The organism is Hyunsoonleella aestuarii (assembly GCF_006148925.1).
Lineage (GTDB): Bacteria > Bacteroidota > Bacteroidia > Flavobacteriales > Flavobacteriaceae > Algibacter_D > Algibacter_D aestuarii.
In genome coordinates this window covers 1611098-1726440 of sequence record NZ_VAWB01000001.1, presented here as the reverse complement: position 1 = coordinate 1726440, position 115343 = coordinate 1611098, and the positions used below count along the sequence as shown (strand labels likewise).

The 115343-nt window shown below is 33.0% G+C and carries 103 protein-coding genes and 1 tRNA gene (2 of these 104 running past the window's edge); 36 read left to right on the top strand and 68 right to left on the bottom strand.

Annotated elements, in window-relative coordinates; all coding sequences use genetic code 11:
* Together rsmH and mraZ are read right to left on the bottom strand one after the other, a co-directional pair.
* Nucleotides 1-229: the beginning of a 16S rRNA (cytosine(1402)-N(4))-methyltransferase RsmH gene (rsmH, locus tag FEF17_RS07805; RefSeq protein WP_139001783.1), read on the bottom strand. Its footprint begins 668 nt before the window's first position; only the first 229 of its 897 coding nucleotides appear in the window; its start codon is at nucleotides 227-229; its stop codon lies beyond the left edge, outside the window.
* Complete coding sequence (gene mraZ, locus FEF17_RS07800; RefSeq protein WP_139001782.1) at nucleotides 216-683, bottom strand: division/cell wall cluster transcriptional repressor MraZ; 468 nt, start codon at nucleotides 681-683, stop codon at nucleotides 216-218. The genes rsmH and mraZ overlap by 14 nt, the downstream gene beginning before the upstream one ends.
* A 294-nt stretch (nucleotides 684-977) precedes the next feature.
* On the opposite strand from mraZ, the gene FEF17_RS07795 reads away from it, so the two are divergent.
* Nucleotides 978-1742 carry an alpha/beta fold hydrolase gene (locus FEF17_RS07795; RefSeq protein ID WP_139001781.1) on the top strand — a complete coding sequence of 255 codons (765 nt, stop codon included), beginning with the start codon at nucleotides 978-980 and terminating at the stop codon, nucleotides 1740-1742.
* A gap of 71 nt (nucleotides 1743-1813) precedes the next feature.
* Entirely contained in the window at nucleotides 1814-2425 is a 612-nt protein-coding gene (gene yihA / locus FEF17_RS07790; RefSeq protein ID WP_139001780.1) for a ribosome biogenesis GTP-binding protein YihA/YsxC, read from the top strand.
* Between the two features lie 72 nt (nucleotides 2426-2497).
* Here yihA and FEF17_RS07785 read toward each other — a convergent pair whose 3' ends face one another.
* Nucleotides 2498-3178, bottom strand: coding sequence for a hypothetical protein (locus tag FEF17_RS07785; protein WP_139001779.1), 681 nt, complete (start codon nucleotides 3176-3178; stop codon nucleotides 2498-2500).
* A 325-nt stretch (nucleotides 3179-3503) separates the two neighbouring features.
* Here FEF17_RS07785 and FEF17_RS07780 point away from each other — a divergent pair, with 325 nt between their 5' ends.
* Genes FEF17_RS07780 through FEF17_RS07770 form a run of 3 tightly spaced genes read left to right on the top strand, consistent with a single transcriptional unit; the run spans nucleotide 3504 to nucleotide 6106 of the window.
* Nucleotides 3504-4724, top strand: a complete 1221-nt coding sequence (locus FEF17_RS07780) for a sulfite oxidase (RefSeq protein WP_139001778.1) — start codon at nucleotides 3504-3506, stop codon at nucleotides 4722-4724.
* Entirely contained in the window at nucleotides 4725-5195 is a 471-nt protein-coding gene (locus FEF17_RS07775) for a monoheme cytochrome C (RefSeq protein WP_139001777.1), read from the top strand.
* A gap of 35 nt (nucleotides 5196-5230) precedes the next feature.
* Complete coding sequence (locus tag FEF17_RS07770; RefSeq protein WP_139001776.1) at nucleotides 5231-6106, top strand: sterol desaturase family protein; 876 nt, start codon at nucleotides 5231-5233, stop codon at nucleotides 6104-6106.
* Between the two features lie 12 nt (nucleotides 6107-6118).
* Here FEF17_RS07770 and FEF17_RS07765 read toward each other — a convergent pair whose 3' ends face one another.
* Both FEF17_RS07765 and FEF17_RS07760 read right to left on the bottom strand, forming a co-directional pair.
* Complete coding sequence (locus FEF17_RS07765; protein ID WP_139001775.1) at nucleotides 6119-7213, bottom strand: ABC transporter permease; 1095 nt, start codon at nucleotides 7211-7213, stop codon at nucleotides 6119-6121.
* A gap of 9 nt (nucleotides 7214-7222) precedes the next feature.
* The gene (locus tag FEF17_RS07760; RefSeq protein ID WP_139002157.1) at nucleotides 7223-9358 is read right to left on the bottom strand and encodes a carboxy terminal-processing peptidase; all 2136 of its coding nucleotides are present in this window, start codon (nucleotides 9356-9358) and stop codon (nucleotides 7223-7225) included.
* A 178-nt stretch (nucleotides 9359-9536) separates the two neighbouring features.
* On the opposite strand from FEF17_RS07760, the gene surE reads away from it, so the two are divergent.
* The 5 genes from surE to FEF17_RS07735 are packed head-to-tail and all read left to right on the top strand — an operon-like array spanning nucleotide 9537 to nucleotide 14340.
* On the top strand, nucleotides 9537-10310 hold the full coding sequence (gene surE, locus FEF17_RS07755) for a 5'/3'-nucleotidase SurE (RefSeq protein ID WP_139001774.1): 774 nt from the start codon (nucleotides 9537-9539) through the stop codon (nucleotides 10308-10310).
* Between the two features lie 20 nt (nucleotides 10311-10330).
* A complete protein-coding gene (locus FEF17_RS07750) occupies nucleotides 10331-10612 on the top strand; it encodes a hypothetical protein (protein ID WP_139001773.1) in 282 nt (93 codons plus the stop codon).
* 1 nt (nucleotide 10613) lies between these two features.
* Complete coding sequence (lpxB, locus tag FEF17_RS07745) at nucleotides 10614-11729, top strand: lipid-A-disaccharide synthase (protein ID WP_139001772.1); 1116 nt, start codon at nucleotides 10614-10616, stop codon at nucleotides 11727-11729.
* Between the two features lie 8 nt (nucleotides 11730-11737).
* Nucleotides 11738-12271, top strand: a complete 534-nt coding sequence (locus tag FEF17_RS07740) for a C40 family peptidase (protein ID WP_139001771.1) — start codon at nucleotides 11738-11740, stop codon at nucleotides 12269-12271.
* 23 nt (nucleotides 12272-12294) lie between these two features.
* Nucleotides 12295-14340, top strand: coding sequence for a ComEC/Rec2 family competence protein (locus FEF17_RS07735; protein WP_139001770.1), 2046 nt, complete (start codon nucleotides 12295-12297; stop codon nucleotides 14338-14340).
* A gap of 6 nt (nucleotides 14341-14346) precedes the next feature.
* Here FEF17_RS07735 and FEF17_RS07730 read toward each other — a convergent pair whose 3' ends face one another.
* The 5 genes from FEF17_RS07730 to FEF17_RS07710 all read right to left on the bottom strand — a co-directional run bounded on the left by FEF17_RS07730 (nucleotide 14347) and on the right by FEF17_RS07710 (nucleotide 20883).
* Nucleotides 14347-14895, bottom strand: a complete 549-nt coding sequence (locus tag FEF17_RS07730; RefSeq protein ID WP_139001769.1) for a thioredoxin family protein — start codon at nucleotides 14893-14895, stop codon at nucleotides 14347-14349.
* 4 nt (nucleotides 14896-14899) lie between these two features.
* On the bottom strand, nucleotides 14900-15364 hold the full coding sequence (locus FEF17_RS07725; protein WP_139001768.1) for a thioredoxin family protein: 465 nt from the start codon (nucleotides 15362-15364) through the stop codon (nucleotides 14900-14902).
* A gap of 88 nt (nucleotides 15365-15452) precedes the next feature.
* Nucleotides 15453-17228 (bottom strand): peptide MFS transporter, encoded by a 1776-nt coding sequence (locus FEF17_RS07720; RefSeq protein ID WP_139001767.1) that lies wholly within the window; start codon nucleotides 17226-17228, stop codon nucleotides 15453-15455.
* A gap of 11 nt (nucleotides 17229-17239) precedes the next feature.
* Nucleotides 17240-18625, bottom strand: coding sequence for a peptide MFS transporter (locus FEF17_RS07715; RefSeq protein ID WP_139001766.1), 1386 nt, complete (start codon nucleotides 18623-18625; stop codon nucleotides 17240-17242).
* A 23-nt stretch (nucleotides 18626-18648) separates the two neighbouring features.
* Nucleotides 18649-20883, bottom strand: a complete 2235-nt coding sequence (locus FEF17_RS07710; protein ID WP_139001765.1) for a S9 family peptidase — start codon at nucleotides 20881-20883, stop codon at nucleotides 18649-18651.
* Nucleotides 20884-21121: 238 nt separating this feature from the next.
* On the opposite strand from FEF17_RS07710, the gene FEF17_RS07705 reads away from it, so the two are divergent.
* A complete protein-coding gene (locus FEF17_RS07705; protein WP_139001764.1) occupies nucleotides 21122-22447 on the top strand; it encodes a hydroxymethylglutaryl-CoA reductase, degradative in 1326 nt (441 codons plus the stop codon).
* Nucleotides 22440-23360, top strand: a complete 921-nt coding sequence (locus tag FEF17_RS07700) for a GYDIA family GHMP kinase (protein ID WP_139001763.1) — start codon at nucleotides 22440-22442, stop codon at nucleotides 23358-23360. The genes FEF17_RS07705 and FEF17_RS07700 overlap by 8 nt, the downstream gene beginning before the upstream one ends.
* 57 nt (nucleotides 23361-23417) lie before the next feature.
* On the opposite strand, the gene FEF17_RS07695 is transcribed toward FEF17_RS07700, so the two are convergent.
* The 7 genes from FEF17_RS07695 to FEF17_RS07665 form a co-directional block, all read right to left on the bottom strand.
* Nucleotides 23418-25586, bottom strand: coding sequence for a peptidylprolyl isomerase (locus FEF17_RS07695; protein WP_139001762.1), 2169 nt, complete (start codon nucleotides 25584-25586; stop codon nucleotides 23418-23420).
* 256 nt (nucleotides 25587-25842) lie between these two features.
* Nucleotides 25843-27132, bottom strand: a complete 1290-nt coding sequence (locus FEF17_RS07690) for a hemolysin family protein (protein ID WP_139001761.1) — start codon at nucleotides 27130-27132, stop codon at nucleotides 25843-25845.
* The gene (locus tag FEF17_RS07685) at nucleotides 27133-27327 is read right to left on the bottom strand and encodes a hypothetical protein (protein ID WP_139001760.1); all 195 of its coding nucleotides are present in this window, start codon (nucleotides 27325-27327) and stop codon (nucleotides 27133-27135) included.
* Nucleotides 27328-27370: 43 nt separating this feature from the next.
* Nucleotides 27371-27925, bottom strand: a complete 555-nt coding sequence (gene lptC, locus FEF17_RS07680) for an LPS export ABC transporter periplasmic protein LptC (protein ID WP_246046804.1) — start codon at nucleotides 27923-27925, stop codon at nucleotides 27371-27373.
* A gap of 2 nt (nucleotides 27926-27927) precedes the next feature.
* The gene (locus tag FEF17_RS07675) at nucleotides 27928-29310 is read right to left on the bottom strand and encodes a hypothetical protein (RefSeq protein ID WP_139001759.1); all 1383 of its coding nucleotides are present in this window, start codon (nucleotides 29308-29310) and stop codon (nucleotides 27928-27930) included.
* An 18-nt stretch (nucleotides 29311-29328) separates the two neighbouring features.
* On the bottom strand, nucleotides 29329-30639 hold the full coding sequence (bamG, locus tag FEF17_RS07670) for a BamG family beta-barrel-assembly machinery protein (protein WP_139001758.1): 1311 nt from the start codon (nucleotides 30637-30639) through the stop codon (nucleotides 29329-29331).
* Nucleotides 30639-31367 (bottom strand): type III pantothenate kinase, encoded by a 729-nt coding sequence (locus FEF17_RS07665; RefSeq protein WP_139001757.1) that lies wholly within the window; start codon nucleotides 31365-31367, stop codon nucleotides 30639-30641. Before FEF17_RS07665 ends, bamG begins: the two co-directional genes overlap by 1 nt.
* Before the next feature lie 160 nt (nucleotides 31368-31527).
* Between FEF17_RS07665 and FEF17_RS07660 the strand changes: the two genes are divergently transcribed.
* Nucleotides 31528-31600: transfer RNA gene (locus FEF17_RS07660), tRNA-Phe, on the top strand.
* Nucleotides 31601-31661: 61 nt separating this feature from the next.
* Here the strand turns inward: FEF17_RS07660 and FEF17_RS07655 are convergent.
* The 8 genes from FEF17_RS07655 to FEF17_RS07620 form a co-directional block, all read right to left on the bottom strand.
* Entirely contained in the window at nucleotides 31662-32000 is a 339-nt protein-coding gene (locus FEF17_RS07655; protein WP_139001756.1) for a hypothetical protein, read from the bottom strand.
* Complete coding sequence (locus tag FEF17_RS07650) at nucleotides 31993-35292, bottom strand: VCBS repeat-containing protein (RefSeq protein ID WP_246046803.1); 3300 nt, start codon at nucleotides 35290-35292, stop codon at nucleotides 31993-31995. Before FEF17_RS07650 ends, FEF17_RS07655 begins: the two co-directional genes overlap by 8 nt.
* Nucleotides 35279-36130, bottom strand: coding sequence for an N-acetylglucosamine kinase (locus FEF17_RS07645; protein ID WP_139001755.1), 852 nt, complete (start codon nucleotides 36128-36130; stop codon nucleotides 35279-35281). The genes FEF17_RS07650 and FEF17_RS07645 overlap by 14 nt, the downstream gene beginning before the upstream one ends.
* A gap of 5 nt (nucleotides 36131-36135) precedes the next feature.
* A complete protein-coding gene (locus FEF17_RS07640; RefSeq protein ID WP_139001754.1) occupies nucleotides 36136-38181 on the bottom strand; it encodes a beta-N-acetylhexosaminidase in 2046 nt (681 codons plus the stop codon).
* An 11-nt stretch (nucleotides 38182-38192) separates the two neighbouring features.
* On the bottom strand, nucleotides 38193-38618 hold the full coding sequence (locus FEF17_RS07635) for a DUF4488 domain-containing protein (RefSeq protein WP_139001753.1): 426 nt from the start codon (nucleotides 38616-38618) through the stop codon (nucleotides 38193-38195).
* A 7-nt stretch (nucleotides 38619-38625) separates the two neighbouring features.
* Nucleotides 38626-40551 (bottom strand): glucosamine-6-phosphate deaminase, encoded by a 1926-nt coding sequence (gene nagB / locus FEF17_RS07630; protein WP_139001752.1) that lies wholly within the window; start codon nucleotides 40549-40551, stop codon nucleotides 38626-38628.
* Nucleotides 40552-40666: 115 nt separating this feature from the next.
* Nucleotides 40667-42253: a RagB/SusD family nutrient uptake outer membrane protein gene (locus FEF17_RS07625; protein ID WP_139001751.1), complete on the bottom strand. Its 1587-nt coding sequence runs from the start codon at nucleotides 42251-42253 to the stop codon at nucleotides 40667-40669.
* Nucleotides 42254-42264: 11 nt separating this feature from the next.
* Nucleotides 42265-45279 carry a TonB-dependent receptor domain-containing protein gene (locus FEF17_RS07620; RefSeq protein ID WP_139001750.1) on the bottom strand — a complete coding sequence of 1005 codons (3015 nt, stop codon included), beginning with the start codon at nucleotides 45277-45279 and terminating at the stop codon, nucleotides 42265-42267.
* Nucleotides 45280-45559: 280 nt separating this feature from the next.
* On the opposite strand from FEF17_RS07620, the gene FEF17_RS07615 reads away from it, so the two are divergent.
* From FEF17_RS07615 to FEF17_RS07555, 13 genes are all read left to right on the top strand, one after another.
* The gene (locus FEF17_RS07615) at nucleotides 45560-46555 is read left to right on the top strand and encodes a sensor histidine kinase (RefSeq protein ID WP_246046802.1); all 996 of its coding nucleotides are present in this window, start codon (nucleotides 45560-45562) and stop codon (nucleotides 46553-46555) included.
* Entirely contained in the window at nucleotides 46552-47271 is a 720-nt protein-coding gene (locus FEF17_RS07610; RefSeq protein ID WP_139001749.1) for a LytR/AlgR family response regulator transcription factor, read from the top strand. Before FEF17_RS07615 ends, FEF17_RS07610 begins: the two co-directional genes overlap by 4 nt.
* 30 nt (nucleotides 47272-47301) lie before the next feature.
* Nucleotides 47302-48615: a sugar MFS transporter gene (locus FEF17_RS07605; protein WP_139001748.1), complete on the top strand. Its 1314-nt coding sequence runs from the start codon at nucleotides 47302-47304 to the stop codon at nucleotides 48613-48615.
* 21 nt (nucleotides 48616-48636) lie between these two features.
* Entirely contained in the window at nucleotides 48637-49728 is a 1092-nt protein-coding gene (locus FEF17_RS07600) for an acyltransferase family protein (RefSeq protein WP_139001747.1), read from the top strand.
* A 40-nt stretch (nucleotides 49729-49768) separates the two neighbouring features.
* Complete coding sequence (gene acs / locus FEF17_RS07595) at nucleotides 49769-51697, top strand: acetate--CoA ligase (RefSeq protein ID WP_139001746.1); 1929 nt, start codon at nucleotides 49769-49771, stop codon at nucleotides 51695-51697.
* Between the two features lie 138 nt (nucleotides 51698-51835).
* On the top strand, nucleotides 51836-52171 hold the full coding sequence (locus FEF17_RS07590; protein WP_139001745.1) for an arsenosugar biosynthesis-associated peroxidase-like protein: 336 nt from the start codon (nucleotides 51836-51838) through the stop codon (nucleotides 52169-52171).
* Nucleotides 52172-52217: 46 nt separating this feature from the next.
* Nucleotides 52218-53273, top strand: a complete 1056-nt coding sequence (gene arsS / locus FEF17_RS07585; protein WP_139001744.1) for an arsenosugar biosynthesis radical SAM (seleno)protein ArsS — start codon at nucleotides 52218-52220, stop codon at nucleotides 53271-53273.
* A 9-nt stretch (nucleotides 53274-53282) separates the two neighbouring features.
* Entirely contained in the window at nucleotides 53283-53777 is a 495-nt protein-coding gene (locus tag FEF17_RS07580; protein ID WP_139001743.1) for a rhodanese-like domain-containing protein, read from the top strand.
* On the top strand, nucleotides 53770-54399 hold the full coding sequence (locus FEF17_RS07575) for a TIGR04282 family arsenosugar biosynthesis glycosyltransferase (RefSeq protein ID WP_139001742.1): 630 nt from the start codon (nucleotides 53770-53772) through the stop codon (nucleotides 54397-54399). The genes FEF17_RS07580 and FEF17_RS07575 overlap by 8 nt, the downstream gene beginning before the upstream one ends.
* Nucleotides 54392-55204, top strand: coding sequence for a purine-nucleoside phosphorylase (locus FEF17_RS07570; RefSeq protein WP_139001741.1), 813 nt, complete (start codon nucleotides 54392-54394; stop codon nucleotides 55202-55204). The genes FEF17_RS07575 and FEF17_RS07570 overlap by 8 nt, the downstream gene beginning before the upstream one ends.
* A 76-nt stretch (nucleotides 55205-55280) precedes the next feature.
* Nucleotides 55281-56252: an arsenosugar biosynthesis arsenite methyltransferase ArsM gene (arsM, locus tag FEF17_RS07565; RefSeq protein ID WP_139001740.1), complete on the top strand. Its 972-nt coding sequence runs from the start codon at nucleotides 55281-55283 to the stop codon at nucleotides 56250-56252.
* An 18-nt stretch (nucleotides 56253-56270) separates the two neighbouring features.
* The gene (locus tag FEF17_RS07560; RefSeq protein WP_139001739.1) at nucleotides 56271-57173 is read left to right on the top strand and encodes a DUF547 domain-containing protein; all 903 of its coding nucleotides are present in this window, start codon (nucleotides 56271-56273) and stop codon (nucleotides 57171-57173) included.
* Nucleotides 57166-57960, top strand: a complete 795-nt coding sequence (locus tag FEF17_RS07555; RefSeq protein WP_139001738.1) for a TIGR04283 family arsenosugar biosynthesis glycosyltransferase — start codon at nucleotides 57166-57168, stop codon at nucleotides 57958-57960. Before FEF17_RS07560 ends, FEF17_RS07555 begins: the two co-directional genes overlap by 8 nt.
* On the opposite strand, the gene FEF17_RS07550 is transcribed toward FEF17_RS07555, so the two are convergent.
* From FEF17_RS07550 to FEF17_RS07530, 5 genes are all read right to left on the bottom strand, one after another.
* Nucleotides 57957-58688 carry a metallophosphoesterase family protein gene (locus FEF17_RS07550; protein WP_139001737.1) on the bottom strand — a complete coding sequence of 244 codons (732 nt, stop codon included), beginning with the start codon at nucleotides 58686-58688 and terminating at the stop codon, nucleotides 57957-57959. The two genes, FEF17_RS07555 and FEF17_RS07550, sit on opposite strands and share 4 nt — an antisense overlap.
* A gap of 66 nt (nucleotides 58689-58754) precedes the next feature.
* Entirely contained in the window at nucleotides 58755-60014 is a 1260-nt protein-coding gene (locus FEF17_RS07545) for a POTRA domain-containing protein (protein WP_139001736.1), read from the bottom strand.
* Entirely contained in the window at nucleotides 60007-61017 is a 1011-nt protein-coding gene (locus FEF17_RS07540; protein ID WP_139001735.1) for a glycoside hydrolase family 113, read from the bottom strand. The genes FEF17_RS07545 and FEF17_RS07540 overlap by 8 nt, the downstream gene beginning before the upstream one ends.
* A gap of 37 nt (nucleotides 61018-61054) precedes the next feature.
* Entirely contained in the window at nucleotides 61055-61924 is an 870-nt protein-coding gene (locus tag FEF17_RS07535) for an autotransporter outer membrane beta-barrel domain-containing protein (RefSeq protein ID WP_139001734.1), read from the bottom strand.
* A 40-nt stretch (nucleotides 61925-61964) separates the two neighbouring features.
* Complete coding sequence (locus FEF17_RS07530) at nucleotides 61965-62678, bottom strand: DUF547 domain-containing protein (RefSeq protein ID WP_139001733.1); 714 nt, start codon at nucleotides 62676-62678, stop codon at nucleotides 61965-61967.
* A 205-nt stretch (nucleotides 62679-62883) separates the two neighbouring features.
* On the opposite strand from FEF17_RS07530, the gene FEF17_RS07525 reads away from it, so the two are divergent.
* From FEF17_RS07525 to FEF17_RS07505, 5 genes are read left to right on the top strand one after another with little or no spacing between them, the layout of a single operon-like run.
* Nucleotides 62884-64191 carry an NAD(P)/FAD-dependent oxidoreductase gene (locus FEF17_RS07525; protein ID WP_139001732.1) on the top strand — a complete coding sequence of 436 codons (1308 nt, stop codon included), beginning with the start codon at nucleotides 62884-62886 and terminating at the stop codon, nucleotides 64189-64191.
* A 2-nt stretch (nucleotides 64192-64193) separates the two neighbouring features.
* Nucleotides 64194-65783: a 4Fe-4S binding protein gene (locus FEF17_RS07520; RefSeq protein WP_139001731.1), complete on the top strand. Its 1590-nt coding sequence runs from the start codon at nucleotides 64194-64196 to the stop codon at nucleotides 65781-65783.
* The gene (locus FEF17_RS07515; protein WP_139001730.1) at nucleotides 65783-66259 is read left to right on the top strand and encodes a toxin-antitoxin system YwqK family antitoxin; all 477 of its coding nucleotides are present in this window, start codon (nucleotides 65783-65785) and stop codon (nucleotides 66257-66259) included. The genes FEF17_RS07520 and FEF17_RS07515 overlap by 1 nt, the downstream gene beginning before the upstream one ends.
* On the top strand, nucleotides 66256-66948 hold the full coding sequence (locus FEF17_RS07510) for a glycosyltransferase family 2 protein (protein ID WP_139001729.1): 693 nt from the start codon (nucleotides 66256-66258) through the stop codon (nucleotides 66946-66948). Before FEF17_RS07515 ends, FEF17_RS07510 begins: the two co-directional genes overlap by 4 nt.
* Nucleotides 66945-68435, top strand: coding sequence for a cellulose synthase family protein (locus FEF17_RS07505; protein ID WP_139001728.1), 1491 nt, complete (start codon nucleotides 66945-66947; stop codon nucleotides 68433-68435). Before FEF17_RS07510 ends, FEF17_RS07505 begins: the two co-directional genes overlap by 4 nt.
* A gap of 26 nt (nucleotides 68436-68461) precedes the next feature.
* Here FEF17_RS07505 and ggt read toward each other — a convergent pair whose 3' ends face one another.
* Complete coding sequence (ggt, locus tag FEF17_RS07500; protein ID WP_139001727.1) at nucleotides 68462-70150, bottom strand: gamma-glutamyltransferase; 1689 nt, start codon at nucleotides 70148-70150, stop codon at nucleotides 68462-68464.
* A gap of 115 nt (nucleotides 70151-70265) precedes the next feature.
* Here ggt and FEF17_RS07495 point away from each other — a divergent pair, with 115 nt between their 5' ends.
* Entirely contained in the window at nucleotides 70266-71657 is a 1392-nt protein-coding gene (locus tag FEF17_RS07495; protein ID WP_139001726.1) for an MptA/MptB family glycosyltransferase, read from the top strand.
* A 46-nt stretch (nucleotides 71658-71703) separates the two neighbouring features.
* Here FEF17_RS07495 and FEF17_RS07490 read toward each other — a convergent pair whose 3' ends face one another.
* From FEF17_RS07490 to FEF17_RS07420, 15 genes are all read right to left on the bottom strand, one after another.
* Nucleotides 71704-72114 carry a VOC family protein gene (locus FEF17_RS07490; RefSeq protein WP_139001725.1) on the bottom strand — a complete coding sequence of 137 codons (411 nt, stop codon included), beginning with the start codon at nucleotides 72112-72114 and terminating at the stop codon, nucleotides 71704-71706.
* A 10-nt stretch (nucleotides 72115-72124) separates the two neighbouring features.
* Nucleotides 72125-72346 carry a hypothetical protein gene (locus FEF17_RS07485; RefSeq protein WP_139001724.1) on the bottom strand — a complete coding sequence of 74 codons (222 nt, stop codon included), beginning with the start codon at nucleotides 72344-72346 and terminating at the stop codon, nucleotides 72125-72127.
* 14 nt (nucleotides 72347-72360) lie between these two features.
* Complete coding sequence (locus FEF17_RS07480; RefSeq protein ID WP_139001723.1) at nucleotides 72361-72684, bottom strand: hypothetical protein; 324 nt, start codon at nucleotides 72682-72684, stop codon at nucleotides 72361-72363.
* 32 nt (nucleotides 72685-72716) lie between these two features.
* On the bottom strand, nucleotides 72717-73694 hold the full coding sequence (locus tag FEF17_RS07475) for a deoxyhypusine synthase family protein (RefSeq protein WP_139001722.1): 978 nt from the start codon (nucleotides 73692-73694) through the stop codon (nucleotides 72717-72719).
* Nucleotides 73681-74619, bottom strand: a complete 939-nt coding sequence (speB, locus tag FEF17_RS07470) for an agmatinase (protein ID WP_139001721.1) — start codon at nucleotides 74617-74619, stop codon at nucleotides 73681-73683. Before speB ends, FEF17_RS07475 begins: the two co-directional genes overlap by 14 nt.
* A 4-nt stretch (nucleotides 74620-74623) precedes the next feature.
* The gene (locus FEF17_RS07465; protein WP_139001720.1) at nucleotides 74624-76072 is read right to left on the bottom strand and encodes a type III PLP-dependent enzyme domain-containing protein; all 1449 of its coding nucleotides are present in this window, start codon (nucleotides 76070-76072) and stop codon (nucleotides 74624-74626) included.
* A gap of 433 nt (nucleotides 76073-76505) precedes the next feature.
* Complete coding sequence (locus tag FEF17_RS07460; RefSeq protein WP_139001719.1) at nucleotides 76506-77348, bottom strand: pseudouridine synthase; 843 nt, start codon at nucleotides 77346-77348, stop codon at nucleotides 76506-76508.
* Nucleotides 77349-77402: 54 nt separating this feature from the next.
* Complete coding sequence (locus FEF17_RS07455) at nucleotides 77403-78353, bottom strand: carbon-nitrogen hydrolase family protein (RefSeq protein WP_139001718.1); 951 nt, start codon at nucleotides 78351-78353, stop codon at nucleotides 77403-77405.
* The gene (locus FEF17_RS07450; RefSeq protein WP_139001717.1) at nucleotides 78354-79256 is read right to left on the bottom strand and encodes a geranylgeranylglycerol-phosphate geranylgeranyltransferase; all 903 of its coding nucleotides are present in this window, start codon (nucleotides 79254-79256) and stop codon (nucleotides 78354-78356) included.
* Between the two features lie 61 nt (nucleotides 79257-79317).
* Nucleotides 79318-80247, bottom strand: coding sequence for a mevalonate kinase family protein (locus FEF17_RS07445; protein ID WP_139001716.1), 930 nt, complete (start codon nucleotides 80245-80247; stop codon nucleotides 79318-79320).
* Nucleotides 80248-80316: 69 nt separating this feature from the next.
* Entirely contained in the window at nucleotides 80317-81396 is a 1080-nt protein-coding gene (mvaD, locus tag FEF17_RS07440; protein ID WP_139001715.1) for a diphosphomevalonate decarboxylase, read from the bottom strand.
* A 7-nt stretch (nucleotides 81397-81403) separates the two neighbouring features.
* Nucleotides 81404-81937 carry a DUF1697 domain-containing protein gene (locus FEF17_RS07435; protein ID WP_139001714.1) on the bottom strand — a complete coding sequence of 178 codons (534 nt, stop codon included), beginning with the start codon at nucleotides 81935-81937 and terminating at the stop codon, nucleotides 81404-81406.
* Complete coding sequence (locus FEF17_RS07430) at nucleotides 81930-82343, bottom strand: DUF4174 domain-containing protein (RefSeq protein ID WP_170180978.1); 414 nt, start codon at nucleotides 82341-82343, stop codon at nucleotides 81930-81932. The genes FEF17_RS07435 and FEF17_RS07430 overlap by 8 nt, the downstream gene beginning before the upstream one ends.
* A 1-nt stretch (nucleotide 82344) precedes the next feature.
* On the bottom strand, nucleotides 82345-83562 hold the full coding sequence (locus tag FEF17_RS07425; protein WP_139001712.1) for a BaiN/RdsA family NAD(P)/FAD-dependent oxidoreductase: 1218 nt from the start codon (nucleotides 83560-83562) through the stop codon (nucleotides 82345-82347).
* Complete coding sequence (locus FEF17_RS07420; protein ID WP_139001711.1) at nucleotides 83559-84245, bottom strand: glycerophosphodiester phosphodiesterase; 687 nt, start codon at nucleotides 84243-84245, stop codon at nucleotides 83559-83561. Before FEF17_RS07420 ends, FEF17_RS07425 begins: the two co-directional genes overlap by 4 nt.
* A 68-nt stretch (nucleotides 84246-84313) precedes the next feature.
* Here FEF17_RS07420 and FEF17_RS07415 point away from each other — a divergent pair, with 68 nt between their 5' ends.
* A complete protein-coding gene (locus FEF17_RS07415; protein ID WP_139001710.1) occupies nucleotides 84314-85108 on the top strand; it encodes a hypothetical protein in 795 nt (264 codons plus the stop codon).
* Nucleotides 85109-85126: 18 nt separating this feature from the next.
* On the opposite strand, the gene FEF17_RS07410 is transcribed toward FEF17_RS07415, so the two are convergent.
* The 5 genes from FEF17_RS07410 to FEF17_RS07390 form a co-directional block, all read right to left on the bottom strand.
* On the bottom strand, nucleotides 85127-86368 hold the full coding sequence (locus FEF17_RS07410) for a cation:proton antiporter (RefSeq protein WP_139001709.1): 1242 nt from the start codon (nucleotides 86366-86368) through the stop codon (nucleotides 85127-85129).
* Nucleotides 86369-86415: 47 nt separating this feature from the next.
* Nucleotides 86416-87045, bottom strand: a complete 630-nt coding sequence (locus tag FEF17_RS07405) for a hypothetical protein (protein WP_139001708.1) — start codon at nucleotides 87043-87045, stop codon at nucleotides 86416-86418.
* Nucleotides 87046-87115: 70 nt separating this feature from the next.
* Nucleotides 87116-87877, bottom strand: coding sequence for a LytR/AlgR family response regulator transcription factor (locus FEF17_RS07400; RefSeq protein ID WP_139001707.1), 762 nt, complete (start codon nucleotides 87875-87877; stop codon nucleotides 87116-87118).
* Between the two features lie 12 nt (nucleotides 87878-87889).
* Entirely contained in the window at nucleotides 87890-88915 is a 1026-nt protein-coding gene (locus tag FEF17_RS07395) for a sensor histidine kinase (protein ID WP_139001706.1), read from the bottom strand.
* Nucleotides 88916-89067: 152 nt separating this feature from the next.
* Nucleotides 89068-89661: a hypothetical protein gene (locus FEF17_RS07390; RefSeq protein ID WP_139001705.1), complete on the bottom strand. Its 594-nt coding sequence runs from the start codon at nucleotides 89659-89661 to the stop codon at nucleotides 89068-89070.
* Between the two features lie 164 nt (nucleotides 89662-89825).
* Between FEF17_RS07390 and FEF17_RS07385 the strand changes: the two genes are divergently transcribed.
* Together FEF17_RS07385 and FEF17_RS07380 are read left to right on the top strand one after the other, a co-directional pair.
* Nucleotides 89826-90461 (top strand): DUF3313 domain-containing protein, encoded by a 636-nt coding sequence (locus FEF17_RS07385; protein WP_139001704.1) that lies wholly within the window; start codon nucleotides 89826-89828, stop codon nucleotides 90459-90461.
* Nucleotides 90461-91513 carry an adenylate/guanylate cyclase domain-containing protein gene (locus FEF17_RS07380; RefSeq protein ID WP_139001703.1) on the top strand — a complete coding sequence of 351 codons (1053 nt, stop codon included), beginning with the start codon at nucleotides 90461-90463 and terminating at the stop codon, nucleotides 91511-91513. The genes FEF17_RS07385 and FEF17_RS07380 overlap by 1 nt, the downstream gene beginning before the upstream one ends.
* 69 nt (nucleotides 91514-91582) lie before the next feature.
* Here the strand turns inward: FEF17_RS07380 and FEF17_RS07375 are convergent, their stop codons facing one another.
* The 11 genes from FEF17_RS07375 to msrB all read right to left on the bottom strand — a co-directional run bounded on the left by FEF17_RS07375 (nucleotide 91583) and on the right by msrB (nucleotide 103473).
* Nucleotides 91583-92239, bottom strand: coding sequence for a hypothetical protein (locus tag FEF17_RS07375; protein WP_139001702.1), 657 nt, complete (start codon nucleotides 92237-92239; stop codon nucleotides 91583-91585).
* A gap of 372 nt (nucleotides 92240-92611) precedes the next feature.
* The gene (locus FEF17_RS07370) at nucleotides 92612-93358 is read right to left on the bottom strand and encodes a hypothetical protein (RefSeq protein WP_139001701.1); all 747 of its coding nucleotides are present in this window, start codon (nucleotides 93356-93358) and stop codon (nucleotides 92612-92614) included.
* A 25-nt stretch (nucleotides 93359-93383) separates the two neighbouring features.
* Entirely contained in the window at nucleotides 93384-94025 is a 642-nt protein-coding gene (locus FEF17_RS07365) for a DUF6515 family protein (protein WP_139001700.1), read from the bottom strand.
* Nucleotides 94026-94261: 236 nt separating this feature from the next.
* The gene (locus FEF17_RS07360; RefSeq protein ID WP_139001699.1) at nucleotides 94262-97933 is read right to left on the bottom strand and encodes a metallophosphoesterase; all 3672 of its coding nucleotides are present in this window, start codon (nucleotides 97931-97933) and stop codon (nucleotides 94262-94264) included.
* 37 nt (nucleotides 97934-97970) lie between these two features.
* A complete protein-coding gene (locus tag FEF17_RS07355; protein ID WP_139001698.1) occupies nucleotides 97971-98933 on the bottom strand; it encodes an aldo/keto reductase in 963 nt (320 codons plus the stop codon).
* Entirely contained in the window at nucleotides 98933-100153 is a 1221-nt protein-coding gene (locus tag FEF17_RS07350) for a bifunctional alpha/beta hydrolase/OsmC family protein (RefSeq protein WP_139001697.1), read from the bottom strand. The genes FEF17_RS07355 and FEF17_RS07350 overlap by 1 nt, the downstream gene beginning before the upstream one ends.
* The gene (locus tag FEF17_RS07345; protein ID WP_139001696.1) at nucleotides 100110-100664 is read right to left on the bottom strand and encodes a peptide-methionine (S)-S-oxide reductase; all 555 of its coding nucleotides are present in this window, start codon (nucleotides 100662-100664) and stop codon (nucleotides 100110-100112) included. Before FEF17_RS07345 ends, FEF17_RS07350 begins: the two co-directional genes overlap by 44 nt.
* A 1-nt stretch (nucleotide 100665) precedes the next feature.
* Complete coding sequence (locus FEF17_RS07340) at nucleotides 100666-102228, bottom strand: protein adenylyltransferase SelO (RefSeq protein ID WP_139001695.1); 1563 nt, start codon at nucleotides 102226-102228, stop codon at nucleotides 100666-100668.
* A complete protein-coding gene (locus FEF17_RS07335; protein WP_139001694.1) occupies nucleotides 102225-102479 on the bottom strand; it encodes a glutaredoxin family protein in 255 nt (84 codons plus the stop codon). The genes FEF17_RS07340 and FEF17_RS07335 overlap by 4 nt, the downstream gene beginning before the upstream one ends.
* A gap of 3 nt (nucleotides 102480-102482) precedes the next feature.
* Nucleotides 102483-103022, bottom strand: a complete 540-nt coding sequence (gene msrA / locus FEF17_RS07330; protein WP_139001693.1) for a peptide-methionine (S)-S-oxide reductase MsrA — start codon at nucleotides 103020-103022, stop codon at nucleotides 102483-102485.
* Nucleotides 103012-103473 (bottom strand): peptide-methionine (R)-S-oxide reductase MsrB, encoded by a 462-nt coding sequence (gene msrB / locus FEF17_RS07325; RefSeq protein WP_139001692.1) that lies wholly within the window; start codon nucleotides 103471-103473, stop codon nucleotides 103012-103014. The genes msrA and msrB overlap by 11 nt, the downstream gene beginning before the upstream one ends.
* 195 nt (nucleotides 103474-103668) lie before the next feature.
* Between msrB and FEF17_RS07320 the strand changes: the two genes are divergently transcribed.
* Nucleotides 103669-104871 carry a Pycsar system effector family protein gene (locus FEF17_RS07320; RefSeq protein WP_139001691.1) on the top strand — a complete coding sequence of 401 codons (1203 nt, stop codon included), beginning with the start codon at nucleotides 103669-103671 and terminating at the stop codon, nucleotides 104869-104871.
* Here FEF17_RS07320 and FEF17_RS07315 read toward each other — a convergent pair.
* The 6 genes from FEF17_RS07315 to FEF17_RS07290 form a co-directional block, all read right to left on the bottom strand.
* The gene (locus tag FEF17_RS07315) at nucleotides 104868-107240 is read right to left on the bottom strand and encodes a GAF domain-containing protein (RefSeq protein ID WP_139002153.1); all 2373 of its coding nucleotides are present in this window, start codon (nucleotides 107238-107240) and stop codon (nucleotides 104868-104870) included. The genes FEF17_RS07320 and FEF17_RS07315 overlap by 4 nt on opposite strands.
* Nucleotides 107241-107591: 351 nt before the next feature.
* Nucleotides 107592-108020, bottom strand: coding sequence for a hypothetical protein (locus FEF17_RS07310; RefSeq protein ID WP_139001690.1), 429 nt, complete (start codon nucleotides 108018-108020; stop codon nucleotides 107592-107594).
* A 134-nt stretch (nucleotides 108021-108154) separates the two neighbouring features.
* Nucleotides 108155-108808, bottom strand: a complete 654-nt coding sequence (locus FEF17_RS07305) for an ion channel (protein ID WP_139001689.1) — start codon at nucleotides 108806-108808, stop codon at nucleotides 108155-108157.
* Nucleotide 108809: 1 nt separating this feature from the next.
* The gene (locus FEF17_RS07300; RefSeq protein WP_139001688.1) at nucleotides 108810-111920 is read right to left on the bottom strand and encodes an efflux RND transporter permease subunit; all 3111 of its coding nucleotides are present in this window, start codon (nucleotides 111918-111920) and stop codon (nucleotides 108810-108812) included.
* 18 nt (nucleotides 111921-111938) lie between these two features.
* A complete protein-coding gene (locus FEF17_RS07295; protein ID WP_139001687.1) occupies nucleotides 111939-113027 on the bottom strand; it encodes an efflux RND transporter periplasmic adaptor subunit in 1089 nt (362 codons plus the stop codon).
* Nucleotides 113028-113032: 5 nt separating this feature from the next.
* Nucleotides 113033-115343, bottom strand: partial view of a TolC family protein gene (locus FEF17_RS07290; RefSeq protein WP_139001686.1) — the 3' portion only. The gene runs 20 nt beyond the window's last position; only the last 2311 of its 2331 coding nucleotides appear in the window; the start codon falls outside the window, past its right edge; its stop codon occupies nucleotides 113033-113035.

Below are 115343 nucleotides of genomic sequence, written 5' to 3'. Positions count from 1 at the left end.
CGTACCTAAAATTCTCATTAATCAGAGTGAAACGTTGGTCATCTATAGCGTTTTCAAGAGCATCTAAATCCTGATCGAACGCAAATAACTTTCCATCAGCTCCAAGCCTTTTTAGTATTTCTTTACTATGACCACCACCTCCAAAAGTCACATCCACATAAATACCATCGGGTTTAATATTTAACCCATCAACGGTTTCCATTAGCAAAACAGGGTTATGATATTCCATAATCATCATCTTGTCCCATAACTTCTTCGGCTAAATCTGCAAAATCTAAAGCTGCATCATTTATTGCTTGTTCGTATAAATCTTTATCCCATATCTCCACAATATTGATTGCAGAGGCCACAACAATGTTTTTCGAAATATTTGCAAACACCGTTAAGTCTTTTGGAATTAATAATCGACCATTTACATCTGCCTCTACCATTTTAACACCAGCGGTAAAGCGGCGAATAAAATCATTATTCTTTTTCTTAAACTTATTAAGCTTATTCACTTTTTGCATAAGTACCTGCCATTCTTTAATAGGGTAAAGCTCTAAGCATTTTTGAAATACAGAACGACGCAAAACAAAGCCATCTTGCAAAATGGATGACATTTGTTTTTTCAATGCAGCAGGCATCATTAATCGCCCTTTTGCATCGACTTTACATTCGTATGTTCCTATTAATGAATCCAATTAGTTTGGTTGGCGTTTTGGTGTTTAAGTTTCAAATATATCGAAAATTTTACCACATTTTACCACTTTATACCACTTTGTTAATAATTTTTCGTTTAAATGTCTTTTATCGACGATTATTATGATTCCAATAAACATTACTCTCTTATTACCAGTCACTTAAAAAATAACATCAATAAAGATTAACGATTGTTAACATCTTACATTTGCGCTATTATCTGCTTGAATCATTTATTTACCTGAAATTTGAATGAAATAACTATATTTGTTTTTAACCAAATGACTAACTGATTAATGACGCATCGCTTAAAAGAAGAAAAAAATTACCGTTATATCGAAGTTGGAGAAGGCACGCCTATAATTGTTCTCCATGGTCTTATGGGTGGTCTTAGTAATTTTGACTCTGTTACAAATTTTTTCAGCTCGCAAGGTTATAAGATTTTAATTCCTGAATTACCTATTTATACCATGTCGTTATTAAAAACGAACGTTAAAAGCTTTGCTAAATACCTTAATGATTTCATAGCATTTAAAGGTTTTAAAGAAGTGATATTACTTGGAAACTCTTTAGGAGGCCATATAGGTTTATACCACACCAAATTGTATCCCAAAAACGTAAAAGCACTTATAATCACAGGAAGCTCTGGCTTATATGAAAGTGCTATGGGAGGTGGCTATACAAAACGAAGTGACTACGAAGTTATCAAGAAAAAAGCTCAAGACGTCTTTTACGACCCTGCTGTAGCAACCAAAGAAATCGTAGATGAAGTTTACGAAACTGTAAACGATAGAAACAAACTTGTAAAAACCCTTGCCATTGCCAAAAGTGCAATTCGCCATAATATGGCTAAGGATTTACCTAAAATGCAAACACCAACTTGTATTATTTGGGGTAAAAATGATAATGTTACTCCACCTGAGGTCGCCAAAGAGTTCAATGAATTGCTTCCAAATTCTGACCTATTTTGGATTGATAAATGTGGGCATGCCGCTATGATGGAACATCCCGATGAGTTCAACCAAATTATGAATGCTTGGTTACAAAAACGAGAACTTTAAGCTAGAGCTTAATAAAATTCAGAAATTTTTAACGAAATATACATTCTCACCTATTAAGAGAACAAAGAAACATGAAAATTAAATCTGCTGAATTTGTAGTAAGCAATTCCGATGTTGATAAATGTCCAAAAAGCCGATTACCAGAATACGCCTTTATTGGTAGAAGTAATGTTGGTAAATCCTCTCTTATAAACATGCTAACTAGCCGAAAAAGTTTAGCAAAGACCTCGGGAAGACCAGGAAAAACGCAACTAATTAATCATTTTTTAATTAACAAAAATTGGCATTTGGTAGATTTACCCGGTTATGGTTACGCTAGGGTTTCTAAAAGTGCTAAAAAGGTATTCCAAAAGTTTATTACACAATATTTCGCTTTAAGGGAACAGCTAGTGACAGCATTTGTATTAGTTGATATACGCCATAAACCACAACCCATTGACTTAGAATTTATGCAATGGCTAGGAGAAAATGGGCTTCCATTTTCTATCATATTTACTAAAGCTGATAAGTTGAAACCTAAGGCTATAGTTAACTATGTCCAGGACTATAAAACCATTTTATTAGAAACATGGGAAGAAATGCCAAATTACTTTATTACTTCCTCTTCTAAGGATATTGGCAGAGACGATGTATTAGAGTATATTGACCAATTGAATCGAAATATGGAGTTAGAAAAAAATTAACTCTTAATATTCAACGTATTACTTAACACAATATCAAACTCACTATACCTAGTCTAATAATTTATGCTAAATTCAAGAATCCCTTTCTGGAATATTAACACCATTTAGTAGCAACGAAATACCCATAGCTAATAACCAAAGTGTTTTTACATGGAATACTGGTTTATAAACTTCAAAGTTATCTGGTATAGACAGAATAATTCCCATTGCCACAAATCCTAACAAAAGTGTAAACCAGCCCAACCATTTACCTACAATGTTCCATTTTATAAATCCATATCCTAATAAAACTAAACCTACACCTGAAAAAATTCGACCAAAACGTACAAAACAGGTTACATATTGATTGGTAAATAGAATGCTATCCATAAACTCCTGAATTTCATCTGGAGATTTGCCAGCCGTTTGTCCAACACCCCAAGCGCCGTAGTTATAAAAATACGCAGCCGCAATAGCAATAGTAAAAGTTCCTACAATAACCATACCTGCACCAGGAAGCATTAACACGCGATAAGGTTTTCTTGCTGTGATAGACACCAATGCAAACATGGAAATCGCCATGGTTACCCATCCAAATATATGAAAGCGATACATCCAAATCCAATACCATAAATCTTCGCTAATAGCACTAAAATCTGATGCCACAATATATTCACCTATATGATGCGGTGAAAGCACCCAACCTCCCCATAATAATACCGTAGCAACTATAAAGGCCCAACCTGTAAATTTTGTTTCAAAATCTTTTTTCATAATGTATAATTTGTAGTCGTCTTGAAAATTACTAATACTATAAATGTTTTCTTGTAACATAAGTTACAAAATGAAAATTTGTATTAAAAATTATGATACCAAAGTATTGTTTTTAATAATATACTAAACTGATATCCGTCAATTTCAATACAATTAATTAAGCTGACTAATATCATTGTCCGAACTAGACAATTCATGTAATATTATATTATTAATTAGATTCTTTAATATGCCACGTAGTTATTGTAACATAAGTAACAAAGGGAAAGTTTTAGAAATTGTAATTTAGAGAGATTTTCTTTTAAGAACCTATAATTTAATCATTTTGAAAAGAAGAGATTTTGTTAAAAAAGGAACATTAAGCTCATTTGCGACACTAATTGGTGCAGATATTATTTTTGGTTCAAATTTACCGGATGGCTACATTCCTCTAGCCATACAAGAGCCTGATCCTTTTAAAATGTTTAACAAACATAAAGACATGATTGTGTTAAACGACAAACCTTGGAATATTGAAGCACAAGCACACTTACTAGACGACAAAATCACACCTAACTCTTGTATGTTTATTCGAAATAATGGTTTAATACCTGAAAATATTGATGCTAAAAAATGGACACTCACTATTGATGGTGAATCGGCCAAGATTAATAAAATATACACTTTAACGGAGTTAAAAACAAAATTTAAACAATACACTTATCAATTAACCATTGAATGCGGTGGAAATGGTCGGAGTGAGTTCAATCCGACAGCAAAAGGTAATCAATGGACTTTAGGAGCCGTGCACTGCGCTTCCTGGACAGGTATTCGTTTACGAGATGTTTTAAAGGATGTAGGCATTAAAAACAATGCTGTTTATATAGGTTTTCATGGAGTAGATTTGCATTTGAGTCAAGACCCAACTAAAGAACCTATTTCGAGAGGATTCCCTATGCAAAAAGCGTTTCAAGATGAAACTTTATTAGCATTTAAAATGAACGGTGAAGATATTCCTTTAGTGCATGGATACCCTTTACGTTTAGTCGCTGGGGGTTGGCCAGCTTCGGTTTCTGGAAAGTGGGTGAATAGAATTAGCATAAGAGATCAAGTACATGATGGCACAAAAATGACCGGTGATGCATATAGAATTCCCTGCAATCCTATTGCCCCAGGAGAGAAAGTTAAAGATGAAGACATGTGTATAATTGAATCTATGCCTGTAAAATCATTAATTACTTATCCGAAATCTGGTGCTACTATAAAAGAAGGGCGTTCTTTAAATATTCGTGGACATGCTTGGGCGGGAGAATTAGAAGTTGCTAAAATGGAATACTCAATAGATTTTGGATCTACTTGGAAATTATGTGCAATTGAAAAACCTTTAAACAGATTGGCGTGGCAACACTTTAATGCATTGGTTAGCTTTCCTAGAAAAGGATACTATGAAATATGGGCAAAAGCAACTGATTCAAACAATAAAGCACAACCTATGCTTTTACCGGGATGGAATCCTAAAGGGTACTTAAATAATGCTTGTCATAGAATCGCTGTAAAAGTAAATTAAATGCCTAAAGAAGAAGATTATAAAAAACTCATTAATAAAGTAACTCGATTAGTATTTGTACTTTTTAGTCTGTTTTTAATAACAGGTGGATTGATTGTATATTACACTGTTAACCCCAGTTATTTTCATAGTACAGAATCTAAGACCATTGTTAATATTCCTTTAGAAGAAGATGAAGATAGAATAGAAAATGGTATTCATATAAGGACTGGATTAATAAACAACGAGGGATTAATGACCGTAGTAAATAATTGCACCAACTGTCATTCATCAAAATTACTTGTTCAAAATAGAATGAATGCTGAACGCTGGAATGCAACTATTAAATGGATGCAAGAAACCCAAAACCTATGGGATTTAGGAAAAAATCAAAAGGTAATAGTCAATTATTTAGTTACAAATTATCCTCCAAGAGACATGGGTAGAAGAGCGCCCATAGAAAATATAAATTGGTATTATTTAAAAGAATAAAAAAGAAATTAGTTTAAACCTTAAAAAAAATAATCATGGAAAAATATTTAGACGCTTTTATTAGTGCTTTCAATGGCACATTAAGTTGGACTTGGAAATCTATAATCTTTGAAGTGCCATGGTACACGAATTATTTTTGGGGACTTGTAGCAATTTCAATTTTTGTTTGGGTTTTAGAGATTGTATTCCCATGGAGAAAAGAACAATCAATCATTAGAAAAGATTTCTGGTTAGATGGATTTTATATGTTTTTCAATTTTTTCATCTTCTCAATTGTCATTAGTGGTGTTTACAAAATTCTTGGGCTACTATTTTTAGATGTAAATATTACTGCCAAAACTTTTGCGTTATTTGACATTTCATTATGGCCAATGTGGATTCAGTTATTAATATTCTTTATTATTCTTGATTTCGTACAATGGTTCACACATGTATTATTACATAAATATCCTTTTTTATGGAAATTCCATAAAGTACACCATAGTGTAAAAGAAATGGGTTTTGCAGCACACTTAAGATACCATTGGATGGAAAATATACTATACAAGCCGCTAAAAACTTTTGGCGTCATGCTAATTGGTGGTTTTGAACCAGAACAAGCATATATCATTCATTTTATAACCATTGCAATTGGTCATTTAAACCATGCGAATATTAAAATAACATGGGGGCCACTTAAGTATGTTTTCAACAACCCCGTAATGCATTTATACCATCATGCCTACGTTCTACCTAAAGGAAAATATGGTGTGAATTATGGCATTAGTTTAAGTCTTTGGGATTATATATTTAAAACAAATTACATTCCTGAAGATAGTGGAACTGTAGAAATAGGTTTTAAAGGTGATGACAAATTTCCAAAAGATTTTATTCATCAAAACATTTATGGGTTTAAAAAAGGACAAAAATAATTCTTATGAAGATTAGGTTTTTACATCCAATGCATCTCTTAAAGCATTACCAATAAGCATAAATGACATTACTAAACTCATAATGCATAGTCCTGGAATAATTGCTAAATAGGGTTTACCGAGTATAATATAATTATAGTGATCTTTAATCATAGCTCCCCAACTAGCCATAGGTGGTTGAGCACCAATTCCCAAAAAACTAAGACCACTTTCAATTAAAATTGCTGCAGCAAAATTAGCAGCCGAAATCACAATAACAGGTGCCATTATATTCGGCAAAATGTGCTTGGAAATAATTCTAAAGTCGTTAAAACCCAATGCTCTTGCTGCAGTAACATATTGCATTTCCTTTACACTAATAATTTGACCTCGAACTACTCGAGCTACTTCAACCCACATGGTTAAACCAACAGCAATAAAAACTTGCCAAAACCCTTTACCTAAAGCCAATGTTATTGCGATTACCAACAACAATGTTGGAATGGACCAAGTCACATTAATAATCCACATAATTACAGCATCTACCTTACCTCCAAAATAACCAGCTAAACTTCCCATAAAAATCCCAATAAGTAGCGAAATAAAAACAGCTACAAATCCAATAAAAAAAGAAACTCTAGCACCAACCAAAACACGACTCAGTAAATCGCGGCCATATTTATCGGTTCCAAAAACAAATGATTTTTCATTTATAAATGATTTATAGTTTCCTTCCGGAAAAGCTTGCAACGGAATGCTCTTAGAAACAACTATAATACCATCCGAAGCATATTCGGTGTAAAATAAATTATCTTTATCCACTTTAAAATCGCTTATCGCTATTTCAGTAATTGTGTTTTTTTCTCCATAAAAAACCTTAGATAAAAATGATTGTTTATTAATATTCTGATTAGGCATGGTTAGCATTTGAACCTTAAAACCTGGTTTTTTAGAATGTATGGACAAATGCATTTGATTAGCATGCATAGAATTGTCAGGAGCTAGTGCGTAAGCGAAAATAGATATGAAACCAACGAAAAGAATAAAAAATAAACTAAAAACGCCCCAAACATTTTTCTTAAATTTTTGGAGCGCTAATTGTCTTAATGAGTGCGATTTATAACTCATATATTTTTCCTAATCCTTAACCGAAGCAACTTTTTTAATGCCTTGAGATGTGCGCAAATCTTCAAGAACATTCAATGCTTCTTCTATATATACGTCTTGACTTAAGCTTTCATACCAACGTTCACGTTTCTCTTTCAAATCAGTGGTATCAGATTCAAAAAGCTCTTTTTCATAAGCAAGAGGTTGAAATGTTAAATTTGTTTTATAATCGGAAAGTGCATCAAAACGTTTCGCCTCTTCTTCATTTAAATCAAGTTTAGCTTTATATTTTTTATAGTTTAATGAAAATACTGTGTCATCAATTTTACTTTTCACCCATTTAGCATTTTCTTCAATAAGTTTTAATTGCTCATTATTACTCATTCTTTCCGCACTACTTTTAATAGTTTGGTCATAATCGAAATAATTATCCCAAACAGTATAATCGGCAGCGTCAATTACATCATAAGGTAGCGGATTATCTTTATCTTTTTCTCCTACATCAATAAAACTAAAACGTCCAGGCACTTTAACATCACTTTTTACTCCTTCCAACTGCACCGAACCTCCATTAATTCTATAATATTTTTGAGTGGTTAATGCCAAAGCTCCTAAATCACCATTGGAATTATTTCGAACCAAATTGTTCAGGTTCAGAACATTTTGAACAGTGCCTTTCCCATAAGTTTGCTTACTACCAATTACTATAGCTCTCTTGTAATCTTGCATTGCTGCAGCCATAATTTCTGACGCCGATGCTGATATTTCGTTAACCAATATCACCAATGGACCATCCCAAGTAATGGATTTATCTCGGTCTCTTAAAACCTCCTTAGACTCGCCTGTTGAACGGACTTGCACAATTGGACCATCTTTTATAAATAATCCCGCCATATCAACAACAGCTGGCAAGGAGCCTCCTCCATTATTACGCAAATCTAAAACCAAGCCTTCCATGCCTTCAGCCTTTAGTCTTTCTACTTCAAGCTTAACATCTTTAGCGGCATTTAATTTTTTGTAGTCATTAAAATCGACATAAAATGCAGGTAAATTAATAACGCCAAACTTCTTATCATCCTTTTCAACTAATGATGCTTTTGCGTAGGTTTCTCCTAATTCTACAACATCACGAACAATTTCTATATCTTTTACAGTACCATCAATTTTCTTAATGGTTAATGTTACCTTCGTTCCTTTTGGTCCTTTTATATACTTGATCGCATCACTAATTCGCATTCCTACGATGTTAACAGGGAATTCTTCATCTTCTTGCTTAACTTTCAAAATAATATCTTCCACTTCCAACTCTTTACTTCTCCAAGCTGGGCCACCAGAAATTAATTCAACTATTTTAATATTGTCCATGCGTTTAGTTAATCTAGCTCCAATTCCTTCGAGCTTTCCAGACATACGCTGATCGAAATCTTCTTTCCCTTTTGGAGCTAAATAATAGGTATGTGGATCAAACTCTTCAACGATAGCGTTGACATATATAGCAAACCAATCTTCACGCTTTAAGTCGTCGATATTGTCGTTGAAATAGATATCAATAGATTTTAAAGTTGATTCACGAGCTTCTTTTTCAATCTCTGCTTCTGTTTTAACAACATGAGATGGGTCTCTTTCTTTAATTCGATTTTCGTCTTCAAATAAATCATCATAGTTACTAAGCGTAGAAAACTTTAATTGTTTTCTCCAGCGCTCTTTCATTTGCTTCTTATTTTTTGCAAACTCCATATTTTCATAATCGGTATCAAACTCTTCATCTAAAGTATAATCGAATGGTTTTAACAAGACTTCAGCATAAATCTCTTTAGCCTCTTCAATGCGTTTTAACATACGCTCATGTACCACATTGAAAAATGTAATATCCTGTGCCTTGAGTTGATCGTCTAACGTTAATTTAAACTTTTCGAAATCCTTAATATCAGATTCATAGAAATATCGTTTAACTGGGTCGATAGTTTCAATATAGTCTTCATACAACTCAGCCGAAAATTCATCATCCATATCAATTGGATCAAAATGACCTTGCTGTAAAACATATGTTATAACACGAACTAATAATTTATCCTTATCTGGATCATCAAACGATTTGGCTGTAAAACTGCATGAAGCAAAAGCAAGCAGCAATACCAAAAACAACATTTTATAATTCCTCTTCATAATTTTTTTCATCTGTTAATATTTCATATTTCTATGGAAAATACCGCATATTTTCTACTAAAATAAAGAAAAAACTATGCCAATAAAGTTAATTGCTACTAATTTTTTGTTAAACTAAAGAAATTAGGGCTTTACAACGTAAATTATGTATTTTAGCGATGCCTAAAGTGTTAAACTTATGACCGAAAAGCCATTAATTCTAGTTACCAACGACGATGGTATTAATGCACCTGGAATAAGAACTTTGATATCTGTTATGAAGACTTTAGGGGATGTTGTGGTTGTAGCTCCAGATAGTCCTCAAAGTGGCATGGGTCATGCTATTACTTTAGATTCGACTTTGTATGCAGAACGGGTAGATTTTGGAGATGATACAATTAAAGAATATAGCTGTTCTGGCACCCCAGCAGATTGTGTAAAACTTGCAATTCGAGAATTACTGCCTAAAAAGCCCGATTTATGTGTTTCTGGCATTAATCATGGCTCAAATTCGTCCATAAATGTAATTTATTCTGGTACCATGAGTGCCGCTTTAGAAGCTGGTATTGAAGGCATTCCTGCCATTGGCTTTTCTTTACTAAACTATAAATGGCAGGCGAATTTTGAAGCTTGTAAATCGTTTGTGAAAAACATTTCTGAAAACGTTTTAAAACATGGATTACCTAACGGTATTGTACTAAACGTTAATATCCCAGACATTATAGAATCGGAAATAAAAGGCATTAAAGTTTGTAGACAAGCAAGAGCTAATTGGGTTGAAGAATTTGATAAAAGGGTTAACCCACAAGGAAAAGAATATTACTGGCTTTCTGGCAAATTTGTTAATTTAGATGAGGGTGATGACACTGATGAGTGGGCCTTAGAAAATAATTATGTTTCACTCGTTCCTATTCAGTTTGACTTAACGGCACATCGCCTTATTAACGATTTGAAAAACTGGAATTTAAAATAGATTTATTAAAACAAACAAAAATGAAAAAAGAAGTTTTAATTGGTGTACTTATAGGTTTAATTGCTAATGTGTTTGGTTTGTTTTTAGCTGCTACCCTATTGGGACAAGGTGATGATTTTATGAATGTTATAAAAGCAGCATCCAATGAAGGCTTTCTTGGTAAATTAATAAGTCTCGGAGCTATTTTAAACTTAATTGCTTTTTTTATTTTTATTAAAAAAAGACAAGATTACAGAGCGCGGGGTGTTTTACTAATTACTGTTTTTATTGCTGTTTTTACTTTTGTTTTTAAACTCTTCTAAAATGAAGTATTATATAATTGTTGGCGAAGCTTCTGGCGATTTACATGGCTCAAACCTTATGAAGGCTTTACAAAGAGAAGATGTAAATGCTGATTTTAGGTTTTGGGGTGGCGATTTAATGCAAGGTGTTGGCGGCACACTTGTAAAACATTACAAAGAGCGCTCATTCATGGGGTTTATTGAGGTAATCATGAATCTTTTTAAAATTTTCAAGGATATCTCATTATGTAAAAAAGATATTGAAAGCTATGCCCCAGATGTCATTATTTTTATTGATAATTCAGGTTTCAATTTACGTATCGCCAAATGGGCAAAGCAAAAAGGTTATAGAACTAACTATTTTATTTCTCCTCAAGTTTGGGCATCGCGCGCGAAAAGGGTTTATGCCATTAAAAGGGATATTGATGCTATGTACGTTATACTGCCTTTTGAGAAAGAATTTTATGAAAGCAGATTTGATTACGATGTTACCTTTGTAGGACATCCTTTAATTGATGCTATATCGGATAGAAATCAAGTTGATGAATTCGAATTTAGAAATGAACACGTCCTAAATGACAAACCCATTATAGCGCTTTTACCAGGAAGTAGGAAACAAGAAATAAAGAAGACCTTATCGGTTATGCTAAGTTTAGCTGATGATTATCCTAATTATCAATTTGTAATTGCAGGAGCGCCAAGTCAGGAATACGAGTTCTACAAACCATTCATTACTAAACGTAATATTGGTTTTGTTCCAAATAAAACTTACGACTTACTTAGTGTTTCCACTGCGGCATTAGTAACTTCTGGCACAGCCACTTTAGAAACAGCCTTGTTTAAAGTGCCTCAAGTAGTATGCTACAAAGGAAGTAATATTTCATATCAAATTGCCAAGCGAATTATTACGCTTAAATATATCTCGCTCGTTAATTTGATTATGGACAAAAAAGTAGTGACAGAGCTTATCCAAAATGGCTTTAACAAAAAGCAATTGCAAAAAGAATTGGACATTATTTTGGACCCTTATGAGCGCACCAAATTCTTTATGAATTATTATGAGCTAGAGAAAAAATTGGGAGGTAAAGGCGCAAGCGAAAAAACAGCTAAGTTAATTTTTAAGTCACTTCAAGATTAGCAAGATTAATGAGAAAAATTCTAGTTCTTATTCTCCTAATAGTTGCCTTTTATAGCTGTAAATCCTCAAAGCGATCAAAAAATTCCACGTCATCTAAAGTAATAACAAAAAAATCAAAACAAAAAACTAATAGTCTTACTTCCAATGAAGTTATCCCCATTGAAGATAAAATTATTAATTATGCCAAATCCTTCAAAGGTGTTCGTTATAAATGGGGTGGCACGAGCAAATCAGGGATGGATTGCTCTGGTTTAATCTTTGAGTCTTTTAATGCACATAATATTTATCTCCCCCGGATATCTAGAGACATGGCCAAAAAGGGCACTAAAATTACCTTGAAAAACACTCAAAAAGGGGATTTACTATTTTTTAAAACTGGAAAAAACAGAAGAAACGCGATTAACCATGTAGGCTTAATTGTTAAAGTAAACAATAAAGACATTACATTTATTCATGCTACCACAAAAGCAGGTGTTATTACCTCTTCCTTATCTGAAAGCTATTGGCAAAAATCCTTTTTTGAAGCACGTCGTATTTTATAAGATATTTCTTATATTTAAACCGCATGCGCCTTTTAAATTTCACCATTATAAAACTGACCGTTTGTCTTATAATTGGAATTGCAATTGGTTACTCCTTTCAAATCCCATTGCAGACCAATATATACCTTGTAGTCAGTTTATTTTCAATATTCCTAATTTCATTTTTAGTATCTAGAAAGCAATTTATTAAAACTATTTGGTTTGGTATTATAGCATATACCATGATGATTTGTTTGGGTATGTTGGTAGTTAATTTTCACAATCAAAAGAATTTTTATAATCATTATAGTGAGCATAAGAGTTTTAAAAATAATTCAACTTCGCAAGTCACCTTTAGGATAAGAGAAGTATTAAAACCTGGAAATTATTATGACAAATACATCATCGATATTTTAAAAATCAATGATTCCATTGTAACTGGAAAATCATTACTTAACATTGAAAAAGACTCTTTATATGCTAAACTAATTGTAGACGAAATATTCATTAGCTATTTAGATCTTAAGGATCTTATTCATCCATTAAATCCGCACCAGTTCGATTACAAAATTTATCTCGACAAGCAATACATTTACCATCAATCATTTATTAAAAATCAAGAATTATTTAAAGTTAAAACCAGCACTAAAACGTTATTTGGAATTGCCAACACAATTAGGCAGTATATTAATTCTAAAATGGAAAGCCATTCATTTAAACCAGATGAGCTTGCCATTATTAATGCCTTACTATTAGGGCAACGTCAGGATATAAGTAAGGAAATTTATGAGAGCTACACCAATGCTGGCGCCATACATATTTTGGCGGTTTCTGGTCTGCATGTTGGAATTATTTTACTCATTCTAAGTATCGTTTTAAAACCCATAGAATACTTTAAATATGGCAGACCTCTAAAGATTGTTTTACTTGTTATCTTCCTATGGGCTTTTGCTTTGATAGCTGGTTTATCCGCTTCCGTTACACGCGCTGTCACCATGTTTAGTATTGTTGCAATAGCCATGAACTTAAAAAGACCTACAAACATTTATAACACCTTGGCTATTTCCATGTTTGTAATTTTACTATTCAAACCGTTATTTTTATTTGATGTAGGTTTTCAACTAAGTTATTTGGCAGTATTCACAATAGTATCGATAGATCCTATATTATACAATCTATGGAAAACTAAATATTGGATTCTCGATAAACTATGGCACACTCTAACCATAACGGTTTCCGCTCAATTTGGTATTATTCCAATTAGCTTATACTATTTTCATCAATTCCCAAGTTTATTTTTTGTTTCTAATATAATCATCATTCCTTTTCTTGGACTTATCTTAGGAATAGGTCTATTAGTTATCCTATTGACTTCTATAAATTTGTTACCAAATTTTCTAGCTAACTTTTATGGAGGCATCATTAGTAAAATGAATGGAATTGTTGGCTGGGTTTCGAGTCAAGAATCCTTCTTAATCAAAGACATACCCTTCAATATTTTATATGTTTTAACAGGCTATGTATTGATTATTGCCCTGGTTAGATTATATAAGAAACAAGATTATTTCAGCTTAAAATTCTTCTTAATTTCCGTTTTACTTGTACAAGCCGCCATGCTCTACACCAAGTTAAACAAACCATCGAACCAATTAATAATCTTTCATAAAAGCAGAAGCAGTCTCATTGGACATATTACTAAAAATGAAATGTCTGTTGCATCCAATTCCGATTCCCTTTCAGCTTCAGCATCAACAACCAAAATAATCAAATCTTTTACTGTAAAGAGTCATATTAAAACAATCAAAAAAGACACCTTAAAACCTTTCTACATTTTAAACAATAAAAAGCTTCTGGTTATAGACAGTTTGGGTATTTACAACACCAAATTATTCAAACCTGATTATGTGCTTTTAAGAAAATCCCCTAAAATTAATTTAAATCGACTTATCGACTCTTTGAATCTCGAGCAAATAATAGCAGATGGCAGTAACTACAAATCGTATATCGAAAGATGGAAGAAGATTTGCAATAAAAGAAAACTCCCATTTCACCAAACTGGCGAAAAGGGAGCCTATATTATTGATTATTAGAATCTTTTAACCTTGAAACTCTGCCTTAAAAGCTTTCGCATAAGCTGTAAATTTTTCTTGGGTATCCATTTCTTTATAAGCATCGTCCTTAAACAGTTTCAAATAAAGCTCTAACCCTTGCGGTTGTTGATAGCCTTTTATTGGAGCTATCATTTTACCTTTTTCATCTATAAAAACTATAGTTGGGTAAGCATTTATCTGAAAATAACGGGTCAATTGGTGTGCTGAATTTCGTCTTTTTGCATTTGCTGGATTATAGTTTGGATTATCATATGTTTTACCATCAAAAGTAACCACATCGTTACCTTCACCATTAAACTTAACTGCATAATAATGCTTATTGACATAGTCCACAACATCCTTGTTATGAAATGTATTTTTATCAAGCATCTTACAGGGACCACACCAATTGGTATAAACATCTACCATAATCTTTTTGGGCATTTTCTTTTGAAGCTTTACCGCTTCTTCCAAAGTCACCCAATTAATTTCTTGTGCTAGAGCATTTATTGAAATTAAACAACATGCCATAAATAAATATAAAATCCTTTTCATCTTTCTATTTTTTTATAATATTATTTGCAACAGCCAACCATTTTTGAGTTCCTCCACGCACATATCCAGTACTGCCAAGACTGTTTAAATTCATTTTTCCATCGGGTTTCTTTTCTGGGTTCACAAAAAATATCTTCGGATACCCTGTAACTTTAAATATTTGCTGTAACTGATAATTCTGAACCTTTACTGATTGCTCTTGAGGTGCTCTTCTTGGAAAGTCCAATTCCATAAGCACCACATTATCTTTCGCCCAAGCTTCAAAATCTTCAGTTAATAATACTTCGCGCTGCAATCTTTTACACCACCCGCACCAATCAGATCCAGTAAAAAACATGAGTACTGGTTTGTTTTCATTTATGGCAATTTCGGAAGCTTTTGTCATATCGGTATGCCAAATTGCTTTTTGAGCGTTGCTGAAACTATAAGCTCCAATAAATATTAAAAATCCAAATATTGTCTTTTTCATAACCCTTTATGTTGCAAAACCTATTCCGAACTTACAAAAAAAGCTCCTAAACAGGAGCTTTTTGAGTTTATTTTAACTTTTTATTCGATTAACGAACACCATGCATGAGTTTTTTCAATAATGGGTGTAACATTAAGGAAACAAGACCCAACCCAATAGGTATAAAAGTAAATATCAAAAAGAAAAACGAAAGACCATGTTCGCTCGTAATTTTTTCTATATCGCCGCCTACATAGTGTGCCAACTTATTACCAATTGCTATTGCCAAATAATAAACACCAAACATAAATGCCACCATACGTCCTGGAACTAGCTTACTTAAATAAGATAACCCCATTGGACTTAAGCACATTTCTCCCAACGTATGGAACAAATAAGCAAATACCAACCACGCCATACTTAGGCTTGCTGTTTGAGCTCCAAGCGGCACATCTTTTGCACCGAAAGCTAAGAAACCAAATCCAATTCCCAATAGAGCTAATCCTAAAAAGTACTTCACTGATGCAGGTGGATTATATTTACTATCCCACCATTTCGTAAATAGGGGTGCAAACATAATAATAAAGAGAGAGTTCAATATAGCAAACCATGTAATTGGAACTTCTGTTTCGGTAGATTGAAATTCAATGTATAATTTATATAAAACTATAGCCCAAACTATAATAAAACTAAAACCTAGAATAATATTAGATAAACCTATTCTATTAAAAGTTTTTCTAAATAAACTTAAAAGGACATAAGTTATGACACAAAGCGGCACCACAGTAACTATTAAGTCAACAATTTTAAAAGTTGTTGCTGCACCTCCTTCCAAAATTCTGTTAGTATAATCTCTGGTATAAATTGGGAGTGATCCTGCCGCTTGTTCAAATGCCGCCCAAAAGAAAATAGTGAAAATACAAAAGATTGAAAAGGCAATCATTCTATCTCTTTCAACGGGAATATATCTTGGTATTCTAACTAACAGAAGTAAAATAAATGTTATCGCAGCTAATAATGCGAAAAACAGAGAATCTGCCATTCCTGCAACAGTGAAATTAAAAGTATAAATGTTCCCAATTTTACTTAAGGGGTCGTTAATTATAAAAATCATTGCTGAAATTATAAAGACACCTATAAGTAAATAATCAATCGTTAAAAACCTATTTAATTTTTCTCCCCTGCTCGAAACCTCCTTATAATTATTGGCTAAATCATCTATTATATCGACATTCTCATTTTTCGGTTTATCACCAATGTTACCAAAGAGTGATTGTGCATAATAAAACTGAAGCATCCCTAAAAGCATAAATATTCCAGCAAGACCAAAACCGTAACTCCAACCAATTTTCTCTCCTACCCAACCACAAAGCATAATTCCTATAAAGGCTCCGGCATTTACACCCATATAAAAAATATTATAAGCGCCATCCTTTTTCTCGTCATGGCCTTCATACATCTTAGAAATAATAGAGGTCATATTAGGTTTGAAGAATCCGTTACCAACTATTAAAAATGCAATTCCAATGTAAAGAAATGTTGGTGTTTCAGCAGCCATAGAGGCGTGACCGAGAGTCATTAGTAAAGCACCAATAACAACTGCCATTCTATAGCCAATTTTATTATCTGCCAGCCAACCACCAACTAGAGGGGTGAGGTAAACAAGCATTGCATAAGTTCCTAATAGAGAAAGTGCTGCTTCGGACGTCCATTCCCACCCTGGGTTATCTCCAATAATCGCCCCAGTTAAAAAAATCACCAAAATAGCACGCATTCCATAATATGAAAAACGCTCCCACATCTCGGTAAAAAATAAAACAAACAATCCTGATGGATGCCCTAATACTTTGTCTTTAAAAAAATGATCGGTTGAATTTTCTTCCATGATAATATGTATTAATTATCAGCTAATTCAAAACCTTCTGCTTCATCATGAATAACATGTTCGTCATCTTCAGCGCCATGAGTTAAGTGTTCTAATTTTTTTCTTATAGCTAACACCAAACCTCCTAAAACAACACAAAAAACTGCAATACCCGTAAAAATTGTATATTCTCCAAGACTTTCTGACCATTCCCCGAGGAGTCCTGCTAGCTTACTTCCAAAACCTGTCATAGCAAAATAAATACCCATCATTAAAGAAGCATATTTAACAGGCGCTAATTTTGTAGTATAGGACAACGCCACTGGAGACAAACATAGTTCCCCTACTGTGTGAAACAAATACGCTAACACCAACCAGTACATCGCTGAAGATCCTGTTGATTCATATTGTGCTGTTGCAGCAGTCATAAAAAAGAAACCTGTTCCCATAATAATGAGGCCAATTATCATTTTAAACAAACCTGAAGCCGCTTTCCCTTTTAATTTACGAGCTGCCCAATATGCTGCCACAGAAGTTCCTAAAAAGATAATAAACATTGCATTTAAAGACTGAAACCATGTTGCTGGAACTTCCCAGCCCATAAGCATTCTATTTGTTTTTTCAGAAGTATAGATATTCATTAAACCTCCAGCTTGCTCAAACGCCCCCCAGAAAACTATTACTAATAAAAACGAAAGAAGCAATACCACAACCCTGTCTTTTTCAATTTTGGTAAGTGGTTTTTTCATTAGCTCCTTATCTTTATCATTTTGAGATGCTCCTAAAAAATTACCTACATGAGTTAAATGTTTTAACCCTATAAGATATTGTATTAAACCGGCTGCCATTCCTATTCCTGCAAGTCCAAATCCATAATGCCATCCATGAACTTCTCCAACATAACCAACAACTAAACTAGATAAAAATGCCCCAACATTTATTCCAATATAAAAAATCGTGAAACCTTTATCTCTTCTTATATCACCTTTTTCGTACAAACCACCAACCATTGTAGATATATTTGGCTTAAGCATACCTACTCCACAAACAATCAGTACTAATCCAGTATAAAAGGCCCACATTTCCTCAACTGCCAATATACTGTGTCCTAATACCAATAAAACTCCTCCAACTAAGACAGACTTTTTTTGACCTAATAACTTATCTGCAATTATTCCTCCTGGGATCGACATCACATAGACCATCATGGTATACCAACCATACAAGGCTAAAGCTTCACCATTGGACCATCCTAATCCTGGATTTGCATCGGTAGTCAGACCGACTAAATATAATACCAAAATAGCCCTCATTCCGTAATAAGAAAAGCGTTCCCACATTTCGGTAAAAAAGAGCACAAATAATCCTACTGGATGTCCAAATAATTCTTTTTGTTTAATCGTAGCTGAATTCGCCATATATATAATTGTTAGTTAGTATTCTATCCTTTAATTTCCACTTTTTCCTTTACTCCAACTTTCTCTTCCTTATTTCTTTTATCACCAAGATTATTATGGATAAACTTGGTCATTTTATTATATAAATGAAGTCTAGTATTTCCGCCGTAAATCCCATGATTATCATCTGGATAAACTGCCCAATCGAATGGTTTATTAGCCTGAATTAATGCTTCTGCTAATCGCATGGTATTTTGTAAATGTACGTTATCATCTGCAGATCCATGCACTAATAGAAAATCGCCTTCAAGTTTATCTATATGATTAATTGGTGAGTTATCATCATAACCACTTGGGTTTTCTTGTGGTGTTGTCATATAACGCTCGGTATAAATAGTATCATAAAAACGCCAACTGGTTACTGGTGCAACGGCAATTGCCATTTTAAAAACATTGTTGCCTTTAAATAAACAATTACTACTCATAAAACCTCCATAACTCCACCCCCATATTCCGATTCTAGTTTTATCAATATACGGTAATTCGCCTAATTGTCTTGCTGCCTGAATCTGGTCTTCAACTTCATACTTACCCAATTCGTTCTGCGTTACTTTTTTAAACTCGGCACCTTTAAATCCTGTACCACGACCATCTACACAAACTATAATATAACCTTCTTGTGCTAAATGTTGAAACCAGTAATCGTTTGCACCGTTCCAACTATTTTCAACCGATTGGGATCCTGGTCCAGAATATTGTGTCATAAATAGCGGATACTGTTTAGAAGCATCAAAATCGGCTGGTTTAATCATCCACATATTTAAATCGTTTCCATTTACACGAATAGTACTAAACTCTTTTTTAGAGGTCTTATAATTAGAAAGATTTTGTGATAAGACATCATTATCTTTTATGCTTTTTATAAGATTTCCTGAAGCTGAACTATTTAGAGAGTATTCAGGCGGTATCGAAGCACTGGAAAAAGTATTGATAAAATATGAAAAATCGGCACTAAATGATGCGTTGTTCGTTCCTTCACTTTTGGTTAATCTTTGTTTATTTCTACCGTTAAGCTTAATTGAATATACGTCTCGATTTATCGAGCCATTTTCAACAGACTGATAAAAAATTCTATTCGTATTTTCATCATAACCATAATAATTAGTGACTTCCCAGTTCCCTTTTGTAACTTGATTTATAAGCTTACCTTCTTCACTGTAATGATAAATATGATTAAAACCGTCCTTTTCACTTGTCCAAATAAAACTATTGTCTTTTAAAAAAGTAAGATTATCTGTTACATCTATATAGGCCTTGTCTTTTTCTGCTAGCACTAAATTAGATGTGTTTGTTTTCGCGTTAATCATCCACAAATCCAATTCATTTTGATGTCTATTCATGTAATGTGCGCTCAAAACATCGGGTTTATTTGTCCATTCGATACGTGGAATATAAAAGTCGTTATAAGATTTCCCCAATTTAACTTCGTTAGTTGCTCCATTATTAAGATTATAAATATAAAGCGACACTAGCGAATTAGTTTCTCCTGCTTTAGGGTATTTAAATACGTGTTGTGTTTGATAAAGCCCAGTTCCATAAACATCCATAGAAAACTCTGGAACGTTGGTTTCATCAAATCTTATAAAAGCTATTTTATTGCTATCCGCATTCCATTCGAAGGCACGAACAAAAGCAAATTCTTCTTCATAGACCCAATCGGTAATACCATTTATTATTTCATTCTTTTTACCATCAAAAGTTATTTGTATGGTTTCCCCAGACTTTAAATCTTTCACAAATAAGTTATTATTTTTTGCATAGGCGACTTTAGTTCCATCTGGAGAAAAAGTAGGCTCTTGTATTTTATCCTCAGAAATTAAGTCAAGTGATTTATCATTGATGGTATAAACAAAATAATTCCCCAACACAGAACGACGAAAAATAGATTCTTCATTTGTAGCCAAAATTACTTTTTGCTCATCGTTACTAAATTTATAATCTGTGAAGTAAGCCAGATCTTCCAAATCGGCAGAACTAACAAGTGTTTTAATTTTCTCTAAAGTCTTGTAGTCGTAAATATCTACCGACGTACTTCTGGAAGCTTGATCAAAATTTAAAACAGAATATTGTTGTCCATTCTTCATAGAATGTAGCACATCCATACCTTCTGTTCTAAAGGTGCCATTCCAAATTTCTTCTATACTAATTTGTTTTGTCTGTGCTGTTAAAATTGTTGCTAAAAAAAGGCAGATGCCAAGGGAAAAATTAAGGTATTTCATTTGTAGATTGCTACTGTTTTAAATAGTTTATTATCACGTTCCAAAGTGCGAGAATCATTAAAATTAAATAATGAATTTTGGGCGTTTCATTAAAAAAAATGTTTATTTCATAAAATGATGTCAAGTTTACTAAAAATTATGCAAAAAACCGTAATTATTAACACTTAAATAACTTGGTAAATCAAGATATTCAATATTCATACCAAGAGTCTTATCTTTGCAACTTAAACTAATTTTTATGAGTAAAACGATTGCTGGTTTTTCTAAACTATCTAAATCAAAAAAAATAGACTGGATAGTTAATACCTATTTTTCAAATTCTGATGATGCTAAAAAAATTATTAAGCAATATTGGAATACGAACGAAAAGATTCAGCAATTGCATGATGAGTTTATAGAAAACACGATTACAAATTACTATTTACCCTTAGGTGTAGCTCCTAATTTTCTTATAAACGACAGACTTTATACCATACCCATGGCCATTGAAGAAAGCTCGGTTGTCGCTGCAGCTAGTAAGGCTGCTAAATTTTGGTTAGATCGAGGTGGTTTTAAAACCGAAGTGATTTCTACAACTAAAATTGGACAAGTTCACTTTATTTATACCGGTGATTTTAATAAACTTAAAACTTTTTTTAATTCAGTTAAACCAAAACTTTTAAGTGAATCCAAACACCTTACCAAGAATATGGAATCCAGAGGTGGTGGTGTCTTAGATATTGAATTACGAGATAAAACAGAAAATTTGGAGGGTTACTACCAGCTACATGCCTCGTTTGAAACGCTGGATGCTATGGGTGCCAATTTTATAAATTCATGCTTAGAACAGTTTGCAAAAACGTTTAAAAATGAAGCTTTAGGATTTGACCTTTTCTCGGAAGAAGAGAAACAGATTCACATTGTTATGAGCATCTTATCTAACTATGTTCCCAACTGCTTGGTTAGAGCTGAGGTTGGTTGCAAAGTGAATGAACTAACAGAAAATGATTCGATATCGCCTCAAGAGTTTGCAAATAAATTTGTTCAAGCTGTTAACATTGCAGAAATAGAACCCTATCGTGCCGTGACCCATAATAAAGGGATTATGAATGGTATTGATGCCGTGGTATTAGCTACAGGGAACGATTTTAGAGCCGTTGAAGCTGGTGTGCATGCTTATGCTTCAAGAAAAGGTCAATACAGTAGTTTGTCTCATGCCAAAATAGAAAATGGCATTTTTAGTTTTTGGATGGAAATTCCATTGGCTTTAGGCACTGTTGGAGGACTTACTAAGCTACATCCATTAGTTAAATTATCTCTTGAATTATTACATCACCCTTCTGCCAAAGAATTAATGCAGATTGTGGCGGTAGCAGGATTGGCTCAAAACTTTGCAGCACTGCGTTCGCTCACTACAACTGGTATTCAGCAAGGTCATATGAAAATGCACTTAATGAATATTTTAAATCAATTTGAAGCTAGTAAGGAAGAAAAAAATATTTTAACGACATATTTTAAAACCAATGCTGTTAGTCATAGCGCCGTTGTTGATGCCATAAATAAGCTTAGAATAAAAAGTGAATAGTAACAAATTCTATAGTAACGGTAAATTATTACTCACTGGTGAATACGCTGTATTAGATGGCGCTTTAGCATTAGCCATTCCTACCAAGTTTGGTCAATTACTTGAAATAAATTCGATTGACAAACCAAAAATTATTTGGAAGAGTTTTGATGAAACCGACGCCATTTGGTTTGAAAGTAATTTTGCTATTGAAAATATAGGTAATGAGACCAAAGCCCCGAACAATATCGAAGATCGACTAATTCAAATATTATGTAGTGCAAGGTCTTTAAATCCAAGATTCTTGAGCGACAACCAAGGTTATCAAGCAACAACTAAATTAACTTTTCCAAAACATTGGGGACTGGGCACATCTTCGACATTAATCAATAATATTGCTCAATGGGCTCAGGTTGACCCCTATAAGTTACTAGAATTAACATTTGGCGGAAGTGGATATGATATAGCATGCGCCAAAAATAACACCCCAATAACCTATCAATTAGCTTCTAATAACAAAGAAAAAAGAGTAGCTAAGTCTGTCGATTTCAACCCATCATTTAAAGAAAATATCTTCTTTGTTTATTTAAATAAAAAACAAAACAGCCGCGAAGGAATTAAACACTATCATGCAAATAAACAAAATGCTACATCATGTATTAAAGACATCAACTTGATTACCGAAAAGGTAATTTCCTGTAAAAACTTAGAGGATTTTGAATACCTTATCGATAAACATGAAAACATTATAGGTGACCTTACCAATCAAACACCTATAAAAAGGCTCCTATTTAATGATTATAAAGGAAGCATAAAAAGTCTAGGTGCCTGGGGTGGCGACTTTATTATGGTTACTTCTCGAACCAACCCCGAAGCCTATTTTAAAGAAAAAGGGTTTAACACCATCATTCCATACGAGAAAATGGTATTATAGTGCATAAAAAAAGCCTCAAAATTATTAAGGCTCTTCTTATTTAAATTTTAGTTTTATTTACTGCACTTGGGTAGCAACTCTATTATCTTCAATGTCTGCCGCTGCTTTTAGCGCATCGTATACTTTTGTATTTACAGCATTTGTTTTTTGCTGAGCTACTCTATTTGCGGATGCTTGATAATTATCTAATTCTACTGCTGGTGTTACTTTAGTAACTTCAATCATATAAACACCGTTTTCCCCAGCTATTGGTTTTGAAGTCTTTCCTTCTGCTAGACCAAAAGCCGCTCCAACAACAAGTGGTTCTCTTCCAGCACCAGAAATGGTTGGAGTTTTCATAGTAAGTGCAGAAGCAGATCGAGCTGTTGTGTTTTCTGCCGCCGCTAAATCCTCTAAAGTAGTTGCTGAAATTCGATCTTTTATAATTTGGGCTTTCTTTTCTTTACGAATAGCTGGTAAGGCGGTAGCAGAAGCATCCTCTATGGCCATAAGCCCTTCTTCATGTTTTGCAACTAATTGCGCAATGGCATATCCATCAGGAATATTAAAACGCTTTATATCACCTGCTTCAGACTCGTCTTCAAACGTCCAACGCACAATTGGTCTTTGACTACCTATGCCCGTTATGTTTTCATCTAAAGCTTTTATGCCGTTAATTGGTCGTATAGTATAATTACTTTCAGTAGCTGTCGCTTCAAAATCATTATTTGCAACCTTTATTTCAAAATTTGAAGCGTCTCTAAATACTTTATTAATCGTAGCTTCAGATGGCTCTATCTTTCTTGAAATAGTTCCAATTTTTATGGCATTATCAACTGCTTTTTTATCATCAATTCTAATAATGTGATATCCAAATTGAGTTAATACAGCATCTACTTCTCCTGATTCATTTTCAAACAAAAAGTCCGCAAAATCAGGATCAAAACTTGCAGGGTTAAACGTTGAATATCTTATCCACCCAATACTACCATCTTTCCCTTTAGTACCATCAGTATTAATTTCATTTGCAACTTCGTTGAACTTAGTTTTGCTATTTTTAACTAAAGGCAACAAGCTATCAACTATCTTTTTTGCTTGATCTTTAGTTGTTGTAGTTTCAGCAGTAGCAGCTCGAGATCCAATAAAAGGGACAATTATATGACTTGATTGAACAGAATCCGCTATCTTTTTAAAACCAATAACCTTGGTTAATTTAAAGTTTCCTGCATCTTTATATGGTCCATAAACCTCATCTACATTCATTCCAAAAATAGTGTCGGCATGTGCTGTAGGTAAACTCGATTTATATACGAAACGGTCGTTAAACTTCTCTAACGATCCAGCAATTAGATTAATATAATCTGCATTATTCTTCACTTTCGAGAACGCTATAATTGTATCTTTTCTACCTGTTTCGTCAACAAACCTTCCATTTAAATAGGTTTCCAAATCTGCTTTAATGGCATTTTCGTCCTCTACAGTTGCAACTTCTTTAAACTCGACATAACGAATATCTCTCGATGCCTCAACCTCGTATTTTTTCTTATTCTTATTGATATAAGATGAAATATCAGACTTAGTTACCGCAATGGTGCTATCCGCAATAGTTGAATAAGGAATTTGTATATATTTAATATCTACTTTATTTCCTTGAAGTTTATGCTCCAATTCGCCTTCAGCTAAAGTTCCATTTAGACCCGCTTTAACTAAGTTAAAATAGTTTTGATTAAGTGTATTAGACGCTAATTGCTTTTCGTAATTAACCCAATCTGAATAGGTTATTGGCTGTCCTCCAAAAAATCCTGGCTGTGGAGATATATCTTTTAAATTGGCTATAAATTCGTTTAGCTTATTTTCATCAAATAATCCCGCCTCATTTAAAAATTGAGGATTAGTTGCAAAAGATGTTTTTAAAATATCACGCATTTGATCCTTCTCAACAGAAATCCCTAGCTCTTCAAACTGAGTTTCCATAACCGCTTGTCTAACCTCTTGATCCCATATACGATTCATTACTTGTGTGCTAGTTGCATTAGGACCTGCTTGTCGTTGGGCATTTTCTACCTTTTGAAGAAAATCTTCTCGGGTGATATCCTTACCATTTATAGTTGCTACAATGTTTTGGGATTTCGATGTTAGCGCATCACTGTTTTTGAATAAATCTGCTAACACAAAAGAAAATAATGCCAACGCAATAATTAAGATTAAAAAAAGTGAACGTTGTCTAATTTTATTTAAAACTGCCATTTGTTATTTAAAAATTTATGCCCTTTGAGGAGGATTTAATTATGAATTTACTTGCCAAAAATCACGATTTGACAAAAATATCGTGCGCGAAAATACCATTTTCTATTTAATAATAAAAGTAGATGTATGCTTTAATTGCTTGAAACTTTTATATTTTCTTGTTGAATTTCAATTATTACCGACAAACAAAATAACTCCGCAGTATTTACTTCGTTTTCAGGTAATAAAAGCATAAAGCACTGTTAATTTCTTTATACTAATCTTCCTCTAAAACTTTGAGTTCAACAAGATCAATTTTAGTGTTAGAAACCTCTAAAATTGTGAACTGGAATGTTTCTACAATAAGTATTTCGTTTTGCGCTGGTATCTCTTCTGTGTGATTCACAATTAAACCACCTAAAGTTTCATAGTTTTCACTTTCGGGAAGATCGAGCTTATATGCTTCATTGATATAATCTACTTCTAGTCTCGCTGAAAACGTATAGATACCCTCACCGGTTTTCTCCTCAATTAAATCGACCGTGTCATGTTCATCCTCAATTTCACCAAACAACTCTTCAACAATATCTTCAACAGTTAAAATACCTTTTGTTCCGCCATATTCATCCAGCACCACTGCAATACTTTTGTGCTTTTTGGTAAGCACATTCAAAACATCTTTTATAAGTACAGTTTCTGGAATGAACTCTACAGGGAGCATTGCCAATTTAATAGTCTTTGGTTTCTTGAACAATTCAAAAGAATGTACATACCCCAAAATATCATCAATAGTTTCTTTATAAACTAAAATCTTAGTACGACCAGACTCTGTGAAAATAGCATTAAGCGTTTTTAGTGATTCATTTATTTCAACCGCGATAATTTCGGTTCTAGGCACCATAACCTCCCGAGCTTTAACTTCTGAAAATTCCAGTGCATTTTGAAATATTTGAATCTCTGAATCTACCTCGTCATGTTCTTCAACCGATTCCATTTGTTCGCTAATATAGTTTCCTAATTCTACTTTTGTAAATGCTAATTGGATTTGATCGCCTTCTGTTTTAAAAAACAACCTCAGCACAGTATCTGATATCCACATGACAAAATCTGAAACAAAAGTGAATAAAACATAAAACACATAAGCCGGAAGAGCCAATGCCTTAATCAATGTATTGGCATATATTTGAAAAAATACTTTGGGTAGAAATTCTGCAGTAATTAAAATCACAATGGTTGAGATTATAGTTTGAGATAATAAACTTAAATCGGTTAACATATAATCTAAAAAAATGGATGATGCAGGTGTTAAAGATTGGAACCAATCCATCAATAAATCCCCCATAAATAATCCATAAATAACCAATGCTATATTATTACCTATCAGCATGGTTGCTATAAATTTGGAAGGCTTTTCAGTAAGTTTAGCCAATATTTTAGCTAATAAGCCTTCTTGCTTTTTTTCAATTTCAATATGTATCTTATTGGAAGACACATAAGCTATTTCCATACCAGAAAAAAAAGCTGAAAGTAATAAGGATAGAATAATTACAACTATCTCAACACTCATCTATTTGGATTGATCTCTATTATCAAATTTTCTACTAAACTTTCTTCTAAAAAAGAACATAAAAACTGCGGTTGCACCAAGTAAAATTGAAGTGTAAGCAACAACATCTTGATTAAAATACTTATCTACGGCATCATAAATAAAAAGTGCTGCAAAAACGATGTAGGCATACTGAAAAAACTTAGAATACTTCATGTATAAAATTTATTTACAAAGATACTAAAATAAGAAACGCAAGTTACTCATCGACGCTAATTATACCTGTTACTTCTAGCACTCTGGCATTAGTAAATTTAGTATCTGAATCGAAGCCATTACCGTTAATTACATCGGATCCCGTTCTAAAAGTAACAGGCTTATTGGTGAAGAGCCATTCTCTCTTTTGATCATAATATAGTTGTTCTGCAAACAAAGTGTCTTGACTGTGTGTTGCAATTCTAACATTGCCTTGTAAATCGATTAAGTCGGTTTTATTATAAACGATAGCATAGTCTGAAACAATTACACTCTTTTGATTATTATCATCAAAAACATCTAAAACAATTCCCTCTGGAAATTCGTTAAAGGCAAATTCTCTATTAGAATAATCTAACATCTTATCGCTTATAAGAATCGCTTTTATTTTACCAGAATCGGTATGCTTTAAATTAATGTTTTCTGCAACTCCAATAGGCTCATTTTCTGAAATGCCAATTTTTTGAACATCGTCAAAGTTGTCTTTACATGAAAAAAACATAGTCACCATTAATATGGTGACTATGTTAAGAAAATTATATTTTAAAAATGCTTTCACATTTATATGTTTGGAACTTTTACAGAAGAACCTATCCAACATGCGACTTTTATTGTTTGTCCTGCATTTCCAGCACTAAATATTTCCGCTTTTGTCGGTGCTTTAGCCGTATAGTTAGCCACCGACTGAGAAGCTGCTTTCGATAAAGTCGCATCTACACGTGCTGCTTTTCTAGCCTCGTCTGCTGCTAACCAATAAACTGCTCTTTTATTGAAGTTTGAATCACCACAATCCTTAGCACTAGACGCATACATTGCTGCGATAGATAAATATGGACGACCATTAGAAGGATTTAATTTTAGGGCCTCTCTAAAGAAACCTCTTGCTTGACCATATCTATGTTTAGCTTTTAATTTTAATCCAATTCTGTTGTTAAGTTTAGACTTTTTAAAATCGTCTGTCTCTAAATCGATAGCTTGTTTGTAAAAGGCAATAGCTTCATTTGGATTTCCTTCTTTATCCTTTAAGATACCTAAATAGTATGCCGAATTTGCAGATGGACTTAATTCATGATAAGCATTTACTAACTTGAAGAATAATGGATCGTCTGTACATTCTTTCTCAGACATTTTTCCTGCAGCTCTTTGTAACCAAATAGGGTTTGTTTTATTAGCTTCAAAATCTTTAGTGTATAAAGGAATTAAGTTTTCACAATTTGCTCTATCACCTAACTTAGAATCAATACTCCCAGCAATCTTATCATAAGCCTTTAAGTAACTTTCATATGATTTTTTATATCGCTTCTCTTTGCTTGTTAAAGCCGTACCTGATTCTTCTTTCGTAATTAACTTATTTACTTTACTCGAGTAGTTTTTAACTTCATCTTCAACTTTCTCTACAACGTCATCGTATTTGTTAAATAAATCAGCATCAGATTTTTTTCCAGCATCAAATAAACCTACCATTAACGAGAAGTATGTATATAAACTTTTTGGGTTGGTGAATGTTGCTTTATCTGCTTTATAAGCAGTATCAAAACAATCGTATAATTCTGAATCACTTTTACCTAAAATATCCTTATTATCATACATTAACTGACAAGCTTTGGCTGCATATTCACCTTTTGGAGTTTTACTAGCAAAATACTGAGAACGTTGCTCCCATAATTTTAAAAGATCGTTAATAAAAGGAACTTTTGCAGATCCTGCAGCCTTATCTATTTTATTGTCCAAGATTTTTTCACCATATACATATATGGCTCTATTAAACTTTGGGTTTCTTTCTCTAAGTTCCATGAAAGGTTTATAAGCTGCCTCATAATTCTTAGCTTTAGCATACTCGGTCATTATTGACAAGCTAGTCATATCTTCTTCGTTAGCTTGAGAGAAGCTTAAGTTAAAGGTCAAAAATAGTAATGTGAATAGTAATGTAATTTTCGTCTTCATGATAATAATTTTACGCTGTTAGTTATATTTCCTTTTAACAAACCATCTATCATTCAAAGATAAGCTTATTTGGAAATTAATAAAATTCTCTTGTATTAAGTTATTGTTGGTCGTGCCACGTTTTCCAATTTCAACCCCCATGTTTATGTTAGAAAATGAGGTGACTGCTCCAACTGGTAATCCTACTCCAAAAGATATGCCAAACTCATTAATTGATTCGTTATTTAAATTTAAACCTGTTTCTTCATAGCGCAATCCTGCACGATAAACAACCCTTTTAAAATAACCATTAAATGAATTATAACGTGGAATATAAAACCCTCCTACCGAAATTGTTGAGCCATCTTCATAAGAAGTTGCGTTACTTGAATATAACGGATTTGAGAAATTACTAGTTTGCTGTGTTGTATACTCTGCACCTAGGAACCATTTTCTTGGTTCTCCAATACCTACTCCGAAGGACAACCTTGAAGGCAAGGTTAGCACCGTTTCTTTCAACCCTTGAGGCTCTAAATCGGCATCAATAGTATTTACTTCTATTTCGTTACCATTGGAATCAAGAATTACTGTAGAAAAAGATCTTTCGTTTTTTGACGTTAAACTACTTTCTGGAGTATAAGTTAATCCAGACACAAACTCTAATTTTTCATTTAACATAGTATTATAAGACAAGCCTATATTAAAACTTAAACCACTTAAATCGGATCTATTGTTTTCGCGAGATAGGTACTGCAATGGTATATTATCAGAATCATATCCAAACTCAACATTATTATTTTGAACATTCCCAAAATTATAATTAGCATCAACCCCAATACTTAAACCCTTCGATACTTGATAACCAACACCCACAAAAGTTTTATTTAATCCGCCTTCACCTCGAAACCTATTTTCAATATTCCCATTAGCATTCAATGATTCCAATTTATACCCTACCGAAGTATAAGGCAATAAACCAAACCCAAATCCAAACCTTCCAACTGGAACCGATAAAGCTAAATAATCAAATGTTGTTGAACTTGCCTTTCCTTCAGAATTTGCGCTTTTTAAATCTAAAGAGGAATATCCTCCTCCAACAGAAAATTTTACTGGTCTACTTTCGTTTCCGTAGAAATTCAAATTACTCGTTGCATAAGATGCAGGGTTTCTCAAATTCACATGGATACTATCATTGTAAATGCTTAGACCTCCCATACTTCTATTTTCGACAGTACCTTTAAATTTTAGACTTCCGATACCATAAAAAGAATAAGGCGAGGCTGTACCCTCTTGGGCATAACTTTGAATTGCAAAAACAGCAATAAAAACTAATACAAGTTTTTTAATCATTAATTTGAGTTAAATTCTAAAATATAGTTCAATCCCTCTAAAAGAAAATTAGAGTTGGCAAATATGCTACTTTTTAATTGTTTAGACAAGAATTTAGCATCTCCACCTGTTAAAATTACTGTTAAATCCGAATATTTTAGTTTATAAGCATTAATAACGCCATCTATCTCGTTTAAAACACCAAAAACAACACCAGAATGAATAGATTCTTTTGTAGAATCTCCCGTTAAGTTCTTTGGCTTTTCTGTCTCTAACAACGGCAAATTTGCAGTAAAATTATTTAAGGCTTTATATCGCATACGTATGCCTGGAGAAATAGCTCCACCTAAGTATTCATTATTTGCCTTTATAAAATCATAAGTTATACAAGACCCCGCATCAATAATTAACACATTCTTTTCTTTAAATTTTAAAACTGAAGCACTGACTAAAGCTAACCTATCTATTCCTAATGTTTTAGGTGTTGTATATTTATTTGCAAATGGTACTTTAGTCTCCGAATTAAAAATTAATAGATTGAGCTTATGGTTTAATGACTTTAGTGTGGATTCACTAATCTCACCAACGGAGGAAATCACAGCCTTATTTAATGATGGATAGTTTTCAACTAAAGCATTAATATGCTTCAAAATATATTTAGGTCTTACTTTTTTCTTGTGAATGATTTTTGCATTGCTAAAAACCGCGAGTTTTGTATAAGTATTCCCAACATCTATTATTAGATTCATTTTTAAAGAAAAGGTCAAATTTACGAAAAAAATAGACCGATGGAAGATTCTAATATGTTATAACATGATATATACGCGACTGGAAAAATAAACTCAACTATTTTTTAAAATTTCTTTTGGTGAATAATAAAAATGAATATATTTGCATCCGCTTTGGCGAGGTACCTTAGCTCAGTTGGTAGAGCAAAGGACTGAAAATCCTTGTGTCCCTGGTTCGATTCCTGGAGGTACCACAAAAAAATCCCGAAACACTTTTGTTTACGGGATTTTTTGTTTCAATTATAAATATAAATTTTATTCATCTAATATGACGCCATTATAAATTGCATCTAATTTATGGATTAATTTAAAGGTCTTATTTATAATTTTTGCTTCTACTTTAATTTCTGCTATAATATTAACCCCATTGGAATCTAACTTAGAAACTGAAAGTCTTTCATTTGGAAAGAAAACTTTTAATCCATCTGTGTTATCTTGAAGATTTAATTCAAATTCCCCACTAACCCAATTTAAAAACCTATCATAGCTATTAATATTGGAAAATATTTTTTCCTCGATAAAAATGTGGAATGGCTTACCAAAAGAAATTTTTATTCTATCTAATCTATTATTTGATAAATATTCATCAATCATTCTGAGCTACTTTTAAAATTTTCAACTTGAAGTTCTTATTAAGTATTATTAAATGTGGAACATTGTTAATATTAATTTTATTTATTGATTTAGCTTCGTTAGGATTAAAATAAGAGCTATCATTTAAGATTGAATAGTTACTCCCACTTTGACCTAATAATACATAACCCATGGAAGCATCGTAGCGAATTGTCTCTACTTCAGCACTATAATCATTACCAACTGCAAAAACATCGAGATAACCGTCTTTATTCACATCTAAAACTGCGGTCGCTAGGGTAGGTGAAAATTGCCCTTGTGACGGCATGTTTCTGTATTCAAATTGGTCGTTACCCTTATTCATAAGAATTTTAGATTCGAAATTATAAGCTTGATAATGCGTCGCCCTGTTAAGTTTGTCATTTCCATAAATATCGGGTAATGTTGCATTTGCAAAAGCATTGTAGGTGTTTAATTTATCATTAATAAAAGGGGTTTGTTGTGACGAACACTCTTTTCCTCTAACTGGTAATAAATCTCCAGTTTGTGACACCTTACTTAATACAAGATCAAAGGTTTGATTGTTGTCTAAATAGTCTGCATAAATATGTAATGGTTTATCTTCTGTGGGATGAAATTTATTATTTTTTCCAAAATTCCCAAGAATATAATCCTGTTTACCATCTTTATCCAAATCTTGAGCCGTTATACTTTGATACCACCCATTCGATTTTTTTAATTCATCAATTTCCTTTTTGTAAAACTCACCTTTTTCATTATTTAAAATCACAACTGGCATCCACTCTCCTACCACAATCAAATCTTTATCGCCGTCATTATCATAATCAGAAAAAACTGCATCTTTTACAACTCCCAAGCCGGCAAGACCATCTATAGATTCTGAAGTAACTTCCGTCAGTATCCCATTGATGTTTTCAAGCAATCTTGATTTGTAGGATAAAGGATATTTTCCATGAATGACATCTCCTCCTAAAAAAACATCTAAATCACCATCCAAATCATAATCAGCAATAGTTACACAGCTGGTGCCTCTTAAGTTTTTATCAAGATTCTTTGACCTCTTAAAAAACCCATCACCATTGTTAATGTATATTCTATCTTGAAGTAATTGAGACTCTTCTGCAAATTCATAACCGCCAGATGCTACGTAAAGATCTAAGTCTTCATCATTATCAACATCAATAAATACTGCGTCTTTATCTTCAAATACCTTTTCAGCTTCAAATAAGGCTATATTTGTTTCCCTAAAAGTTCCATCTGTCTTCTGAAAGTACAATGATGCCGGAGCGTCCTTTGCGTTTCCAACAAAAAAATCTTGCAACCCATCTTTGTTTACATCACCAACAGCCAATGGTTTCCCACTTTCAGATTGTTTCTGAGGCAATAAAAGCTGGTGCTTAAAATCATCGAAATAGTTTTCTTTTTGAACATAACGAATTCCTAAATCCTCGGGGTTTATGTCTTTAAAATAGGGGATTGACAATTCTTCCTTAATATCACTCTCGTTTGCATTATTATACTTTAAAGCAATCGAAGAATTTACCTGAGGACTGTAAACTACTTCAACTTTTCCGTTTGGCCAATTAACCAAGACACTGTCTACCTTAGAAATTTGCCCTAAACCAAAATGTAACTTATTGGTGACTGATGACTGATAGCCCCTTGAAACAAATAAAGACTTCATTTGTTTTAGACTATCTGAATAAACAATTACCTCACTACCAATTCCATTCAGGTTTTTATCTGAACCTGATAAAATAACGGTTATGTGATTATTATTTGAGTTATTCCTGTAAACACTAATCTGATCAGATTGATTACTCAAAACAACATCTAAATCACCATCATTATCTAAATCTGAATAAACCGCTCCCGTGGAATTAACTTTTTGATCCATTCCCCAATCTTTAGTAACATTAGTAAAAGTCAAATCTGAATTATTCTGAAAAACATAATTACTAAGTTTATTTGAAGGCATCATTCCTATAGCCTCTTCTAAAGAAACCTTTTTCCTATTTTGAATATTGGTTTTCATCTGATTCCTAAAATCCTGATTAGACAAATCGTTCTCAATACCATTAGTTATTAATAAATCATTAAACCCATCGTTATCAAAATCAGCGATTAAAGGTGACCAACTCCAATCTGTTTTTGCAATGCCACTTAATTGACCTATTTCACTAAAAACTCCGCTGGCATTATTTAACTGCAGCATATTAGACATGTATTGATGATGGTAACCAGCTTCTACAATTGCATTAAAATTTTCAGTACTCATTGTCGCCATATTTTCTTTACTTCTTATATGGTCTTCAGCCATCATGTCAAGAGTAACTAAATCGGGAAGTAAATCATTATTTATATCTGCGTAATCCGACCCCATACTATTTGCTGAGATATGTTTGAATCTTTCTAGTATTTCATCCTTAAAAGTTCCGTCACCTTGGTTGATATAGAGAAAATCTGGTTCTAAAAAATCATTTGCCACATAAATATCTGGAATGTCGTCATTATTAAAATCACCAATCGAAGCACTTAAACCCCAAGCTTTATTTTCAAGGCCAGCCTCCTTTGTTACATTAATAAATTTTCCTTTTTCATTTCTAAACAATTGATCTGAAAAAAAAGGCTCTTTGGTTTCCTGAATTTTCATATCAATAGTAGTATTGTTTCTAAAATCGGCACGATGATTTACCAAATACATATCTAAATCTTCATCGCCATCATAATCAAAAAAATAAGCTTGAACTGAAAACCCGCTATGATCGAGGCCAAACTCCTTTGCCATTTCTTTGAAGGAATTATCCTTATTGTTTATAAAAAGTTTATTTTTTCGTAAGTCATGACTATTTAACGCACCAGATTTACACACATACATATCTAACCAACCATCATTGTTTATATCTATCAAACTAACTCCAGTAGTCCAGCCATTTTCATCAACTACACCGGCTTCTTTAGTAATATCTTGGAACTCAAAATCACCTTTATTTAAATAAAGTTTATTAGAATTTTGATTTGAAGTGAAATATAAATCTTCTAGCCCATCATTATTTACATCTCCTACAGCTACTCCAGCACCATTGTAGATGTAAGAATAATTTATGAAATTGAAATATAGATCCTCTTTAACAGCATTTATGAAATGAATGTTACTATGTTCATTATCAATTAAAGTAAAAAGAGTAGCTGGTGGGTTATCAATTTTATCTTTTGAACAAGCTGATAAAAGGACCAATAAAAAAATTATCCCGTTTGTAAAAATTGAATATAATTGTTTATACTGTTTCACTAACAATATTAGTTATAATATTATCTATTGGTCTTCTAACAAAATGAGTTGCCTGAAAACCTTTTTCACTTAATACTTCCTGTATATAATCTTGAGCAAAATAGGCAATAGATCCTACAAAATGAAGCGGCACCTTTTTTAGTTCTTCTTTATATTGCATGATATTATTTTCAATAAATAACTCTATTCCATCCATTAAAATCTTATGAATATAAGGATGGTCCTTATGTTCAAACATAAATCGTGCAAACTTCGCCAAATACTTGTTGGGAGTTGATGATTTATAAAGCTGCTTTACAACTTCCTTCTCTTTTAAATTATAATCACACTCAAAAACCTCACTTAAAGATTCTGGCATTTTATTGTAATAATAGGCCTTTAAAAGTTCTTTTCCAAAGTAGTTTCCGCTACCTTCATCCATCAAAACATACCCTAAAGCCGGCGATTTTAGATGTGTTTTCTTACCATCGAAAAAACAACAATTAGAACCTGTTCCCAAAATACTAACTACAGCAGGACTAGATGTTGTTGCATAAACCGCGGCCATAATATCTTCATGTGTAAAAGCTGAAGCATTTTTAAAAAATGATGTAAGAATCTTGTTTATTTTTTGCTGATTCTTTTTTGTCCCACATCCTGCACCAAAAAAATGTATATATTTTACACGGTCTTTATAAATAAATAAATCTTCGTTTTTATAAATGATAGCTTTTAATTCTTTTTTTGAAAGAATTACTGGGTTTAATCCCTTAGTCCGAATTTTGATGGGGTTTAATTTATCATTTCCATAAAGAACCCAGTCGCACTTGGTAGAACCGCTATCCGCAATTAAAATCATTATTTTTAATCTTCTAAATAATTCGTTTTACAAAACTCTGATAGCAATCTCAAGGAATTGATAATTACCACTTCAACATCGGCATGCGGTTTTTCTAAGACCTTTAAGTGATTATTTAAATCTCGAAGCTCATCCATTGTCAACGACTTAGAATCTATTGAACTTAAGAGTATTTGAGAAGAACTTGACAAGCTTTGAGACAGACTTTCAAGATGAGCTAATTTAGGATTCATTTTAAGCTTTGAGAATGCGTCATGGTTCCTAGCCCAACGAATTAATTGTTCTTGAAGTGCGAATGAATAATCAGGTTGATTAATAAATTTGGAAACCAAATCACTATAGCCTTCTGCATCTTCGGCATCAACAACACAAGCATCTGCAAATAAACTAAAAGGTGAGAAAGTTTTATATTCGACACCATCTTCATTCCGTTGATAAATCTTCAATGGCTCGCAAATTTTAGATAAGATTTCTAACGAAGCTATGTCTTGATTATCAGTTATATTCCTCAATATAACATCTCTATTCTTAATGTGAGTTATTCCTAACTCTTCCAAATTAAAAGATATCTTTTTGAGACGCTTTTTCATCGCATTAATATTATTAATGGCTTGAGGTGACCAAAACCGCTCAGCAATAGCAGCTGTTCTAGGCCATATTCTCGAATCGATGGTTAAAGGCGTTACTAACTCACTCCACATTGTAGTTTCTCCTCCAAGAATGTTAGCACGCTCAGTATCCGATAATTTAATATTTCCAATTGGATCAACACTGTAATGATGTTTAACGGAAAGCATTCTATCAATATAATAACCATTGGATAATACGGTCTGATAACCGTGCTTTGCCGCTTCAATTAATGATCCACCATTTTGTAGACCCTCATTTTCACCTCTCCATGAATGAATAACAGCTGTTGTAGGCATATTTGGTGTCATTATTTCGTCCCACCCCATTAATTTTTTATCAAGTTTATTCAATATTTTTTCCAACCTAATATTGAAATAAGTCTGCAAGTCATGGTTAGTTTTTAAATCATACTCTTTTTTAAAACTTTGAATTCTTTGATTCTCATTCCAATGCTTACCTTCATTCTCATCACCTCCTATATGAAAGTAATCATCAGGAAATAATGGTGTAATTTCAGAAAATAAATTTTCTAAAAACTGGTAAGTCTTTTCATTAGTAGGATCTAAGGTGGGATCAAAAATTCCTGAATTTCTTTCAACAGCATACTCAAAACCGTCTTTGCTTCCTATTTCAGGATATGCTGCTAATAATGCTGATGCATGTCCTGGAACATCAATTTCAGGAATTACGCGAATACCCAAATTATCTGCATATGTTACGATATCTTTTATTTGTTCGTGAGTATAGTACTGCCCATCTGAAGCAAATTCTTGAAGTCGAGGATAAATTTTTGATTCTATCCTAAAACCTTGATCATCGGTTAAATGCCAATGAAATACATTCATTTTTACCGAAGCCATAGCTTCAAGATTTCGCTTTAACACATTAATAGGTTGAAAATGTCTTGCCACATCTATCATTAAGCCTCGCCAAACAAATCGAGGCTCGTCCTTTATTGTTATTCCTGGAAAGTAATACTGAGTTATGTCATTTTGTGTTAGTTGCAATAACGTAGCCAAACCTCGAATTGCTCCAACATCAGTTCTTGAATTAATGCTAATAGATGAGTCATTAATAACTAAAGTGTAAGCTTCATCTGTATGAATATTAAGTTCAGCTACCTCATCAAATACGATTGTGACATTTGCCTTACTCTTTTCTAAGGGAAACCCTTGTTCTAAAAACACCCCAGTGCGATTACTTATTCTTCTTAAAAAACTAATAGCGGCATTACGAACTCTATGCTTTTCATCATTAGCATTTATTGAGATCGTAACGTCGCTATTAATAATAAACTTAGCAGAGTTTTCTGTAATTTCTTTAGGCCACGGCATTAAATCATATTGTTTCATGAGCTCATTTTGACCAATAACATTAATTGAGCAGTTTAAAATAAAAAGAAACAGTATGATTTTTTTCATGGTTTAAATTGTTAACGCATTTTGATATACTTTTCAGTAATTTTTCTGTTAATATTAGCTTTTTCAACTTTTTCAATTCCTGATTGAATTAAAGTATCACCTCGAAATTCAATATGAAATGGAAAGACATGACCTCTCAAATTTACCTTAGAAATATAGCTTAAGGTTTCATAGTAATTATTTCCATTAAGTAAATAACTTCCTCCACCACTATAAAAACGATTTTCTGATTCTTTTTGCTGGTTAAAAAAAGCAAAATGATCTTGGTTTATAATCTTTATAAATTCTGTATTCGACAAGTCTTTAACTACTAAAGAATCATTTTCTAAAGTTTCGGCATAGACCATTTTCCAAGTCCCAATTAATGCGTTTGTGTTTTGTCGTTTCGAACAACTTAACAATAAAAAGAATAATAAAAGAATGGCTAATACTCTCATCTATAGTTTAAAAGTGATAACGTTTAAAGGCTTCTATAGCTGCATAATCTGTTAAGCCCAAATCGTTATACTTTTTAGCTGTTAGCCTATTTCTATCCTCCGCACGTACCCAAAATTCTCTAGAATCGCCTCCTTGAAACATAACCCCATCTTTTTGAGATTGGTGATAGAAAATAGCATGACGCTTTTTAAGAACCTGATCTGGACTCATAGGGACAGCCATTTCAATTTGATATGATTCCCATTCATGCCATGCCCCTCGGTATAACCAAACCCAGCAATCTTTCATAAAATCGTCTTGTTTTAAATCCTCTATAGCAAGAAATAATGCATCTAAACAAACTTTATGCGTACCGTGAGGGTCTGCTAAATCGCCTGCTGCAAAAATTTGATGTGGCTTTACATCTTGAATTATAGCCTTCATAATGTGCACATCTTCACTTCCAATGTTTTTTTTCTTTATGGTTCCTGTTTCATAAAAAGGCAAATCTAAAAAATGAACATTGTCATCGCTTAAACCTAAGTATCTCGTTGCAGCGATAGATTCACTTCTTCGAATTAAACCTTTAAGTTTTCGAACTTCCTCAGAATCAATATCATTATCTGTTTTGATTTTCAGAAAATTAATAATACTCTGCGTTTCATCGCAATCTGGACATAATGCCTGAGTTATTTCAGCAAATTTCAGAGCTTCCTCGTCTGATACCGCAATGTTGCCCGAAGTTTGATAAGCAACATGAACCTCATGACCTTGTTCCACTAACCGATCAAATGTACCTCCCATGGAAATAACATCATCATCTGGATGTGGACTAAAAATAATAACTCGCTTTTTCTCTGGAGTTGCTCTTTCCGGACGATTTGTATCGTCTGCATTAGGCTTACCTCCAGGCCAACCTGTAATTGTATGCTGTAGTTTATTGAACATTTTAATATTCAAATTGTATGCAGTCCCTTCTTCAGTTAGCAATCCAGACATACCATTATTATTATAATCGGAATCCGTTAACTTCAAAATTGGTTTTCCTAAAAGCTCTGAAAGCCAAACTACGGCTTTAAGTTTTAATGGTTCATCCCAAATACATGCTGTAACTAGCCAAGGCGTTTTTACTCTTGTTAGTTTAGACGCTGCACCTTCATCCAATATAAAGGTTGTATTATTATGATTTTGCAAATAAGTTGCGGGTACTTCAGAGGAAATATCGCCTTCAATAGTTTCTTTTAAAACCTCAGATTTATTAGCTCCCCAAGCGAGAAGAATAATGCGCTTTGCACTTAACACCGTTCCAATCCCCATGGTTATAGCCTTTCTCGGCACGCTATCTATACCTAAAAATGCTGGAGCTGCATCAACACGTGTAATATGGTCCAAGGTAATGCTTCTTGTTCTTGAGTTTAAATGGGATCCTGGTTCATTAAACCCGATATGTCCTGTTCTACCAATACCTAATAGTTGAAAATCTAATCCTCCAACAGCCTTAATTTTCATTTCATAATCTATGCAATACTGATAAAGATTTTCGGGACTAACTTTCCCATCGGGAATATTGATATTTTCAGGTAAAATATCGACATGATTAAAAAGATGCTCATGCATGAAATAAAAATAACTTTGAATATTATTTTTATCCATTGGATAATATTCATCAAGATTAAAAGTAATGACATTTGCAAAACTCAGACCTTCCTCTTTATGCATTCGAACTAACTCTTCATAAACTTTAATTGGAGAAGAACCAGTGGCTAAACCAAGAACACATGATTTATTGTTTGAAGCTTTTTCCTTGATTAATGCAGCGATTTCTTGAGCGACAAGAATCGAAGGTTCAGCAGAATCTTTGAAAATAACGTTATGTACTTTTTCAAAACGTGTCTCTTCAAAAGTCCCAGCTTCAGTATAAGCTATATTTTTATGATTTTCAATTTTCACCATTTTACTATTTCTTGTTATTCATTTTTGATGAAGCGAACGGAAAAAGTCATTTTTCCATTCGCTAATCAAACAAACTAAACTAACTCAATACTATAATACTGATTTTTATTCGTTATTAAAAATTTGAGCCTCCAGTATCCCACCATAATCGTGTGCCCGCATTATCTGCACCACCAAGTTTATTAACGGCATCTGCAACACCACCAGGGTTTGTAGACAGTTCGCTATCTACAAAAGGTATTCTTCGTATTTGAATATCGGTATCTACTAAACCTCCACTTTGGTTACTTACTACTGGGAAAATCTTAGGGTATCCCGTTCTTCTAAATTCTGACCAAGCTTCTTGACCTTCTGGGAACATAGCAATCCATTTTTGAGTGATAATCTTTTCTAATTTGGTTTCATTATCATCTGCATCATTCCAAGCAATAGTTGCAGTACTTAATGCTGCAATACTATTGGCTGCATTAACAGGATCAACATAATCTGCTGGTACTGAAGCGTTGTCTGCAATATAAGCTGCAGCACCGCCTACACCATGTTGATCAAATGATGTTTGGATACCCATTTCGTAATTATTTTGAGCATTACCGGCACCTGTCCATCCTCTTAAAGCAGCCTCTGCTTTTAAGAAATAAACTTCAGCACTTGTCATCAACTGAACTGTTGAAGTATGCACACCATCATTTATAGCAGAGAAACCTATATAATCAGCTTTTTGCTCTAATTCATCTGCATAACCAGGAAGTAATGGTAATCCGCCACGCACTCCTTTTACAGTTCCTGCCACGCTTGTTGGTGCATCAAAATAGCTTTCAGCTCTGCCATCGCTATATCCAGTAAGGATAGACTCCATTGAAGCATTCATTCTAATGTCTCCCCAAGAATTATCAATAATTGAAATTGGGTGATCTAACGCACTGTTTACATTGAAGTTATCATCATTACCAGCTAATAATCCCAATGATTGTGATAATGCTTTTTCACCTTCAGTTTTAGCTTTAGAAGGATCAGCTTTAGAGATACGGATTGCCAATCTTAATCTTAAAGAGTTAGCCAGTTTTACCCATTGCGTATAATCACCCCCGTATGATAAATCGAAAGCCGTAAAACGTGGGCTATCAATATCTGCCATTAAGTTTGCAACTGCTGTGTCAAGATCCGTAAAAAATGCGTTATAGGCTTCTTGTTGAGAGTCATATACACCAGCATTTGATAAATCTCCAAAGTTTGTGTAAACTATCGGTCCAAAAACATCAGACACTCTATGCATTGCTTCTACTTTAAGAATTAATGCTACAGCATGTAATGTTGGAAATTCACCTTCGGTTAATTCACTTATAGATTGCACATTATTCATAACATTAGAATAAGGCACTGACCAGATGAAGTTATTCCATCCGCTTACTAAACTATAAGTTGTATTGTTGGCACCTGCAACAAACGGACGTGGATTTGTCATATATCCTGAGTACACATCAGCATTCAAGTTTTGTTGTAATTGGTACGACCAAGCTGGAGTATACTGATAAATACTCTCAAAAATTGGTTTGTATTTAGACCCTACATGTTGAAAATCTACTTCCAACTGATCTTGTGATATGTTTCTATCGTTGTCGTTAAATTCTTCTAAATCACTACACGAAGTGTTAATTAGACCTAAAACAACTAAACATGCTATTATTTTATTTATTCTTTTCATTGTGTTCTTTTTTAGAATGTTACATTCAGATTTAGACCTATGCTTCTAGATGATGGAAGTCCTAAAACGTCAACACCTTGTAATGCATTTCCTGTGCTTAATGACAAGTTAGGATCGTGTGGTGCATCTTTATGGAAGAAAAACAAGTTGTTCCCTACTAAAGAAGCTTTTACACTTTTGAATAGTGAGTCCTCACCAAGATTAAAGTTGTAACCTAAGGCAAATTCTGCTAATCTAACATTTGTTGCACTGTAAATATACTCTCCAGTAAAACCGTTTCTTCCACCAACTTTACCGTAATATTCTTGAGCGGATATTGTTGTTGCTGAACCATCAACTTGAACATTTACAGATCCATTATTTGTTTCTCTTGCGGAGTTATTACTGAAACCTTCAACAATAGCCTCTGTCATACTCATTGTTTCTCCACCAAATTTCCCGTCTATTAAGAAATCTACTGTAAAGTTTTTAATTCTGAATGAGTTGTTCCAACCTAAAGTAAAGTCTGGATTAGCATTACCCACTTTGGTAAGTCCATCAACTGTGTTATCATCATTTGCAATTACAGCATCACCCTCAATAATTGGTAACCCGTCAGCATTTCTTCTTACAACTTGAGCATAAATATCTCCAAATGACCCACCTTCAACTAAATAAGAACCAAAAGTATTTACGCCTTTACCAGATAATGTAAAGAATTCAGGTTCTATTAAACCTTCTAATTGTTGACCGTTATAGATTCTAACAATTTCATTCTTATTGGCTGCAAAGTTCACGTTTGTAGTCCATTTAAAATCATCTTTCTGAATTGGGATAGCAAATACCGAAGCCTCAATACCTTTATTAAGTATTTCGCCAGAGTTTAAATTTGCTTGAGGTGCTCCAATAATAGATACCGAAGTAGAGAATGCGTAATATTGGTCAACCGTTTTAGTGTTGTAATACCCAATATCAAATCCTAAACGGTTATTGTTGAATCTCCATTCTGTACCTATTTCAAAAGATTTTTGTCTTTCTGGTTTTGGTGTAGAACCAGGGAATGGCCTAATAGGATCTGTTGGATTTACACCTCCACCACCAAAAATGATGCTGTTATTAGGTGAAATTAAATCTGCACCAAATCCATTACCAACTTCTGCATAAGAAGCTCTAACCTTTGCGAATGATACACTTTCGGGTAGTTCAATTAATTCGCTTAAAACTCCTGTCACACCAACTGATGGGTAAAAGAAAGAATTATTTTCAGCTGGTAATGTGGAAGTCCAATCATTTCTTGCTGTTAGATCTACATATATTTTATCGTTAAATCCTATAGTTGCACTTGCAAAAACAGAGTTTACTCTAGTTTCGTATGAATTTTGAGTAAAGTTTACTGACGGATTTCCATTAAAGTTTTGGTAAGCAAATACATTGGCAAATTGTAAACCACCGTTAGTTCCAGAATCTGCATTAAAATTTTCTGTGGTTGTACGCGTTGTACTTGTTCCTAATATAGCGGTAACAGATGTTGTTTCGTTTATATTAGTGTTGATATTTGCAATAAAATCACCGTATAACTGCGTATAATCATTTTCAAAAACTATATATCTACCATTCGCAGGTGCTAAAGTAGCCTCTGTAGTAGCATGTATTTTTCTTTCGAAACTGAATAAAGATTGATCATAAGTTCCTCTGGTTTGTAGTGATAACCAATCATTAACTTTAAAGTTTAAGTTTAAAGAAGCTACTAATTTTTTGTTAGTATCTTCGGAAGCATTACGGTTGATAATCCAGTAAGGATTTTGCTCAATATCTGAAGTCCCTCTAAACCATCTTTGAGCCATAATGTTTCTATTCGGTTCAAAAGATTCAAAATCAGCATAATTAGATAAACGCTCGCTTCCAGAATCAAAAGCATAGGCTCCAACTAATGGGTTGAAGTATAATCCTGAGATAGGTCTGTTTTTAATACTTTGAGTAGATGCCATTACACTAGCATTAATATTTAACCTATCATTAAACAATTGTGCTGTTTCCCTAATATTAAAAGTGTGTTGTTTTAAATTATTTGTTGGCAAAATACCAGAAGCAAATGAATTACTATAAGAGAAATAGGTTTGAGCCGTGTCTGTACCGCCAGAAATAGATAATGAGTTAATGTTTGTAACTCCTGTATCTAAAAAGTCATCAATATTATCTTGTGTAGCATCACTAAAATCCATGGTATAAGCTGCACTTTCAACTGTTAAGTTTGAAGAGAAATCAACTTTAAAGCTTCCTGAACGCCCTTTTTTAGTAGTTATTAAAATAACACCATTTAAACCGGCGCTACCATATAATGCTGATGCCGAAGCACCTTTAAGCACAGTTAAAGATTCTATGTCATCTGGATTTATTAATGATAAAGCATCACCACCATCACGGTTACCTCCGTTAATATCACCAAATGTATCACCTGGCTGACTTGCCGAAGGGTTAGACAATGGTACACCATCAACAACATAAAGCGGCTGATTGTTTCCTATAGAAGAGTTACCACGCAGGGTTACTTTAACAGAACCACCAACACCTGATGAACTTCTTGTTATTGATACCCCAGACACTTTACCTGATAAACTATTAATTGGGTTAGTTTGTTTTGCCTTGTTCAATTCATCTGCATTAATGTCTTGAGCAGCATATGTTAAAGATTTTCTGGTCTTTTTAATCCCTAATGCTGTTACCACAACTTCTTTAAGTTGTTGAGCATCTTCTTCAAGTTGTACATTAATTGTGCTAGAATCAGCAACGGTTACCTCTGCAGTTGTCATTCCGACGTAAGAGAATACCAAAACATCACCAATATTAGCAGTGATTGAATAGTTTCCGTCAAAATCTGTTTGGGCCCCGTTAGTCGTCCCTTGCACAATGACATTCACCCCAGGTAGTGGAATACCATCTTCTTTTGAAGTTACATTTCCTGAAATTTCTTTTTCTTGAGCAAAGGTCCAGCTCCCTAGAAATAGTAAGAAAGAAAACAAGAAAAGTCTACGTAAGTTTTGTTTCATAATTTTGTTTATTTAGTTTTAAAGTTGAGCTAAACTATTTAGATTGAAAATATTTTTAAAAAAATTTATACGAACGACACAGTTTTGCACATAGACAACATTCCAAATTCGATAAGCGATTTTCAATAAATAAACAATTATCAATTTAATTGTTAATTAGTGATTATATGACTAAAATTGCCTAGCATTTATAAGTTTTATTTAAAAAAAACCTTAAATTTTAAAAATCATTTCAATATTCAGTAAAAAAATAAATAACACCATTCCAATCAGATATCATGTGATATTCTGGTTAGGATACTTTACATTTAACTTTGTAAGATGGGGTAGTTATTTTGATGATTATTGGTACTCCTTAAAATCTAATTTAGTTGAATTCCCTATTCATATAATAATAGTATACATAAACATCTATTATCTCATTCCTAAATTTATTCTAAGAAAAAAATACAGAACATATATATTCTCCTTGGCATTCATGCTCTTGTTAGTGTATTTAATTAGAACTGGACTTAACTATCTTTTAGTAACTAAAGACATATGGCCAGAGGCAGAAGACCCAACTAAATTTATGGAGTTAAATCATATTATAGCTGTTGTTTTAGGTGAACTATATGTTATTGGATTTGTTACAGCCATAAAGTTGGTAATTGATTGGTCTATTGAAAAGAAACGGAATGAAGACTTGGCAAAACTTCAAATGAGTACAGAATTGAAGTTCTTACGAACCCAGATTCAACCACACTTTTTTTTTAACACATTAAACAATTTGTATGCATTAACTCTTGAAAAATCTGATAATGCGCCGCGGCTAGTTATAAAATTATCAGATATGATGCAGTATATTTTGTATGAAGTAAAAAGTTCTAAAGCCAGCTTGTTGCAAGAAATTAACCATATAAATAACTTTATTGATATTGAAAGACTTAGATTTAAAGATAGAATAGAATCTGAAATGGATATTACCGGAAATATAGAAGATGTTTATGTGCCACCTTTGTTATTACTTTCTTTTATTGAAAACTGTTTTAAACATGGATTGAAAGAGAACGATAAGTTGAAAATAAAGATGAGTTTTAACCTGTTAAATGGTTATTTAGAATTTAATTTAAGCAACAATTTTAACCCAAACACAGCTAGAGCTCTTAAACATGGTATTGGCAATGAAAACGCAAAAAGACGATTGAGTTTGTTGTTTTCAAACAATTATGCTTTAGAATCTAAAAAAGATGGAGATATCTACAATTTATTTTTAAAAATACCGGTACAGTCATGAAGATAAAGTGCCTTATTATAGACGACGAACCATTAGCAATTACTGTGATTGAAAATCATTTAAAGAATTTTGATCATATTGAAATTGTAGAAACGTTCAACAACCCTTTAAAAGCATATAGGGTATTAGAACAGGAAAAGATTGACGTCATCTTTTTAGACATTAACATGCCGCAGATGACGGGTTTTTCGTTTATTGAAAATCTTAGTTATAAGCCTTTAATTGTTATAACTACAGCCTATAGAGAGTATGCCGTTAAGAGTTTTGAGTTAGATGTTTTAGATTATTTGGTAAAACCCATTCCGTTTAATCGATTTTTAAAAACAGTCAATAAAATATATCAGCAAGTTTATGTTTCTAGTGCCACTACTGATGCTTCTTTACAACAAGAACCTCATATTTTTCTAAAGGTAAACAAAAAGCTCATCAAAGTGAACCTTAATGATATTTTATATATAGAAAGTCTTAAAGACTATATTAAAGTTATCACAAACTTAGGTGATTATGTCGTGCATAAATCTTTATCTGCAATGACAGAAGAATTGCCTCAATCTAATTTTATGCGTATTCACCGGTCATATACCATTTCAATAAATAAGGTCATTGCTTTAGATGGAAATACGGTTGAAATATCCAACAGAAAAATTCCTATTGGCCGAAATTATGTTAAGCAAACCAAAGAACGCATTTTTAATATTAATGACGACAAAAACTAACTATAACCATAATTAATTCCAAAAATAATCATGTCTAATAATAAAGAAAACAATAACACTTTAGTTCCCATTTTAATCATTGCCGGATTGTTTTTCATTTTCGGATTCGTAACCTGGATTAATGGAGCTCTTATACCATTTATGAAAACTATTAACGAATTAACAGATGCTCAGTCCTATTTAGTGGCCTCTGCATCATATATTTCTTTTGTAGTCATGGCCTTACCAGCCTCTTACATTATTAATAAATTAGGATATAGAAGAAGTATGTCTTTAGGGTTAATAGTAATGGGATTAGGTGCACTAGTCTTTATCCCAGCAGCCGAAGCCAGAACCTATTGGGTGTTTTTAACTGGAATTTTTATTCAAGGAGCCGGAATGACTTTACTGCAAACGGCATCTAACCCTTACATCACTATTTTAGGCCCCATTGAGAGTGGTGCTAAACGTATCGCAATTATGGGAATAGCAAATAAGGTTGCTGGTGGGTTAGGTTCAGTAATTTTTGGAGCTATTTTACTATCAGGTATTGATGAAATGAAAGAAACTTTAGGTACCGTTGATGCATCTGAAAAAGCTAATTTATTAAACACAATGGCGGATAGTGTTGTAACTCCATATATAGTTATGGCAGTAGTATTGTTTTTACTTGGTCTATTAATTAGAAAAGCCCCTTTACCTCATGTTGAAGCAGATTTATCAGAAGAATCCTCCACTAGCAAAACGGCCAAAACAAGCATTTTTCAATTTCCACATTTATGGTTGGGGGTTATAGCTTTATTCGTTTATGTAGGTGTCGAAGTGATTGCAGGAGACACCATAATTTCTTATGGTATATCTCTTAATATACCCGTTGAACAAGCCAAGTTTTTCACTCTCTTTACATTAATGGCGATGGTAGCTACTTATGCTTTAGGTGTCTTTTTAATACCAAAATACGTTAGCCAATCATTAGCTTTAAGAGCTAGCGCAATCTTAGGAATTGCACTTTCATTCTGTATTGTATTTTCATCAGGGTTTACCTCTGTACTTTTTGTAGCTGCTTTAGGTATAGCCAATGCATTGGTCTGGCCAGCAATATGGCCTTTAGCTTTAACGGGGTTAGGGAAATTTACGAAAACAGCATCAGCATTATTGATTATGGCCATTTCTGGTGGTGCAATTATACCTCCACTATATGGTGCCATTGTGGATCATAGAAAGGAAGCTCTAATATCAAGTGGAATAGAAGAAGTTTCAGCTACAGCTGAAGCAGCATCAAACGGTTATTGGATTCTATTACCTTGTTATATCATAATACTATACTATGCTTTTTGGGGACATAAAATTGGTTTAAAAAAGTAATTAATCAGCACTAATAATATTTTGAAACAACGGGTTGCATCAGTAGATATATTACGAGGATTCACAATCATCGCAATGATTCTGGTTAATACACCTGGAGATTGGGGTTATGTGTATGCCCCTTTAAGTCATGCCAAGTGGCATGGATTAACACCAACAGACATAATTTTTCCTTTCTTTTTATTCATAGTAGGCATTTCTATTTACTTTGCTTATAAAAATAAAAAAGCGACTTATACAACCTATAAAAAAATAATTAACCGGAGTTTAAAACTTATTGGACTAGGGCTTTTTATAAATCTATTTTTACCATATTTTCCTTTTGTAGAGAGTTTAGAAACTTTTAGAATTCCAGGTGTACTTCAACGTATAGGCATTGTCTTTTTAATTTCTGCAAGCTTATATCTAAATTATAGCTGGAAAACTCTTTTAGCCCTATCTTTTTTTATCTTAATTGGTTATTGGTTATTCTTAGGATTTTTCCCATTCCCGAATACTAATGGTATTTCACCAACCTTTAGCCGAGCTCCAAATAACTGGGCTAACTATATCGATTTAAATATTTTGGGAAAACATATGTGGCAACCAGATTATGATCCCGAAGGTATTTTGAGCACATTGCCTGCTATTTCTTCATGCGTTTTTGGGATTTTAATTGGCAAACTGTTAGATGGATTAAAGCATGTTTACAAGCTTTTTATGGTTGCAATTGCTTTTCTAATCTCTGGTTATATATTTAGCATTTGGTTTCCTATAAATAAAACTATTTGGACCAGTAGTTTTGTTCTCGTCACATGTGGATGGGCAACGTTAGTATTAGGAATTATTTTCTACTTAATTGACGTTAAAAAACTTCAATTCGGTACAATTTTCAAATATGTTGGAATGAATGCTATTACTTTATATTTCATGTCCATTTTGATAAGTAAATGCATGTATTTAATAAAAGTGAACGAATCTTATAATCTTCATTCATACTTATATAAATCTATTTTTATAAATTCATTTTTATCATTAGAAATGTCGTCCCTTTTATATGCAGTATCGGTAGTCTTTTTTTATGTTATTTTAGCATACATTCTTTTCAAAAAAAATATATTTATCAAAGTTTGAGCGTTGAAATTATTCAACCTACAATTAATCATAATTCACCATGAGCAACTATCACATAAAACACTTAGAAGAATACTACCAAGTTTATCGAAAATCCATTCGAGAACCAGAGAATTTTTGGGAAGAAATTGCCGAAGAACATTTTATGTGGCAAAATAAATGGAACAACATTCTAAGCTGGGATTTCTCTAAACCAGAAATAAAGTGGTTCGAGGGTGCAAAATTAAACATTACAGAAAACTGTATTGACAGACATTTAACTACTCGTGGTAACAAGACCGCCATACTTTTTGAACCAAACAACCCTAAAGAGCCTTCTGAACATATCACTTACAATCAACTAAGCAAGCGCGTTAATAGATTTGCAAATGTGTTAAAAAACCAAGGCATTAAAAAAGGGGATCGGGTTTGTATTTACCTACCGATGATTCCAGAATTGGCAATATCTGTTTTGGCATGTGCACGTATTGGAGCTATTCATTCAGTTGTTTTTGCGGGATTTTCAGCTACGGCACTTTCCACAAGAATAAATGATAGCGATTGCAAAATGGTCATTACTAGCGATGGTTCTTATCGCGGTGCTAAAACCATCAATCTAAAAGGAATCGTTGACGAAGCATTAGATAGTTGTCCTAATGTAAACTCTGTGTTGGTAGCAAAACGTATTCAATCTGAAATAAATATGGTTGAAGGACGTGACCATTGGTTGCAGCCTTTACTAGATGAAGGTTCAGATATTTGTGAAGCAGAAATTATGGATGCTGAAGACCCTCTTTTTATTTTATACACATCTGGGTCTACTGGAAAACCTAAAGGCATGGTCCATACCACTGCAGGATATATGGTTTATACGGCGTATACCTTTAAGAATGTGTTTCAATATAAAGAAGACGATATTTATTGGTGTACCGCAGATATTGGCTGGATAACAGGACATAGCTATATAGTTTACGGACCATTAGCTAATGGTGCTACTACGGTTATGTTTGAGGGAGTGCCTAGTTATCCTGATTTTGGGCGTTTCTGGGAAATTGTTGAAAAACATAAAATCAATCAGTTTTATACAGCACCAACCGCTATTAGAGCATTGGCAAAACAAGGTTTAGAAGTTGTTGAAAAACACGATTTGTCTTCACTTAAAGTTTTAGGCTCTGTTGGTGAGCCTATTAACGAAGAGGCGTGGCATTGGTATAACGACAATATTGGCAAAAAGAAAAGCCCGATTGTAGATACTTGGTGGCAGACCGAAACAGGCGGCATCATGATTACTCCAATACCTTTTGTAACACCTACAAAACCCACTTACGCAACCCTTCCTTTTATTGGTATTCAACCTGCGTTAATGGATGAACAAGGAGAAGAAATAAAAGGCAATCAAGTTAGTGGTCGATTATGCGTAAAATTCCCATGGCCTAGTATGGCAAGAACCATATGGGGTAATCACCAACGTTATAAAGACACTTACTTTTCTGCTTTCGAAAACAAATATTTTACAGGCGATGGAGCATTAAGAGATGAAGTAGGTTATTACCGAATAACGGGACGTGTTGACGATGTTATTATAGTCTCAGGTCATAATTTAGGAACTGCGCCAATTGAAGATGCTGTCAACGAGCATCCAGCGGTTGCTGAATCTGCTATTGTAGGCTTTCCTCACGATGTTAAGGGTAATGCTTTGTATGGTTACGTAATACTAAAAGATGTTGGTGAAACCAGAAAACATAATAATTTACGGAAAGAGATTAATCAAATTATTACCGAGCATATTGGTCCTATCGCGAAATTGGATAAAATTCAATTTACTGAAGGCTTGCCTAAAACGCGATCTGGAAAAATTATGAGACGTATTCTTCGTAAAATTGCACATAACGACACCAGTAATTTAGGAGATACGAGTACCTTATTAAATCCTGAAGTTGTGCAAAGTATCATTGATGGTCATAAAAACGATGAAACTACTAATTGGTAAATCCATAATTCTTATTGATCGAGTTAATTAGAACCTTCGGCTAAAATATGATTTCAGATAAAAGTAAAAATCTTGTTAAGTCATGAAAATTTTCACGACTACAAGTATTAGATTTTTATCTTTAGCAAAAATTCACACATGCAAAAAACATATTACAACCCTGCTGATCTTAGAAAATTTGGAAACATTACAGAATGGGATGAAGAGTTAGGCAAAAAATTCTTTGAATATTACGGAAAAGTATTTGAGGAAGGCGCCTTAACGGCAAGAGAAAAAGCGCTTATTGCTTTAGCGGTAGCTCATACAGAACAATGTCCATATTGTATTGATGCCTACACTAAAGACACCCTACAGCGCGGTGTCACTAAAGAAGAAATGATGGAAGCTATTCATGTGGGTGCAGCTATTAAAGGAGGAGCTACATTGGTTCATGGCGTTCAGATGATGAATAAAGTAAACAAATTAGATGGTTAGATAATTATCTGTCTTTCTCTTAATTTGCAATTATTAAAAACTATTAATGGCAACAAAATCACTTCATAAACGCGAGAGCAATCTAGCTAATAGTAATAGGCAGTTGGAAATTTTATCTAATGGTATTTTCCAAAATGGCGAACTACCTACCTTTAAAAATAAAATTACCGAGACCAATCAATTTCCGCTTAAAGCGAAAAAACTAGAAATCTTACAGATTAATGTAGGATATATGTGTAATCAAGTTTGCGAACATTGTCATGTAGATGCTGGACCAGACCGCAAAGAGATTATGACACTCGATACCATGCAGCAATGTTTAGAAGTCATTAAAAATACTGGAGCCCATACCTTAGATTTAACCGGTGGAGCTCCAGAAATGAATCCTAACTTTCGCTGGTTTGTAGAAGAAGCCGCTAAAGCTGGCATTAAAGATTTTATAGTTCGTTCTAACTTAACCATTATTCGGGCTAATAAAAAGTACTATGACTTACCTGAGTTTTTTAAAAAACATAACGTACATGTAGTAAGCTCTATGCCTCACTGGACACGAGGTAAAACAGACAAGCAACGTGGTAATGGTGTTTTTGATAAATCGATTAAAGCACTTCAAGAATTAAATGCTATTGGTTATGGTATACCAGAAAGCAACTTACGTTTAGATTTAGTTTATAACCCATCAGGTGCTTTTTTACCAGGAGATCAGGCTTCTATGGAAAAAGATTTTAAAAAAGCACTGAAAGAAGATTTCGAAATTCAATTTCATAATCTATTTGCCATAACAAATCTCCCAATTTCTAGGTTTTTAGATTACTTAATCGCTTCCGAAAATTATGAGGATTATATGTATTCACTTGTTGAAGCTTATAACCCTAAGGCTGTTGCTAATGTGATGTGCACCAATACACTTTCAGTAAGTTGGGATGGTTATTTATACGATTGCGATTTTAATCAAATGCTTGAACTTCCTGTAAATAGTAAAGTGAAACACATTTCTGAATATAATGAAGATTTACTTGAAGGTAGAAATATTGTTATTTCGCAACATTGTTATGGATGTACTGCTGGCGCAGGAAGTAGCTGTCAAGGTATTGTTGCTTAATATTGTTACATGAAATACTCATTAATTATATTTTATCTTTTCTTTTGTTGCTCAATGTTTGGGCAAAAAAAACTTGATAAATTACTGAAACAATATAATGACAATAGCATAAAATACATTTCTGTTCAAGAACTTGCTATGCCAAAAACTGATGTTATTATTTTAGACGCAAGAGAATCAAACGAATATAAAACGAGCCATATTAAGAACGCAATCCATGTTGGTTATAACAATTTCAATATAGATAGTATTCGTAAACAAATACCCAATAAAGATTCCAAAATTGTAGTGTATTGCTCCTTAGGTATTCGGTCAGAATCTATTGGAGACAGGCTTAAATTAGCAGGATATAATCAGGTTAGTAATCTATATGGTGGTATTTTTGAATGGAAAAACCATAATTACCCTGTTTATAACTTAAATGACAAGAAAACGGATAGTATTCACGTATTTTCGAAAGAATGGAGTATATGGTCAAAGAAAGGAATAAAAGTTTATGAGTAAAGAACTAGTCATCATTTTTGTTAAAAATATAAAACTTGGTAAAGTAAAAACTAGACTTGCTAAAACTGTAGGTAATCAAGGGGCTTTTAACGTATACCAAGAACTTGTAAAAGTAACTGAAAAGGCGACTAAAAATATCCATGCTGATATACAGATATATTTTTCAGAATCTATAGATGAAACTAAATGGCTTGGTGTTCCCAAAACCATTCAAAAGGGTGAAAACTTAGGCGAGCGCATGAAAGATGCATTTATAAACGGTTTTGAGAATGGTTATGAACGTATTGTTTTAATAGGTTCGGATTTACCTGATATAAATGCAGCACATATCAAGGACGGATTAAAAGCATTACTTAAAAATGATGCTATATTTGGTCCAGCAATCGATGGTGGGTACTATCTAATTGGTCTAAATAAGTTGCAAAAATTTATTTTTGATAACAAACCATGGAGTGCGTCTAATTTATTGGATGTAACTCTTGAAGAACTAAAACGAAATAACATTTCTTATACGCTTTTAGAACCTTTGAATGACATTGATACATTTGAAGATTTAATAACTTCAGATTTTTATAAAAGCAATAAAGAATTGCAGAAAAAAATTAAACAATTACATGATTAAACAAATCACCGAAACTGTTGACTATTTAAAAGAGAAAGGTTTCGACAATCCAGAAATTGGAATTATTCTTGGTACAGGTTTAGGTCAACTAATAGATGAAATCGAGATTATAAAACAAGTAAGTTATAATCACATTCCAAATTTTCCGACAGCCACTGTAGAATTTCACAAAGGCAGACTTATTTATGGGATTTTGGAAGGCAAAAAAGTCATTGTAATGCAAGGACGCTTTCATTTATATGAGGGCTATACGTTACAAGACATTACCTACCCTGTTAGAATCATGGAAAAGTTAGGAATCAAAACTCTACTAGTTTCTAATGCCGCTGGTGCCATCAATTTAGACTTTAAAAAAGGTGAGTTAATGCTCATTGAAGATCATATTAACCTGCAAGGAAGTTCTCCCCTAGCCTTTAAAGGTGTCGAACTTTTAGGCGAACGTTTTACAGACATGAGTGCACCTTACGATGAGACAATCAATAACACCTTTAAAAGCATTGCTAAAAAAAATAAAATCAAACTTCACGAAGGTGTTTACAGCAGTGTTGTAGGACCTCAATTAGAAACAAAAGCCGAATACCGTATGCTCAAAATAATTGGTGCCGATGCTGTTGGCATGAGTACTGTACCAGAAGTTATTGTTGCTAATCATTTAAAATTAAAAGTAGCTGCCGTGTCAGTTTTAACCGATGAATGCGACCCAGATAACTTGGAGCCTGTAAACATTGCCGACATTATCGCTAATGCTGCAAAAGCAGAACCTGATATGATAATATTATTTAAAGAACTCATCAAAAGCATTTAGCACTGTAATGTTTATTGCACCATTTTAGAATAAAGAAAATACCTTTGTTTTATACTCTAATATTTAGGAATTTATTATGGATAATTACTTAGAAACTACACACGACGTTTATAAAGAAGCTGCATTAACTCCAGATGTTGGATTATGCTGTACTACAAATCCAATTTGGGAATTACCAGGACTTAAGATTCCGAAAATTATGCAGGAGATGAATTATGGTTGTGGAAGCACTGTACATGCTCGGGATTTAACAAACAATCCAAAAATGCTTTATGTTGGTGTTGGTGGTGGTATGGAATTATTGCAATTCTCATATTTTAATCGTCAAAAAGGAGGCGTTATAGGTGTAGATGTTGTGGATGAAATGTTGCAAGCTTCACGAGAAAACTTCAAAGAAGCTGAAGTACAAAACGATTGGTTTAAAAGTGAATTTATCGATTTGAAAAAAGGAGACGCCATGAATCTTCCTGTTGAAGACAATAGCATTGACGTAGCTGCTCAAAATTGTTTGTTTAATATTTTTAAAGCAGACGATTTGAAAAAAGCCGTTGCAGAAATGTACCGTGTATTAAAACCTCATGGGCGACTTGTAATGAGTGATCCAACATGCGAACAACCTATGAACGATACATTACGTAACGATGAACGGCTAAGAGCCTTATGTTTAAGCGGAAGTCTCCCCATTTTTGAATATATTAAAGCACTTACCGATGCTGGTTTTGGAACTATTGAAATTCGAGCACGTAAACCGTATAGAATTTTAGACCCTAAAAACTATCCAACAGATGAATTAATCTATATCGAATCTATAGAAGTTGCCGCAATTAAAGACCCAATGCCAGAAGATGGCCCATGTATTTTTTCTGGGAAAGCAGCTATTTATTTTGGTGATGAAGATTATTTTGATGATAATGCTGGTCATATATTATTAAAAAATCAACCCTTAGCAATTTGTGATAAAACTGCTGGAGCACTTACCTCTTTTGGTCGTGACGATATTTACATTAGCGAATCTACTTTTCATTATGATGGTGGAGGCTGTTGTTAGCCAATAATTAACCTTTTTATGAAGTCTTTTAGCCTCTTATGTTTAATCTGTTTTGCGATATCATGCGCTGGAAGCAAAAAGATAGTAACTTCAAATGAAAACTCAACCTCAACTGATAAAGAAAATAGTAAAAATCTAGACTCTATTATTGAAACACCAAGTGACACTTTTTCAATTAAAGATTCTTTGAATATTACTCCTACAAAAGAAGATGTAAAAAATGATGAAGTCCTTAAAGACAAAATAACTGAACTCAAAACTAAATTCTTAAACCGACCTAATCAAACTTGGAATGAACTACTAGATCTATATGTTTCTGAAGAAGGTAAAGTAGATTATAAATCTTTTAGTAAAGAGCACCAAAAACTGCTTGATTATATTCATAATTTAAGTTTCATACGTTCGGATGACACTTTCGAATCTCTCTCCAAAAACGAAAAATTAGCCTATTGGATTAATACATATAACGCTTTGACAATCGATTTGATAATACGCCATTATCCGTTAAAAAGTATTAAAGACATTAAAGACCCATGGAATCAACGCCTTTGGAAATTAGGTGATAAATGGTATAATTTAAATGAAATTGAACATCAAATTCTACGTAAAATGAACGAACCTCGAATTCATTTCGCGATTGTATGTGGCTCTTATTCGTGTCCTAAACTAAAAAACGAAGCATATACATCTGAAAATCTTGATGAACAGCTTACTGATGCCACAAAAACTTTTTTAGCTGACGATAAACGAAATAACATTTCAAGTAACAACTTAGAACTTTCAAAAATATTTCAATGGTTTACCAAAGATTTTAAACAAGATGGATCTCTTATTGATTTCCTAAAAAAATATTCAGATATCAAGATTTCAGATAAAGCAAAAAAACGTTTTAAAGATTATAATTGGGATTTAAATGACTAAAATCTCGATTATAATTCCTGTTTTAAATGAAGAAGCTTACATAGGTAAACTACTAGAACATTTACTAGCCAATTCAACACCCAAAAACATCTCAGAAATTATTGTTGTTGATGGCGGCAGTAATGATGCCACGCAAAAAGTAGTAGAGTCTTTCTTAAACTTTAATCTTTCAGATAAAAAAGAAGCCTATCATTATATTGAAAAAACAACTTTAAAACAAAGTCCAGATTCAATAAGTAATAATTTAAAATCTCCAATCAAACTATTGCTTTCAGAAAAAGGACGTGCCAAACAAATGAATTTAGGCGCGGCAATTTCATCAGAAGATATTCTTTACTTTTTACATGCTGATTCTTTTCCTCCAATAAATTTTGATCAATTAATAATAAACGAGGTAAAAAACGATAATCCTGCTGGATGTTTTAGAATGGAATTTAACAGTACCCATTGGTGGTTACGTTTAGCAAGTTGGCTTACAAAATTTAGTTGGCGTGCATGCAGAGGTGGAGACCAGAGTCAGTTTATTACTAAAGCATTATTTAACGAAATTGGTGGTTACAACGAGACTTATATTATCTATGAAGACAATATTTTGATAAACGCATTGTACGCTCGAAAGCAATTTGTAGTTATCAATAAGAAAATTAGAACCTCAGCAAGACTGTACAAAAAACATGGTGTTTGGAAACTACAATATTATTTTTGGAACATCTATGTTAAACGTTGGTTGGGTTCAGATGCCAATGAGCTTTATCAATATTACAAAAAGAAAATTTGCACTAATTAATGTTTATTCCTGCCCTTTTCATTTGGGTATAAAGCGGGTAAATTCTCACTCTGAAATATGGCCTTTGTGTCTATGTTAATGGCCGATAACTTTCCAGTAAATGCTGCTCCTGTATCAATATTCCATACGTTAACCGCATGCATTGGCATATCCTCATTAAAATTAATTGTAGGTGTATGTCCAATGTATATTTCCTTATAATGCTTTAATCTATTTGGATAAATAACAGAATCTTCATCTATACCTTTATCCATAGTCAAAGCCATTTCCCATAATGTCCTATCAAAATAAAAGGTAGTTTTAAAAACTTCTTTTTCTACGCCGTGCATTGAGGTAAAACCGGCATGTAAGAACAATCGATTTTTATCATCTATGTAATATAGTGGCATATTCTCAAAAAACTGTAAATGTATCTGTTTTTCACTTTCCGAAAAGCCTTCATAACTATCTATGGTTTCTTTTCCACCGTGCATATACCAAGTTGAATTAACATCGCTGTTTTTTAACCATTCCTCACACCACACATCATGATTTCCTTTAATAAAAACACAGTTTATTTTTTCTGAAAGTTCCACTAGAAACTGAATAACCTGAGCAGATTCACTCCATCCATCTACATAATCGCCAACGAAAATGAGTGTATCATCATCTTTAACCTCAAGTTTGTTTAAAACTTGAATTAAAGCTTTTAAGCCACCATGAATATCACCAATCGCAAATGTTCTCATCTTAAAATTTTTGAGCAAAAATAAAGTATTCTAATAATTTAGAAGAGTTAAAAAGTTAACTTAACATTAAAAATACTGTCCAATCCCAAATACAAATCCTTTACTAGAATCTTGAGTTAAACCATACCCATAATCGATTCTAAAAATAGCATTATATATTTTCTTGTGGATAAAGCGCAACCCTAATCCAGGATAAACTTTTACATTATCCATATCGGTAAAATCATCGAAATCGCCTCCAGGGTTTCTCCATGTTCCTGCATCAATAAAAGCATTTACTTGAAGCACAAACCAGTTTTTCTCATACAAACTATACCTGTATTCCGTATTTAAAACGATAGCTCCTGTGCCTCTATCTATAGTATTACCAACACCTCGTATATTCAAATTATTATCTACCGAGAAAGGCGCAAATGGTGTTTCGTCATTAGTAGAAAGACCTAACCGTACTCGGTTTGCCCAATTGCCTCTTTCTCCTACCCTTTTGTAATATAAAAAATCGTTCCAGCCAATAAAAAAATCTGGAAGCATGGCATTCATCGAAGTCACATATTGAAGATTAGCAATACTTCTAAACCCCGATACATATTGATAAAAATAATCTAAGTTATTATATTCATAAATGCTCTTTACCAACCATTTATGAACATTTAGTTCCCGCGGAACAATTGGACTGGTAGCTCCAAACTTATAGCTGTAATCTTCAACAAAATAATTGATCCCAAATTCAAATTTGTTATTAAAATTAAGTCTAAATAGTCCTAAAATTTCAATGGATTCATTATTATATTTATAATTTGAAATTGTGTCATCGAAAAAAACAGGTTCTTGAGTTGTTAAATCTTGATAGTTAACTGCTAGCCCCCAATGTCTTGAAAACAAAAAAGGGGCTCTAAAGTTAAACGCATAGGAATCGTAAATATCCTTTTGATAAAATCCGCCTATGGCAATGTTTCTACCCAATAAATTAAATTCATATAACCCTAATCTATAGGCAAACTCATCATTATCGGTGGTATAAATATTTGCTGAAGGAATGAGTGTGAAGTTTTCTTCTATATTATAAAACACGTTGTATTGATTATCTCCAGATGGAAATACTTGGTAATAAGCATGCGATATAGATGGCAAACGCTTAAGTAATTTCATATCTTCTTCAATGACCAAAGAGTCGAGAACGTCTCCAGCATTAATGGAGGCAATCTTTTTAACGAAAGAAGCCTTTAACCTTTTATTACCTTGAATTTTTAAATCGGCAATTCGATAGTCCTGTGAAAAACTGTTAAAACAAATGCCAAATAAAAAAAAGAAAATAATTTTATTCATTTCCCGATTTATAATAATGCTTTATAATCTTTTCAGATGGTTTGTTTTGCGGCGTGAACATAGAATCATTCTTTCCTCCGACGTCATCATGATTATGAAACCATTTCCATATAAAACCACCAGCAAACCAGTCTTCGTTCCAAAAAGTTTCAAATAATGCGCTTGTAGTATTCGTTTGCGCTTCTAGATTTACTTGATTCATACCAATATCGCTAACCCAAGGTAACTTTCCAGCATAATCAACACTTCTATAACCATACTCGGTAAACAAAATTGGCTTGTCGTGTATAATTGATAGACTTTTTATCGTTTCCTTATGTTCTCTCCATCCTTCTAAACATTCGTCAAAAGAAGGCGTTTTGCTTTCACCTACTGGAAAATATGCGTCAACACCAATAAAATCCAATTGACTCCAAAAAGGTGTTCTTTTAAATTCATCCCAATTGGCAGCATAAGTAAGCTTTCCTTTGTAAATCGCCTTAATCTCGCTAATTAAATAACTCCAATACTCTGGCCTATTTTCAATAAATTTTTCAAGTTCAGTTCCAATGCAAAAGATTTCTACTTTTAAATTTTGAGCTAATCGCGCATATTCCAAAATAAACTTGGTGTAAGCGACTTCAAAAGCATTCCAATCCACTTCGTTTTCCATTTTTATAAAACCTGTAAACTCCCCATGCCACACCCAAATTTGAGGTTTCAGCATTATCTTTATTTTTTGCTTCCTAAGCTCATTTATGTATTGTTCTGCACCTTGCTTGGTTTCTCCAAACCATTGTCTTTCTGTGTCAAAAATAACTTTAGGATTATCTAAATTCCTCATAAAACCAAAAGGCATAATAGCAGCGTAATTAGCACTTAGGTTAACTACAGGGGTAATATGAGATTCATTAACAGCTTCTCTAGAAGCGACAAAACTCACACCATTAATTTTATTGCTTTGAGTTTTACAGGACTGAATACTTAATATTGATAAAAAAATCAAGAACCTAGCTCGAACCATATGAATTACTTTAAGTTCCTAAATTTAGTGTTTATCATTAAAATAAAGTTCTTAAACCTATATTAAAAGATTGACCCAAGCCCGTATTTTCCCCTCGAACGAACTTACTATATAGGACCTCCAAATTTAAGGTTTTAGTAAGCTGATACTTTCCTCCAAAACCTAAGGTCGTAAAATCTTGATCAAAATCTCCAATTCTGTGAAAATGCTGCACGAAACCAAGGACAGTAGACTTGTCGCTAGGAAAATAACTCATAAAAACACCTGGAGCTACAACAAATGTATTATTAGCAAAGCTATTATCATCGCCAAAATTATACTCTGTATTTAATTCGGTAAATAACTGCCAATTGCCACTTGGTAAAGTGTAGTCATAGAAAAAACGATTTTGAAGTGTATACGCCGTTTGATCCAAAAACACGCCTTGATCATCTGATTCTTCGCTAAAAAGCGGAATATGAAATGCCGATTGAATTGTGAAATTACTAACATTCTTTATAGGGTTAAACTTAACTGCTGGTGCAATGGAAGTTAATCCAGACCTTGCGGTTCCACGCTCTCCGTCAAAAGAAAAAACATCTAATGCACTTCGATCTCCAACTACATTTGATCTAATATCAAATAAAACTCCGACGTTAAATGTATTATTTTCAGATACTCCTGTAAAAATATCGAAGCTAGAGGTAAAATATGTTTCGCGGTTCTTATCTGCTTTTACTCCGTTAAATCGAGCTTCAGTTTCGGTATATAGATTGTTAAACCATTTTATATCCCATTGCCCTTTCTTTAATAATTTTGAGGGTGTATATGTTTGAATAATACTACCCTGATTTCCTTCTGATTCATCCTGAGAATACCCCGAAAATGTTATTAAGACTAAAATTAAAAATGCGGCTATGATTTTCATTTTTTCTTTTTTTAATTTGATTTAATTTTACTTTTAATAGTTATTGTTTATTCACTTTCCAATCGTATGGAAAGTAGCTTAACTTGTATTTACCTTCTAATTTTTCTATTCTGTATTGGTTTATAAAATCGATTTCCGACATTCCATTCATAGAGAAATCTTCCTTATACCATTCCATAATTTGCGAAGCTTGAACACGCTTCTTTTTAGCATTCACTTTTAAAAACGAACCATTCAAGGCCAACTTGGTTTGTTCCTCTAATTGATTATTTAAGGTATTTGGCAAATAAGCTTTATTAATTAATGGCGGACACCCAACTGCACCGCACACTAACACAAAGTGAAACCTAGGATCGTTAAACTGCCCTCTTAAAAGCTTATGTTCAATATCATTTAGGGTAATGGTTTTTCCAGCTAAAGAATATGTTGTTTCATCGAAAAACCCTTTATTATCCAATGGGGAATTAGTTGGATAATTATCTACAATACCTTTAATAACTGATAAGTTATAAGCGTTAATCCAAAATGCTTTGTAGTCGATTGCATCACTTTTTAAAACCGAAACACCCTCAGCGATTTTTAAGATTTCATTTAATGATTCTTGATTGGAGTGAATTTTAGAATAAGCAACCCTTCCATCTGACACATTGCCTTCAAAAAAAGCATCTGCTTTCTTAAAAAACGTATCTAAATCTTGAGCTATTCCTTCAAAAGATATAAGTGTTACAAACACTATTATAAATTGTTTTTTCATTATTTTATTTTTTACAACTTGCAAAGTAACTGCACTTAGGTCGAATAAAAATTTCGGTAATTACAAAGGAATCAAAAGTTTTTCCGTGTCTTAAAATTATATTATTCCTTACAGAAGTCATTCAATTTATACCTGTTCTAAATTAAAGACTTAGATTTAAGTTCTTATCTTTAGCTACGACCTATCACCAAATAACCATCAAATTATGCAAGAACACATTGTCATTATTGGAAACGGGATTTCAGGAGTAACAGCCGCAAGACATATTAGAAAAATGTCTGATAAAAAAATCACTATTGTTTCAGCCGAAACCGATTATTTCTTTTCGCGTACTGCCCTAATGTACATATATATGGGGCACATGAAATTTGAACACACACAGCCTTACGAAAACTGGTTTTGGAAAAAGAACCGAATTGAACTTAAGAAGGGCTATGTTAAGCAAATTGAAACCAAAACTAAAACACTTCATTTTGCTGAAGGTGATATACTTCAATATGATAAATTAATTATTGCTACAGGAAGTAAACCCAATAAGTTTGGTTGGCCAGGGCAAGATTTTGATGGTGTTATGGGCATGTATCATAAGCAAGATTTAGAAAACCTTGAAAAGTATGCACCAAATAACAAAATTTGCAAACATGCGGTAATTGTTGGTGGTGGTTTGATAGGTATTGAGTTGGCAGAAATGCTAAACTCTAGAAACATTCCTGTTACTTTTTTAGTTAGAGAAGACAGCTTCTGGAATGGTGTTTTACCTTCTGGTGAAAGTGAAATGATTAATAGGCATATAAAAAACCATCATATTGATTTGCGACTTTCAACAAATTTAAAAGAGATAAAAGCTGATGAAAATAGTAAAGTAAAATCAGTTATTATTCAAGAAACTGGTGAAGAAATCCTGTGTGATGTGGTCGGATTAACAGCAGGTGTCTCACCAAATATAAATTTCTTAAAAGACTCCGAAATTGAGACGGGAAGAGGAGTAAAAGTCAATCGTTTTTTAGAAACTAATATTACAGATGTGTATGCTATTGGGGATTGTGCAGAACAACATGAAGCCATTGGAAATCGAAGACCAATTGAAGCAGTTTGGTACACAGGGCGTATGATGGGTGAAACTGTAGCGCAAACCATATGCGGAAACAAAATTGAATACAAACCGGGGTACTGGTTTAACTCAGCTAAATTTCTTGACATTGAATATCAAACCTATGGATGGGTGTTTGGTGAACGCGGTCGACCAGAATATGAAAAACATTTTCACTGGAAACATAAAGATGACACAAAATGCATCACTGTGGCATATCATAAAGACACCAATAAATTTTTGGGCATTAATACCTTCGGTATTAGAATGCGTCACGAAACATTCGACACCTGGTTAACTGAAGAACGCGATGTTGATTATGTTATGAATCATCTTTCTGACGCCAACTTCGATCCAGAATTTTATAGTCATTTCGAAGTCGAAATTCTTTCATCGTATAACAAACAATTTCAAACTGTTTAAGCATGAGCAATAAAATAAACCATAGTATGTCATTAGCAAAACCTGATGCAATAGATATTACCAATAAACAAAAGATAGCTCTAGCCCTAGGGATTGTTGGATTATTTATCATGGCACTTGCCCTATTCAATACTAATTTCCCAGATGTAGGGTTGTTCTTAACCCTTGCTTTAGGGCTAATTTCTATTGGGACAATTATCTATTCAAGAGAAGCCTATTTATCAAAATTGGAAGGCATTAAAAATGATGGCGTATGGTTCAAATCTATCTCATCAAGAGGTGTTTGGGGCTGGATCGTTGGGGTGATTCTAACGGCCTTTTATATTGTATTATACTTCTTTCCTAAGCACTTAGGACTTGGAACAAATGGTACAGAAAATACAGGACTTATAAGTTTATTTGACCCGTTAAGCAACTTATTAAGTGGACGACCAGCTAGTCAATGGTTTGTTTATGGGACACTATACACGATTGCTATTTTAGCTTTTGGATATAAGTTTATTGTAAAATATCGTCACAATCGGTATCAGCAGATAAGAACAGTGTCAGTCATGTTTTTCCAACTAGCATTTGCATTTTTAATTCCTGAATTTATGTACGTCATGAATAACGACCTACCTTATTACGACTTAAAAAGCATCTGGCCACTTAACTATTATATTTTTGATCAATGGTCTGTAAAAGCCTTTTTATCAAACGGAACAATTGGACTGTCCTTACTACTTTTTGGCATCATTTCCATATTCGTTATCACTCCAATTTTAACTTATAAGTTTGGAAAACGATGGTATTGTTCATGGGTTTGTGGCTGTGGAGGTCTAGCTGAAACAGCAGGAGATTCTTTCAGACAATTATCTTCTAAAAAATTATCGGCTTGGAAATTAGAGCGCTGGTTAATACATGCCGTTTTAGTCTTCTCTGTGGTTATGACAACCGCCATGGTTTATACCTATTTGGGCTATAGCAAAAATGATTTTTGGCTAACACGAGGACTTTTCATCTCCTTAATTATTGGCTTTTTAACCTTAATATTTACTGGAGTTATGTTCTTTAAAAGAAAAGAATTAGGCAAGGATGCTAAAATGGGAGCCATCGGATTTTTTGCCACCATTGCTTTGCTACTTATTATGCATTTTACCAGCACTATAGATCATCTTTTTTATATTAAAGGAAGCGCTTTAAGGTCTGCTTATGGCCTTTATATTGGCTCCATATTTTCGGGTGTTATTGGTACTGGATTTTACCCCATTCTAGGCAGCAGAGCTTGGTGTAGATTTGGATGCCCCATGGCGGCTATTTTAGGGTTTCAGCAACGCTTATTTTCTAAATTTAGAATAACCACAAATGGAGGGCAATGCATTTCTTGTGGCAACTGTTCAACCTATTGTGAAATGGGGATAGATGTACGAGCTTATGCTCAAAAAGGTGAAAACATTGTACGCTCAAGCTGTGTGGGTTGTGGTATTTGTTCAGCTGTATGCCCAAGAGGTGTTTTGAAATTAGAAAATGACTCTATGGAAGGTCGTATTAACCCAACAGAAGTGCTTTTAGGAAACGACATTGATTTGATGGATTTAGTAAATAAGAAGTAATGAAATACTTAAGTTTAATCGTTGTACTTCTAACTGCCTTAAACACTTTTGCGGAAAAAAAATATCATAGATCCTTCTTCGAAAATGGAAACATTCAATCTGAAGGATGGATTGAACACAATAAGAAATCAAAGTTTTGGAGGTTCTATTATGAAAATGGAAATATTAAAAAAGAAGGTCATTTTTCTGAAGGTAAAGAATCCAAATATTGGAAATATTACTCGCAAACCGGATCCTTAATAAAAGAAGGCCACTATAAAGATGGAAATAAAAACGATTGGTGGTTGTTTTACGATGACCTGGAAAAGGTAAATCACAAATGCCAATTAAGGAACAATAGAAAAAATGGGTATTGTTTAATATACCGAAATGAAGAATTAATTGCAGCTTCCAAATACAAAGCAGGTAAAAAATTAAAAGAATGGACTACCTTTGCTTCCTTTAAAAAAGAAAACAAACTCGGCGATCTGCAATGACCAAAATAAAAGTCATTATTCCAGCGTATAATGAGGAAGACTCGATAGGGCTGGTTATAAAAGACATCCCAAATATTGTCGATGAAGTAATCGTTGTTAGTAACAACTCCACCGATAATACTGAACTTAACGCCAGAAACGCTGACGCAACAGTTTTAATCGAAGCCAACAGAGGTTATGGCTATGCCTGTTTAAAAGGGATGGAATATATTGCCAAGCAATCTGAATTACCAGATATACTTGTTTTTTTAGATGGAGACTATAGTGACTATCCTGAAGAACTCACAAAATTAGTTGTACCAATTATTAATGATAACATTGATTTTGTAATAGGTGCCCGGGTAAAATGGCTGAGAGAAACAGGTTCTATGACCAAACCACAAATTTTTGGTAACTGGTTAGCAACATCTTTAATGACCTTATTCTTTGGTGCTAGATATACCGACCTAGGACCGTTTAGAGCTATTAAGTATAAAAAACTATTGGCTTTGAATATGGAAGACAAAACTTATGGATGGACTGTAGAGATGCAGCTCAAAGCTTTAAAGCATAATCTTACATATACCGAAATACCAGTAAACTATAGAAATAGAATTGGTGTTTCAAAGGTGTCTGGTACAATAAAAGGTGCTATATTTGCAGGCGTAAAAATTTTAGGTTGGATTTTTAAATACAGCTTCAAAAAATGATTTTAGAAACCACAGTTATTATTATTTATTCAATTGCCCTTTTGCTCATATTCTTGTATGCATTAGCGCAGTTGAATCTATTATTTAATTACTTATCTTCTAAAAGAACAAAAATCGAATGTCCAAAACTTGATTTATCCAATCCAGATGAAGTGCCATACATCACTATACAACTTCCGGTGTATAATGAAATGTATGTTATGGAGCGCTTATTGGATAACATCGCTAAAATTGAATATCCTCGAGAAAAATTAGAAATTCAAGTACTTGACGATTCTACCGACGAAACTGTTGAAAGCACACGAAAACATGTTGAAAAAATTCAAGCCACAGGACTAGATATTAAACATATTACTAGAACCAACAGAACAGGTTTTAAGGCAGGTGCTTTAAAAGAAGGTTTAAAGATCTCAAAAGGAGAAATTGTCGCTATTTTTGATTCAGACTTTTTACCAAAAAAAGATTGGCTTAAAAAAACGGTTCCTTATTTTAAAGATGAAGCCATAGGCGTAGTCCAAACACGATGGGGACATATTAACCGCAATTATTCAATCCTAACAAGAATTCAAGCTTTTGCGCTTGACGCACACTTCACATTAGAACAAACAGGTCGAAATTGTAAAGGCCATTTTATAAATTTTAATGGAACTGCAGGCTTGTGGCGTAAGCAATGTATTATTGATGCTGGTAACTGGGAAGGAGACACATTAACAGAAGATTTAGATTTAAGTTACCGTGCGCAATTAAAGAACTGGAAATTCAAATATCTTGAAGATGTTGAAACTCCTGCAGAACTGCCAATAGTAATTAGTGCTGCGCGTTCTCAACAATTTAGATGGAACAAGGGAGGAGCAGAAAACTTTAGAAAAATGCTTGGTCGCGTATTAAGCAGCCAAAATATTTCTCCAAAAACTAAAGTTCATGGTATTTTACATTTACTAAATAGTACCATGTTTTTAAACGTATTAATTGTTGGTGTTTTTAGTATCCCTATGCTTTATATAAAAAATGAATATGCACACTTAAAGCCATATTTTTATGTTATGAGCTTCTTTGTGATAAGTAGCGTAATATTTTTTATTTGCTATTGGTTTATGTATAAGAATATATACGGCGGAGGTATTAAGAATTTCATAAAATATATTGGGATGTTTTTTGTGTTTTTCTCCATTGCAATGGGCTTTTCTCTTCATAACTCGATTGCGGTTTTAGAAGGTCATTTAGGCAAGAAAAGTGAATTTGTTCGTACGCCTAAATTCAATATTAGCAAGTATAAAGACAATTGGAAGAATAACAAATACATGAAAAAAACGGTCTCAATTCATGTTATTTTTGAAGGTTTATTGATGCTTTATTTTGGATTTGGAATGTATAGTGCCTTTATAGTTGGAAACCAAGGTGGTGATTTTGGGTTATTCCCTTTTCACTTAATGCTATTTGTTGGTTTTGGCTATGTATTCTTCAAATCAATAGCTTCCAAAGTTTAAGCTTTTTAATATAAAACATTAGGCTACTAATATCCAGACGCTTGCCCGTCTTTTCTGCTTTCTGAAGCACCACGATACACTTTATTTTCATCATCCCATAAAATAGCTTGATAACCTCCATAACCGCCTAAACCAAATCCGACTTTATGTCTTCTTTTCATCAAGCCTCTAACAGATTCATAAGGAATTTTCGATTCTATATGGATTTCCCCAGTTCCTTCCGCAGGTTCGCCCGTGGGTTTTGATGTACCGGAATGATCCCACCGTGGAGCATCTCCTGCCTCCTGAATATTCATTCCAAAATCAACTAGATTCATAACAATTTGGGTATGCCCTTGTGGTTGAAAATCGCCTCCCATGACCCCAAAACTCAAAAAAGGTTTCCCGTCTTTAGTTATAAAAGCTGGAATTATAGTATGAAAAGGTCGTTTACCAGGTTCGTAGGTATTAAAATATCCGCGCTTTAGATTAAATAACTCGCCTCTATTTTGGAGCATAAATCCTAATTTTGGCGGCACCATCCCAGAACCCATACCACGATAATTACTCTGAATAAACGAAACCATATTTCCTTCTTTATCGGCTGTTGTTAAATAGATGGTCTCTCCAGCACTTATTTCGCCAGCATCATATTTGGAGGCTCTATCTGTTATTAATTTACGCCTTTCTTCGGCGTAAGAATCGGATAAAAGTTCTTGAACTGGAACTTTCGCGAAATCCATATCGGCATAATATTTAGCACGATCTTCGAAAGCCAGCTTCTTTGCTTCAGTAAACAGATGAAGATGTTCTGCACTGCCAAATTCAATATTTGAAAAATCGTAACCTTCTAGAATTTGTAGCATTTGAAGTGCGGCAATCCCCTGTCCGTTTGGCGGAAGTTCCCATACATCATACCCTCTATAATTAACGGAAACAGGATCAACCCATTCACTTTTATGGTTTTTAAAATCTTCCATTGACAAAAAGCCACCTTGAGATTTTATATAATCTGTAATTGTTTTTGCTATCTCTCCTTTGTAGTATGCATCTCTTCCACCATCAGCTATCTTCTTATATGTATCAGCTAAATAAGGGTTTTTAAAAATCTCGCCTTCTTTGGGGATTTTACCATTCCGAACATAAGTATCCTCAATATTCTCAAACTTGGCCATCAAAAATCTATCAACACTTAAGCTGAAATAGTGACCAATAAGTTCTGTAAGGGGAAAACCATTTTCCGCATAATTAATTGCAGGTGTTAAAATATCCTTTATTGGTAAAGAGCCAAACTTATTAAGTAACTCAAACCAACCATCTACAGCACCTGGAACACTTACTGGTAATGGACCATATGATGGTATTTTAGTCATCCCTTTTTCTTCAAAATAATCCAAGGTTAAGTTTTTGGGCGACCTTCCGCTAGCATTAAGACCATATAATTTTTTGGTTTTCGCATCCCAAAGAATTACAAACAGATCACCTCCTATACCACAACCAGTTGGTTCCATGAGTCCTAATGTTGCATTGGCTGCAATAGCGGCATCAATAGCGTTTCCTCCTTTTTTTAATATATCCAGACCTACTTGAGTAGCTAATGGATGACTTGTAGCCACCATACCATTTTGAGCTATAACTTCCGATCGTGTTGCAAATAACTCTCCTGTCACTCTATCTTGAGAAGAACTAAATAAGACAGTGAATAATGCGGATAAAAGTAATGCTGCTTTTTTCATAAAAAGATGTTTTTTACTGATTAACTGAAGGTTAACGAATTTACTCGTTTTATTTATGATTATCAAGTAAGTTTTGGTTAATGCCTGCAACAAACAAATAGCATTATATTTGAATATGTTTTTAAATACGACTTTTTTAAAACTTAATAGAACATCTTTATTCCTAGTATTTTCTAGTATACTATTTTATTTTTTATTTGCTTACGATTTAACCCGTACAGAATACACTAAGCTTATTGTTTTTTATGTAGTCTTATTCTTATTATTCTATATGTTGGTTAACACATTAAAGCATAACACACGTGCTTTGAGTTTCCTCGCTTTTTCATTTCGAGCTATTTTTATTTTAGCAATTCCAAATTTGTCACAAGATTTTTACCGCTTTATTTGGGACGGTAGAATATTGTTAGAAGGTATTAATCCATATTTATTCACAGTTGAATCTTTCATTAATAAAGATGAAATTCCAGTTTATCAAGCCCACACTTTATATGAAGGTATGGGTAATTTAAATGCGAGTCATTTTACTAACTATCCTCCCATAAATCAACTCTGCTTTGTTTTAGCAGGACTGTTTGCTGGAAAAAGTATTTTAGGTTCTGTTGTTATTATGCGTTTGCTAATTATAGCGGCAGATTTTGGCACACTACACTTTGGGCAAAAACTTTTAGAAAAACTTAAAATTCCTAGCTATAACATATTCTGGTATATATTAAATCCATTTATAATTATTGAATTAACAGGGAACCTGCATTTTGAAGGCGTTATGATATTCTTTTTAGTTTGGAGTTTGTACTTGCTCAATATTGGAAAATGGAAATGGGCTGGAGTTGTTTTAGCACTCTCTATTTCGGTCAAATTGATTCCACTTATATTTTTACCATTATTTTTTCAATGGTTTATAAAAAGTAATCAAAAAGAGAAAGATGTTTCAATTATTCTAAACCTAGTCAGACTTGTTAGCTTTTACATTATTGTTATTGCAACTACACTTTTGCTTTTTCTTCCATTCTACGCTTCCGATTTTTTACATAACTATTCAAAAACTGTTGCGCTTTGGTTTCAAAATTTTGAATTTAACGGAAGTCTATATTACATCGCCAGAGAAATAGGCTATACATTTAGAGGCTACAATGAAATTGCCATAATAGGTAAAATACTTTCTTTAATTGTAATTGTGTTTGTTATTCTAATGGCGTTTTTTAAAAAAAATAAAACCACTTTAGAACTTATTACCGCTATGCTATTTGTTCTATCGTTTTATTATTTTACAGCCACTACGGTACATCCATGGTACATAGCTACATTATTAATTTTGTCTGTTTTTACAAAGTACAAATTTCCTCTGGTGTGGAGTTGTGTGATTATCCTCAGTTATCTCGCTTATGTGAATATTAATAAAGCCGATAAATCTGAAAATTTATGGATAATTGGATTAGAATATATTATTGTTTATGGTGTGTTTATATGGGAAGTATCCATAAAAAAGCTCCGGAAAAGGAGCTAGTTTGATTTGATAAAATTATTTCGTTAAATAAGTAAATTATAAGTTTTCAAGATTTAAATATCTCTTCAGCAGTCTCAAAACATTTAAACTCTAACATATAATCATTAGGATCTTTAACAAAAAAGGAATGGTGCTCACCTACTTTACCTTTCAAAAAAGTAGATTCAGTAACAAGGTCTAATTTTTGTTCTTTTAATTTTTCATAAACTAAATTCCATGTATTGGAATCTAATATAATTCCAAAGTGAAATGAAGGTAATATTTTACCTTCAAAAACATAGTTAGGACTGTTAAAGCTATGCTTCCCTGCCTTAATAAAAGTAATTTGATGACCATAAAGATTAATATCCACCCAACTTTGGGTCGTTCTACCTTTAGCAGCGCCAATTTTAGTATAAAAACTACTAGTCTCGTTAATGCTCATGCAAGGTAAAGACATGTGAAAAGTTGTTTTCATATAATTCTGGTTAAAGAGGTTTTAAACTTTCTACTCTGTAAATAGGATTATCATCATCTCCATCTTCTATGAAAGTGATTCTAAAATCCTTATCAATCAAGCTTTTATCGTTTTTTAAATCGAATTGCTTTAAAACGCGAGGGTGTACTTCTTCAAAAGCTAACTCCTCTCCGTTTTCAAACCAAAAGGTAAAATAACCGTTTTTGTAGGACTTAAAAGCGGCTGTTCTCATAATATAAAAAAGTATTAATTATCGTCTTCTGAACTTTCATCCACTATATCTGGGTCTTGCACTGCTTCTGGATCATCGTCATCAAAATCTTCATAATCATCCTCGTCATAATTTTCCATCGTTACTTCAAGTTTGGTACTTACTTTTACCAAATATTTAGTATCCTCAGTAGTAACCTCAACAGCTTCTATAAGTTCATTATGTTGATTTCTAAAGGATATGATATGGTCGTCATCATATCCATCTGGATATTTTTCTACTAGCATTGCAAGAATTTCTGGAGTCAACTTTTTAAAATCTACAATGACACGTTTTAAATTATCATTTCTATTTTTCATAGTTAGGTGATTTTTTTTTTGATTTGGTCAATTTACATGCCCAAAAGATAAGCAAAAATTAAAGGCGCAACAATAGTCGCATCACTTTCTATGATAAATTTTGGTGTATCAATATCTAACTTCCCCCATGTGATTTTTTCATTTGGAACTGCTCCAGAATACGACCCATAACTTGTTGTAGAATCGCTAATTTGGCAAAAATAACTCCAAAATGGAGTATCTGTACGTTCCATGTCTTGATACAACATAGGTACTACGCATATTGGAAAATCGCCAGCAATACCACCACCAATTTGAAAGAAACCAATACCTTTTGATGAATTATCTGTGTACCAATCGGCTAAAAACGTCATGTATTCAATACCAGATTTCATCGTGCTTGCTTTCAGCTCACCCTTTAAAACATAACTTGCAAAAATATTACCCATGGTGCTATCCTCCCATCCAGGACATACTATTGGTAAATTCTTTTCCGCAGCTGCGTACATCCACGAGTCCTTTATATCTATTTCGTAGTATTGCTCTAAAACACCCGATAGCAACATTTTATACATATACTCATGAGGTAAATAGCGTTCGCCTTTGGCTTCAGCATCTTTCCAAATTTCAAAAATATGCTCTTGCAATCTTCTAAATGCTTCTTCTTCTGGAATACAAGTGTCGGTAACTCGGTTTAAGCCTTTTTCTAGCAAATCCCATTCTTCTTGAGGTGTTAAATCACGATAATTTGGTACACGCTTGTAATGTGAATGCGCCACCAAATTCATGATATCTTCCTCTAAGTTTGCACCTGTACAAGAAATAATTTGTACTTTATCTTGACGAATCATTTCTGCAAAACTCTTACCTAATTCTGCAGTACTCATAGCGCCTGCTAAAGACACTAACATTTTAGCACCATTGTTTAGTTGCGCTTCATAGCCTTTAGCCGCATCAACCAAAGCCGCAGCATTAAAATGCAAATAATGTTGCTCTATAAATTTTGAAATTGGACCTTTAGTAGTTGGCATCTTCAGTAAATTTTAAGGTGTTCTTTTTTGTTTCGGTTGCTTCGTAATTATTATCAAAGTCGTCATCGAAATTATCATTCATAAACTTATAGCTCAGCATTTTGTAATACAATTTCGCAGCTAAAAAGTTTGATGATTTTTCTTTTGAATTTGGACAAAGCTCCACAATATCAAAACCTACCACATTTTTTTCTTCAAATACTTGCTTTAAAAACTCCAACGTTTCATACCAAAATAAACCCCCTGGTTCAGGCGTACCTGTACTTGGTAAAATAGAAGGGTCGAAAGCATCTAAATCAAACGTGATAAACACATTATCTGTCATTTGATCGATTGCCGAATCCATCCAAGTATCGTCCACAGCCATTTCATGAGCGAAATAAGTTTTCTCTTCATCCATCACTGTTTTTTCCATGATATCCATAGAACGAATGCCCACCTGAATCAAATTGGTGTTTTGACTCGCTTCATAAACCGCACAAGCATGGTTACAAGTAGAACCTTCGTATGATTGACGTAAATCGGCATGCGCATCAATATGTAACACTGTTAAGCTAGGATACATTTCGTTAAACGCACGAATTGTTCCTATAGATATAGAATGCTCACCACCAAAAACAGTTACAAACTTGTTTTTCTTAATGTATTTTTTAGTTGCCTGATGTACAGCCTCCACCATCGCTTCTGGCGACGTATTTTCAGTAACCGAATCGGCTAAAAAAACGCCTTGTTGGTATACTTCGGTATCTGTTTCAATATCATAAAGCTCCATATTTTCTGAAGCCTCTAAAAAAGCTTGCGGGCCTTTGTCGGCGCCTTTTTGCCATGTGCTTGTGCCATCATAAGGCACAGGAATTACAACAATTTTAGCTTGTTCTAATTTTGCGAATTCTTCAGGAATTCCAGCGTATGTTTTATTGTTCATTGTATTAATTATAAACTTTGGCTACCTCTAAACCTTCTGATGTCACAGGTTCTGATTGCTTTTCGTAACCTAATATTTTCAATAAATCTTCACTTTTTTGTTGTTCGCTAAATAGTCTGGTAGTTATATTTCCATCGGCATCTCTATCAATTAAAATATGCTTTGGCGACGGAATTAAACAGTGTTGCAAACCACCAAAACCACCAATGGTTTCTTGGTAAGCGCCTGTATTAAAAAAACCGATATACAATGGTTTGTCCTTATTGTATTTAGGCAAGTAGATCGCATTCATGTGTTGTTCGCTGTTATAATAATCGTCGCTATCACAGGTTAGACCACCAAGTAGAATACGCTCATAGCTATCTTGCCAACGGTTTACCGCTAACAAAATAAAGCGTTTGTTAATAGCCCAAGTATCAGGTAATGTGGTAATAAATGATGAGTTTATCATATTCCACTTTTCGCGATCGTTCTGTTGCTTTTGGTACAATACTTCATAAATAGCACCACCACTTTCGCCAACGGTAAAACTTCCAAATTCTGTAAAAATGTTTGGCACCTCTACCTCCTCTTCTTCGCAGGTTAATTTAATTTGATTGATAATTTCATCAATCATATATTCATAATCAAACTCAAACCCTAAAGAGTTTTTAATAGGGAAACCACCACCAATATTTAAGCTATCTAACGACGGACAAATCTTTTTTAAACTGGTGTACACCTTTAAACATTTCAAAAGTTCGTTCCAGTAATAGGCATTATCGCGAATGCCGGTATTAATAAAAAAGTGCAACATTTTAAGTTCTACTTTTTCGTTATCAGCTATCTGATTTTTATAAAAAGGCACTATATTTTTGTAGCCAATACCTAAACGCGAAGTATAAAATTCAAATTTTGGTTCTTCTTCAGATGCTATCCTAATTCCAACATTAAATTTGCCTTTAATCTCCTGTGAGAGCAAATCTATTTCTTCATAATTATCAATAATTGGAATGGCATTTTTATGCCCATTATTTATCAAACGGGCAATATTGGTAACGTACTGCACACGTTTAAAACCATTGCAAATTACATAGGTATTGTTGGTAATTTTCCCTTCAGCCTTTAAATTTTCAATAATATCAATATCAAAAGCAGAAGATGTTTCAATATGGATATCGTTCTTCAAAGCCTCATCTAAAACATGCTTAAAATGACTGCTTTTGGTGCAATAACAATAATTGTAGCTACCCTTATAATTGTGCTTTTCAATAGCATCTGCAAACCATTGTTTTGCTCTATTAATGTTGTTAGAGATTTGCGGTAAATAGGTGAATTTTAATGGCGCGCCATACTGCTGTGTTAATTGCATTAAATCAATCCCATGAAAATGCAACTGCCCTTTATTTACTTTAAATTCCTCTTGAGGGAAATCAAAAGTCTGATTTATTAAATCAATGTATTTAGTATTCAAAATATTTATTTAAAAGTTAAAAATGTAAATCGTGTATTAATTACGGGTTACGGCAATAACAATTAAATATCAAATACGAAAAGTTTCACAAGTTGTAGGCACAAAAGCATATTCATGCTGTAAAGCATATATTGGAGACACGGAAGTTAGCTTTAAAATTCGGTTGCTTAATCTGTAAGCTGCTTTTGAATATGACTTCCTAATTTTCAAAAGCCCGAACATAGAAACAGGTTTCAATTTGTTCAGCTACTTTTTTGAGGCTAAAGTTCTTACTCAAAAAAGGTAAACAAAAGTAATTTATTTTTTAATACGTTAAACCTTTTTTGATTTTTTAATGCTAAAAATATTGCTTGATGAGCGCAAAAGTAAAAACTGCATGCAAAATAACCCAAAGGAAAGTGTTAAGCATTTCAATCTTGGGACTGGAAATGGATTAAAGCATCATCAAAGTACTCAGTTCTTGCTCTGTTAAGTGTTTCCAATGACCACGAGGGATATCCTTTTTAGTTAAATGACCAATAGCCACACAATCTAAACTTAAAATATCATATTTAAAATGCTCAAAAATAGTTCGTATAATCGTGTTACCGGTATTCTTAATCTTTAAACCTATTTCTTTTTTACTGGCACCATCAATATAACTTATCTCTTCAACTTCAATAAGCTTTCCCTCTACTTTAAATCCGTTTTGAATTTTTTTAAGATCTTCTAGTTTTAAATTTTTATCTAACTCTATATGAAATAAACGCGCTACGCCATTTTTAGAATTCGTGAATTTGTTTGCAACTGCATCATCATTGGTAAATAACAATAGCCCTTTTGAGTTTCGTCCTAATCGACCAATAGGCTTAATTCTAGAGTTAGTAGCATTAGCAACTAAATCCATAACCGTTCTTCCTTTTCCTTCACTTGTAGTTGTTGCAAAACCCTTAGGTTTATTTAGTAAAACGTATGCCTTTTTTTCAGGGTTAATTCGAACACCATCATAGCGTACTTCATCTCCAACTTTTACTTTATACCCCATTTCTGTAATAACTTTACCATTTACAGAAACCAGACCCGTTGCTATATGCACATCGGCTTCGCGTCTTGAACACATCCCAGAATTGGCTACATATTTGTTCAATCGTATTTCATCTGAATTTCCAGAACTTTTCCCCTGTGGGTTTGATTTTTTAATTGGCGCATTTCCTCTTGCATAGCTCGTAAAACGTTTGTTTCCGTTTCCACGTCCCGATGGCTTTCCTTTGCCTTTGCCCCCTTGTTGTCTATTCATCACTTATAATTTTGTGCAAAGATATATGTATTAATTTTAGGATTAACGATTTATCTATTTATTAAACTTTACCGTTGACTGTCGCTCTCTATTCACATTCAATTGAGTTACATCGGGCCTTGAATAGTGTCCTACTGGATCAAAATTCTGACGTTCTTCATAAACACGATTAAAATCTATAATCTCAATAATTAACCCTGATTTATGCAGCGCGGGTTCAACAATCCATTCCCCATCTGGTCCTGCGATGCAGCTGCCTCCATTAGCTAAAATATCTGGAGCATTTTTAAGTATTGTATCTAGGTGAGGTGTATCTTCTGGAAAATCACTGGTGGCCATTAAACTACTTACCGAAATCACAAAAGAACGCGATTCTCTTGCAATAAAACGTGTAATATCTTTAGTATTATGGTTGCTCCCCGGCCAAACTGCAATATGTAAATTTTCTCCCAAACCATAAAGTGCAGCTCTTGGTAAAGGCATCCAATTTTCCCAACAATTTAGGCCACCAACCGTAAATGCTTTCAGCGGATGAACTTGCAATCCGTTTCCATCTCCTGGTGACCAAGTTAACCGCTCATCATAGGTTGGTTGTAATTTTCTATGTACCGATTTAATTTCTCCATTCTCATTTATATAAACTAAAGATGCATAAATACTGTGACCACCACGATCTAAAGGTCTCTCAATAACCCCTAAATAAACGGCAATATTATTTTTTTTGGCTAGTTTACAAATGCTATCTAAATCTCCATTTTTAATGGTTACAGCGTTTTTAACGTAGAGTGCATGCAATTCTTTATTCACAGTTTTATTCCACTCTGCTCCTCCTGTAAGCGCTAACCAAAATGGATATCCTGGAACTAACCCCTCACCAAAGACGATGAGTTCACAGCTTTCCTGAGACGCATCAATAATTGATTGCTCTACTTTCTTTAAAGTTTCGACTTTATTCAACCAAACAGGTGAAATTTGAGCCAGCGCCACTTTTAATAAATTCTCCATTCAAATTCGGTTTAAAATCACACTTACATCAATTAATAAAATACTAAACACCCCAGCAAGGATTATAAATTTAAGGATATTGTGTAATATTAGATATTGCACTTTAGTCGTAGATTTCCATAATAATATCAAAAACATTATTAATAGAATTAAGCTCATGTAAAAGAATAAGAACATATAACCTACTTCAAAATAAAATAACAATAAATATGCAGGTATTAAAGTTGTAATTGCTAAAACAGTTAGCATTAATTTTGAATACTTTTCTCCATAAACAACGGGAATAGTTTTGTAGCCTTGTACGAAGTCTCCTTTTATGTTTTCTAAATCTTTGGTCAGTTCTCGCATTGAAATCATTAAAAACAGGAATACGGCATGCACAAAAATGACCTGTTCAAAATTCTTGTAATACATGAAAATTGCAAAAAAGGGTGTAATGGTTAAAATGGCTGAAACGAGGTTACCAATAAATGGTAAGCGCTTTAGTTTGTGCGAATAAAACCATATTCCGAAAATATATACCGAAAAGAAAATTACAGCTCTAAAGGATACATAACTCGCCATGATTACGGCTGCAAAATTAAGAACGAAGTAGAACGACAATTTGGTATTTTGACTCACCAACCTATCTAATCGAGATTTTATGGGCCTGTTTATTAAATCCTTTTCAGAATCGTAAAAATTATTAATAATATATCCGCCTGCAATGGCAGCGGCAGAGGCCAATACCAACATAAATAGATTAACATCGAATAATACTTGACTTAGTGGTTTATTGTAAGCTAAAATATAGATAGAGGTTAAATATTGTGCAATTACAATAATCAAAATATTGTAACCACGCACCACAGACAACATACTAAAAAACTTAAGCAATATGAGTTTATGTCTTCTGGAAAGCATCTAATAACAAATTGATGAGTTTCTGAAACAAGTTCAGGATGACAGTAAAGATAACTGAAATTTAGAAGTTATAAACGACTTCTAGCTTATAGTCTGAAAGTGTCTTTTTTGCTTTTTCAATATCTTCAGTAAAACCTAAGATATAGCCTCCTCCTCCAGAACCACAAAGTTTAAGATAGAACTCGTTACTCTCGATTCCTTTTTTCCAAAGCTCATGAAACTGGATTGGAATCATTGGTTTGAAGTTGTTTAATACAATTTTGGAAAGTTGCTTGGTGTTTTTAAATAAGGACTTGATATTTCCTTTTAAGAAGTCTTCAACACAAGCATCAGTATGCTTTATAAATTGATCTTTTAGCATATTTCTGAAACCTTCTTGTTTCATGTTTTCCATAAAGATTCTAACCATAGGTGCTGTTTCCCCAATAATCCCACTATCCAATAAAAAGACTGCATTCTTCCCTTCAACGTTCTGAGAAGGAATTCCTGTCGCTTCAATATTATCCTTAGAATTTATAAGAATAGGAATGCTTAAATAACTATTCAATGGATCTAAGCCTGACGATTTTCCATGAAAAAATGATTCCATTTCCGAAAAAATCGCTTTTAGTTTAAGCAATTTTTCTCGTGTAAGATTTTCTAAAACCGTAATTTTATCTTTAGCATACTTATCGTAAATCGCTGCAACTAAAGCTCCACTACTTCCAACACCATAGCCTTGAGGGATGGAAGAATCAAAATACATTCCGCCTTCAATATGGGACTTAAGTAATTGAATATCGAAACGCACTAAACTTTCATCAATACCTTCTAAATACTCTGCAAAACGTTTTAAACTTTGGTTTGATTTTCTCGAAAGCTCAGACAAATTCTCTTCTGTCTTTAAAGCACCATTATAATAATTGTAGGGAATGGAAAGACCTTTTGAATCTTTAATGATTCCATACTCACCAAAGAGTAGAATTTTTGAATAAAAAAGAGGTCCTTTCATGAAACGTGTATCGCTTGAGAAATATTGTTTAACAAATATAATATTTTTTTAAACAAAATAAATTGTTTATCACATTTTTTTCGCTCCCAAACCAATTTGGTCACAAATATACTGTCCATTTTGACAATATGCAACTAATTCGTTTTTAATGAATTCCATTACATCTGCAGTCTCATTTTCGGGATAAAGTACATGAACATTGGCTCCAGCATCTAAAGTAAAACAAACTCTTGAGCCTGTATCTTTTCTAAAATTCCAAATCTTATTGATTATTTCCAGAGTATTTGGTTTCATTAAAATAAAATACGGCATGCTAGTCATCATCATCGCATGTAAAGTCAATGCTTCACTTTCTACTAAAGCAACAAACTTGTTTAAGTCTCCATTTTTTAATATTGAAACCAAATCACTAAGATTTTCATTGGCTTGTTTAAAACGTTCTTGTGCAAAAGGGTGGTTATACATTAAATTATGCCCAACCGTACTTGAAACTTGCTTTTCACCTTTATCCACTAGCAAAATGGTGTCTTGATAGTCCCTAAAGTTTTCATGCACTTTATAAGGATATTTTAAACCGAATAAATCTGAGCTTCCTTTAATATCGTTGTGACTCCCCCATATTACCAAATCACCTTCTAAACTTCGGCACGCACTTCCTGAACCCAATCTTGCCAAAAATGAAGCCTTTTTAATAAAATCATCTTTGGAAATCTCAGAATCTAACTCCTTTTCAATACTCATTAAACATAAAGCCAAGGCACTCATTCCAGATGCTGAAGATGCAATCCCCGAACTATGTGGAAACGTATTTGAGGTTTCAATTTTAAAATGATAGTCTTTCAAAAATGGCAAATAGGCTTCAACTCTTTTGAAAAATGTTTCAATTTTTGGTTTAAAATCGTCCTTTTGTTCTCCATCTAAAAGCACATCAAAGGAAAAATCACCTCTGTTCACTTTCTTTAAAAAACTAAGCGTAGTCGTTGTTTTACAATTATCTAATGTAAAACTAATGGATGGGTTTTCAGGTATTTGATGCTCCTTTTTTCCCCAATATTTAACCAAGGCAATATTGCTTGGAGAAGACCATGTAAAACTTCCTTCATCAATAGAATTTGAATATGATTTGGGAATAAAATCTTTCTCTGTCATATAGTGTTTATTCTGCCGACAAAGATAATAACTTTACCATTGTTTTATAATTTCTAGCTGTTGCGGTTACTTTTAATTTTCGTTCAAAAAAGTTGTTATTCATTTTCGCTTTCCCATAACCTAAGGAACAATAGAAATATACGCAACTATCAGTAATATAAAACTCTTCATTGGGGTATGATAATTTTGATATTTCATGAACTAAATTCTTATTGGCCGATGTATACAACATCATAAAATAACTATTCTCTTTCTTCTCTGAAGAAAATGGACAATCATCAAATATTTGCTTTAATTCCTGTGATTTAAGAACTAAAACAGGGACTTCAAACCCAAAATGAGACTTAATCGCTTCATGGATTACTAACTCCATACTCTTATTATCGGTCTCTGAAGAGTTAAATATTAAATTACCACTTTGGATATAGGTTTGCACATTTTCCAAGCCAATTTTGTCAAGTATTTCTCGAAGCTCCGCCATCGGGATTTTCTTTTGTCCACTTACGTTTATTCCTCTAAGTAGAGTAATATACTTAGTCATTTCTCTTTTTCTGATTTTTAAGTTCTTCTTGTCTCATTGGCATTGTTTCTATCAAATTAAAAAATGTACTTGGTTTTTCTAATTTCTTTGATTTAAATTTCTGCCCACCATCTAATCCTATTAAAATTGTTTCAAAACCTTTTATTGATGCATTTATTTTTATAGTTTTTGAATCTTCTTTGCCATTATAAAAAATACAGTTATCCCTGATACACTTATAAATTACAATTTTTCTATCTTTTAGTTTATCTCTTTCTGCTTGTAATACATTAAACTGAGATTCAGCAAGTTTTGAATTGGTTTCATCTGCTGAAATTATAATCACCCGATCATTCCATAGGTGCGAATCTAATTTCTGAGACCACATTACATTAGAAATAAGGCAAACTATTATCAAATATTTCATATCACTCGGGTTTTGCAATGGCATTTGCTGCAATATAAGCTCCTGTCCAAGCATTCTGAAAGTTAAAACCGCCCGTTACGGCATCAATATTTAGTACTTCTCCTGCAAAATAAAGTTTTTCAACTTTTTTACTTTCAAAAGTTTTAAAATTAACTTCCTTTAAATTAACACCTCCAGCAGTAACAAATTCTTCTTTAAAGGTACTTTTTCCATCAACATTAAAAACTGCCTTCGTAAGTTGGCTTGCTAAATTTTCTAATTTTAATTTATTCACATCTGCCCATCGGGTGTCTTCATCCATTTGAGATGCTAAAACTAGTTTATGCCATAACCGTTTTGGAATATCAAACTGCGTTGATTTAAATACAGATTTCTTAGCTAAATCTTGTTTTATCATTTTTAAAGCCTCTAAACAATTCTCGAAAGAATGTTTTATAAAATTGACTTCTATTTGAAATTTGTAATCAAGTTTCGCCAATTTTAAAGCTCCGAAGGCCGACAATTTCAAAATAGAAGGCGCACTCATGCCCCAATGGGTTATTAGTAGAGGTCCTTCACTCCATAAATTTGTGCCTAAAACCTGTACTTCAACATCTTTGGCCACAACACCAGGAATATCTTTAATACGGTCATCTTTAATGTTAAAAGTAAATAGTGAAGGTACAGGCTGAATAATAGTATGTCCTAGGTCTTTAAGTAAACTCCAAATTTTAGGATTACTGCCAGTGCTTATTAAAACTTTATCTGCCGAAAACACACTTTGTGTGGTTTCTATTTTAAAAATGCTTTCTATTTTATTGATAGTTTTCACTGAATGATTGTACAAAACTTCAACACCATACTTCTCCGCCTCATTTAAAAAACAATCAATAATAGTTTGTGATGAGTTACTCACGGGAAACATACGACCATCATCTTCAATTTTCAAAGCAACACCTCGTTTTTCAAACCATTCGATAGTATCACTTGTCATAAACTGATGAAAAGGTCCTAATAATTCCTTTTCACCGCGAGGATAATTCAAAGTTAATGCTTGAGGAATAAATTCGGCATGTGCAACGTTGCAACGACCCCCGCCAGACACTTTAACCTTAGTTAAACCTTCTTTTCCTCGTTCAAGAATAGTAATATTTAAATTTGGACTTCGCTCTGCAAGATTAATCGCGGCAAAAAAGCCAGCTGCTCCTCCACCAACAATTATCACGTCTCTTTTCATCATATACGGTCTGGGTAATCTGAAATAATAGCATCGACACCGTAAGATTGTATTCTAGCAAGTGGATTTAAGTTATTAACGGTAAAAGCAAATACCTTATAATTCTGTTTTAATTCTTCTACGATTTCTTCGGTGAGCATTGTATAATTCACATGTATTGAAACAGCATTAATAGTTTTAGCAAAACTAACAGCTCTATCTAGATTATTCTCCGTTAATACTCCTAGTGGAATATCTTTATTAATTTCATAGACTGATTCTAATAATTCTTCATGAAAGCTCGAGATTATAAAATTTTTATACTCCCAACCTTTTTTATCCACATAAAATTTGATAATTCTTGCAGCCTCTTTAGCAGTATCGTGCCCCTTCAACTCTACATTCAACAAGCATTTATTATCAATTAAGGTTAGCACTTGTGCCAAAGTAGGAATTTCGAAATTCCCTTTAGTCTTTAGTTTTTTTAACTCTCTATAAGTAAATTTAGAAATTTCACCAGTACCATTAGTCATTCTGTCTAAAGTGAAATCGTGGAATACTACTAGCTCTCCAGAGGCACAACGATGCACATCAATTTCAACACCATCTACACCAAGCTTTAAGGCGCGTTGAATAGATGGCAAAGTGTTTTCGGCAACATGACCTTTTACCCCGCGATGTCCAATTTTTAAAACAGATGAATTCATAAATAAATTTATATTACGCTAAATATTATCTGTGTAAATTTAACCCTATAAATTCTGATTACCTAAAAATGAATAAATTTCTGATTTTACTTTTAGTAGTTTTCTTTAACTGTAGCAGTGGAAAACTAACTGTGATTGCAGATTTACCAAGTAGCCTTAAAGAAACTTCTGCCATAGAAAAAGTAACTAACTCAAATTTACTTTGGACTATTGAAGACTCCGGAAATAAGAACAATATTTATGGATTAGATCTTAAAGGTAATATTATTAAAGATATTGATATTAGTAATTCGAGCAATATTGATTGGGAGGATTTAACCTCTGATAAAGAGGGCAATCTTTACATTGGCGATTTTGGTAATAACAGTAAAAATAGAGACGACTATACCATTTATAAAATTTCTGATTTGAGACGTGATCAAGCGAATGCAGAACGCATTAATTTTATTCTACCAAAAAAAGTTAAACCAAAAGATTTTGAGGCATTCTTTATATGGAACGGAAATTTTTATTTGTTTAGTAAAGAGAACAAATCGAGTATGCTGTTTAAAGTCCCTAACAAAGTTGGTTTGCATACTGCCAAACTATTAAAGAAGTTTAATTTAGAAGGAAAAAATCATAGAATCACCTCTGCCGATATTAGTGATAATGGTAAAACCATAGTCCTATTAAATCATAATAAGCTTTGGAAGATTAATAGTTTTAATGGTGACAATTTCTTTGAAGGTGATATTCAAGAACTAAAATTTGAGCATAACTCCCAAAAAGAAGGTATTTGCTTTAAAGATGCTTATTCTGTTTATATAACTGATGAAAAAAGCAAAAGTGGGGGCGGTAATTTATATGAGTTCAGTTTCAACTAATTAATTTTAATATAAGCACTAGTCCTTTTTAAGCTTTTTAACCAAGCCACCTATAGTAAGTCCCTGAGCTAGTATTGAAAATACAACAACTATATAAGTAACCACCAAAAATAATTCTCTGTGCATTTCTGAGGACAAACCCAAAGCCAATGCGATAGAAATACCGCCTCTTAAGCCTCCCCATGTCATTATTAAATTTGTATTCGGCACAAAATCTAGTTTCTCTTTAAACAACTTAATTGGAAACCACAATGATATAAAACGACAAACTAAAATAACTGGTATGGCGAGTAAGCCTGCTAAAAAATATTTTCCCTCAAATGCTAAGACTAACATTTCCATTCCTATTAAAACAAATAACACTGCGTTTAATAAAATGTCAATAAGCTCCCAAAACTTATCTACATAAAGCTCGGTGGTCTCAGACATAGAGTTGTTTCTTAACGTATCGTTCCCAACGACTAATCCAGCGGCTACTATGGCCAATGGTGCAGATAAATGTAGTTTCTGAGCTATTATGGTTCCACCCATAACCGCAGATAATGTAATAATTACTTCAATATCAAAATCATCTATAGACCTCAGTAATCTATAGGTAATCCAACCTAATAATAATCCAAAAACAATCCCTCCTATTACTTCAATTCCAAATAATTCAGCCACTGCTAAGAAATCAAAATCACCACTTTCTGATGTCGCAATTTGATAAATAGTTAAAAACACAACTACACCAACACCATCGTTAAACAAAGATTCTCCAACTATTTTTGTTTCTAATTTTTTGGGTACGTTAGCTTTCTTTAAGATTCCCAAAACCGCTATTGGATCTGTTGGTGAAATAAGTGCACCGAATAACAAACAATAAATAAATTTAACCTCAAGTCCTAGCATTTGAAGTATATAAAACATAATGCCACCAACTAAAAATGTAGATACTAAAACTCCTAAGGTTGCAAAAAGCAATATAGGCCAACGTTGTACTTTTAATTGCTGAAAGTTAGTATGCAAAGCTCCTGCAAAAAGCAGAAAACTCAACATATGATCAAGTAGTAAGTCCTTAAAATCAATTTGCTTAATTAGTGCTACCTCAGCCTTTAGAAGGGTATCATCAAAGTAACTTAATGCGAATACACCTAAAGTATATAGAATAGTTATCAGCATCAATCCAATGGTATTTGGCAATTTTAAAAACCGAACATTTATATAACCAAATATGGCTGATAGTGTAATTAATGCAGTTGCTATGAGGTAAAAATCCATAAAGTATTTTGATTTTATTTATTTTTTAAATTTCGATAGAACTAATTCTATTTCTTGATTATTTCATTCTTAATTAAATGGCCAACCAATTGTTTTGAAAATAAATTTGCTGCTGATGCACTTGAAGATGGGTCTACTAATTTTGACTGGCCTCGCCATACCAATCTATCTTGATTATTTGCCACATTTCCTTTTAAATCATATAAAATAGCTTCAATAAGATAGGACTTTGAGGTAACATAATAATCAGGTTCTTTAATTGTTGTGGAACGCCTTACTAAATATCTGCCGACTCTGTAGTATCCTAAATCAACATTCTGGTATCGTCCAGACTGAAACTTTTGAGACTCTTCAGAATCAATTAAACTCATAACAATAATACCATCAATTTTATTCTTTTTCAGAATATTCAATAACTCACCTTGATTCTTTTCACTCATTTTCATACTAGCAGGAAAAATAGAAATTCCTTCAACTGTATTTATACCTTGTTTTTTCAATAACTCGGTTGCAGTACTTTCAAAATCTGTTCTTGCCTTTAAGTCCTTGCTTATTCCAACTACGGCAATTTTATTAAACGCCCTATTAGCGTAATCTGGCTTAGTCCAATCTACACTAAGTTTAGGGCTACAATTCAAAAAAAACAACGGTATTAAGAGATAAACTAAATTTTTCATGTCTGATCAGAATAATTTTTTATGATATTAATTTTTATTAGTGTTTTTATTGTTTTCATTGTAATATTATTTAAGAGTTTACCCAGTTTTTTACCTCTTTAGCTTTGGCTTTGCTTGCTACAATTCGCTCTGAAAATGGTGGATTTATATTAATAATTAATTTTCCATTAAAATAAAACTTAATATTTACAATGGCGTTTTTGTTAATTATAAATTGCCGATTAACGCGATGAAAAAAAGATGGATCTAATTCAAGCTCAATGTCTTCTAATTTTTTTTCTATAATATATGACTTATTGTTAAATGTAACAGCTTTAACAATGCTGGTTTCTATATAAAAATACGCGATATCTTCTGTCTTAACAGGTAATAGTTCATCTCGCTGATGCACCAAATAAGTTGTTTTATATGATTTACTTTTTGATTGCAACAATTGCAACATGCCTTCTATTTGTCTACTTACAGGCTGTTCTATTTTTATTTGTTCTTTAAATTTTTTAATTGCTGTGCTTAATTCTTCTTCATTTATTGGTTTTAACAAATAGTCTATACTATTTACCTTAAATGCTTTAATAGCATACTGATCGTATGCCGTTGTAAAAATGATTGGAATATTTAAAGTTACCTGATCAAAAATTTCAAACGAGATTCCATCTGCTAAATGTATATCTAAAAATATCAGTTGGGCTTCATGCGGGTTGGAAAAATATGCAACAGCCTCTTTAACGGACTCTAACACCGTCAGCACTTCTATACCAGAATCTATATTGCTTATCAAATACGATAAATTTTCACTTGCAGCTATTTCGTCTTCAACTATGACTACTTTCATCTTTTATAATTTTTAATCTAAAGGAAGCTTAACTTTAAATATATTGTTACTATTACTTAGTACGATATGTTTCTTTTTGAGCATTACGTAGCGCTTATCTAAATTTGCTAAACCATGCCCTGTACTTTCTACAAATGTTGTTCTTGGTCTAAGAACATTTTCTACAATTATATTATGCATTTCAGTATAAATTTTAACGTTTAAAGGATTAATTTGAGATATTTCGTTGTGTTTTACAGCATTTTCAACTAATAATTGTAAGGCTAATGCAGGAATTTTTTCCTGCATCATACTTTCTTTTATTTCTATATCAATGCTAAATCGATTTCTATATCTTGTTGTTATTAAATAGATATAACTATCTAAAAACTTAAGTTCTTCACTCAAAGTAACCATATCCTGACTTGCGCTTTGCAAAATATACCGGTACATAAAAGACAAGTTGTTTACAAATGTTGTGGCTGGTTTATTACCTCTTACTAAAGAGTTTAAAGAATTAAGTGAGTTAAACAAAAAATGAGGGTTTATTTGATTTTTTAAGGCCATCAACTCATTTTGCAAACTCTGTTGTTTTAAAAGTTCCTTTTCTACAAGGTCTTGTTGGTGAATGATTTGATATCTGAGAATCCCTGAAATAAAGACAAGAATTAACAAGACCACAAAATATACAAAGTAAAAGATGGCTGATTCTGATTTATTCATATCAGAACTTGTAAGGATTTCATATCCATATTGAAATGCTTCTGTAGCTACAAAAAACCAAATGATGTTACATAATACTGTTATAATAATTTTTGTAACCTTTGATATGTTATACAGATAATATTTCCAGTTGGTATTAAATTGGAGTACTACCCATGAAAAAATAGATAAAAATATAAACCTAACAATAATATCCTTTACTGAGGCAGAAGCGAATGATTTTGTGGGTTCTCCTAAAACATCATATAAAGACAAAAGCCTTGGCAAGTTTATTAATACTGAAACCAATAAAGCAATACTTATTGTTATAGAGTGCTTAACTTTTTTTAAACCCAAAGTGAAAATGCTTTTTATTATTTTGTTGTGTTGAGCTAATTTATACAAAGTTTGCTTAATTTAAAGATTAATGGTATCAAAAAAGTGAGACTGTCTAAGCCAAAAGACAGTCTCATTAAACTAATTGCTATTAATCAATTTTGGGTTACTTTTTAAACTTCTTCTTCAACTTCATAAACTTCTATGTCTTGAACATCTAGTATTGGATGTTCTACAATATCTCCAAAGACTGCTTTAAAAAATATATCCATTTCTGCTTCTAATTCTTTGTCATTTCCCATCCCTTTATAAGGGTTAAAATCTTGTGGCAAATAATCTTTTGTATTGAAGTTTAACTCAACTTCTTCTTCTAATTCATAACCTTTTAAAGACTCTATGTTAATAATAGTTCCTGATTCTAAGGTTTCAAATACATCTTCAAAAACTAAATCCATTTCTGCATCTAATTCATTGTCATTCCTCATGCCTTTATAAGGGTTAAAATCTTTTGGCAAATAATCTTTTGTATTAAAGCTTAATTCAACTTCTTCTTCTAATTCTAAAACGTCTATATCCTCAATTTCAATAATAGTATTTGGTTCTAATGTTCCAAATACTTCTTCAAAAGTAATAGTATTATCATATGCTGATAATGTTTGATTGTCTTGATAGTTTTCATCTAAAAGAGATACTTCGTTATACATACTGGTCGATGTTAATAGGCTTATAAATATGCCGCTTACTAAGGTTACAAATACTGTTTTCATAATTTTTGTTTTTTATGTTGTTTTTAATTTCTTGTACAAATGTATGCCACCATACCATCCTATTTTGTCTCTTTTTATGTGAAGTGTCCTAAATTGAAAGCGAAACGTCTCTAATTAAAGGTGAAATTTTTTTATATTTACTTTAAACCAAAACGACTTTTTTTATGCTAAATTTAAAGACGGCAACTCCATTTGTTTTATTTATTTGCTTACTTATATTAAATAGCTGCAGTCCTAAAATTGGACAATCAGGATTTTTAGATAATTATGATTTATTAGAAGAAAGCGAAATCAATGCTTCACTTTTATCTTATATAAATCCGAATTTTGAAAAAGGTAAGTATAATAGGTTTATGGTTGACGACATTGTTATTATTTTTGGAGATAAAGCTAAAGGCACAACAATTAGCCCTGATAAACTTGAAGAATTAACAACATTTTTTAAAGGGGAAATATTAAAAGAGCTTAGTTCAGATTATACAATAGTTGATGAACCTGGAGACGATGTAGCGCAAATTCAAGTTGCCATAACCGAAATTATCCCTGGAAATCTATTTGCAAATATTTTTCCTGTTAGTGTAGCAGTAAATTCGGCGACCGGCAGAGGGAAAGGTGGTGCGTCTTTAGAAATGAAAGTTATTGACTCAAAAACTAAAGTCTTGTTGGGCCAAGCTACTAACAGGCGTAAAAACAGGGGTTATATAGAATCTTTTAGCAAATTTGGTAATGCCAGAGGAGTAATGACTTATTGGGCAAAATTACTTAAAAAACGCATAGACCTTTTTAAAAATGCACAATAATGATTAATCCTAACTGGATTAAAAATGTATTAACATTTATAGTTGGCTGGATACTTTCCTTACTCCTATGGCGTCTTATTAGAGTTGATTTTTTTGCGTCTTATTTAAATGCTCTTAATATTCCTTTTTCAATAGTAAATTTCCTCTTATCTATTGTTTTTGTGTCCATAATTGCCGGATTGTCTTTTGGTAGTGTACAGCATTATAGAGATTATTCGCGAAAGCGAAAAAGTTCATTTAAATTATTATTCTTCAAGGCTATTACTATCCACTTAATAATTATGCTTTGTCTTTATGCTATAACTTTTATAGTCATAAAATATTCTAAACTAATACCTGATTTTTCGTTTAGTGATTTCTTACAGAACCCTATCATAATTTCTAACTTTATCTATGCTCTAATAATTAACAGTCTTATTGTAATAATAATTTATTTAAATAAATTATTTGGTAAGGGCATATTATTTAAGCTTGTTACGGGTCAATTTTATTCACCAAAAGAAGAATTTAGGGCGTTTATGTTTTTAGACTTACAATCCTCAACTGAGATTGCTGAAACTTTAGGCCATATTAAATACAGTAATTTTATTCAAGATTGTTTTTATGATTTGTCTATTTTAGAAAAAACCAGAGCAGATATTTACCAATATGTTGGTGATGAAGTTGTACTTACTTGGAAGGCTAATAACAATAAAATACTTGAGGACTGTTTAAATAGTTTTTTCTTATTTAGAGAAAGGTTACAATCTAATGAAGTTTACTATTTGACTAAATATAATATTAAACCTGTATTTACTGCAGGCATGCATATTGGTAATATAACTGTAGCTGAAGTTGGTAGTTTTAAACGTGAAATTGCTTATCATGGTGATACAATAAATATAGCCTCAAGAATTCAAAATCAATGCAAAACGCTTAATAAGGAATTCCTTATTTCTGAAGATTTTTTTGAACGTGTTAAGGATAGTTCCTTTTTTAGTTTTGAAAAACTACAAGAAACCATTTTAAGGGGTAGAAAAAATGCTACTTTACTATTTGCCGTTTCAAAGTAATTTAACATAAAAAACTGCCAAAGCTAAAAACTAACTTTGACAGTTCACAAACTAAATTTACTATGAAAACTACTTAACTAACTCTTTTACTAACTTCTTTGAAAAATCTTTTGAAGTAGTTCCTAAGGATTCTGGATTATCTATTACTGTTGTGATTACCGAAAGTAACTGATCTTCTTCTCCTTTTGTTAAATCGTATAAAACTGTTTCTAGAATATACTTTTTGCCTAATGATGTTATAGATTCTACAGAACCAGAATTTATATATATACTATTATAATATCCTCTGAATCCTCTGAAGTAACCTCTTCTATAAATTACAGGATATGTATACACATAATCTGTAGTACCAGAATTAATTGTCTTTTCGTATTCTTGAACTTCTTTTAATGAAGTCATTAATACCACATCAACACCTTCTTTTTTTAATGTCCTTTTAACTTCTTTAAGCTCAATATCTTCCAGTTTCTGATTCATTTTTAACTGAGGAAATAATTTAAAGCTCTCTAAAGATTGAACATGGTTTTGCTCTAAGCTTTGAACAATATCTGACTCAAACTGTACACGTGCTACATCATCTTCTGTTCTTCCTATGACCATTACATTTTTGTTTTCAATGTTTGGGGTTTCTAATCCGTTCCAAGAATCTGTTACTTTAACAGTTGAACAACTAAATGATAATGTTACTAACATTAGGGTTCCTAAAATTTTGCTTACTTTTTTCATAATTTCTGTGTTTTTAATTTTAATTTATTTTAAATGAATAGGATTGTGTTTTCATCATAATCATTAACTGACACTACTTCGTCCTTTTGATTAATATTGTGTTGAATATTTTTCGAAGCAACAACTAATATTTTTTTTAATGCTTTTTTCATAATGAATAATTTTTATAGATTTTTTTTATTTCTTGTACAAATGTACCTCCAAACTCATAGTCATATAGGCAAAAACTAGGTGAAGCGACCAAAACCAAAAGCAAAACGTCTTTTAATAGAAGTGAATTAAAAACACGAAAAACAACCTCGAAATAAGACATAAAAAAACCCTTTACAAAATAAAAAGTAAAGGGGGTTTTTAATTATTATAATTAAACAACTACCAGCGTTTTCGTTTTTTCTTTAAATCATTTTCATCTCTTTCATTTCGATCGTCAACACGCTCTCTTCTGTCTTCACGTCGCTCTCTATTATCTTCTGCTAATTCTCTTTTTGTTGCAGCTATATCTGCTTTCATGGTATCTCTAAAACTTAAAAATGTTGTCTTAACAAATTTCTTCCTTTCTGCAAAAGCTTCCTTCGTTTGATATTTTAAAGAAAAACTTTGTTCTCTTAAAAGTTTAAGCAGTTCTGCCTGTTTTTTAGCTCTATCAATTTGCTGCTGAAAATCTCTTATATCATCTCTTCTATCTCTTTGGTCATCGCGTTTATTAGCTCGGTCTCTGGCTAAATCTTTTTCGTCATCGCGTCGGTCATAACGCCCTCTTTTAGAGTCTTCTTTATCTCGGCGTATTTCTCTTCTATCAGACCTTATTTCTGCTGAACTTTGTGCAATCTCTTTATGCGCCATTTTTGCTTTTACACCACTCTGTTCTACTTCTCTAGCCATATCCTTAATTAAATCTTCTTTAAGTCGGTCTACTTCATCTTGATCATCACCATTCACAGCTGATTTAAGTATCTTAAACTTTGTGTTAAAAGTCTCTAACTCTTTAATATCACGGTCAAGCATCTTTTTCCCTTCTATAATCTGCTTTGTGTTTTGTATGGCTTCTTTGGCATTTTGGGCATTTGAAACAATACTCGCAAAAAATAATAGTACTATTAATTTTACTAATTTTTTCATCTTTTAAATTTTAATACTTCTAAAGTTAATTATTATTCTTACTAAATACAACCTCATAAGCTAAATTACCATCATCATTTATTATCTCTTTATAAATAACGTCGTTAAATTCATAAAACACCTTGCCATCAATGAATACTTCTTCAGCATCTTCTGAAATGTTAGCAATCTCTATTCCTACTGGTGGCTTAGTTACTTCATATTTTTCTCCATTTGAAACGACTTCTGTTGTTTCTAAATAATAAACTCCTGAATGATAAAAATATACTGAAGGCCCCACTACTATTCTAACATGACCTACTGGTAATACGCTAACTCTAAACCCTCTAGGAGGCATCACAACAATATATTCATCCCCAAAGGTAGTGTAATAAATTCCTGAAAAATAAAAATATGGTAAGCCTCTATAAACAATTCTTACGTGGTGTCTAGGCAATGTTCTTATAACTCGTCTATTATTTGAATATCTATAATGTGGATTCCTTCTTATGGGTTGAACTCTACACCTGTCATTTCCTCTTTGGTTTTGCCCTATTCTATTATCAGCAATTTTTCTTTCACTTTTAACGCTTCTATTGCTACTTCTTTTTTGTCCTTGCATTTCGTTTGAAACCAAAAGACTCATTAATAAAACACTAATTCCTAAAATTCTTTTTATTGTTTTCATGATTTTTACGATTTTAATTTGATACAAATGTATCTATCCTTAAAACCTAAAAATCATACTAATTATATGAAGTGTCTTTTTTTACATGTGAAATGCTCTAAACAAGAAGTTAACATTTTTTGAGTTTTTAAAAAGATTATTTATTATAGTCTTTAAGGTATTTACCATCAACAATAGCTGTTATAATTACTAAATGAACAAATTAAAATAAAGCAAAATTCTAGTTAAATCTCAATTTAAAACCCAAACCCTAGTTTAAATGCAAAAAGCAACCCATCATCACTATTAAATGCCGAGACATTTAAAGTCAGCATATCTGCAGCATTAGCAAAAATACCGCCTCCAAAAGAGTTATTCCATCTATCGGAGTCTTCACCATCCAACCATACTCTACCATAGTCTACGCCGCCATAAACTCCTATATTAAGTGGAAGTAAACCGGTTTTTACTTTTCTAAGATTTAGCCGAACATCTGTAGTTTGCACAAAGGCTGAATTACCAATAAAGCGTTCGTCTCTATAACCTCGTAACCCATTATTTCTCCCTAAACTTGCGGCTTGATAGAATTCAAAATCATCACCCAAATTAAACTGCCCACTTAACTTGGTTGCTAAAACTAATTGTCCACTTGGTATCAACTTATAATCAAAACCTAATTCTGGAATTATATAGCCAAAGCCCCTTGAAGTACTTACATTATTTCTGTAACCTGCTTGTATTGCGAACAACATTCCCAACGTTGGAAAGGCATCATTATCAGCATTTCCATATTCATATTTCGCATCGGCGCCATAAAAATCTTGCTTATCAAAAACAGAGTTATTAATTGCATTAGGTTGGGATATAAATCGTCCTGCCGTATTATCTATTTCGTTAGATTCATAAGATACTCCTATCTTAAAACTAGCTCCCAATTTCCCTCGCCAAGTTAAGGCTGGTGCTACTTTAAACGTCCTCAGCTTTACACGGTTATAATCTAAATCGAATTGATCATCATCTTCTGCATTTGGATTACTTGTTTTGTTACCATACCCAAAGAAATTGATGGCATAATTCGGACTGGTAAATTTAGTATCAATAGCCAAATTCCATTGCCCAATTACATTTGCAAATTCAGCATGATATCCTAAATCGAACCCGCTAGTGGCAAAATAATATGATGCAGAAATGATATGCTGAGAACTAAAAGGGTTACGTTCAAAGCTATAGTTTGTTATGGTATTTACAAAACCTATTTTAAAACCATCATCTGGATTCGCTCCTATTGAAGGCACAAATTGATTTGAACTATTTTTAAGCTTTTTATAATCATAAACATTAGTTTCATAATCATCAGTTAACTTCTTACTGCCTTTGTTGGTTAAGAATGTATTATCTTTTGTTTTGTGATCATAAATTTTAAGTCGTTTTCCATTTTTAACATTATAAATATCATTGTTCTGACCACCAATAATTCTAACTTTTATCAATTGATCTCCATTACCAAAAACTTCAAATTGATCATCATCATCTAAACCATATACCCAAATTTCTTTTGTATGATTACACGAATAAGTTCGATCATGAAATACATCTGTCTTCTCTCCTTTTTTAATTCGATACACCACAACTCTAGTTTCACCATTTGGCAACCGTTCAATATCAAACCAATCATCTTTATTAGTACCTTTTACCACAGCATATTTATTGATATGCTCGTAATAAGCATTTGATATTTTTTGAAGATTCCCTCGTCTGCCTATTAATTTTTGCTTTATTTCTTGAATGGAATTTTGGTTTACCTCCGGTGGAAAGTTACTAAAGGCTTCATCTATTACTTCCTCTGTTAAATTATCTACTATACGCTTTACTTGAGCATCCCATGCGTCCTTTTGAGATTGATTAATCAACGTCATGTCTAACGGGTAAGGCTCTAGATTAAACCATTTCGGACTCTTCAATTCTTCATCATAACTTTGCATTAACCGAAGTGACGGAACTATTTTAGTTGCCAAGCCTAACAAAGCCCCATCTGCCATTATTGAAAACGCCTGATCTCGATCACGAGGCACTGGTCTGTAAATCTTTTTACCGTCTTTTTTAAACTCTGCCCAACGCCACTGATCCTCATGTCTATCCCAATCTCCAATAAGCATGTCAAACAATCTGGCTCTAATGTAAGCTTCTTCATCTATCACAAAATCTTCATCTTTATTTAGCTTTTTAAGAACATCATCAGTACTTATTAATTCATTAGAAAATCCAAAACTTTCCTTGTCGCCATGACCAGAATCGGTGCGTTCCTCTATCATATACAAAGCATCTCCAAACTCATTTGCGAAATGGCCTAAGGCATTTTGTTTTGGCACATAATATAAAATGGGGTTAGTGTGATAAACGCCTACCGCGTCTGACAGTTTTCCAATTGTAAATGGAGCGTAAGGATGAGCTCCCGTGAATACATCTAATAAAAGCCCCTCGGTATACGTATCATCAAACTGACCTATAACGTATTGGTCTTTGAACGCCACAGCTTGAAGATATTGCACAGCACTTTTACGAAGTGCGCGCATCACATATTCGCGTCCTTTTTTATCCTTTAATCGTAATGATTTTGATTGATGTCCACCACCTTTTCTAATTACAGTTAAACCCCCAAAAAGAGTATCCAAATCAACCGTTGGTGCTTTTACTTTTTTACTAAAATCTTCGCGATATCGATCTCCCCAAAAGAATTTATACAAACTGCCTTTTTTGGTTTCTTCTTCGTTATAAATTGAAGCAACCTTGTTGGTAGGATAAGAAGTTGGATATGTAGTAAAGATCTTTTTATCATCTTTCTGTAGGACTTGTGTTTGAAAAACAACCTCATCATTTGCATAAAAACGGGCATAAGATGAGCCATCCTTAAACACGTCTAATCTGGCATACCCCATGGCACCATAAGAAAATTGTCCTCCCCCAACATTACGTGTAGCATTTACCTTCGATCCAGAACCACTTACAATTTGAGGTAAATTATCTTCAATGATATATTGTAAATTATGGTCATGTCCTGATACGAAAATAGTTTTATCGTTTTCTTGAGATAAAGTAATTACACGCTTTCTAAACTCGTTATATCGACTATTTTGATTATCGACAGTTATAATACCACCTGTTTTTCTTATCAAGTTTTTCAGTGTCCCTAAAATTGGAAGTGGAGACATATGGCTCCCAAATGAATATTGTCCCCCATGAGAACTATTTGTGAACATAGGGTGATGTAACGCAATAATAGTTGTTTTACCTCTTGCCTTTTTTATTTCACCTTCTAACTCATCAAAAAACTTGGTTCTTGTTTTTATTTCGCAATCATCATTTATGGTGGGGTGCTTATCCCAATCGGTCATATACCACTCCGAATCGACAACTATCAACACAATATTTTTGGTTATGTCAACCCTTTCTATTGGGCATCCGTTTTCAGGTAAAAAAGTATTTTTACCAAGGTTATCCTCAATATATTTTTCTTGTCGCTTTAACCCTTTCAACCCATCACTATACCAATCGTGATTTCCTGGAATAAAAATAGTTTCACCCTCAAAATCCTTTACCGCATCAATTTGAGCATTTAATTGCTTCTCTGCTGACTCGCGACCTCCCTCATCCTTACTTGGAAGACCTTTTGGATAAATATTATCCCCTAAATAAATAACCGTACTGTTCTTTGAAGCTTTCGATAATTCTGTTCTAAAACTATTTATTCCTTTAGAGGATTCAGATTCACCAGAAATTCCAGCATCACCAATTAAATAGAATGAATGGATAATCTCTTTATCTGGAAATTCAGACTGAGAATTCTTATCCTTGTATTGCGGTTTATAAGTAGCACAAGCATTTAAAACAAAAATTAGGGCGATTAAAAGTGCTGATTTTTGGTATTGCATTAGTTGATGGATTAATGATTAAAGATAAGAATTTGATTTAATTCCATTGTAACTTAGCACGTTCTTCCCAATACAATTGTACTGGAGCATTTAATGATTGTAGTAAGATTAATTCGTCTTCTATAAAGTTAAACTCTAATGCCTTTAAATTTTCTTTAAGTTGTTTCGAATTTGAAGCACCGCTCAACACATAAGTTGGTTGTAAACTTTCCATAACGAAGCGCAATGCAATAGCATCAATACCGACATTGTATTTTTTTGATAATCGATTTAAAATGTCATACGCATTTTTATAATTCTCAAATTTCCCATTTGGAAATATTCTACCGTTAGCTAACGCTTCTTTTATAATTACCGTTTTACCTTGGGATACAACCTGCCTTAAAATTTCTAGAGTATCCTGCTCAAAAAGGTTATAAGTCACTTGAAAACTATCAAATAAATCTTCATTTTCAATTTTGATATTTAAAGCTGAAGCAATCACTCCCTTCTGATTTGTACCACTGGTTGTAATACCAATTTTTAAACCTGTTTCTTTTTTTATTAGATGCAATTGAAGTAAAACAGCTTCATTTTCAAGAATACCACTATCAAACGTTGCAGAATGCACTTGATAATACTTCAAATTTGGCAACATGGCTTTTGAAACTTCCCACTGCTCTAACAATTTATCCAATGAATGCTCTTTAATTTCATGCTTACCATTATAACCTAATTGCCAATTCGCTACATAAGTATAACCCCATTTAGTACCTAGAATAGAATCATGTTTTTTTCTAGACTTATTCCATTCCTCTAAAAACACTTCACCTTTTCCGTAGGAAGGGGCTGTATCAAAATAACGAACACCTAGTTTATAAGCTTCATCTAACACTGAAAACGTATTTTGTTTAAAAGCAATTTCAGATTTATCAATGGAACCATTATCTCTAATATTTATGTATTCTGGCCTCCCTAAAGCAGCTAATCCTAACCCAATTTTTGTTTTGCTATTACTCATTAATATATCACTTCAGTTTCAATTACAGTTTCAGATAATAGACTGCGATGCACAGGACATTTAGATGCTATTTCTTTTAACTTTGCTTTTTGTACTCCATCCAAATCTCCAATAAATTTTAAGCGTTTTTGCAAGTGATCAATACGTTTTGGCTTATCTAAGTCTAGTATTAAATCGTCACTATGCTTCTTAGAATAGGTAATGTACGCATATACTTCCCGTAAATCCCATTTTTTACGTTCGGCATACATTTTTAAAGTCATTACTGTACAAGCTGCCAATCCAGCACTTAAAAAATCGTATGGAGACGGACCAAAATCATTGCCCCCAATACTTGCTGGCTCATCGGCTATAAAATTGTGTTTTTTTGTCTGAATACTTGTCGTGAAATTATCTTCTTTTAAATTTAAATGTGCTACTAATTGCTCTCCATTAGTATCCAACATGGTATTATCCTTAGGTTCAAAATAGCGATCCGCCCACGTACCAATAACATTCCCAACATATTTACTATCTTTTGGATTGGAGAGCAAATGATCGGCGTTATCTAAACTCACAAAACTTTTAGGATGATGGGCGTTATGGTATAAATCATGAGCATTATTTATCCCCACAGTTTGGTCGAAGGGTGCATGCATAATCAATAAAGGTTTACGCAAATTCTTTGTGATTTCAGGTAAACTAATTTTATCAAAATCTTCAACAAAATCTTTATCAATTTTGAAAGGACGTCCGCCAATATTCACCTCAACCTCTCCTTTTTGTTTCACCTCATCTATACCATGTGAAAATAGATGTGTAACATGACTAACTGTTGAAGGCGCACCAACCGTAGCAACGGCTTTAATATTATCTAGTCTTGAGGCTGCAACAATAACTGCAGCACCTCCAAGCGAATGTCCCACTAATAAACTTGGCGCTTTGTAATGTTCTGTAATATAATTATTCACCGAAATTAAATCATCCACATTAGCCGAGAAGTAGCTTTCTGCAAACTCGCCTTCACTTCTTCCCAAACCCGTAAAATCAAAACGCACTACTCCAAAACCATGAGATGTTAGCGATCTACTAATATTTTTTACTGCCGATAAATTACTATTACAAGTAAAACAATGCGCAAAAATGGCAAAATAGTGTGGTTTTTGGTCGGCAGGTAGCTCTAAATAGGCTTGTAAATTATGACCCTTGGTATTCTTTATAATTAATCTCTCGCGATTCATCCTTTAAATGCTTTAATTTATTCTGGTTTGTATATTTTGAAAACTTACTGAGCAATACTTGTAGTTTGGGGTTGATAAAACTTTCACAAAACGGTTTTTTAGGATTGCTGTAGTAGTAATTTTGAATTTGAGATCTTGAGGCTTTAAACTTTGAAAAGGAGAACACTTGAGTAATCAATTTATTGTGAAATTGAAACTGCAACAAATCCAATTGTGATCGTGTATGCTCCTTTTGTTTTTCTGTAAACACATAAACAGCAGAACGGTATTTTGTTCTCATAGAATGATTTGAAGCACTTTTATGAGTATACAAATGAATTTCAATAAGTGTTGCTAAGGAGATTAAAGTTTCATTAAAATGTACAATAACAGCTTCTGAAAAATCAGAATTCTCATTTATTGATGCCACAAAACCTTGCTCTACTTTTGAAACTCCAATCAAAGATTGAAATACAGCTTCTGTACACCAATGGCAGCCTCCTCCAAATGCTATTTTTTGTAAAGATTTCATTTTAAGAACTACATGACAACATAGAACAACCTACTTTGTGTCTCGCCCAATCTGGTCGTTTTGTGAACCATTTTTGATATTTTCGCTGCTCATCATAAGGGTTTTTAAGTATATGAAACAACTCATCAATTAAGGTATAATCTCCATTATTGGATTCATCAATTGCTAATTGTGCCATATAATTTCTTAGTACATATTTTGGGTTGACTCGATTCATTTTTGCCTTTCTTTCTTCATTGGAGTTTACCTCTAATTTCAATCGTTCAGTATATCTTACAAACCATTCATTCCAGCGTTCTCGAATATTCCCAACTACTTCATCCGCTTTGTAAAATGCATCACATACTATATCTAAACCTCTTTCAGCATTATCCATTTTGAAATTGGCTAATTTTCTAAAGAAAATTGTCATATCTGTTTCGGTTAAATGCAGATTGTCCTCCAGCTCTTGAATCAAATTTTGGTCATTTTCATCTTCATGTTGTAATCCTAATTTAGAGCGCATCATACTTAAAGACTTCTTTTCAAAGTCTGATTTATATTGATTTAAGATGTTTTCTAAAGGTGCAGCTTCTTCAATTAATGGGTAAATTGCATTTGCTAATTGCAACAAATTCCATAACCCTATATTTGATTGATTACCATAACGGTAACGTTTATGCTCCCTATCCGTTGTATTCGGTGTCCAACCGTAATCATAACCTTCCAACCAACCATAGGGTCCGTAATCAATGGTTAATCCAAGAATTGACATATTATCAGTATTCATAACACCATGTACAAAGCCAACCCGTTGCCAATGTAAAATCATATCTAATGTGCGCTCTGAAACTTCTTTAAAAAACTGAATATATGTTTCCTTTGATGGATTTCCCAAATGAGCAAAATGATATTTTATAGTATAATCAACTAAAATTTTGAGGTTCCTTCCATCTCGCCTTGCCGCAAAAATTTGATAATTACCAAAACGCAAAAAAGACTCGGCAGTTCTACAAACAATCGCACCTTTTTCATAGGCTGGATTACCATCATACATGACATCTCGCAAAACTTGATCTCCAGTTAAGGCTAAAGACAAGGCTCTGGTAGTTGGTACACCTAAATGAAACATGGCCTCACTGCACAAATATTCTCTTATTGATGAGCGTAAAACCGCCAAACCATCGGCAGATCTAGAATACGGAGTTTCTCCCGCACCTTTTAGTTGTAGTGCCCAATTTTGGGCATAATGTTCTACTTCAAATAAATTAATAGCACGACCATCACCTAATTGACCTGCCCAATTACCAAATTGATGGCCTCCGTAACACATCGCATAAGGCTCTGTGTTCGGCAAGCTTATATTCCCTGTTAATACGTTTAAGAACTTTTTACTTTTAGCATCTTCTTCTGTTAAACCCAAACTTTCCAACATTTCCGTAGATACATGTAATAGTTCTGGTTTTGAAGTTCGCCTTGGTATTACATATGAAAAACATGCTTCAGTAACTTGTCTTCTAGAATTCTCTAGAATTGGGTCTGAAGGTAATTCCTTATTGAATTTATCCTTTATATTGAGCTTCATAGTGATTTTTTAATCCATTTTACTAATTCTTTATCTGATGGATTTCTCAGTTTTTTATCGCCAATAGTAACTGTTGGAAAATTAAGCTTTCTACTTTCATACAGACTTCTTAATTCATTAGCATCTGTTTCATTTAATTCAACATCAAGAAACTGATATTTCAAATTTAAATCTTTAAAATATTGTTTATAATACTGACTTTTATGGCACCTTTCGGTGCCATAAAGTTTAATTTCTAGAGACTGCGTCATAGCTTATTTCAACTTATTTGCATGAAGTTTTCTTAGCTTCGCCAATTTTGGTGTAATCACAAAACTACAATACCCTTGCTCTTGGTTATTTCTATAATAATCTTGATGATAGTCTTCGGCTTCATAAAATGTCCCTAAAGGTGATATCTCAGTAACAATAGGATTCTCATAATAGGCAGCAACTTCCTTAGCAACTATTTCAGCAATTTCCTTTTGTGTATTATTATGAAAATAAATTACAGATCGGTATTGTGTTCCTTTGTCGGCACCTTGTCGATTCAAGGTAGTTGGATCATGCGTTGTCATAAAAATAACCAAAATGTCCTCATAAGAAATCACATTAGTATCGAATGTTATTTGAACTACTTCGGCATGCCCTGTTAATCCAGAACAGACTTCACGATACGTTGGTTTCCCTGGAGCGTTACCTCCAGTATAGCCAGACACAACTTTCTCAACACCTTTTACTTCTTGAAATACAGCTTCTGTACACCAAAAACAACCACCGCCAACTGTAGCGACTTGTAGATTTTTATTGCTCATTAGTATCGTCCTTTTTCAACTGCATGGATTCAGAATTAATGCAATAACGGAGTCCACTAGGTTCTGGTCCATCAGGAAACACATGTCCTAAATGTGCATCACAGGTATTACACATTACCTCAACACGCACCATTCCAAAAGCGGTGTCTCGTTCGTATTTAATTGCATTTTCTTTAATAGGCTGCGTGAAACTAGGCCAACCTGTTCCAGATTCGAACTTAATTGTAGAATCGAATAAGGGCGTATCACAACATATACAATTATACTTTCCTGCTTCATGAATACTGCATAAAGCACCACTATGAGGTCTCTCTGTACCTTTGAGCCTTGTGATTCTAAATTGTTCTGGAGTTAATTGGGTTTGCCATTCGGCTTGTGTTTTGTCGACACGTTTGTCTGGAGTTAGATTTCCGTTTACGGAAAAACTAATCACCTCTTTCCAAGTTAGCATATTATAGTCCTTTCTTTTTTAATTAATATATGCTTTCAAGTCAAAATTCAGTCGTTGATAGATTCAAATCCTTACATTTTAACCATCTAAAAGTGATTTGAAAGCATTCAAGAAATTTACGACAAATATTTGGGTGGTAATCATACTAACTTATGTTAAATAAAGTTTAGTATTTTTACTAAAATTATTTTTTCCATGAGCATTCTAATAGCTGAAGCAGAAAAACATGCTATCAACCTACTTAATGAAAAGCTAGATACGTCTTTCACTTACCATAATATTACACATACAAAACGGGTAGTTGAAGACGCTAGTGCATTGGCCGAACTTGCTAATTTAGATGATAAACAAAAGGACTTACTTTTAACAGCTGCTTGGTTACACGATACTGGTTATACAAGAGGTATTGAGAATCATGAGGATGCAAGCGTTTCAATTGCAAAGCAATTTTTAAGCACTCAAAAAATATCAGAGGCAGACCAGAAAGCAATTTGCCAATTAATTTTGGCTACTAAAATTGAAGCTGTTCCTAATGATAAATTGGAAAAAATAATTAGAGATGCGGACTGTTCACATATTGGAAGTAAAAACTACATGGAAATCTCAGAGTTACTTCGCAAAGAATGGGAGTTACAATGCAATAAGACTTATTCTGAAAAAGAGTGGCTAGATGAAAATATAGATTTTTTATCTACGAAACATCGTTTTCACACTAATGAAGCAGCGCTTAGTTGGGATAAACGTAAAGGTAAAAACCTCTCAGAACTACTTAAATTAAGAAAAAAACTAGAAGCTGATAATAAAAAATTTAAGCAGAGAAAAGAAGAGCTAAATTTTAAGAAGCATAAAGTTGAACTTCCTGAACGCGGAATTGAAACTATGTTTAGGGTAACACTTAAAAACCATATTACTTTAAGTAATATTGCGGACACCAAAGCCAACATATTGCTATCGGTAAATGCTATTATAGTCTCCTTGGTTTTGGCTAACTTAATTCCAAAGTTAGATAATCCGTCCAATCATTATCTTATAATTCCTACGGTTATTTTCGTTACGGTTACGGTGGCATCCATTATTCTATCTGTCTTAGCCACAAGACCTAATGTTACGAGTGGAAAATTTTCTAAAGAAGATGTTGCCAATAAAAAGGTGAATTTGTTATTCTTTGGAAACTTCCATAAAATGAGCCTTAGCGATTTTGAATGGGCTATGAGCGAAATGATGCAAGATAGAGATTACCTCTATTCATCAATGAAAAAAGACCTATACTTTTTAGGATTAGTGCTTGATAAAAAATATAAAATTTTACGCTTAACCTATAGCGTCTTTATGGCAGGTATTATTATTAGTGTTATTGCCTTTGGAATTGCTTTTCAATTTGGTGGTGGCCTTAATTAAGACTTAATTTCCTTCATTAAATCGTCATAAGTATAGAACGCTTTATCTTCTTCACTTTTATGATAAAGCACACTTACTCGTATAGCCTTAAGGCCCGTAACAGCTTGTAAATCTTCTAATTCTACAATTTCCACATCTGTATCTAAATAATTTTTAGACTGTAAGAACTTAATATATCTTAAATACTCACGTTCATCTTGTTTTTGAGAATATACAATAGTAATTTTTCCTTTATCAGTAATGCGAATATCAGTGCCCTTAATAAAGGCTTTATCTACACGTTTCTTTACAATTTCATAACGAGCATTATATGTGCCATCGACATCAAATTGCTTTTCATCCATTCTAAAACTAATTGACAGAGGTTGGTTGAAAACTAAAATCATTGATGCAACATCCAATTGTACTGGAAAAGTGTGCTGCATTTGATAATAGGAGTTTTCCATTTCACACATAACTTGTAATTGCCATAACCTAAGATTATACAGATAAATAGGATTAAATGAATCCTCTTTAGTAATAGACTCACCAACATACATATTGTGTTCTACACCATCTGTTTTATAACGCTCGAAATAATGAGGATACATCGCTTGAGCATCTTCCTGCTTTTGATCCAGAAGAGCAGCCATCTCTTTATTTATCATCGCTATGGTATCGTCGTAATCCTTTCTATGCTTATACAAAATCCCTATTTTATCATCTAGACTGTTAAAATAGTTATTGATTTCATCTTTCAATTCACCAATTTTATACAAATGATTTAAAACCGGTTCAATTTCTTTGTCGAAAAAACTAGATATATGTTGTTCGCTATCTACTTGAAAATTCTCTTTTAATCCTTTTAAATAATCATCAATTTGATAAATAATTTGTTCATAAATTGGCAAGGACTCAATCTTTCCAGCTTTTATAAAAACCTCTTTCACAGCGTTTAACTGCAAAGTTAAATCTTCTTTAGTGGCATTATTTCTTGCTATTGAAGACCCTTTGATATCAATTTGCCCATACAAAGGATAAATATTCTCGAAAGCAATTTTATTGAAAATGGCTTTTTCTCCGTTAAATTCAGCTTTTATAAAATTTTTAGCCTCCTTTTCAAACCTCCAATGCACACTCGGGTGAATAGACGTACATTCTTTTTGAATAATAGCCTCAACTAAATTTTCCTCTTCACTTTTAGATCGCTCAACTGCAGAAACAATATAAGGCATAACATCAATAAGTTTGTTTGCAGTAATACTGTTTAAAACTTTTGGTTGATAAGAAACTATTTCTAATATCCCCATGAGGCCATCATCATTGGCTATTGGTGCAAAAATGGCACTTTTAATTCCTTGTTCATGAAGAACTTTTATATGAGGTGCTTGTCCATTAGACTTTTCAAACATTTTATCAACATCTGAAACAGAGAAATATTGTTTATCATCTAAGAGCTTTTTATAAGACCACTTACAAAGCGCATCCGAACATTTAGCGTATTCTTTTTTATTTAAAAGAAAACTACTCATTCCTACACCGTAAACTACTTCGAATAAACTTTCATCCTTATTATAAATTGAAAAACCAATTTTTATGTCTTTGAGATTAAAAAGTGATCTGAAAATCTCTTGAAATCCTTCCATAAAACCTTCATCCTTCCGCCTATCTTCACCTATAAGATTAGATTTAATATTTGATATGGATTGATCATCTGTTACATCGAAAATATTGGAAATCACAAACCCTTTAAATGTGTAACTATTTGGAGGGAATTTTTCTTTCCAAAGCTCAATATTCTCAAAATTATCTAACAGCTCTTCATAATCTTCAAAAGTTATTTCTGGAGCACCATCATTTGCAACAATTTCACAAAAATCTGCGTTGTACAATATTTTGTAGGATCGTGTAATACCATTAGCATCAGGTATTTCGTAATAAAAAGGACGTTTTAAATTAAGGGAATAACCATAACAAAAATTTAAAATGATAGTGCAAGCAACAATATACCTATCATCCTCTGGCATATTCTTAATTTTCAACTCAAAATCGTCTCCAGCAGTTTTAATAATATTTCTAAATCGCTCAGAGGAATTAAAAATTAAATTATGAAAAGGGACAGAAGCTGTTTTTATCTCATTCTTTGTTAATACTGGTGCAAAAGAATCTTGAAGAATAGTACGTATTTCCTTTTCTCTGTCTTGCAGAATCTTAGGATTGCTAAAACCATCTTTTAATTCTGGGTACGGGTCAGCTGCCTTAAGCACACGTTTTGCCTTGGCTGCGAGAAATTCATCCTTATTTTCAGCCAGTACCTGATAATGTTTTAGGAGCTTATTAAAGCTTACCTTAAGCAAAAAAGGTGACTCAATGTTATCATTAATGTCCATTATATCAGACTTTATGTACAGCAAAATTACGAATATTTGATTTAATCGTTATAAAGTAGACCAATTAACAGGGAAAATGTTACAATTTAAACTGTTAAATTTTAGTTATTTATCGATTGAAGTAGTAGTGATTGATGAGTATTTGAATGAAAAAAGTTATAGATATTAAACGCATATAACTATTGTAGTTAATCCATTCAAAATACTCTAAGTCTGTAACGCCTAATTTTTTACCAAATGTTGCAAAAACACCTTTTCATTATCAATCGCATTACTATATCTCAAAATAATTTTCAGGCTGGTTGCAAAAGTCTCAAAATAAGTGCATTTAGAATGACTAACTTATATCAATTATTTTTGATTAAATAAACTTGTTTTTCTACTCACACTATATAATATTTTATTAAAAGTTTCAAGATGAATAACGTATTGTTCCGGTGTTAATAACGCCTTCATTTTTTCATTCATTTTAAAATGTAAAATATTAAATTTCTCTGAAATTTCTTCTTGTGTATAATCTTTATCTTTATCATCAAGTCTTGACATGCTATGAGTGTAAAACAACAGAATATTATAATACTCACTCTTTATTTCTTCTGATAATTTCATCTTATTTACTTCTTCTGCATAGAAGTTCTGTAAATTATCTTTTTCTTCGGGTGTATAAAGTTCAACTTTACTCTTTTCTCTTTCTTTCTGTTCTTGAGTTTTCTGTTGAGAAAACCCATTTATAGTTACTAAAATTAAAGTAAGTGTTAAAAAAGATCTAGTTAGGCTCATAATTTATTGTTTAAATTGTTTTGATATTAATATGCGAATTTATTTAATACTATTTTGCTGATGAAAGGTTGTTTCTTCTATTTCGAAATTTATTAATTGTTAGAAACCCCCATTTTTTTTACACCTCCCACATCTTATTCAGTTGATTGATTAATGTATTTCCCAACGACTATAGCCGTAATTATCACTAAGTATATTTGTCCCATTAAACCAATTAAAATAGTTGCCTTGTGTGCTAATGCACTTATGGGTAAAATATCGCCATACCCTATGGTTAATAATGAAATGTAACTGTAATACATTAAGTTTTCTGTGATTGAAACACCTGCAATTAAACCTGTAAACGAATTGGGATATACCATTTCGATACTTAAACAGATAAAGAAACCAATTAAGCCCAGAGAAATGTATCCGCTAACGAGTCCAAATATTACATTTTTACTTACTTTCTTTGCTCGCCAAACTTGTTTTATAATCTCTGATGTTACTACAACATAAAACAAAAAATAAGTTCCCATTTTTATAAGACCGACTAAAGCTTCATTAACTGTTTCTATTAAATTAGACCCAAATAACAACGTACTAATAACAAGTAATGCAACCAAAAACCACATGGTTTTTCTTTTCTTTGATAAAAGCACTATTCCTGTCAATAGATTTAATAAAAAAAGCACAGGAGACAGAAAAGTTTCAAAGACATAAGTAGGTACAATTAGCGAACCAAATAAAATAGCTATCTGACTAAAAAAGAAAATTTGAAAGCGATATGGATAAAAACGTTTTAGCATTCTAATCTAAAAGGGCATCATTAAACTCATACCCTTTATAATTTACCTTATACATTACACTATAAAAAGCAGGAATAAATAGTAATGTAATCACAGTTCCAAATAATAATCCAACCATAATGGTTACTGCCATAGGTTCCCACATTTCACCGCCCCCTAGATATAACGGAATCAAACCTAAAACGGTTGTGAATGTTGCCAATAAAATAGGCCTAAAACGTTGTAAACATGCCGCTACAATGGCATCTTGGGGTTTTCGTTTTAGTTCGCTTTCTTCGATTTCTATTCTATCTACCAAAACGATAGCATTATTAATAACTATACCTGCCAAAGAAATTACTCCCAAAAATGCCATGAAACCAAAGGGAACACCAAATAGCAAAAGCCCTAAAACCATCCCAATAACTCCCAACGGAATGGTGCAAACAATCATGACCATTTTTCTAAAAGAGTTAAATTGAATGATTAATAGCATTACAATAATAAAAGCTGAAAGTGGTAAATAGCTGGCAACTGCTCCCATGTTTTCGGCAGAACTTTTAGCATCCCCTCCTAGTTCATACGTATAATCTTTACCCCAAACTTCTTTTTGTTCATTAAGCCAAGGTGTAATCGCTTGTGTGACTTCTGAGGCATTACCCGTAGTAGTTAATTCACTTGATACTTTAATTGTTCTATTTAAATCAACACGTTTTATTTTTGAATATTGCCATTGAGGAATTATAGATGCTACTTGAAGTAAAGGCACACTTTTTCCTGAGTTTTGCGAATATATATTTAAACTTTCTAACGAGGATAAAGATTGTTCCTTACTCTGGTTACTCTTCATTACAATTGGGATAGATTTATCGCCTTCGCGATATTCCCCTGCTTGAAAACCATCTAAAACAGTTTGCAAAGAGGTAGCTATATCTTGATTGGTAACCCCTGCAGTTTGAGCTTTATTAGGATCAATATTAATAACAAACTTTTTTCCTTTTGGTCCCCAATCATCTTTAATATTTTTTGTTCCCGAAATGGTAAATAACTTTGCCTTAATGGTTTCTGCAATGCTTGCTAATTTATCTGGGTCATCGCCAGATACTTCAATTTCTATGGGAGTTCCACCTCCGCCAGAGCCTAATAATCCAACTTTAATATCGGCATTAGGAAAATTATCAAAACTGAAAGCATCCAGTTTTTCGACCATATCATTATTTACTAAAAACGATGATGTATTGATTAGTATATGTGCGTAGTTTGAATTAGCTTCATCTGCATTATATCCCAAATCATAAGCTGAAGGACCTTCCCCAATGTAAGCTGACCAATCTACAATACCATCTGATCTATCTTCGCTTATTTTAAGCTCTTTTTTCATGAAATCTTCAAGTGTTAAAACAACTGATGTTGTATTCTCAATTTTAGTGTTCTCTGGCAAATTAATATCAACTGTTATCATATTACGGTCGCTATCTGGGAAAAACACAAAGCCTAAAAGACCAAATCCAAAAATGGATAAAAAGAACATAAAAACAATCAGTGCTAAAACCGATTTTTTCCAATTAAGAGCTAATAAAATTAAATTTTTATACTTGAGTTTTAGGCCATTAATTAACTTATCTAAGAAACCTACTTTTCCTGCTTCCTTTGGTTTTACTTTTAAGAAGAAGACACAAAATAGTGTAATAATACTTAAAGCAATAAGCCATGACGATAAAAGCGCAATGGTAATTACAACAAAAATGGGCCCCATAATATCACCCATAACAGATTCTGCCATAAAGAATGCTAAAAAGGCAGCAGATGTTGTTAATGTTGAAATTAATAATGGTGTAAATAATTCTGAACATGAATCGATTGCAGCTTTTTTAACAGGAATACCTGCTTCCATTTTTACCATGACCGATTCTGCTACTACTATAGCATTATCTACCATCATTCCTAAGGCCATAATTAAAGCTGCTAAAGAAATTTGATTAAGCCCCACATCAATTAACCCCATAACCATCAACGTTGTTATGGTAACTATTGGAATTAAACTTGCAATAACCAATCCTGTTCTTAGTCCTAAAAAGAAAAGCATAACTGCTAATACGATAGCAATAGCCTGTAATAAGTTGCCAATAAAATCACTAATCTTTAAATCGATGTATTTATCAATTGATGCTATACGTGATACTTCTAAACCAACTGGCAATTTATCTTGCCACTCTTGCAGTAATACATCCATTTCTTCTCCTAACTTAATGATATTAGCGCCTTCTTTTAAAGACACGTGTAATGAAATAGCATCCATACCATTGATTCTCACTTTCTGTTTTGGTGGATTGATATACCCTTTTTTCACTGTAGTAATATCTTCAAGAGCTATAACTTGTCCATTTTCTCCAACGGGGACTAACATTTCCTTTATGGACTCTAAATCATTGAAATTACCTGTGGGCTCCAAAATAATACGTTCTGCTTCAACATTAATTGTACCTCCAGAGCTAAGTATATTAGTGCTACCTATAATGTTTTTTAATTTGCTCGATGTTAATCCGTAGGTTTTTAATTTGGTGTTTTCAAACTCAACAAAAACACGTTCTTCCTGCGCACCATTCAATTCAACTTTAGCAGCATCTTCAAGTTTTATTAAATCATCTCTCAAGTCATCTGCATAATCTTTCATTTCTGCATAATCATAACCATCAGAAATTAAACCAACAGCAATACCAAATACTTCACCAATGCCATCATCCCGCAATTGAGGAGTAACATTACTTGGTAATCCCTGAATGGTGCCTAACTTTCTACGAAGTCTGTCCCAAACAGGCTGAAGTTCTTCTGGCTTAACTTCCATTTTAAGCTCTACTTGAACTACGGAAAGTCCAGTACGTGATGTACTTTTTACTACTTTTAATTCGGGTAATTCTTGTGCGACTTTTTCAATTTTATCACTAACTAATTCCTCAACACGCTCTGGACTTGCTCCTGGAAATGATGATACAATTGATGCTATTCGTATGGTATAAGGTGGCATACTATCTCTTGACAATGAGGCATAAAATAACATGCCCATGACCATAACTACAGCCAGAATACTTAATACAACACGATTACGATTTATTGAAAATTCAGTAAGATTCATAAGGTTCGTTTTTAGTTATTATAATCTTACTTTTTGTCCATCCAACAAGGTCTGCAAACCAGCAGTAGCAATTTTATCTCCAGAATTTAAACCTTTTTTTACTTCAAATCCAGATGGTGTTAATTCACCAATTTCAATTTGTTGTTTTTTTATAGTTCCCGTTAGCCCATCGCTTGATTCTACTATAAACACAAAATTACCGTTACCATCTTCTCCGACAGACTTAACAGGTACAACCAATGTGTCATTTGCAATACTTTCATCTTGCTCAAAATCAAAAATGACATTTGTTGCCATGCCTGATTTAATTTCAGGAATAGGATTAATTATTGCAACTGCCGTAATATATGTAGACGAATTTGGGTCTATACTTGGTGATACTTCAAAAACTCTACCTTCGAAAACTTTGTCTTCAATAGCCGAGAACTCAATTTTGGTAGGCATATCTACTTTCACTTTATTAATGACTGCTTCTGGTAAACCAACCTCAACCTTCATGCCTTTACCTGCATTTAATTCTGCGAATTGATGACCTGCTGAAACTTGCTCATTAACTGCGCCATCTGTCCAAACGATTACCCCATCTTTTGGAGCTTTGATGATACCATAACTTAATTGGGTAGCTTGTATACTTTTATTTCGTTTTGCAGATTCAAATTGGTCTAAAGCAGATTGATAGGAGTTTTTTGCTTGTTCATAGTCACTCAATGAATTGCTTCCTTTTTCATACAGTGACTTAATCCTATCTAAACTCGACTTAGCAGTATTCATTGCAGAACTTGCAGCATTTAAAGATGAAACAGATTGTTCATATGCCAAATTTGCCTCAACATTATCCAACCTTGCAATAATATCTCCTTTTTTAACCTGTGCACCTTTCCAATGGTTTACTTTAGTGATAATTCCACCACTTCTAAAACTTAACCCTATGGCATCGGCTGCTTTTGCTGTACCACTATATGTTCTTGCACCTTGAACATTTGGAGTGCCAACAACTTCGTACTTAACAGGTCTCAATACTTCTTCTTTAACCTCAACTTTATCCTTACAGGAAGAAAGGTTTATGACTAAAGCTAAAATTGACAATTTGTATATGTGTAATTTCATAATGGTTAGTTTTTACTTAAAATATATTGGTTGGCTTTTTGAATAAATGCTTGATTGTTATCTTCAGAATGGGTTAAAAAGAAGTAACCTATAGCACGTTCTAATTGCATAGACGTGATTAAATAGTTATAGTTAGCAGTAGACCTTGCTAACTGCGCTTGCAAATAATTGGTCTGCGCATCAATTAACTGAATAATAGGAACTGCGCCTTGTTGATATGCATTTTGTGTGAGGTCTAAACTTTCTTTTGCTGTTTCTTCTGAAACTTTAGAAATTTCGATGTTTGCTATTTGATTAATCAAATCTAGCACCACATCATTAACATTTTTCTCAATATTTAATTCAATATTCTGTCTTTCAAAGCCCAATTGCTCTTCCTGAATCAATGCAGATTGCCTATTAATATTTCTCTGGTTCTGGTTGAATATTGGTAGCGAAATATTTAAACCAACATTATAAGTCCCATCTGGTGCTGTAGGAATTGCAGATGGTATATTAGACCCTTTTCCTGACTGAGAAATTGCCAGATTGTATTGTCCCTGTAAAGCAACTGTTGGTATAAAACGACCATAATCGTTTAAGTCATAGGTTCGTTTTGTAACATTTAAATTATAATCTATATTCTTTAACTCAGGAGCGTTGTTTTTTGCTTCTTGTACAAGAAATTCAATTAAAGTAGGTTGTAATTTCGGGTCGTCTAGAATCTTGTAAAAGTCATCATATTTATAATTCTTAAAAACTCCTTCGGAAAGTTCAGCATCAAGAATATCTATGTCTTTATTAATCGATACATTCATTAATTGGTTAATAGTGAAAAACGCTTGTTGCAATTGATTTCTAGCTTCTATAAGGTTTTGCATATTTTGAGCTAATTGACTTCTGAAACGTAACACATCTGATTTTCCAGATTCACCTGCTTCAAAGTTTTGTTCTGCTATTTCTAAATTACGCTTAGTAACGTGTAAGTTCTGATTCTGAATACTTGTATTAGTCTTTAAAATCAAGGCATTAAAATAAGCTACAGAAGCATTCAATAAAGCATCAAGTTCGTTGGTATCATAAATGGCTTGTTCTGCTTTTTGTAATTCTTTCCTAATATCGATATTCGCAGAAGCACTTTCAGAATATATTAATTGTTCTAAAACGACATTACCAGTTGTTGAGAACTCTGGATTTGCGCCATTTGAAATTTCAGCAACTCTAGGGTCAAGATAAACCCCACTTACCCCAGCAGATACATTGGGCAAATAACCACTTTTAGCTGTTTTAACATCCTGCCCACTTAATTCAACACTCTTTTCACTAGAAGATAGACTTAAATTCTTATCAAGAACACCATTCATGATATCTAATATAGACATCATGTTTTCAGCATTTGGTTCTAACTTACCTCCAATAAAATCGGCAGTTCCTAACATAGCGTAACGCAATGGAAAATCAATTTGTTTGGCCGTATTGTAATTTATAGTTAGTTTATTTTTATACTCTAACAACAAGGGTAGTTCTGAGGGGTTAGTGCCATTTGTAATCGCTTCTACGTTTAATGCGATACGTCTAAAAAACTGATTTAAATTTGTCTGAGGCTGATTGGTAGCTAATATACCACGTTCAACATCCTTTACTCTAATTGCAGAAAAAGACGGCAGTTTTTTTGAATTAATAATCGATGTTAATTTCTCAAATTGAGTATCGGTAAATTCAAAACCTCCTGCTAAGTACACTGCATCAAGACCTTCCAAATCTGATGTAATAATACCATTCTCGGACAATGGTATTAAACGATACGTCTTCTCTTTATTTTGAAAATATGGGTCAAATACCGTTTCTAGAGGTAGTGCATCGATAATGTATTGTTCAATTAAAACCCCAACATTCTTATAATCGTAAATTGTTTTGAAGGCATCCAAGTCCTTTTTGTAAGATAATGGTGCTATGATGTATGTAATGTTATTTATCTCTGAAGTTTTCCGTTCTGGCGGTAGATTTATAAAATCTGAATTAATCGAACCGAAAACAATAACAGGCTTGGTGTAGCTTTCTTGTTGGCTTAAAACAATGTTATCCACCACACCAAAAGCGATAATTATATCTGCATTACCATTAACTAAGGACTGATAGTTTTCTTTGGCTTTATCTAAACTAAAATTATTTGAGAGCACCTTCTGGAAGCTTACAGTTTTACCTTGACCTAAAACGGCACGAATTTCTGTTTTTAATTTCTCTAAAAGTGGCTGTACTTCTGGTGTATTTTTATCAGTTAAAAGACCTATGGTTATGTTTTGAGAAAAACTTAATTGAAAAATTAATATGCATAAT

Excerpts from the sequence above, each read along its gene's own strand:
- FEF17_RS07550 (WP_139001737.1), bottom strand. The coding sequence starts at position 58,688 with ATGAGAACATTTGCGATTGGTGATATTCATGGTGGCTTAAAAGCTTTA.
- FEF17_RS07620 (WP_139001750.1), bottom strand. The coding sequence starts at position 45,279 with ATGAAACAAAACTTACGTAGACTTTTCTTGTTTTCTTTCTTACTATTT.
- arsS (WP_139001744.1), top strand. The coding sequence starts at position 52,218 with ATGGCAACAAAATCACTTCATAAACGCGAGAGCAATCTAGCTAATAGT.
- FEF17_RS07355 (WP_139001698.1), bottom strand. The coding sequence starts at position 98,933 with ATGAGTAATAGCAAAACAAAAATTGGGTTAGGATTAGCTGCTTTAGGG.
- FEF17_RS07750 (WP_139001773.1), top strand. The coding sequence starts at position 10,331 with ATGAAAAAAGAAGTTTTAATTGGTGTACTTATAGGTTTAATTGCTAAT.
- FEF17_RS07495 (WP_139001726.1), top strand. The coding sequence starts at position 70,266 with ATGTTTTTAAATACGACTTTTTTAAAACTTAATAGAACATCTTTATTC.
- nagB (WP_139001752.1), bottom strand. The coding sequence starts at position 40,551 with ATGGTGAAAATTGAAAATCATAAAAATATAGCTTATACTGAAGCTGGG.
- FEF17_RS07570 (WP_139001741.1), top strand. The coding sequence starts at position 54,392 with ATGATTAAACAAATCACCGAAACTGTTGACTATTTAAAAGAGAAAGGT.
- acs (WP_139001746.1), top strand. The coding sequence starts at position 49,769 with ATGAGCAACTATCACATAAAACACTTAGAAGAATACTACCAAGTTTAT.
- msrB (WP_139001692.1), bottom strand. The coding sequence starts at position 103,473 with ATGCTAACTTGGAAAGAGGTGATTAGTTTTTCCGTAAACGGAAATCTA.
- FEF17_RS07405 (WP_139001708.1), bottom strand. The coding sequence starts at position 87,045 with ATGAAAAATTTAGTTTATCTCTTAATACCGTTGTTTTTTTTGAATTGT.
- ggt (WP_139001727.1), bottom strand. The coding sequence starts at position 70,150 with ATGAAAAAAGCAGCATTACTTTTATCCGCATTATTCACTGTCTTATTT.
- FEF17_RS07785 (WP_139001779.1), bottom strand. The coding sequence starts at position 3,178 with ATGAAAAAAGATTTTGAAACAAAATTTACAGGTTGGGCCTTTATAGTT.
- arsM (WP_139001740.1), top strand. The coding sequence starts at position 55,281 with ATGGATAATTACTTAGAAACTACACACGACGTTTATAAAGAAGCTGCA.
- FEF17_RS07335 (WP_139001694.1), bottom strand. The coding sequence starts at position 102,479 with ATGACGCAGTCTCTAGAAATTAAACTTTATGGCACCGAAAGGTGCCAT.
- mvaD (WP_139001715.1), bottom strand. The coding sequence starts at position 81,396 with ATGACAGAGAAAGATTTTATTCCCAAATCATATTCAAATTCTATTGAT.
- FEF17_RS07385 (WP_139001704.1), top strand. The coding sequence starts at position 89,826 with ATGCTAAATTTAAAGACGGCAACTCCATTTGTTTTATTTATTTGCTTA.
- FEF17_RS07710 (WP_139001765.1), bottom strand. The coding sequence starts at position 20,883 with ATGAAATACCTTAATTTTTCCCTTGGCATCTGCCTTTTTTTAGCAACA.
- FEF17_RS07485 (WP_139001724.1), bottom strand. The coding sequence starts at position 72,346 with ATGAGAACAGCCGCTTTTAAGTCCTACAAAAACGGTTATTTTACCTTT.
- FEF17_RS07420 (WP_139001711.1), bottom strand. The coding sequence starts at position 84,245 with ATGAATTCATCTGTTTTAAAAATTGGACATCGCGGGGTAAAAGGTCAT.
- FEF17_RS07350 (WP_139001697.1), bottom strand. The coding sequence starts at position 100,153 with ATGAATCGCGAGAGATTAATTATAAAGAATACCAAGGGTCATAATTTA.
- FEF17_RS07725 (WP_139001768.1), bottom strand. The coding sequence starts at position 15,364 with ATGAAAAAGACAATATTTGGATTTTTAATATTTATTGGAGCTTATAGT.
- FEF17_RS07695 (WP_139001762.1), bottom strand. The coding sequence starts at position 25,586 with ATGGCAGTTTTAAATAAAATTAGACAACGTTCACTTTTTTTAATCTTA.
- FEF17_RS07315 (WP_139002153.1), bottom strand. The coding sequence starts at position 107,240 with ATGGACATTAATGATAACATTGAGTCACCTTTTTTGCTTAAGGTAAGC.
- FEF17_RS07380 (WP_139001703.1), top strand. The coding sequence starts at position 90,461 with ATGATTAATCCTAACTGGATTAAAAATGTATTAACATTTATAGTTGGC.
- msrA (WP_139001693.1), bottom strand. The coding sequence starts at position 103,022 with ATGAGCAATAAAAATCTACAAGTCGCTACAGTTGGCGGTGGTTGTTTT.
- FEF17_RS07300 (WP_139001688.1), bottom strand. The coding sequence starts at position 111,920 with ATGAATCTTACTGAATTTTCAATAAATCGTAATCGTGTTGTATTAAGT.
- bamG (WP_139001758.1), bottom strand. The coding sequence starts at position 30,639 with ATGATTAAAAAACTTGTATTAGTTTTTATTGCTGTTTTTGCAATTCAA.
- FEF17_RS07705 (WP_139001764.1), top strand. The coding sequence starts at position 21,122 with ATGAGTAAAACGATTGCTGGTTTTTCTAAACTATCTAAATCAAAAAAA.
- FEF17_RS07415 (WP_139001710.1), top strand. The coding sequence starts at position 84,314 with ATGAATAAATTTCTGATTTTACTTTTAGTAGTTTTCTTTAACTGTAGC.
- surE (WP_139001774.1), top strand. The coding sequence starts at position 9,537 with ATGACCGAAAAGCCATTAATTCTAGTTACCAACGACGATGGTATTAAT.
- FEF17_RS07715 (WP_139001766.1), bottom strand. The coding sequence starts at position 18,625 with ATGGCGAATTCAGCTACGATTAAACAAAAAGAATTATTTGGACATCCA.
- FEF17_RS07400 (WP_139001707.1), bottom strand. The coding sequence starts at position 87,877 with ATGAAAGTAGTCATAGTTGAAGACGAAATAGCTGCAAGTGAAAATTTA.
- FEF17_RS07490 (WP_139001725.1), bottom strand. The coding sequence starts at position 72,114 with ATGAAAACAACTTTTCACATGTCTTTACCTTGCATGAGCATTAACGAG.
- FEF17_RS07640 (WP_139001754.1), bottom strand. The coding sequence starts at position 38,181 with ATGAAAAAAATCATACTGTTTCTTTTTATTTTAAACTGCTCAATTAAT.
- FEF17_RS07505 (WP_139001728.1), top strand. The coding sequence starts at position 66,945 with ATGATTTTAGAAACCACAGTTATTATTATTTATTCAATTGCCCTTTTG.
- FEF17_RS07435 (WP_139001714.1), bottom strand. The coding sequence starts at position 81,937 with ATGACTAAGTATATTACTCTACTTAGAGGAATAAACGTAAGTGGACAA.
- FEF17_RS07320 (WP_139001691.1), top strand. The coding sequence starts at position 103,669 with ATGAGCATTCTAATAGCTGAAGCAGAAAAACATGCTATCAACCTACTT.
- FEF17_RS07345 (WP_139001696.1), bottom strand. The coding sequence starts at position 100,664 with ATGAAATCTTTACAAAAAATAGCATTTGGAGGAGGCTGCCATTGGTGT.
- FEF17_RS07390 (WP_139001705.1), bottom strand. The coding sequence starts at position 89,661 with ATGAAAACAGTATTTGTAACCTTAGTAAGCGGCATATTTATAAGCCTA.
- FEF17_RS07555 (WP_139001738.1), top strand. The coding sequence starts at position 57,166 with ATGACTAAAATCTCGATTATAATTCCTGTTTTAAATGAAGAAGCTTAC.
- FEF17_RS07460 (WP_139001719.1), bottom strand. The coding sequence starts at position 77,348 with ATGAATAGACAACAAGGGGGCAAAGGCAAAGGAAAGCCATCGGGACGT.
- FEF17_RS07665 (WP_139001757.1), bottom strand. The coding sequence starts at position 31,367 with ATGAATCTAATAATAGATGTTGGGAATACTTATACAAAACTCGCGGTT.
- FEF17_RS07475 (WP_139001722.1), bottom strand. The coding sequence starts at position 73,694 with ATGCCAACTACTAAAGGTCCAATTTCAAAATTTATAGAGCAACATTAT.
- speB (WP_139001721.1), bottom strand. The coding sequence starts at position 74,619 with ATGAACAATAAAACATACGCTGGAATTCCTGAAGAATTCGCAAAATTA.
- FEF17_RS07610 (WP_139001749.1), top strand. The coding sequence starts at position 46,552 with ATGAAGATAAAGTGCCTTATTATAGACGACGAACCATTAGCAATTACT.
- FEF17_RS07775 (WP_139001777.1), top strand. The coding sequence starts at position 4,725 with ATGCCTAAAGAAGAAGATTATAAAAAACTCATTAATAAAGTAACTCGA.
- FEF17_RS07365 (WP_139001700.1), bottom strand. The coding sequence starts at position 94,025 with ATGAAAACAATAAAAAGAATTTTAGGAATTAGTGTTTTATTAATGAGT.
- FEF17_RS07430 (WP_170180978.1), bottom strand. The coding sequence starts at position 82,343 with ATGAAATATTTGATAATAGTTTGCCTTATTTCTAATGTAATGTGGTCT.
- FEF17_RS07310 (WP_139001690.1), bottom strand. The coding sequence starts at position 108,020 with ATGAGCCTAACTAGATCTTTTTTAACACTTACTTTAATTTTAGTAACT.
- FEF17_RS07340 (WP_139001695.1), bottom strand. The coding sequence starts at position 102,228 with ATGAAGCTCAATATAAAGGATAAATTCAATAAGGAATTACCTTCAGAC.
- yihA (WP_139001780.1), top strand. The coding sequence starts at position 1,814 with ATGAAAATTAAATCTGCTGAATTTGTAGTAAGCAATTCCGATGTTGAT.
- FEF17_RS07760 (WP_139002157.1), bottom strand. The coding sequence starts at position 9,358 with ATGAAGAGGAATTATAAAATGTTGTTTTTGGTATTGCTGCTTGCTTTT.
- FEF17_RS07770 (WP_139001776.1), top strand. The coding sequence starts at position 5,231 with ATGGAAAAATATTTAGACGCTTTTATTAGTGCTTTCAATGGCACATTA.
- FEF17_RS07515 (WP_139001730.1), top strand. The coding sequence starts at position 65,783 with ATGAAATACTTAAGTTTAATCGTTGTACTTCTAACTGCCTTAAACACT.
- FEF17_RS07740 (WP_139001771.1), top strand. The coding sequence starts at position 11,738 with ATGAGAAAAATTCTAGTTCTTATTCTCCTAATAGTTGCCTTTTATAGC.
- FEF17_RS07370 (WP_139001701.1), bottom strand. The coding sequence starts at position 93,358 with ATGAAAAAATTAGTAAAATTAATAGTACTATTATTTTTTGCGAGTATT.
- FEF17_RS07295 (WP_139001687.1), bottom strand. The coding sequence starts at position 113,027 with ATGAAATTACACATATACAAATTGTCAATTTTAGCTTTAGTCATAAAC.
- FEF17_RS07520 (WP_139001731.1), top strand. The coding sequence starts at position 64,194 with ATGAGCAATAAAATAAACCATAGTATGTCATTAGCAAAACCTGATGCA.
- FEF17_RS07535 (WP_139001734.1), bottom strand. The coding sequence starts at position 61,924 with ATGAAAATCATAGCCGCATTTTTAATTTTAGTCTTAATAACATTTTCG.
- FEF17_RS07410 (WP_139001709.1), bottom strand. The coding sequence starts at position 86,368 with ATGGATTTTTACCTCATAGCAACTGCATTAATTACACTATCAGCCATA.
- FEF17_RS07690 (WP_139001761.1), bottom strand. The coding sequence starts at position 27,132 with ATGAGTGTTGAGATAGTTGTAATTATTCTATCCTTATTACTTTCAGCT.
- FEF17_RS07575 (WP_139001742.1), top strand. The coding sequence starts at position 53,770 with ATGAGTAAAGAACTAGTCATCATTTTTGTTAAAAATATAAAACTTGGT.
- FEF17_RS07605 (WP_139001748.1), top strand. The coding sequence starts at position 47,302 with ATGTCTAATAATAAAGAAAACAATAACACTTTAGTTCCCATTTTAATC.
- FEF17_RS07425 (WP_139001712.1), bottom strand. The coding sequence starts at position 83,562 with ATGATGAAAAGAGACGTGATAATTGTTGGTGGAGGAGCAGCTGGCTTT.
- FEF17_RS07635 (WP_139001753.1), bottom strand. The coding sequence starts at position 38,618 with ATGAGAGTATTAGCCATTCTTTTATTATTCTTTTTATTGTTAAGTTGT.
- FEF17_RS07625 (WP_139001751.1), bottom strand. The coding sequence starts at position 42,253 with ATGAAAAGAATAAATAAAATAATAGCATGTTTAGTTGTTTTAGGTCTA.
- FEF17_RS07590 (WP_139001745.1), top strand. The coding sequence starts at position 51,836 with ATGCAAAAAACATATTACAACCCTGCTGATCTTAGAAAATTTGGAAAC.
- FEF17_RS07545 (WP_139001736.1), bottom strand. The coding sequence starts at position 60,014 with ATGAATAAAATTATTTTCTTTTTTTTATTTGGCATTTGTTTTAACAGT.
- FEF17_RS07510 (WP_139001729.1), top strand. The coding sequence starts at position 66,256 with ATGACCAAAATAAAAGTCATTATTCCAGCGTATAATGAGGAAGACTCG.
- FEF17_RS07795 (WP_139001781.1), top strand. The coding sequence starts at position 978 with ATGACGCATCGCTTAAAAGAAGAAAAAAATTACCGTTATATCGAAGTT.
- FEF17_RS07525 (WP_139001732.1), top strand. The coding sequence starts at position 62,884 with ATGCAAGAACACATTGTCATTATTGGAAACGGGATTTCAGGAGTAACA.
- FEF17_RS07720 (WP_139001767.1), bottom strand. The coding sequence starts at position 17,228 with ATGGAAGAAAATTCAACCGATCATTTTTTTAAAGACAAAGTATTAGGG.
- FEF17_RS07765 (WP_139001775.1), bottom strand. The coding sequence starts at position 7,213 with ATGAGTTATAAATCGCACTCATTAAGACAATTAGCGCTCCAAAAATTT.
- FEF17_RS07735 (WP_139001770.1), top strand. The coding sequence starts at position 12,295 with ATGCGCCTTTTAAATTTCACCATTATAAAACTGACCGTTTGTCTTATA.
- FEF17_RS07375 (WP_139001702.1), bottom strand. The coding sequence starts at position 92,239 with ATGAAAAAAGTAAGCAAAATTTTAGGAACCCTAATGTTAGTAACATTA.
- FEF17_RS07360 (WP_139001699.1), bottom strand. The coding sequence starts at position 97,933 with ATGCAATACCAAAAATCAGCACTTTTAATCGCCCTAATTTTTGTTTTA.
- FEF17_RS07560 (WP_139001739.1), top strand. The coding sequence starts at position 56,271 with ATGAAGTCTTTTAGCCTCTTATGTTTAATCTGTTTTGCGATATCATGC.
- lpxB (WP_139001772.1), top strand. The coding sequence starts at position 10,614 with ATGAAGTATTATATAATTGTTGGCGAAGCTTCTGGCGATTTACATGGC.
- FEF17_RS07580 (WP_139001743.1), top strand. The coding sequence starts at position 53,283 with ATGAAATACTCATTAATTATATTTTATCTTTTCTTTTGTTGCTCAATG.
- FEF17_RS07305 (WP_139001689.1), bottom strand. The coding sequence starts at position 108,808 with ATGCTAAAACGTTTTTATCCATATCGCTTTCAAATTTTCTTTTTTAGT.
- FEF17_RS07450 (WP_139001717.1), bottom strand. The coding sequence starts at position 79,256 with ATGCTTTCCAGAAGACATAAACTCATATTGCTTAAGTTTTTTAGTATG.
- FEF17_RS07480 (WP_139001723.1), bottom strand. The coding sequence starts at position 72,684 with ATGAAAAATAGAAATGATAATTTAAAACGTGTCATTGTAGATTTTAAA.
- FEF17_RS07655 (WP_139001756.1), bottom strand. The coding sequence starts at position 32,000 with ATGATTGATGAATATTTATCAAATAATAGATTAGATAGAATAAAAATT.
- FEF17_RS07455 (WP_139001718.1), bottom strand. The coding sequence starts at position 78,353 with ATGGAGAATTTATTAAAAGTGGCGCTGGCTCAAATTTCACCTGTTTGG.
- FEF17_RS07730 (WP_139001769.1), bottom strand. The coding sequence starts at position 14,895 with ATGAAAAGGATTTTATATTTATTTATGGCATGTTGTTTAATTTCAATA.
- FEF17_RS07445 (WP_139001716.1), bottom strand. The coding sequence starts at position 80,247 with ATGAAAGGACCTCTTTTTTATTCAAAAATTCTACTCTTTGGTGAGTAT.
- FEF17_RS07675 (WP_139001759.1), bottom strand. The coding sequence starts at position 29,310 with ATGAAGACGAAAATTACATTACTATTCACATTACTATTTTTGACCTTT.
- FEF17_RS07645 (WP_139001755.1), bottom strand. The coding sequence starts at position 36,130 with ATGATTTTAATTGCGGATAGCGGTTCTACCAAGTGCGACTGGGTTCTT.
- FEF17_RS07685 (WP_139001760.1), bottom strand. The coding sequence starts at position 27,327 with ATGAAGTATTCTAAGTTTTTTCAGTATGCCTACATCGTTTTTGCAGCA.
- FEF17_RS07540 (WP_139001735.1), bottom strand. The coding sequence starts at position 61,017 with ATGGTTCGAGCTAGGTTCTTGATTTTTTTATCAATATTAAGTATTCAG.
- FEF17_RS07530 (WP_139001733.1), bottom strand. The coding sequence starts at position 62,678 with ATGAAAAAACAATTTATAATAGTGTTTGTAACACTTATATCTTTTGAA.